The following is an 83487-nucleotide window of genomic DNA, read 5'->3' on the forward strand; positions in this document are numbered from 1 at the left end:
GACCACGGCCCGCTCGGCGCCCGCGATCTGATTGGCCGCCGTCCCGCGCAGCTGGCGCACGGCTTCGGCGATGCCGTTCATCCCGTGGATGTACGCCTCGCCCAGCTGCCCGCCGTGCGGGTTGAGGGGCAGGGCCCCGTCGAGTTCGCAGGTCCCGGCGGCCAGGAACGACGGTGCCTCGCCCCGTCCGCAGAAGCCGAGCTCCTCCAGCTGCATGAGTACGTAGGGGGTGAAGTGGTCGTACAGCACCGCCAGATCCATGTCCGACGGTGCCATCCCCGCCTGCGCCCACAGCTGGCCGCCGACCACGCCCATCTCGGGCAGGCCGGTGAGGCCGTCGCGGTAGTAGCTGGTCATCACGTACTGGTCGGGGCCGCTGCCCTGCGCCGCGGCGGCGATCACCGCGGGCGTCCGCCTGAGGTCGCGGGCACGCTCGGCGCTCGTGATCACCAGCGCCACACCGCCGTCCGACTCCTGGCAGCAGTCCAGCAGGTGCAGCGGCTCGGCGACGAAGCGGGAGTCCTGGTGCTCCTCCAGCGTGATCGGCTTGCCGTAGAACCATGCCTTGGGGTTGGTGGCGGCCCGCGCCCGATCGATCACGGCGACGTGGCCGAAATCCTCGCTGGTGGCGCCGAAGTCGTGCATGTAGCGGCGTGCCGCCATCGCAACGGTGGCCGCGGGGGTGGCGATCCCGGCGGGGTAGTGGAAGGCGTTGTCGATGCCGTTCGTGTTCACCTGCTGCGCAGCGGCGTTCGAGACCTGTCCGAACCGGTGCCCGGACCGCTCGTTGAAGGCGCGGTAGGCCACCACGACGTCGGCGACGCCGGTGGCCACGGCCATCGCCGCCTGCTGCACGGTCGCGGCCGCCGCACCGCCGCCGAAGTTGATGCGGCTGAAGAACTTCAGCTCCGGTACCTGCAGCTCGCGGGCCACCGCGATCTCCGAATTGGTGTCCATCGTGAAGGTCACCAGGCCGTCCACGTCCTGCGGCGTCAGGCCGGCGTCGTCCAGCGCGGCCCGCACGCACTCCACAGCGAGCCGCAGCTCGCTCCGTCCGGAGTCCTTGGAGAACTCGGTCGCGCCGATCCCGGCGATCGCGGCCCTGCCGCTCAGCCCGCTCATGCCGGCAGTACCACGGTCGCCGTGCCCGAAATGTGATCGCCCAGGCTGTCCTTCGCGGTCACGGCGATGGTGACAGCGGCACCGTCGACCTCGGTGACCGTGCCCGAGAAGTGCAGGGTGTCGCCGGCGTAGCAGGGCGCGCCGAGACGGATGGAGATGTTCCGCACGAAGGCCTCCGGGCCCGCCCAGTCGGTCACGTACTTCTGGACCAGGCCGTTGTCGGTGAGGATGTTCACGAAGATGTCCTTGCTGCCGCGGGCGTGCGCCGCGTCGCGGTCGTGGTGCACGTCCTGGAAGTCGCGGGTCGCGATGGCCGTGGTCGCCACGAAGGTCGTGCTCGCGTGGATCGTCATGGGCGGCAACGCGGCACCGACGGCGACCGCCTCGGCGCGCAGGGTGGTGGGGTACGTCATCGGGCCTCCCAGGCGGGCAGGGTCAGATCGTCGTCGACTCTGAGAAACACACTGCGGACGGGCATGCCGATCTCCACCGCGGCGGGGTCCACGTCGATCAGCTCGCCGAGCACGCGCACGCCCTCGTCGAGCTCCACGAGCGCGACCACGAAGGGCAGGCGCTTGCCGGGAACCTTGGGATGGTGATGCACCACGAAGCTGAACACGGTGCCGGTGCCGGGGGAGACCACGTAATCGGGGACGAGCCCCAGGTCGCCGCCCGGGTCCATCGGTCCCGGCGGGTGTCGGAGCGTCTCGCCCCAGCGCTGGATACGCAGCTCACCGGCCTTCGCGCCCTCCCAGTAGAAGGCGGTGTCGCGCGAGACCACCGGCCGCAGGACGCCACCCGCGTAGGCGGAGGCGTCCACGATGCGGCCGCTCGGGCCGGCGTCGGGCACGACGGCTTCGGCGGTATCGGGCCGTTCCGCGGCGGGCGGACGGAACTTGAGGATGCGGAAGACCATCTCGGCCACCACCTCGTCGCCCACGCGCCACAGCGTGCGCGTGGTGAAGAACCAGCCCTCGCCGAGCCCGGTCTTCTTCGGGCCCACCACGTCCTCGAGGCGCGACGAGGCGGTGATCTCCTCGCCGGGCCGCACGTGCCGGTGGTAGGTCTGGTCCGAATTGGTCGCGACGACCGAGGTGAAGCCGAGCTCGTCCAGGGCCTCGGTCATGAGGCCGAGCGGGTCGTCGCCGGCGCGCTCGCCGTGCAGGCCCCGCATGGACCACACCTGCGCCATCGCGGGCGGGGCCACCGGCCCGCCGAACACCGACTGCTCCGCGAACGCGGGGTCCGCGTACAGCGGGTTGGCATCGCCGATCGCCTCGGTCCAGTTGTTGATCATCGGCTGGTTCACGGGATCCCGGCCGGCGCGCGGCGCGGAATCGCCGAGCGCGCGGATCCGCTCCGCCGCGGCGAGCACGGCCGCGGTCGTGTCCGCCGCGGTCATCGCGGCACCCGCGGCAGCTGCAGGCCCATGAGGGCGATCAGCTCGCGCTGGATCTCGTTGACGCCGCCGCCGAAGGTGAGCACCAGGTGCCGTTTGGCCTGCACGTCGAGCCAGTGCAGCAGCTCGGCCGTCGCCGGTTCGGCCGGGTCGCCGTGCGTCCCGACCGTCTCCTCGAGCAGTGCGGTGAGGCCCTGGATCCGGTCGGAGCCGAAGACCTTCGTGGCGGAGGCGTCCGCGACGTCGACGGGGCCGCCGGCCTCCGCGGCCGCGACCTGCCAGTTGAGCAGCTCGTTGATGAGTTCGGCCGCGCGCACCCGGGCGAGCGCCTCGGCCACGTCGGGCTCCCCGAGCAGTTCCTGCTCGTGCGCCCAGGCGTCCACGCGGTCGTACAGGGCGCCGATCCGGCCCGACGGGCCGAGCATGACCCGCTCGTGGTTGAGCTGGGTGGTGATGAGCTTCCAGCCCTCGTTCTCGACTCCGACGAGCATGTCCACCGGGACGCGGACGTCGTTGTAGTAGGTGGCGTTCACGTGGTGCGCGCCGTCGGCCGTGATGATCGGCGTCCAGCTGTAGCCGGGGTCCTTGGTGTCGAGGATGAGGATCGAGATGCCCTTGTGCTTGGGCGCATCGGGATCGGTGCGGACGGCCATCCACACGTAGTCGGCGTCGTGGCCGCCGGTGGTGAAGATCTTCTGCCCGTTCACCACGTAGTGGTCGCCGTCGCGGACCGCGGTGGTGCGCAGCGATGCGAGGTCGGTGCCCGCCTCCGGCTCGGTGTAGCCGATCGCGAAATGCACCTCGCCCGAGAGGATCTTCGGCAGGAACTTCGCCTTCTGCTCCGCCGTGCCGAAGGCCTGGAGCGTCGGCCCGACGGTCTGCAGCGTGACCGACGGCAGCTGCACGTCGGCGCGCGCCGCCTCGTTGACGAACAGGTACTGCTCGATCGGGCCGAAGCCCTTGCCGCCGAACTCGGTGGGCCAGCCCACCCCGAGCCGATCGTCGCGGCCCATTCGCAGCACCACGTCGCGGAAGACGTCGCCGTGCCGCTGCACCAGCATCGCGGTGCGTTCCTCCGGAGTCATCAGGGTCGAGAAGTAGTCGCGCAGCTCGGCCTGCAGGGCGCGCTGCGCGGTGGTCAGCGCGAGGAACCGCCCCGATTCGTCCGCGCTCGTCGCGTCGTCGCGGTGCGCGGTGACCAGCGCCCGCACGGTCTGCGGGACGCCGCCCACGAAGCGGGTGAGGTCCTTGATGGTCGAGTAGAACCGGTGCAGCGGGTACGTCGCGTCCACGCCGATGCCGCCGTTCAGATGGTGGCAGGTCCGCACGGCCGACGGTGCCTCCGCGGCCAGCCAGTGGGCCGCGAGCGCGGTGGCCTCCTCCGCCGGCGAGCCGGTGCCGATCCGCCAGGCGGCCGAGGCCGCGGCCAGATGCAGCGTGCGGGAGGCGATGTAGACGTCGGCGATCTGCTGCGCCACCGCCTGGAAGGCCCCCAGCGGGCGGCCGAACTGCTCGCGCTTGCGCAGGTGGTCGACGGTGAGCGCGAGAGCGCCGGCGAGCGCACCATCGGCGATGGCGGCCGCGCCGGCGAGGCCGCACTCGCGCACGGCCTGCGCGACGGTCCCGTCGGTGGACCCGCCCAGTACGGCCTCGGCCGGTACTTCGACACCGGCGAGGTCGACGGTGCCCTCCGGCGTCCCTGCGGACGTGGGGCTCGGCGAGACGCTCACGCCCGGCGCGGACGCGGGCACCACGAAGACCGCGGCGCCGTCGTCGGTCGCGGCGCTGACCAGGAGATGCGTGGCGTGTTGCGCGTAGCCGACGGCCACCTTCCGCCCGGTCAGCGCCCAGCCGCTCGCGGTGCGCACGGCGCGCGTGGACGGGGCCGCGGGCACGGCCGCCCCGGCCTCGCCCAGCGCACCCACGATCAGTTCGTCGCCGGTCAGGGCCGTGGGGAGGAGCCGCTCACGCTGCTCGGCGGTCCCGTGCGCGGCGACGGGGAGGATTCCCAGCGCGAGCGCCGGCAGCACCGGGGCGGCGATCGCGAGCCGGCCGGCCTCGGCGAGCACCGCGGCCACTTCCTCGGCACCGAGACCGGCGCCGCCGAGGCTCTCGGGGGCGGGGAGGCCGAGGAGGTCGGCCCGGGCGAGGTCCGCCCACGTCGCGCGCCAGGCGTCCCCGGTCTCGGCGCCTCCGCTCTCGCGCGCGGCGGCGTGCCCGAGCACGTCGGCCGCGAGGCCGGCGACGGCCACCTGGTTCTCGTCCGGACGGAAGTCCACGCGCACTCCTGATCTCGATACCGCGTACAAACGGTGAAACGTGTTCTATTTTTAGCAAGTGGAGTGAACGCTCGCAAGCAGTTCGACGAAAGGGTGACCATGCGATTCACGTACGCCGAGGCGATGACGGATCCGTCGTACTACGTCCCGCTCGCGCAGGCGGCGGAGGAGGCCGGCTACCACAGCATGTGCGTCGCCGACAGCATCGCGTATCCCGAGGTCTCGGACTCGACGTACCCGTACACCCCCGACGGCAGCCGGGAGTTCCTCGACGGCAAGGAGTTCGTCGAGACCTTCGTGCTCGCGTCGGCCCTCGCCGCCTCCACCACGACGCTCCGCTTCACGCCCTTCGTCCTGAAGCTGCCGATCCGCCCGCCGGTGCTGGTGGCCAAGCAGGCCGCGTCGCTGGCGTCCCTCAGCGGCAACCGCTTCTCGCTCGGCGTGGGGATCAGCCCGTGGCCCGAGGACTTCGAGATCATGGGCGTGCCCTTCGCGCGCCGCGGCAAGCGGATGGACGAGTGCATCGAGATCATCAAAGGCCTCTCGACGGGCGAGTACTTCGAGTACCACGGCGAGTTCTTCGACATCCCGTCGATCAAGATCGCCCCGGTACCCACCGAGCCGCTGCCGATCCTGGTCGGCGGCCACGCGGACGCGGCGCTGCGCCGTGCGGTGCGCCTGTGCGACGGGTGGATGCACGCCGGTGGCGACGGCGAGGAGCTCGACCGCATGCTGGCGCGGATCGACGAGCTGCGCGCCGAGCACGACAAGAAGGAGTTCGAGATCCATGTGATCTCGCTGGACGCCTACACCGTGGACGGCATCAAACGGCTCGAGGACAAGGGCGTCACCGACGTGATCGTCGGCTTCCGCCTGCCCTACCAGCTGGGACCCGACACCGAGCCGTTGCAGCCGAAGATCGACCACCTGCGCCGCTACGCCGACTCCGTCATCAGCAAGTTCGCCTGAACCGCAAGGAGGTCTCATGAAAGACGATCACCCCGCCGTCCTGGCCGGCCGTGCTTCGCAGTCCGCCGCGAGCGGCCACCGGAAGGAGGAGTGGCTCGACCTGTTCGCGGCCGACGGCGTGGTCGAGGACCCCGTCGGCCCCTCCGGCTTCGACCCGGAGGGCAAGGGGCACCACGGCCGCGAGGAGATCGCGGCCTTCTACGACAAGACGATCGGTGTGGCCGAGTCGCTCGAGTTCCTCTTCGGCGACGGCTTCGCCTGCGGGAGCGAGGTGGCCTTCACCGGCCTCATCCGCACCGTGATCGGCGGGCACGTCATCGACGCCGAGGGCGTGTTCACCTACAAGGTCGACGACGCGGGGAAGATCGTGGCGCTGCGCGCCTTCTGGGAGGTCGACCGCGCCATGGCCACCGCCCGCCCCGCCTGAGTTCCGATCGCCTCCGTGAATCCACGGCTCAGCTCGACAGGAGGCCGGATTCGGCTTCGTGTCGCTCTCAGTCGAGGATTCACAGTCTGCGGCACGGACCGGAGCGGTCAGCTCGATGAGGTCCTCCAATCGGGCCGCAGATGTCGAGGAGCACTCCACGAGACGGGCGCCCGGTCACGGTGGTCGGGGGTATGCAAGTCGTGCATACCCGCTCGCTAAGAAACCGGTGCTGACTTGCAAATACGGAGCCATGCGTCTCGTGCATGGCTTGGAGAAGCGACTTCACGGTCTCGCCCGGAGCCCGGACCGACTGACCGTGGAAGCGCTCAGCGGGCGGTGAACACCGCGTCCGCGAGCACCGGCGCAGCCCGCTCGACGGACTCTGCGGTCACGAGGTGACGGTCGCCGTCGCGCCAGATCCGCACGCGCAGCGTCTCGCCCGGCAGCATGATCCCCGCGAACTTCGCCGACCACGAGCCCACCGCGGAGGCGTCGCCGTCCAGCACGGCATCGGTCACGGCCTTGGCGACGATCCCGTAGGTGCACAGTCCGTGCAGGATCGGCGCGTCGAAGCCGGCGGCGCGCGCGAAGGCCGGGTCGGAGTGCAGCGGGTTGCGGTCGCCGCACAGCCGGTAGAGCAGGGCCTGCTGGGGCAGGGTCGGCACGTCGACGGTCACGTCGGCGTCGCGATCGGGCAGCTCGATCTTCTCCGACGGTCCGCGTTCCCCGCCGAAACCGCCCTCGCCGCGGGCGAAGATGGACGACCGCGCGGTCCAGAGCGGCTCCCCGGCCCCGTCGATCACCTCGGTCTCCTGCCAGATCACCGCAGCCTTGCCCTTGTCGTGCACGTCGCTGATCCGGGTCCGCGCGGTCGCGGTGCCGCTCGACGGCAGCGGGCGATGCGCGGTGACCGACTGGCTGCCGTGCACCACCTTGGCGAGGTCGATCTCGACGCCGGGGAACGAGACCTTCGGCGGCTCGGTGGCGTGGAAGTTCTGCGCCACGGTGGCGAAGGTCGGCAGCACGACGGTGTCCTGCTCGGTGGCGTAGCGCAGTTCGCGGGCCGCGAGCGGGTCGGCGCCCGCGCCGAGCGCCAGTTGGTAGAGCAGCACGTCGGAGGTGCTCCAGGAGAACTCGGCGGTGCCGAGCTCGGCACCGATCGCGACCGACGGGTCGATGGGCATGGGACTCCCTCAGCAGTGGGCCGTCGTGGGACGGAACGGTCGACGGTTTATTCGTAGGTGATGTGCACGGTGGGGGTGCGGCGCATCGACTGGCAGGCCAGGATGAGCCCGTCGTCGAGGTCCTCCTGGTCGAGCACCTCGTTGTGGGCGAGCTCGACCTCCCCGTCCACGATGCGGCAGGCGCAGGCGCTGCACGCGCCCTCGCGGCAGGAGTAGGGCGCGTCGATGCCGGCCTCCAGCATGACGTCCAGCAGCTTCTTCTCGGCGGGCCAGGCGAGCTCGGTCGTCGTCCCGTCCAGCTCGACGGTGACGGTGCCCCCGTCGTCGGCGGGTGCCGGCGCATCGTCGGCCGGCAGGTCCTCCGCCTCGGCGATCGCGGCCTTCTCCTCCGCCTCCTCCTGCGCGGCCTCCACCTCGAAGGGGTTGCGCGGCAGGGAGCGGAACTTCTCGATGTGCACCTCGCGGCGGCCCTTGCCGAGCGAGGTCATGGCCTCGGAGACCGCGTCCATGAACGGGCCGGGGCCGCACACGAAGACCTCGCGGGAGGCGTACGGGGCGGCGAGCGCCGCGAGGTTCGCGGCGCTGGGCAGGCCCTGCACCGATTCCAACCAGTGGATCACGATGAGCCGCTCCGGGTACGTCCGAGTGAGCTCGGCGAGCGCGGAGGCGAAGATGACCGACTGCGCATCGCGGTTGGCGTAGATCAGCGCGACGGACCCGGTGCCGGTCTCCAGCACCGAGCGCAGGATCGACAGGATGGGCGTGACGCCGCTGCCGCCCGCGAAGAGCAGCATGTCCACATCGACGGACTTCGGCGTGAAGATGCCCGCGGGCACCAGCACGTCGACCTCCATGCCGGGGGTGGCGTTGTCGCACAGCCAGTTCGAGGCGTATCCGTCGGCGGTGCGCTTGACGGCGACGCGCAGCGGGCCGCCGTCGTGGGGCGCGCTGCACAGGGAGTAGCAGCGCGCCACGGAGCCGGTCTCGTCGCTCGGCACGCGCAGCGTGAGGAACTGGCCCGGCTTGTAGGTGAACGCGTCCGCCAGCTCGGCGGGCACCTCGAACTCGATGGAGTGCGCGTCGTGCGTCTCCGAGACCACCTTGGCGACGAGTAGTCGGTGGATGCTCACTTCTTCGTCATCTCCTCGTCGGTGTCCGGCGGAACGATCTCCGTCGGCACGGGAACCTCGCCGAGTTTCGCGGCGCGCGTGATCGATTCCATCAGGCGCGGGCAGGTGGCCCGCAGGGCGGAGCCGGCACCGTCGGTGGCGAAGACCGCGCACTCGCGCGCGGAACCGCACCACTGGATCGACGTGTGCTCCCGGCTGTTCTTGCGGACCTGCACCGCGACGCCGCAGGTGCCGCAGTTCAGCGGGGTGTAGCCGTCGGTGAGGAAGCCCTCCCGGTCGGACACCGTGGACGCCAGCGTGACCGGCTCGCCGAACATCGTCACCGTGGGGGACATGGGATCAGGCCCCTGCCCCGGGCGCGTCCGCGGCCGCCTTCTCGGACTCCTGGCGCGCGATGTTCTGCGCGACCTCGGCCTCCCACGCCTCGACGGCGTGGGTGGTGTCGATCTCGAACTCGAAGCGCTGCGTCATGTCCTCGGAGACCTCGGCCGCGTCGACGTAGAACTGCTCGTACCAGCGGCGCAGCTGGTAGACGGGGCCGTCCTCCTCGCACAGGAGCGGGTTGTCGATGCGGGTCTTGTTCTTCCAGATCTCGACGTCCTGCAGGAAGCCCAGGCCCACGTTCTTGGCGAACTTGCCGGCCAGGTAGTCGGACTTCTCGTCGTCGAAGCCGGGCAGCTTCTTGACCTTCACGCCGTACATGAGCTTGAACGAGTGCTGATCGATCGGGTAGTGGCAGTTGATCAGGATGTTCTCGATCTGGAAGCCCTTGTAGTCGTTGTGCAGGTAGTTGATCATGTACGACGGCCCGAAGTAGTGCGCCTCGGACTTGAGCAGCACATCGTCGCCGCCGGAGAGTCCGATGTCGGTGACGTCGTTGCGGCCCTTGGTGTCCAGGTACTGCGAGGCGATGTGTCCGTCGAAGACGTTCTTGAAGTACGTGGGCAGGCCGTAGTGGATGTAGAAGAAGTGCGGCATGTCGACCACGTTGTCGACGATCTCGCGGCAGTTGCTGCCCTCGATGATGATCTCGTTCCACACCCAGTTCGACCACTCGGGCCCGTCGACGTCACCGTCGATCCTGGGGATGGCGAGTTCCGCAGGCGGCTTGGAGTTCTCGACGTCGTGCCAGATGAAGAGCTGATCGTTCTCGATCATGGTGGGCCAGGTGCGGGTGCGGGCCCGCAGCGGCACGCGCTTGGCGTACGGGATGGCCTTGCACTTGCCGTCGCCGCCCCAGCGCCAGTCGTGGAACGGGCAGGCGATCTCGTTGCCCTTGACGGTGCCCTGGGTCAGGTCGCCGCCCATGTGCCGGCAGTAGCCGTCGAGGACGTTGACCTTCCCGTCCTCGCCGGCGAAGACCACGAGCTTGGTGCCGAAGGCCTCGACGGAGTGGGGCTTCCCGTCGGCGAAGTCCTTCAGCAGGCCGATGCAGTGCCAGCCCCGGGCGTACCGGGTGGGCGCGGTGCCGCTGTCGATGAGGCGGGCTGTCGCCTCGGTCTCAGTACTCATGCGATCTCCTCTTCCGCGCGGGCGGGGGCTGCCGCCGCGGGGGTCGATTCCTTGCTCGCCATGTCCTCGACTGCGAGGTAGGCGAAGACCATCGCGGGGCCGATGGTGGCGCCGGGGCCCGCGTAGGTGTGGCCCATGACGGGTGAACTGGTGTTGCCGGAGGCGTACAGGCCGTCGATGACGGTGCCGTCGGCGCGCTGGACCCGGCCCGCGACGTCGGTGCGCAGGCCGCCCTTGGTGCCGAGATCGCCGGGGACCATACGGGCAGCGTAGAACGGTCCGGTGGTCAATTCCGCGAGACTGGCGTTCGGCTTGTTCCGCGGATCGCCGTAGTAGTGGTCGTACGCGCTCTCGCCGCGGTGGAAGTCGTCGTCGCGCCCGGCGCGGGCGAAGCCGTTGAACCGCTCGACGGTGGCGGCCAGCGCCTCCGCCGGGACGTCCATCTTCTCGGCCAGCTCCGCGAGGCTGTTCGCGCGAACCATGCAGCCGGACTCGTACCACCGCTTGGGCAGCGGCTGACGCGGCGGCTGACCGGCGAACATGTACCGGTTGCGGTACCGCTGGTCGAAGACGAGCCAGCACGGCACGTTCTCGCCGGGGCCCTCGCCCTGACCGTGTTCCCCGCCGTACATGGCGTGCACGGCCTCGACGTAGGGCGCGGACTCGTTGACGAAGCGCTCGCCCGCGGTGTTCACCATGACGCTGCCCGGCAGCGATCGCTCGGACAGGGCGAACCAGGCCATCTTCGGCAGCTGGATGGAGGGGCCCCACCAGGCGTCGTCCATGAACTCGAGGGCGCCGCCCACGGCCGCGCCCGCGCGGATCGCGTCGCCGGTGTTCGCCGGCACGCCGTTGGTCCACTCGGTGCCGATGGGCTGGCGCTGGTACTGCGCACGCATCTCCGCGCTGGCCTCGAAGCCGCCGGCCGCCAGGATCACGCCGCGCCGGGCGGTGAGCCGAAGTTCGGCGCCGTCGCGCTCGACGGTGACGCCGGTGATCCGGCCGTCCTCCTCGGTGAGCCCGACGAGGGAGGTGTTCAGCCACAGCGGCACGTTCGCGCGCTGCAGGCCGACGCGCAGCGCGGCGATGAGCGCCTGGCCGCGGCCGAGCAGGTGCTTGCCGCGCGCCCGGGCACCGTAGTAGCGGCCGGCCACCCGCAGCGCGCGCAGGGGCCCCTTGGGGTGGCGCATGATCAGGTTGAGCCACTTGAAGTCGGCCTGCGTGACCACCAGGTTCATGGGGGCCTTGGTGTAGTCGGGCTCGAGGTTCTTCAGCTCCTCGCCCAACTGCTTGCCGTCGAAGGGCTTCGGCTCGCAGGAGCGGCCGTGCGCCCGTCCGCCCGGGGCCTCCGGATAGTAATCGGAATAGCCGGGTACCCACGTGAGCTCCAGCGGGCTCATGCGGTGCACCATCGAGATGACCTCGGGGCCGCGATCGATGTAGGTGTCGATCCGCTCGGCCGGCACCACGTCGCCGATGATGGCGTGCAGGTACTTGCGCGCCTCGTCGGGGGTGTCCTTGATCCCCGCCTTCACCAGCGACTCGTTGCCGGGCACCCAGACGCCGCCGCCGGAACGGGCGGTGGACCCGCCGTAGTGCGCCGCCTTCTCCACGACCAGCACGCTGAGCCCACTGTCCGCCGCCTTGAGCGCCGCGGTCATTCCCGCTGCGCCGCTCCCCACCACGATCACGTCGTATTCGGTGGTCTCCGCCGTCATCGACTCTCCTCGCTGATGAAACAAGTTCTCTGGCCTCACCTGCGCCGATGGGCAGCAGGTACGCGCTACAACTGCAGCATAGACTAGAACAGGTTCCACTTGCCAGGATTCGGCGGTGATCGGGCCGCGGCGCCCCGTGGGCCGAGAAGGTCGATCGTCAGGCGATCAGCAGGGGAGGGTGATCCGCTCGTAGGTCCCGGTACTGGGACGGAAGACCCACTTCGGCTGCGGTGTGCAGCGCGGCGCGGTCGTCGTGACGCGCGGCGCGGTCCGGGCGGGCGCCGCGGCGGTCGTCGTGGGCGCAGTGGGGGCGACCGTGGTCGTCGGTGGGGGAGTGGGACTCGGCGGGGCCGACGGTGCGGAGCTCGAGGCCGACGAACTCGTCGGTGCCGTCGTCGACGGGCCGCTGCTGCTCGGCACGACCTCGGTCGACGGAATCGAGCCCGACGGTGCCACGACGGGGCGCGGGGCGGTCGACGGGCCGCTGCACATGCTCACGGTGACCGCGATCGCCGCGACGCAGAGCGCCGTCGCGGCCGCGATCGCGAGCACCCGGCCGGTGAAGCCGCCCAGGCGCGCGGAGCTCGAGTTGTTCACCCGGTGGGTCATGCTGCGCACCCGCTCGGGTCGTTCGCGGGCGCGGCGGACGCTGTCGCAGTCATGCCCTCATCTTCGCAGTCCACGATCCTCTTCGGGGGAACCGGTATCAGCACCAGTGTGGTTGGCGCACAGCTGATTCGATCCCGTGTCCGTGGTCCGCGAGAGTGGATCAACGGATTCGTTCGCGATCGCGACAACACCCAGTTCGGGGCGTATCGAGGAGGGTGCGTCACCGCAAAGTCAGGGCCTACTCGGTTGTGGCCGATATGCCCGCGCGTCGGCCGAAGAAGCTCCCGTCGCCGAGGCTGGTCCCGCTCGCGTAGCCGCCCGCGCACACCCCGGAGGTGCACCTGCCCGCGGCGAACAGGCCGGGGATCGGCGCACCGTCGACGTGCAGCACCCGGGAGTCGACGTCCGTGCGCAACCCGCCGAGGGTGAAGCCGGCGGTGAAGCCGCGCATGTCCCACGCGGCGACGGGTCCGGAGAGGGGGCGCACCCACTGCGGCTTCTTGTGCACCAGGGGATCGGTCCCGTCCGCGGCGTGCCGGTTGTACGTCTCGACGGTGCTCGTCAGCGCCCCGGCGTGCAGGCCCATGTCGGACTCCAGCTCCCCGACGGTCTCCGCCGCCCACGTCGGCGGCTGCCGGAAGTAGGGCGTGGACGTCTCGGTGGTGAGCGCCTCCTCGTGCGCGTCCATGTCCATGACCAGGTACGCCGCGTTGTCCTGCTGGATGAGGACCGCCTGGCCGATCCGCCCGCCGTAGGTGTCCTCCGCGATGAACCGCTGCCCGCGGCCGTTGACCAGGATCCCGCGGGCCATCATCTGCGGATCACCGAAGAACGCGACCTCGGTCGCATCCATGTGGGCCAGCGCCGCGCCCGCGGCCTGCGCCATGAGGATCCCGGCCCCGTCGTGCTCCTCGATGGCGGCGGCCGGGCGGCCGATCAGGCGCGGCGCGTAGGTCTCGATCATCTCCGTGTTGTAGGCGAAGCTGCCGGTCGCGAGCACCACGCCCCGTCGGGCCCGGACGTGGAGGTCCGCGCCGAACCGTCGGGCGACGATCCCCTCCACCCGGCCGTCGTCACCGATCACCAGGGCCCGCGCGCGGATGTCGTACTCGGCGCGCACTCCGAGCGCCTCCGCGGTCTCGACCAGTGGTTTCATCAGCATGTACCCGGCCCCGCGCACGCCGGTCCGCTTGTCGGCCATCTGCGGCACGTGCCCGCGCGGCGCCGGCGGCGCGACGGTGTTGAAGGGGGCGGCGTTCTCGCCGCCGGAGTAGCCGAGGCCCTCGTCGTGCGGCACCTCCCAGCCCGGCTCGCCCCAGAACTCCTCCTTGAAGACCACGCCGCAGCCGGTCAGCCAGTCGTAGTGCTCCGTGCTGCCGTGGGCGTAGGCGTGGATCTTGGCCGCGTCGACACCCGGCCCGAGAGCGGCGGTCAGGAAGGTCTCCATGTTCTCCGCGGTGTCCTCGAAGCCGAGCGCGCGCTGCAGCGGGGTGCCGCCTCCGAGGTAGATCCATCCGCCGGAGAGTGCGGCGGCGCCGCCCCATCCGCCGGTGCGGTCGAGCACCAGGACGTCGGCGCCCGCGCGGGCGGCCTCGATCGCGGCGCACACTCCCGCGATGCCGTATCCGGCTATCACCACGTCGGCCTCGAGATCCCAGGTGGGGACGGCGGCGGCGGGAACGGGGCGGCGGCTCTCGGGCATGGCTCTCCTCGGGCGTCTCGAAACCGGTTACATCAGCAAGATAGGTGGATCCGAACCTTTGATGTAGCGTTTCCCGTCAGAAAATGAGAACGTGTTCTAGTATCGATTCCGACGGCGGACTTCGGGGTTCGCCAGAGGGTCTTCAGGAGGCGAGGAAAGATGAGCGATCAGAGCGTCGACGCGGTGCTGGCTGAGGTGGCGGAGCTGCTGCCCACCCTCCGGGACCGCGCGCAGGAGACGGAGGACGCCCGCCGGATTCCGGCCGAGTCCATCAAGGCGCTGCAGAAGAGCGGCTTCTTCCGCCTCCTGCAGCCCAAGCGCTACGGCGGTTTCGAGGCCGATCCGGTGGAGTTCTACACCGCCGTCAAGATGCTGGCGAGCGCCTGCGGCTCCACCGGCTGGGTCTCGTCGATCCTCGGTATCCATCCGTGGAACGTCGCGCTGTTCGACGATCGCGCGCAGCAGGAGGTGTGGGGCGAGGACCAGGACACGTTGATCTCCTCGTCGTACGCCCCGATGGGCAAGTCGGAGATCGTCGAGGGCGGCTACCGCCTCTCCGGCAAGTGGAGCTTCTCCTCCGGCTGCGATCACGGCACCTGGGCGCTGCTCGGCGGGCCCGCGTTCAAGGACGGCAAGCCGGTCGACTTCCTGACCTACCTCGTGCCGATCAGCGACTACACCATCAACGACGTGTGGCGCACCGTCGGCCTCCGCGGCACCGGCAGCAACGACATCGTGGTGGACGACGTCTTCGTCCCCGAGCACCGCGCGCTCAGCTTCCAGGTGGTGAGCAAGTGCAAGGGACCGGGCCAGGAGGTCAACACCAGCCCGCTCTACAAGCTGCCCTTCGGCTCGGTGCATCCGTCCACGATCACCGCCCCGATCATCGGCATGGCGCAGGGCGCGTACGACGCCCACGTGGAGCACCAGCGCAAGCGCGTGCGCGCCGCCTACGCGGGCGAGTCCGCGAAGGAGGACCCGTTCGCCATGGTCCGCGTGGCCGAGGCGGGCAGCGAGATCGACGCCGCGTGGCTCCAGCTGATCTCCAACATCAACGAGGAGTACGCGCTGGTCAAGGCCGGCGAGAAGATCCCGTTCAACCTGCGCCTCAAGGTCCGTCGTGACCAGGTGCGCGGCACCGAGCGCGCGATCTTCGCGGTGGACCGGATGTTCGAGAACTCGGGCGGCCGTGCGCTGGCCGAGGGCACGCCGATCCAGCGGTTCTGGCGCGACGCCCACGCGGGTCGCGTGCACGCCGCGAACGATCCCGAGCGCGCCTACAAGATGTTCGGCACCGGCGAGTTCGGTCTGCCCGTCATGGACGGGATGGTCTAGTCATGCCCGACACGGACGTGGACGTCCTCAGGGAGGGGAGGTTCGCCACCACCGCGGCGGGTCTCACGCTGCACTACCACGAGGCGGGCGAGGAGAACCGCGCCAACGGTACCGTCGTGCTGCTGCACGGCAGCGGCCCCGGCGTCTCGTCGTGGAGCAACTTCGGGCGCAACATCCCGGTGCTGGCGCAGCGCTTCCACGTGCTGGCCGTCGACCAGCCGGGCTTCGGCCGGTCCGACAAGCCGACCGAGCACCCGCAGTACTTCGTGCACAGCGCGACGGCGCTCGCCGGACTCCTCGACACGCTCGGCATCACCGAACGCGTGCACCTGGTGGGCAATTCGCTCGGCGGCGGCACCTCGGTGCGGTTCGCCCTCGACTTCCCGGAGCGGGCGGGCCGCCTGGTGCTGATGGGGCCCGGCGGCCTCAGCGTGAACGCCTTCGCGCCCGACCCCACGGAGGGCCTGCGCACCTTGCAGAAGTTCTACGCCGCGCCCAGCAGGGAGCGGCTCGAGGACTTCCTGCGGATCATGGTCTTCGACCAGAAGATGATCACGCCCGAACTCGTCGAGGAGCGGTTCGAGCTCGCACTCGATCCCGAGGCGATCGCCGCGTTCAAGGCGATGGGCAAGTCCTTCGCCTCCGCGGACTACGAGAAGGGCATGCTCTGGCGCGACGCGTACAAGCTGCGTCAGCCCGTGCTCATGATCTGGGGCCGGGAGGACCGGGTGAACCCGCTCGACGGTGCGCTGCTCGCGCTCAAGCAGATCCCGCGCGCCCAGCTGCACGTCTTCGGGCAGTGCGGCCACTGGGCGCAGCTGGAGAAGTTCGACGAGTTCAACCGTCTCACGGCCGATTTCCTCGCCGGTTGACAAGGAGAAGTAGGTACATGGCGATCAAGGCGCTCGGGTACATGCGCATCGAGGCCACCGACATGGCGGCCTGGCGCGAGTACGGGCTGAAGGTGCTCGGGATGATGGAGGGCACGGGCAACGACCCCGATTCCCTCTACCTGCGCATGGACGATTTCGCGGCCCGCCTGGTGATCGTGCCCGGCGAGAAGGACCGGCTCCTGGTCTCCGGCTGGGAGGTCACCGACGCCGTCGGGCTGCAGGAGCTGCGCGACACCCTCACGGCCGCGGGCGTCCCCTTCGAGGAGGGCGCCAAGGACGAGAAGGCCGAGCGCCGCGTCGAAGGACTGATCCGGTTCCAGGACCCGGCCGGCAACACGCTCGAGGCCTTCCACGGCGCGCAGTACCTGGGGCGGCGCTTCGTCAGCCCCTACGGGCACCGCTTCGTGACCGGCGAGCAGGGGCTCGGGCACGTCGTGCTCACCTGCACGGACGACGCTGCGGCACAGGAGTTCTACCAGGGCGTGCTCGGCTTCAGACTCCGCGACTCGATGCGCCTGCCCCCGCAGATGGTGGGCCGCCCCGCGGACGGCGATCCGGCGTGGCTGCGCTTCTACGGCTGCAACCCGCGCCACCACGCGCTCGCCTTCCTGCCCCTGCCCAACCCGACGGGGATCGTCCACCTCATGGTGGAGGTCGAGAACTCCGACGACGTCGGCCTGTGCCTCGACCGCGCCAACCGCAAGAAGGTCAAGATGTCCGCCACCCTGGGCCGGCACATCAACGACAAGATGCTCTCCTTCTACATGAAGACGCCGGGCGGCTTCGACATCGAGTTCGGCTGCGAGGGGCTGGAAGTCGAGAACGACGACTGGATCGCCCGGGAATCCACCGCGGTCAGCCTCTGGGGCCACGACTTCTCCATCGGCTTCAAGGAGCAGTGATGACCGCACCCGTCATCGAACCGCTGGACTACCGCACGGCCATGGGCCACTTCTGCACCGGCGTCACGGTCATCACGGCCGCCGACGAGGAGGGCCCGGTCGGCTTCGCGTGCCAGTCCTTCTCGGCGCTGTCGCTCGATCCGCCGCTGGTCCTGTTCTGCCCCATGAAGACGTCGGGCGCCTGGCGCACCATCGAGCGCACCGGGCGGTTCGCCGTCAACGTGCTCGGCGAGGGGCAGCAGGACGTCAGCTCGGTCTTCGGCTCGCGGCATCCGGACAAGTTCGGGGCGGTCGGGTGGAAGCCCTCCCGCACCGGCTCGCCGCTGCTCGACGGCGCCCTCAGTTGGATCGACTGCGCCGTCGAGACGGTGCACGACGGCGGCGACCACCACATCGTGATCGGGCGGGTGCTCGAGCTCAGCGCGCCGAACGCGGGTCGCCCCCTGCTGTTCTACAAGGGGCGGTACACGCAGACGGTGACCGATCCCGGCGAGGCGATCCCGCGCGCGCTCTCCCTCGACTCGTTCCTCACCTGGCCCGTCGGCGACGACTGGATCTGACCGAACCGCCGTGGTGCAGTGCCCTTCCTGGTAATCAGGGAGGGTACTGGCGTTCGCACGAGGAGATGACATGACCGACCGGATCACCGCGCTGGACCTGCCCGCGGGCGAGCTGAGCGAGGGGACGCGGAAGTACTTCGAGATCTGCCGCGAGAAGCTCGGCATGGTGCCGAACGTGCTGCAGTCGCTGACCTTCGACGAGGTCAAGCTGCGCGCGTTCAGCGATACCTACAACGACCTCATGCTCGGCGACTCGGGCCTGAGCAAGCTCGAGCGCGAGATGATCGCCGTGGTCGTGTCGTCGGTGAACAAGTGCTTCTACTGCCTCACCGCGCACGGCGCGGCCGTGCGGGAACTGTCCGGCGACCCGGTCCTCGGCGAGATGCTGGTGATGAACTTCCGCGCCGCGCAGCTGCCGGCGAAGCAACGGGCCATGCTCGAGTTCGCGGAGAAGCTCACGGAGGCACCGTCGAAGGTCGACGAGCCCGATCGGCAGCGGCTCCGCGACGCCGGGTTCACCGACCGCGACGTCTACGACATCGCCAACACCGCGGCCTTCTTCAACATGACCAACCGGCTCGCCTCGGCGATCGACATGCGGCCCAACCCGGAGTACCATTCCGCCGCACGGTGACTCAGTCGGCGGGCAGCGCGGCGGTGAAGTAGCCGATCGTGTCGGACAGGAGCTCCGCGTCCGCGGGCACGGTGTCCTGCACGCCGTAGCTGCGGCCCAGCTCCACCGGGTTCCCGGCCCGCTCCACGGCCCACCCGTGCGCGCTCAGGTACTCGGCCGGGTCCGCCCGGTCCTCGTCGGCGACGAACAACGACGTCACGTCGAAGTCGCCGAGCGGGTTCCCCTTCTGCGCGTACTTCTCCGTGACGGCGCGGAAGCCCTCGAGGTCGAGCGGGCCGTTCTGGCCCTCCACCGCGACGCGGCTGCCCCGCGCGGAGTGCGCCACGACCCGCTCGAAGAGCAGCGCCTGCGCCGCGGCGGGCAGGTAGGGGAGCAGGCCCTCCACGAGCCATGCCGTGGGCGCGGCATCGTCGAACCCGGACGATCGCAACGCGGCCGGCCAGTCGTCGCGGAGGTCGACCGGAACGTGCCGGAGCCCGGCCACCGGGGCCGTGCCGCGGCTCCTGAGGGCCTCCTCCTTGAACGCCAGGACCTCCGGCTGGTCGAGCTCGTACACGACGGTGCCCGCGGGCAGGTCGAGGCGGTAGGCGCGGGAGTCGAGCCCGGCCGCGAGGATCACGACCTGGCGGACGCCGGCCGCGACGGCGCCCCGGACGAAGTCGTCGAAGAACCTGGTGCGCACGCCGAGGTGGCGCGTGGCGGCCATGGGATTGCCGGCACCGTCACCGGCGTCCGCCAGCGCGATGGCACGATGATCGGCCGCCGCCTCGAGGAAGACCCGCGCGAACGGGTCGTGGGCGAGCGCGTCGGCGCGCTCCGTCTCCACGGCCCGTGCCGCGGCGACCAGCAGGGCGGTGAAGCCCACGCTGGTCGTGATCGTCCAGGTGTCGCCGTCCGTGCGTGTGGTGCCCGCCATCCGCGTGTCCTTTCGCAAGTAGTTCGTCTACGAAAGTACCTGTCGCGCCGACGCTCGGCAAGAACATGTTTCAGGAATGCGAGAGCTCCCGGCGGGCGAGATGGTGGGCCGGATCGCCGAAGAGCTGCGACGAGGAGTGCGCGCGCTTGAAGTACAGGTGCGCGTCGTGCTCCCAGGTGATGCCGATGCCGCCGTGCAGCTGGATCATCTCCGCCGCGACGGCGCTGAACGCCTCCGAGCAGTAGGTCTTCGCCGTCGCGACCGCGAGCGCCGCCCCCGCGTCGCCGCGGTCGAGCGCCTCGCCCGCCGCTATCGCCGCGGAGCGGGCCGACTCCACCAGGGCGAACATGTCGGCCATGCGGTGCTTGAGGGCCTGGAAGGAGCCGATGGGCCGACCGAACTGCACGCGGTTGCCCGCGTATTCGACGGTGGTCGCGAGAGCCTGGGCCGCGGCGCCGGCCTGTTCGGCCGTCAGGGCGGCGCAGGCGACGTCGAGTGCGCGGTCCAACGCGGCGCGCGCGCCGTCCCCGACGCGACGGGCGGGCGCGCCGTCGAGGTCGACCTCGGCGAACCGCCGGGTCGGGTCCATCGACGGGGTGTGACGACGGGGCGCGGCGGCGCCGTCGACGAGGTACAGCTCGTCCCCGGCCACCACGAGCAGGTCGTCCGCGAGGTCGCCGTCGAGCACGAGGCGTGCCGTGCCGGAGAGCCGCCCGTCGACCACGGTGACGGGGCGGTCGGCGAAGTCGTCGCCGGCGAAGGCGACGGCGGCGATCCGCTCGCCGCTCGCGAGGCCGGCCAGCAGCTCCGCCTCGCCGGTCTCCGCGAGCAGGATCGTCGCGAGCACCGCGGAGCCGAGGAAGGGCGACGGGATCAGGTGCCGCCCGAGCTCTTCCGCGACGACCTGCAGCGCGCGCACCCCGGCGCCCACGCCGTCGTGCTCCTCGGGGACGGCGAGCGCCGCCACCCCGACCTGCTCGCACAGCACCGACCACAGGCCCCGGTCGTAGCCCTCGGGCGTGTCGATCGCCGCGCGGAGAGCGGCCGGCGACCAGCGGCGGTCGATGACGCTGCGGACCGCGGCCGCCAGATCGTCCAGCTCCGAGCTCATCGCGCCGCCTTCCGGACCGCGTCGAGCACCGTCGCACGGTGCTCGGCCTGAGTTCCCCACGCCGACTGGAGCGCCCGGACCTTGGTGATCCACAGCCCCAGGTCGTACTCCGCGGTGTAGCCGATCGCCCCGTGCACCTGCAGCGCGGTGCGCGCCGCCAGGTAGGCGGCGTCCGCGGCGGCGACGCGAGCGGCCGCGACGTCGCGGACGGGGTCCAGGTCCACACCGCGGGAGTCGCTGCCCGACACTGCCACCGCGGCCCCGCTCAGCAGCGGCGCGGCGAGCTCCAACCGGGTGGCGACGTCGGCGAGCAGATGCTTGATCGCCTGGTACTCGCCGATCGCCTTCCCGTACTGGGACCGCGCCTTGGCGTACTCGACGGTGTCGTCCAACAGGCGCCGTCCGGCACCGAGCACCTGCGCGGCGACGGCGAAGGCCCCCACCACCTCCGCCGGTTGAACACCGTTTCGGTCGCCGCCACCTGCGGGTTCTCGGACCGGAACGGTGTTCGATTCCGTGGCGAAGAGGCGCCGGGTCCGGTCGACCGAGCCGAGCGGGTCGGTCGACGGGGCCTCCACCTCAGTGACGGTGCCGTCGGGCCCCACGACGAAGCGCAGGTCCGCGACGTCGGCGTCGAGCAGGAAGGGGGTGCGGGGTGCCAGTGCGACGGTGCCGATCGCCCCGCCCGCCAGGGCCTCGAGCTGTGCCGGGTCCGTGAGCAGCGTGGGCAGGACCGCGATCGACTCCACGACCGGCCCGGGCACGCCGTGGTAGCCCAGGGCCTGGAAGGCGACGGCGAGGTCCACGGCGTCGCCGCCGACGCCGCCGTGCTCCTCCGCGATCGCGAGGCCGGTGACGCCGAGATCGGCGAGCGCGGCCCAGACCTTCCGGCCGGGGCCGCTGTCGCCATCGGCCCAGGCCCGGGCCGCGGCCACGACGCCGGCGCCTGAGAGCAGGTCGTCGAGCGACTCCGCGAAGGCCTCGTTCTCCTGCGACGGTGCGAATCTCATCGGGCTCCCCGGGGTAGGCCGAGGAGACGCTCGGCGATGGTGTTGCGCTGGATCTGGTCGGTGCCGCCGTAGATGGGGCCGGCCAGCGAGAACAGGTATCCGGCCGGCCAGCGACCCGCATCGGGCGCGGCGTCGCCCGTGAGCTCGGCCCGCGGGCCGAGCAGATCGAGTGCGGTCTCGTGCAGCTCGACGTCGAGATGGCTCCAGAACAGCTTGTTCACACTGGATTCGGGGCCGAGCTCGCCGCCGTCCTGCAGGCGGGTGACCGTGCCGAAGGTGTACAGCTGGTAGGCGCGGGCGCCGATCCAGGCGTCGGCGACGCGCTGCGCCGCGGCACTGGCGGTGTCACCGTCCGCTCGCTCCCACAGATCGACGAGGGAATCGGCGGCCGAGAGGAATCGTCCGGGGCTGCGCAGCGAGAGCCCGCGCTCGTTGTTCGCCGTCGTCATGGCGACGCGCCAGCCCTGGCCGGGCTCGCCGATCACGTCGGCGTCGGGCACGAAGACCTTGTCGAGGAAGATCTCCGCGAAACCGGGCTCGCCGTCGAGCTGGGGGATCGGGCGCACCGTGACGCCGGGCGCGCGCAGGTCGAACATGAGGTACGTCAGGCCCTTGTGCCGCTCGGAACCGGGCTCGCTGCGGAACAGGCCGAAGGCGCCGTCGGCGAACGCGGCGCGGGAGCTCCAGGTCTTCTGGCCGGAGAGCGTCCAACCGCCGTCGACGCGGGTCGCGGTCGAGCGGAGCGAGGCGATGTCGCTGCCCGCCTCGGGCTCGGACCACGCCTGGGCCCACACCCGCTCCGAGCGGGCCATCGCCGGCAGGATCCGCGCGCGCTGCTCGTCGGTGCCGTGGCTGAACAGCGTGGGCGCCAACATGAACAGGCCGTTCTGGTTCACGCGCAGCGGGGCGCCGGCGGCGTAGTACTCCTCCTCGAAGACCACCCACTGCAGCAGCGTGGCGTCGCGGCCGCCGAACTCGGCCGGCCAGGAGACCGCGGCCAACCCGGCGTCCGCGAGCTTCGCCTCCCATGCGCGGTGCGCGGCGAAGCCCGCGGCGGTGTCGAACGAGGGGAGCGGGTCGGTGGGTGCGTTCGCGGCCAGCCAGGCGCGCACCTCGTCGCGGAACGCGACGGTCGCATCGTCGAACTCGAGATCCACCGGCCTACTCCGCCTTCCGTGCGGCGCCGTCGTCGGTCGCGCTGCGCGCTCCGGACGCCATCGACTTGGCGCTCTGGCCGCCGAGGGAGTCGCCGCCCGAGACCTCGGCGTTGTGGGCGTGCGCGAAGTGGTGCAGGCCGAACACCGAGTCCATGCCCGCGCGCATGCCCATGAGGTCCTCGCACTGGTTGACGGCCTTCTTCGTCAGCGCCAGACCGAAACTCGGCATGTCGGCGATGCGCTCGGCGAGGGCGAGAGTCTCCTCCTCGAGCTCCCCGCGGGGCACGACGCGATTGACCATGCCCCACTCCCTGGCCTGTTGCGCCGAGAAGCGGTCGCCCGTGAACAGGAACTCCTTGGCCGCGCGCGGACCCATGACCCACGGGTGCGCGAAGTACTCGACGCCGGGGATGCCCATGCGCACCACCGGGTCCGAGAAGAACGCGTCGTCGGACGCGACGATGAGATCGCAGCTCCATGCCAGCATCAGTGCACCGGCGATGCAGGCGCCCTGCACCGAGGCGATCACCGGCTTCGGGATCTCCCGCCACCGCCGGCACATGCCGAGGTACACCTCGGACTCACGCGCGAAGCGCTGGTCGCCGCCGTCGCGGCCCACGTGGTCCCACCACAGGACGGCCTTGTTCTCGAAGTGCTGATCCACGTCGCGGCCCGGCGTGCCGATGTCGTGGCCGGCGGAGAAGTGCTTCCCGTTGCCCGCCAGCACGATCACCTTCACCGCCGGATCCTCCACCGCGCGGACGAAGGCTGCGTCGAGCGCGTAGGTCATGGCCGAGTTCTGGGCGTTGCGGTACTCGGGCCGGTTCATGGTGACCACCGCGACGGGGCCGCGCACCTCGTAGGTCACCACCTCCGCGTCGGAGGTCGCATCGGGGGCGGGCGTGCTGTCGGTCATCGCTTCTCTCCTGCTGCAGGGTCGGGCTCGCCGCGCAGGACGCGCTTGAGCACCTTTCCGGTCGCGTTGCGCGGTAGCTCGCTGACGAACTCCACGCTGCGGGGGACTTTGAAGTTGGCCAGGAACTCCCGGCAGTGCTCGATCACGGCGTCCTCGGTCAATTCGCGATCCTCGGCGAGCACGACGAAGGCCTTGCCGACCTCGCCGAGGCGCGGCTCGGGGACGCCGACCACGGCGCTCTCCGCGACGCCCGGGATCCGGGCGATCACCTGCTCGATCTCGGCGGGGTACACGTTGAAGCCGCCGTTGGTGAACATGTCCTTGATGCGGTCGGTGATCCGCAGGTTGCCGGCCTCGTCCATCGATCCGGCGTCGCCGGTGTGGAACCAGCCGTCGGCGTCGAAGGCCTTGGCGGTCGCCTCGGGATCCTCGAAGTACTCGGCGATCACGTTGGGCCCGCGCACCAGGATCTCGCCGTCGTCCGCGATCCGCACCTCCATGTCGCGCACGGCCCGGCCGGAGGTCGTGGCGATCACCTCCGGGTCGTCGTCGGCCCGGCACATCGTGACGACGGGCGCCTCGGAGAGGCCGTAGGCGGTGAGCACGCGCTCGTACAGTTCCGCGCGCATCCGCTCGATCAGGACGACGGGGATCGTGGCGGCGCCGGTGGTCGCGGCGCGCAGGCTCGACAGGTCGTACTTCCCGCGGTCCGGGTGGTCGAGCAGCATCCGGTGCACGGTGGGCACGCCGGGCAGGACCGAAATCCGTTCCCGCTGAATGAGGTCGAAGGCCTGCGCCACGTCGAAAGTCTGCGCCGGGTAGATCGCGGCGCCGCTCTGCAGCGCGGCCAGGATCCCGGCCTTGAAGCCGAAGATGTGGAAGAAGGGGCTCAGGATCAGGTAGCGGTCCGCGTCCGTGACCCCCACCACCTCGGCCCAGTTCGCGGCGTTCGCCAGGGTCTGGGCGTGGGTGCTCATGGCCCCCTTGCTGCGGCCGGACGTGCCCGAGGTGAAGAAGATGTCCGACGGATCGTCGGGCGTCACCGCGGCGGCCGCACCGTCGAGCTCGGCATCGGTGATCCCCGCGCCCCGGGCGGGTACCCCGTCCCACTCGGGGAGCCGCAGGACCGCGACGATGTCGCCCGGCAGCCCGCCGGCCGTCTCGACGACGAGGTCGAGCCGGTCGACGCCGAGGAACGGGCCGGCGACCACGAAGGCCCGGGAGCGGGTGCGCGCGAGCAGGTCGACGATCTCCGGACCGGTGTACCGCGTGTTCACGGGGACCAGGACGGCGCCGATGTAGGCGGCGCCGAGGGCGGCCTCGATCCACTCGTGCCCGTTCGGCGCGCAGACCGCGACCCGGTCGCCTCGTCGAATCCCTTCGGCGAGCAGCGCCCGGGCGACGTCGCGGGCGCGGCTGTGCAGATCGGTGTAGCTGATCCGCAGGTCGCCGTCGACCACGGCGGTGTGCTCACCGAATCGATCCGCGGCGTCGCGCAGAGCCGCTGCGATGGTGCGTGACATGCGCAAACCCTTCTGCCTAGCAAGTGCTTGGTAGAACACGTTACAGTGCGAGTCGAGTCTGTGTAACCTGATTCCACCAAGCACTTGCTTGGTGAGTGGCGAAGGGAGTGCCGTGGCCACGGTGAGCGGCGAGTCGGACGCGGAGTTCCGGGCGCGGATCCGCGACTGGCTCGCGATCAACCTGTCCGGCGAGTTCGCCGGGCTCCGAGGCGCGGGCGGGCCCGGACGGGAGCACGAGTTCTTCGACGAGCGGGTCGCCTGGGAGCGGCACCTCGCCGCCGCGGGGCTCAATTGCATCGGTTGGCCGGCCGAGTACGGCGGCGGCGGAGCGAGCATCGCGCAGCAGGTGATCTATCACGAGGAGTACGCCCGCGCCGGCGCGCCCGCCAAGGTGTCCCACCTCGGCCAGGAACTTCTCGGCCCCACCCTCATCGCGTTCGGCACCGACGAGCAGAAAGCCCGCTTCCTGCCCGCCATCCGTGACGTCCGCGAGCTCTGGTGCCAGGGCTACTCCGAGCCCGGTGCCGGCTCCGACCTGGGAGGAGTCAGCACCACCGCGCGCCTGGAGGGCGACGAGTGGGTGATCTCCGGCCAGAAGGTCTGGACCTCGCTCGCACACGTCGCCGACTGGTGCTTCGTGGTCGCCCGCACCGACCCCGGCTCCGCACGGCACAAGGGGCTCTCGTACCTACTCGTCCCCATGGACCAGCCGGGCGTCGAGGTCCGGCCGATCGTCCAGCTCACCGGCACCTCGGAGTTCAACGAGGTCTTCTTCGACGGTGCCCGCACCGCCGCCGCGAACGTGGTCGGCGCGCCCGGCGAGGGCTGGCGCGTCGCCATGGGGACGCTCGCCTTCGAGCGCGGCGTCGCGACCCTGGGGCAACAGCTCGGGTTCCGCCGCGAACTGCAGGCCCTGACCGACCTCGCCCTCGACAGCGGCGCCGCCGACCGCCCCGAGGTCGCTGACGCCCTGCGCCGCGCGTGGACCGAGCTCGACGTCATGCGCGCGCACGCCCTCCGGACCCTCGGCTCCGCCGAGACGGGCACCGCGGAGGTTGCGAAGCTGCTGTGGGCCAACTGGCACCGCCGGCTCGGCGAGATCGCGATGACGGTGCGCGGCGCCGCCGGGCTGCTCGCGGACCCCGAGCTCGACGACTGGCAGCGCCTGTACCTGTTCACCCGGGCCGACACGATCTACGGCGGCTCCAACGAGATCCAGCGCAACATCCTCGCCGAGCGCGTGCTCGGCCTGCCGAGAGAGGCCCGCCCGTGAGCGCCATCCCCGCACCCCCGTACCCCCAGGGACGCAACCTCGTCGAGGACAAGGTCGTCGTCGTCACCGCGGCCGCCGGCACCGGCATCGGCTCCGCCACCGCGCGGCGCTGCCTCGAGGAGGGCGCCCGCGTCGTCATCTCGGACTGGCACGAGCGCCGCCTGGGGGAGAAGCGCGACGAACTCGCCGAGGAGTTCGGCGACCGCGTGCACGCGATCACCTGCGACGTGACCGTCGAGGAACAGGTGCAGGCGTTGCTCGAGGGTGCCGCCGAGCGGTACGGCCGGATCGATGTGCTGGTCAACAACGCCGGCCTCGGCGGCAGCGTCGCCGTGCAGGACATGACCGACGAGCAGTGGTCCCGCGTGCTGGACGTGACGCTCACGGGCACCTTTCGCGCCACCCGAGCCGCGATCAATCGCTTCATCGCGCAGGGCGGGGGCGGCGTCATCGTCAACAACGCCTCGGTGATCGGCTGGCGCGCCCAGGCCGAGCAGGCGCACTACGCCGCCGCGAAGGCGGGCGTCATGGCGCTCACCCGGTGCTCGGCCGTCGACGCCGCGCCGCACGGCGTACGGATCAACGCCGTCTCGCCGAGCATCGCCATGCACGCCTTCCTCGCGAAGGTCACCTCCGACGAACTGCTCGATGAACTCTCGCGCCGCGAGGTCTTCGGTCGCGCCGCCGAGCCCTGGGAGGTCGCGAACGTGATCGTGTTCCTGGCCTCCGACTACAGTTCCTACATGACCGGCGAGGTGGTTTCGGTGAGCAGTCAGCATGCGTAGTCAGTGCCCTCGCTCCATGCCCCTCGAGGTGGTCTCCATGAGCAGCCGGCATGCCTAAGCCGGACCCCTCCGCGCGGCGCGCGGAGGTCCTCGCCCTGAGCGCGAAGCTGTTCGCGGAGAACGGCTACCGCGCGACGACGGTGCGCGACATCGCCGACGCGGCGGGCATCCTCTCGGGCAGCCTCTACCACCACTTCGACTCCAAGGAGACGATGCTCGACGAGGTCCTGCGGGACTTCCTCGACCGGCTCTTCGGTGAGTACCGCGCCGTCCTCGCCGCCGCCGACGCGCCGCGGGAACAGCTGCGCGGCTGCGTCATCGCCTCCTTCGCCGCGATCGACGCGCGCCCCGACGCCGTCGCGATCTACCAGGCGGAAGCCCGCGGGCTCGCGCAGCAGGAGCGCTTCGCCTACATCGCCGACTTCCTGCAGGAGTTCCGCTCCATGTGGCGCGGCATCATCACCCGCGGCATCGAATCCGGCGACTTCCGAGCGGATCTCGACGTCGACGTCACCTACCGCTTCCTCCGCGACACCGTCTGGGTCGCGGTCCGCTGGTACCGACCGGGCGGGCAGTTGCCCGTCGAGACGGTGGCGGAGCAGTACCTCACGATCCTCGAACACGGGATCGCCCAGCCCGACAAGGAGCAGTCATGACCGATCTCGCCCCCGGCGCCTACATCCTCGACGCGGTGCGCACGCCCACCGGCAAGCGCGGCGGATCCCTCGCGGCGGTGCACTCCGCCGATCTCGGTGCGCACGTCCTGCGGGCCTCGGTGCTGCGCTCCGGCGTCGATCCGGAGCTGGTCGACGACGTGATCATGGGCTGCTGCGACACCATCGGCCCGCAGTCGGGCAACATCGCCCGGACCTCCTGGCTCGCCGCCGGCCTTCCCGAGCAGGTTCCGGGCGTGACCGTCGACCGACAGTGCGGGTCCAGCCAGCAGTCGGTCCACTTCGCCGCGCAAGCCGTGCTCTCCGGCACCGCGGACGCGGTCGTCGCGGCCGGCGTGCAGAACATGAGCGCGATCCCGATCAGTGCCGCGATGCTCGCCGGCCGCGAGTACGGCTTCGACGACCCTTTCTCCGGCTCGGTCGGCTGGCGGGAGCGCTACGGCGACGTCGAGGTCTCGCAGTTCGCCAGCGCCGACATGATCGCCACCAAGTGGGGCGTCTCACGCGCCCGCATGGAGGAGTTCGCGCTGGCCAGCCACGAGCGGGCGATCGCGGCCATCGATGCCGGCCGGTTCGAGGCCGAGATCGCGCCGGTGGAGGGCTTCGCCGTCGACGAGACGCCCCGCCGGGGAACGAGCCTCGAGAAGATGGCCGGTCTCGCCCCGCTCGCCGAGGGCTCCGCGATCACCGCCGCCGTCGCCAGTCAGATCGCCGACGGGGCGGCCGCCGTCATGGTGGGCTCCGCAGACTTCGTCGAGCGCCACGGGCTGCGGCCCCGGGCGCGGATCCACCACATCTCGGTGCGCGCCGCCGACCCGGTGTGGATGCTCACCGGCCCGATCCCCGCCACGCAGTACGCGCTGCAGAAGACGGGGCTCGCCGTGGGCGACATCGACCTCTTCGAGTGCAACGAGGCCTTCGCCTCCGTGCCGCTGGCATGGATGGATGAACTGGGCATCCCGCACGAGAAGGTCAATGTGAACGGCGGCGGGATCGCTCTGGGGCACCCGCTCGGCGCCACCGGGGCCAAGCTCATGACCACCCTGCTGCACGAACTCGAACGCCGCGGGGGCCGGTACGGACTGCAGACGATGTGCGAGGGCGGTGGCACCGCCAACGTCACCATCATCGAGCGGATCTAGCGGAGAACGTAGCCGAACCCGCGCACGCTGTGCACATGCCGCCACGACGGGGTGTCGATCTTCCCCCGTAGCCGCTGGACGGCGTTGTCCACGATCCGCGACTTGCCGTGGAAGCCGTGCCCCCAGGCGGTGCTCAGCAGCGATTCGCGCGATTGCGGCACGCCCCGGCGCTCGGCCAAGGCGATCAGCAGCCGGAACTCGGTGGCGGTGAGGCGGATCGGCTGCCCGTCCCGGGTGACGGTCTGCCGGTGCGGGTCGATCCGCAGCCCACTCGGTTCGACGACGATCTCGGAGGCCTGTGCCTCGTGCGTGCTGCAACTCAGTGAGCAGTTGGTGCCGGAGTTCCGCGACCTGCGCAGGATCGCGCGGAGCCGGGCGTCGATCTCGCGCGCCGAGACGGGTGGTGCGACGACGTCGTCCGCGCCGACGGCGAGGTCGCTGATGGTGTCCACCTCGTCGTGCCGCGAGGCAAGGACCAGCAGGGGCGCCCCCGTCGCGCGGCGGATCTCGCGGCACGCGTCGGTACCCACCGCCCCGTCCGAGGCGACGATGACGGCGTCCGCGGCCGTGAGCTCCGGTGACGGCAGCGGCGAGGTCAGAGTCGATTCGGTGACCTCGTGCCCGAGCATCCGGAGGGCGTCGCCGCTCCGGTGAGCCCGGTCTCCGGGCACCGGTGTGAGCAACATGATCTGCACCGGATACCTCCTCCGATAGTGCGAGATAGCAAAGTAACTATACCCATGTTCTATTGACGGTGTGCGATGCAAGGTCGGCGCAGGCCTATCGATCGCGCCGCCGGCGGGCGGATCTGAAGCAGCACACCTCTGCATCATGTGAGTGGATGTTCTCACATTTGCGGCCTAACAGTGCAGTGCATGACGGTGTGTGTCCACATCGTCGCGACCGTTGCAGGAGCGTGAAGATTGTCGCGGAAAAGCCGCGAGGGGCGGTCTTCTGTCGCAAGCCGCCCGGGAGTGATGATTCGTGTTGGTGAATATCGCGCCGGCGTGCTTCCGTGGTGCAGCTCGATCGAGTTGGAGACGAAGGAGTCGAACAGTGAGACGTATCAGCGTCGTTGCAACGGGCGCGGTCATGGTGACCGCGATGATGTCGGCGGCCGTCGCCGGTCAGGCCTCCGCGCAGATCACCCCGCAGAACCCGTCCGGGCCGGTGAAGGGCGCGACGCAGAATCTGAGCTCGCCGGAGGGGCTCCGGGCGAAGATCGCCCTGAAGGATCTCAAGGCCAAGTTGTTCCCTCCGCTCGCGGGGGACAACAAGTCCCGGCTCGCCTACGTCGACGGTAAGGCGGAGTCGACGATCCTGGCGAGCGGCGGCGGTGCCGACGCGGCCTCGGTCGAGGTCGGCTACGTCGTCGCCTGCGGCGTCAAGGATGGCGGCTTCGAGTCCTGGATCGGGAGCAACCAGACCATCGGCGCCGCCGGTGCGCTCGCGGGCAGCATCCCGGCCGCCGGCGCGGCTCTCGTCGGGGTCGGCGGGTCGCTGGGGCTGACGCAGAACCAGGTCATCAAGACGGCACCGGGCGCCATCGTCTATCTGCCGGTGGGCACCAAGGAGATCGCGAAGCCGAAGGCGGGCGAGACCTTCGGCGTGCGGTTCGGCGAGAAGCGGGTGAGCATCGAGGGCTGCATCGGCAGTGTCGACGCCGTCGCCTACGCGACCCTGACGGTCTCGTCGCGCACCTTCGACGACTCCAAGACCGTCTACAGCGAGGTCATGCGCTTCGCCTGAGGTCGAGACCGGGCCGGCGGCGGGATCCTCCGCAGAATCCGCCGCCGGCCCGCCCGTCCCGGGCCGCGTGCTCCGCGACCGGGCGGATCATGCGCGCAGTCGCGCGAGCTCGTCGAGTCGGGACTCGGCGTCGGTGACGATCCGTTCGATGAGCTCGGCGACCGTCGGAAGATCGTCGATGATGCCGGCCACCTGGCCCGACGCCAGGACGCCCGCCTCGGTGTTGCCCTCGACGAGGCCCGCGCGCAGCAGCATCGGAGTGTTCGCCGACATCATCAGCTGGCTCCACGTGCGATCGCCGCCCTTCTTCATGGCCAGCCCCTCGCCGACGAGGCCCTTCCAGGAGACCCCCGTCAACGCCTGGAAGCGCACGGTGTTCACCGCCGCGTGCACGAGGGTCGCGACGCCGTGCGAGCGCTCGAGCGCGTCCACCAGCGCGGTGCGTAGGACCCGGTGCGGCATGCCGTCGACCTTGGTGGTGACCACCGTGTCGCCGAGGCCGCGCTGCAGGTACTCGGCCTTCACGGACTCGGGGACCCGACTGTCGCGGGTGAGCAGGAAGCGGGTGCCCATGGCGACTCCCGAGGCGCCGTAGGCGAGCGCGGCGGCGAGGCCGCGGCCGTCGAAGAAGCCGCCGGCGGCGACGACCGGGATGTCCACCGCGTCGAGCACCGAGGGCAGCAGCAGCGTGGTGGCGACGCCGCCGGTGTGGCCGCCGCCCTCGCCGCCCTGCACGATCACCGCGTCGGCGCCCCACGAGGCGACCTTCTCCGCGTGCCGTGCCGCGCCGACCGACGGGATCACCACGATCCCGGCGTCCTTGAGCTTCGCGATCATGTCCGGCTTCGGGGCGAGCGCGAACGAGGCCACCTTGACGCCCTCGCGGATCAGGAGGTCCACGCGTTGCGGCGCGTCCTCCGCGTCGGCCCGGAGGTTGACGCCGAAGGGCTTGTCGGTGCGCTCCTTGGTCTTGGTGATCGCCGCCTCGAGCTCGGGGTAGGTCATGGTCGCGGACGCCAGGATCCCCAGCCCGCCCGCGTTCGCAGTGGCCGCGGTCAGGTGCGCGCCGGAGACCCACCCCATGCCGGTCTGCACGACCGGGTGCTCGACGCCGACCAGCTCGGTGAAACGGGTCCGCAGCGTCACGCCGGAACCTCCTTGCTGCGCAGGTTCTTCGGATCCACGACGGTGCGAATCAGGTCGAGCTCCTCGCCGGTGGGCGTGCGGGTCTCCGGTACTCCGGAGCCGGCCAGCGCGAAGCCGGTGGCCTCCCGCACCTGCGCCTCGGTGACACCCGGATGCACCGACAGCAGGGTCATCGCGCCGTCGTCGCCGAAGCCGAGAACGGCGAGATCGGTGACCACGCGGTGGATGTCGTGGAACCGGGAGGCGGACGGCCCCGCGGCACGCGCGCGGTCGTAGCCCACGCCGCTGACGACGTCGACGGACTCCACGAAGACGCGCGTCGAGTGCTTCGGGATCCAGTACGAGGTGCGGTTGTTCACGGTGTTGCCGGGCCCGCCGCGCACGCCCAGCAGCTGGCGCGACGGTGCGCGGTGCTCACCGATGGCGGAGATGTTCTGGTTGCCGTGCCGGTCGATCTGGCTGGCGCCCATGATGACGTGGCGCTTGCCGTGCGGGACCACTACGTCGAGCACCTTCTTGAAGGGCTGCCAGCCCTCGATGCCCGCGGACGGGTTCGCCGCGTCGGCGATGAGGTAGGCCTCGCCGTCCGAGAGCAGCAGGTCGGGGGCGAACGTGAGCCGGGCGAGCCGCCCGCCCAGCGATGGGATCAGGCCCATCGGGCTGGCGGTGATCTCGCCGTCGTCCCGGAACAGGTCGGCGATCGCGGCCACGCAGACTTCGGCGCGGGTGATGTCGGTCATTTCGTCGTCTCCTCCGCCGCCCACGCGGCCACTTCAGCCTGGTAGTGCGCTTCGTCGCCGCTGAGGAAGCGCTGCTCGAACGCGGCCCAGGCGGCGGGATCCTTGGCGCTCGCGGCGTAGTGCCGCTGGAACTTCTCGTCGCGCCCGTAATCGGGCACGGCGGTGGTGAAGTGCGCGCCGTTCGGCGTCTCCACCACGCCGGCGACGGCGCTGCGGTTGATGAGCAGCGACTGGACGGGGCCGCCGGCCACCAGCTCCTCGGTCGGCACGATCCGCTCGCACGAGACGTAGCAGCGGTCGGCGGCGAGGGCGAAGTCGTCGTCGAAGTAGGGGTCGGGCCCGAGGTACTGAGCGTTGCCGCGCGCGTCGGCGCGGTTCATGTGCACCAGCGCGGCGTCGAGCCGCAGGGCCGGCACCGCGACCAACTCCTCGCCGTCGGCGTAGGGCGAGACGATCGTGCGCAGGTCCGGGTTGACGTCCATCACCGACGAGCCGAGGCCCGCGCGGATCGGCAGGAACGGCAGGCGCTGTACCGCGGCCTTGAGGCCCGCGGCGAACATGCCCTCGTCCCACTCGGCGACCTCGATCGCGCCGGACTGGCGGGCGCGCGCGAAGTTCGGGTCGATGGGCACGGTGTCGAGGGTGACGAAGCCGAAGACGAGCTTCCGGATCTTCCCCGCGGCGGCGAGCAGGCCCACGTCGGGACCGCCGTAGGACACCACGGTGAGGTCCGTGAGGTCCGAACGCAGGATCGCCCGCACCAGGGCCATCGGCTTGCGCCGCGAGCCCCACCCTCCGATGCCCAGCGTCATGCCGTCCTCGAGTTGGGCGACCACCTGCTCGGCGGTCATGGTCTTGTCGCTCATGCGTTCTCCTGTGCTGCGTCGTCGGAAACGGGCCGCTCGCTCGCTCCGCTGCCGGCGCTGGACGCCTGGCCGACGGTGCGCCCGCTGGCGACGAACTCCCGCCGGTGCTCGTCCGAGTAGCCGGCGAGGTTGAGTTCGAACGTGAAGCCCTGCTCGAATCGGTAACTGGTGTGGACGTTCACCGGGTCGATCCCGTTGATCGCCTCCTTGGCCTTGCGGATCACGCGGGTGTCCTTCGCCGCGATGGCGTGCGCCACCTCTTGCGCGGCGTCGTCGAGCTCGGCGCGCGGCACGACGCGGTACACCGATCCGAAGTGGTGCAGCTGTTGGGCGGTGACGGTGCCGGCGGTGAAGTACAGCGTCCGCATGAGGTGCTGGGGCACGAGCCGGGCGAGGTGGGTGGCGGCGCCGAGCGCACCGCGGTCCACCTCGGGGAGACCGAAGGTGGCGTCATCGGAGGCGACGACGACGTCCGCGTTGCCGACGAGGCCGATTCCCCCGCCGAGGCAGAAGCCGTTCACGGCGACGATCACGGGCACCGCGCAGTCGTAGACGGCGGAGAAGGCAGCGGCGCAGCCCTGGTTCGCGCCGATGAGGGCGCCGTAGCCGTCGCCGGCCGCCTGCGCCGCGTCGATCTCCTTGATGTCGACGCCGGCGTTGAAGCCGCGTCCCGCTGCGCGCACGACGACGACGTGGCACGACGGGTCGCGTCCCGCCTCGGTGATGGCGTTCGCGAGGTCGAACCAGCCCTGCACGGTGAGGGCGTTGACGGGCGGCGCGTCGACGGTGATCGTGTGGATCCCGGGCTTGTCGACGGTGGTCGTGATCGGTGAAGGCACACCGACTCCTTCGAGGTAGACAGGTAGAACGTGATCTAAACCTAGCAATTGCTTGGTACGCTACCACCGAAGCCCGGTCGGCCGGAATGGGAAGTGGTGAATCTTGTGGCGAACGCACCTGCGAGGAGCGATCTCGGACTCGACGGCGCGGTGGTGCTGGTCACCGGCGGCGTCCGGGGGATCGGCGCGGGGATCGCCCGCGTCTTCCTCCGGCACGGCGCCGTCGTGGTGGTGTGCGCCCGTCGGGAACCCGAGAGCCCGGTGGAGGCCGACGGTGCCGTCGCCGAGTTCGTCGCCGCCGACGTCCGCGAACCGGAGCAGGTCGAGGCGTTGATCGCCGGCGTCGTCGCGCGGCACGGCCGGCTCGACGTGCTGGTGAACAACGCCGGCGGCGCGCCCTTCTCTGATGCGGCCACGGCCTCGCCCCGGTTCCACGAGAAGGTCGTCGGGCTCAATCTGCTGGCGCCGCTCCTGGTCGCGCAGCACGCGAACGCCGTGATGCAGGAGGCGGGGGGCGGGTCGATCGTCAACGTCTCGAGCGTCAGCGCCACGCGTCCGTCGCCGGGCACCGCCGCCTACGGGGCCGCGAAGGCCGGGTTGGACTCCCTCACCGGGAGTCTCGCGGTGGAGTGGGCGCCCGCGGTGCGGGTGAACGCGCTCGACGTGGGCATGGTGCGCACCGAAGCGGCGGAGCAGCACTACGGCGACGACGCCGGGATCGCGGCGATCGGCGCGACCGTGCCCCTCGGCCGCCTGGCCGATCCCGAGGAGGTGGGGGCGTGCGCCGCCTTCCTCGCCTCGCCGCTGTCGTCCTACGTCACGGGCGCGACCCTACTGGTCCACGGCGGCGGCGAGCGCCCCGCCTTCCTGGCCGCGGCGAACGCCGATCGCGACGCCCGGTAGACCCGAACCACCAACGAGGAGAAGAACAATGACAGGAATCGTCGACGGTCGCGTCGTCATCGTCACCGGAGCGGGGCGCGGCATCGGCCGCGCTCACGCGCTCGCGTACGCCGCGGAGGGCGCGGCCGTCGTGGTCAACGACTACGGCGTGGGGCTCGACGGTGCGGACGCCTCGTCGGGCCCGGCGCAGCAGGTCGTGGACGAGATCCGCGCCGCCGGTGGTCGCGCGATCGCGAACGCCTCCGACGTCGCGGACTGGGACGGCGCACAGGCGCTGGTGCGCAGCGCGATCGACGAGTTCGGCCGCCTGGACGTGCTGGTCAACAACGCGGGCTTCCTCCGCGACCGGATGCTGGTGAACATGTCCGAGGCGGAGTGGGACGCGGTCACTCGGGTGCACCTCAAGGGGCACTTCGCGATGCTGCGCCACGCGGCCGCGTACTGGCGCGACGAGTCCAAGGCGGGACGGCGGCCCGATGCCCGGGTGATCAACACCAGTTCCGGTGCAGGACTGCTGGGCAGTGTCGGTCAGGGCAACTACGCCGCCGCGAAGGCGGGCATCGCCGAGATGACGATCCAGGCCGCCGCTGAGATGGGCCGGTACGGGATCACCGTGAACGCGATCGCCCCGGCGGCCCGGACCCGCATGACGGAGGTGACCTTCGCCGACGACATGGCCGCGCCCGAGGGCGGCTTCGATGCGATGGCGCCGGAGAACATCTCGCCGCTCGTGGTGTGGCTGGGCAGCACCGAGTCCGCCGATGTCACCGGCCGCGTCTTCGAGGTCGAGGGCGGCAAGGTCTCGGTGGCGCAGGGCTGGCGCCACGGCCCGCAGCGCGACAAGGGGGCCCGCTGGGCCCCCTCGGAGTTGGGAGAGGTGGTGCGGGGCCTCCTCGGTGAGGCTCGGACGCCGGAGCCCGTGTACGGCGCCTGACCCTCGGGACGACGATGCCGGCCGCGCGGGAGGAGATCTCCGCGCGGCCGGCCGCGTCTCGGCGAGGGGAGGTGCCGAGTCGGTGGGGCCGTCCGGTCTACAGCCGGCCCGAGTCCTGGAAGAACCGCACGAGGTCCTCCGCGGTCGTCGCCATCGGCCGCGGCGAGTAGCCGAGCTCGTTGCGCGCCTTGGAGATGTCCACGAGCGGCGAGGCGAAGAGCGGGCCGAGGGCGGCCTTGGAGAGCACGTCCGAGCCCAGTCGGGCGCCGATGGGTTCGAGCACCGGCATGATCGCGGCGAGTGCGCCGATCGGCACCACCACCCGCGGACCGGATCGGCCGACCGCCTGCGCCGCGAGCCGCATCGCGTCCACGATCGGTGCGAATTCGCCGCCGAGGAGGTAGTTCTCGCCGGTGCGGCCCTTCTCGGCTGCGAGCATCACGCCGGTCGCGACGTCCCGCACGTCCACCAGGTCGAAACCCGCCTTCGAGACGAACGCAGGCATCCGGCCGCGGGCCGCGGTGCACGCCAGCCGGTTCAGCCGCGAGAGAGCCGCACCGTGATCGGCCGGACCCCACACGCCGGTGGGGTTGCAGATGGTGGCGTCCAGGCCGTCGTCGATGACCGTGCGGAGTTCCTGCTCGCCCGCCCACTTGGACCGGTCGTAGACGGGGATCTCGGGCCGCTCGGACCGCGGGGCGCTCTCGTCGATCACGTCGACCAGGTCCTGATCGAAGGCGTGGATCGAGCTGAGGTGCACCATCTTCCGGGCGCCGGCGTCCAGTGCCGCGCGCGCCACCACGCGCACGCCCTCGGTGTTGAGTCGCCACGCGGCCTCGTCCTGCATCCGCAGCGTGATCATCGCGACCAGGTGGTAGACCACTTCCACGCCCTCGAGCGCCGCCCGCATCTCGGTCGGCTCGAGCACGCTGGCCCGAACCCACCGCACCCCCTCGGGGGCGTGCGGGGACGAGGTGCGGTCGATCGCGACCACCTCGTGCCCCTGCTCGACGAGCTGGTGCAGGAGGTTCCCGCCGACGAATCCGGCCGCGCCGGTGACTGCTACGCGCATGGGCTCAGATCCGCTCAATGATGGTGCCGGTCGCCATCGCGCCGCCGCAACACATCGCGATGAGGGCGGTCGACGCATCGCGCCGCTCCAGCTCGTGCAGCGCGGTGGTGATGAGGCGGGCGCCGGTGGAGCCCACCGGATGGCCCAGCGCGATCGCGCCGCCGTTGACGTTGACCTTGTCCGGGTCGGGGCCGATCACCTGCTGCCACGAGAGCACGACCGAGGCGAAGGCCTCGTTGACCTCGAAGAGGTCGATGTCGCTCAACGCGCGGCCCGAGCGCTCGAGGACGCGCTCGGTGGCACGGATCGGGCCGTCCAGGTGGTAGTAGGGCTCGCCGCCGACGAGGGCCTGGGAGACGATGCGCGCTCGCGGGGTCAGGCCGAGCGCGGCCGCGTGATCGGAGTCCATGAGCAGGACGGCGGCGGCACCGTCGGAGACCTGCGAGGAGGTTCCGGCGGTGTGCCGGCCTCCGTCGAGCATGGGCTTGAGCTTGGCGAGACCCTCCGGCGTGCTCTCGCGCGGACCCTGGTCGCGCGAGACCTCGATGGTCTCGCCGGTGGGCGCACCGTCGGCCATGGCGGGCGCCTTGAGCGAGACGACCTCGCGGTCGAACCGGCCCTCCTGCCAGGCCTGCAGGGCCTTGCGCTGCGAGGCGAGGCCGAAGGCGTCGATGTCCTCGCGGCTCAGGCCCCGGCGCTCCGCGATCCGCTCGGCGGCGAGGAACTGGTTCGGCATGTCGATGGTCCACGACGGAGGCCGCGAATTGCCGAGGCCCTCCGGCCGGTTGGCGCCCAGCGGGATGCGGCTCATGGACTCGACGCCGCAGGAGACGCCGGTCGCGATGGCGTCGGTGGCGATGAGGCCCGCGATGAGGCCCGTGGCCTGCTGCGCCGAGCCGCACTGGGCGTCGATGGTGGTGGCGCCGGTGAGCTCGGGCAGGCCGGCGTTGAGCCAGGCCGTGCGCGTGATGTTGCCGGCCTGCTCGCCGGCCTGGGTGACATTGCCGCCGATGATCTGCTCGACCTGGGCGGGATCGACCCCCGCATGCTCGAGCAGCGCGGTCACGGTGCCGCCGAGGAGTTCGGCGGGGTGCAGTCCGCTCAGCCAGCCGCCCCGCTTGCCGATGGGGCTGCGGACGGCGTCGACGATGACGGGGATGCCCATATCGATCGTTCCTCACATTCTCGGCTCGTCCCGATGGGTAGAGCACGTTCTCGATTGTGGCGCCGATCTCCGGCTCTGTCGAGCCTCATGCGGTGGCGCCGCGGCTGGTTCGTCCCTGTGTAACTGCTGTGCTGCCAGCGTCCTTCGCAATCTAGCTCACGAGCGGACGGTCTGTGCTTCAATGAGTAGAACATGTTTCAGATACGCCTGGCCAGAGACCGGGTAGAGACGCTTGAGGAGGCGGCGTGAGCGTGCACTTCCCCGCGGGGTTCGATTTCACCAGCCCCGACCTGTGGTCGGAGCGGCGGCCCGAGGCCGAGTTCGCCGAGCTGCGGCGCTCGGCTCCGGTCTGGTGGCAGGACATCCCGCCCGGCACCACCGGGTTCGACGACGGTGGCTTCTGGGTGGTGTCCAAGCTGGAGGACATCAAGGCGATCTCCCGGAACCCGAAGCAGTACTCGAACTGGGAGAACGGCGCCATCATCCGGTTCGGGCCGGAGATCGAGCGCGAGCAGATCGACATGCAGCGCATGCTGCTGCTGAACATGGACCCGCCGCAGCACACCAAGACGCGGCGCATCATCTCGCGCGGCTTCACGCCGAAGGCGGTGCAGTCGCTGCACGACGCCCTGGCCGAGCGGGCCGAGCAGATCGTGCACGAGGCCCGCAAGGCCGGCGGCGGCGACTTCGTCGAGCAGGTCGCCTCCGAATTGCCGCTGCAGGCGATCGCCGAGTTGCTCGGCGTGCCCCAGGAGGACCGCAAGAAGCTCTTCGACTGGTCGAACTCGATGATGGCCTACGACGATCCCGAGTTCGAGGGCGATTACCTCACCGCGATGACCGAGTTCACGGGCTACTCGTGGAACCTCGCGGAGGAGCGCCGGAAGTGTCCGATGGACGACATCGTGACCACGCTGGTGCAGGCGGACATCGACGGCGACGGGCTCGGCAGTGACGAGTTCGCCTTCTTCGTGCTGCTGCTCGCGGTGGCGGGCAACGAGACCACGCGCAACGCCATCAGTCACGGCATGAAGGCCTTCGTCGACTACCCGGAGCAGTGGGAGATCTACAAGGAGCAGCGGCCGCGCACCGCGCCCGACGAGATCGTGCGCTGGGCGACGCCGGTGTCGGTGTTCCAGCGGACCGCGCTCGAGGACGTCCAGCTCGGCGAGCAGACGATCAAGAAGGGCCAGCGCGTCGCGCTGTTCTACGCCTCGGCCAACTTCGACGAGGACGCCTTCGAGGACCCGTACACCTTCAACATCCTCCGCGACCCGAACCCGCACGTCGGCTTCGGCGGCTCGGGCACCCACCACTGCGTGGGCGCGAACCTCGCCCGGTTGGAGATGGACCTGATGTTCAAGGCGATCGCCGACGTCATGCCGAACCTGCGTGAGCTCGAGCCCCCGCAGCGCCTGCGCTCCGGCTGGCTCAACGGCATCAAGCACTGGAAGGTCGCGTACGAGTAGCCGATCCCCCGAGGACTTCGCATCCTGCTGCCCTCCGAAGCCGAATCAGGCTTCGGAGGGCGTCTCATTGCGGTTCTCCCGAAAACGGATCGCCTCGAGTGTCGCGTGCGGACTACTGTGGCGCCGGTGAGCACACCCGAATCCGATGAGGAAGGGGTCGCCGGTCCCGCCGTCGGCCCCGTGCAGCGCGTCGACGTGCGCTGATCGAGCCGACTGCGGCGACCGGAGACGATGCCCTCGTTTCCCTCGTCCCAGGAGTTCTCCGTGCCTCGGCTCGTCCTGTTCCTCGCCCTCGCCGTCTTCGCGATGGGTACCTCCGAATTCATGCTCTCCGGCGTCCTGCCGGCCCTCGCCGACGACCTCGCGGTCACCACGTCCGCCGCAGGTGGCCTGGTCTCCGCCTATGCGCTGGGCATGGTCGTCGGCGCGCCGGCCACCGCCGCCCTCGCGCGACGGTGGCCTCCGCGCGCGGCCCTGCTCGTGTTCCTCGCGGTGTTCGCGGCGGCCCACGCCGTCGGCGCGCTCACCGCATCCCTGCCGGTGCTGCTCGGTACCCGGGTACTGGCGGCGGCCGCCAACGCCGGATTCCTCGCCGTCGCCTTCACGGTGGCGGCGGCCGCCGTGGGGCCCGAACGGCGTGCGCGGGCGCTGTCGGTCCTGCTGGCCGGCACCACCGTCGCCATGGTCGCGGGCGTCCCCGTCGGCGCGCTCGTCGGCTCCGCCGCGGGGTGGCGCGTCCTGTTCTGGGCGGTCGCGGTGCTCTGTGTGCCGCCGTTCGTCGCGATCCTCGGAGCAGCGCCGGGGAATCGTTCCGACGCCGCCGGCGGGCCGTCGTTGCGCGGGGAGATCCGCGCGCTCCGGCACGCGCGGACGGCGGTGCTGCTTGCTCTGACCGCGCTGGTGAACGCAGGAACCTTCGGGGTGCTGACGTTCCTCGCCGTCCCGGCGCAGGAGACGCTCTCACCCGCGTGGATCCCGTTCGTACTGCTGCTCTTCGGCGCCGGGGCCTGCATCGGAGTAGCCCTCGTCGGACGAATCGGCGACGCACACCCGTGGACGCTTCTCGTCACGGCCGCCCCGACCCTGGTGGGCGTGTGGGCGGTGCTCGCCGTCGGCGCCGGGGAACCTCTCATTCTGCTGACGACCGTCCCGGCGGCCGGCCTGCTCGCGTTCGCCGTCGGCGGGACGCTGATCGCCCTCGTGATCGATTCGGCCGCAGGGCCGGCGCCCAGCATGGCGGGCTCCTACGCCACCGCGGCGCTCAACGTGGGCGCAGTCACCGGCCCGGCGGGCGCCGGTGTCGCTCTCGAACGCGTCAGCGCGAGTGCGGGGCCCGCGTGGTTCGCGGCGGCGGCCGTTGCGGTGGCGGTGGTCGTGGGTGGGCACCTGTGGCGGGCCGACCGCTAGCGTCGCGCGTGTGCCGGGCGGCCGGCTCGGCTCCGCGGCGGGGCTACTGCGGCTTGTCCGCGCCCACCAGCCACATGGAGAAGTACTGCGAGCCACCGCCGTAGGCGTGCCCGAGGGCCTTGCGGGCACCGTCGACCTGGTAGTCCCCGGCCCGCCCCATGACCTGCTTGGCGGCCTCGGCGAACCGGATCATGCCCGACGCGCCGATGGGGTTGGAGGAGAGCACGCCGCCGGACGGATTGACCGGCAGCTCGCCGCCGATCTCGGTGCCGCCGGACTCGGTGAGCTTCCACCCCTGCCCCTCGGGCACGAATCCGAGGTTCTCCAGCCACATCGGCTCGAACCACGAGAAGGGCACGTAGATCTCGGCGGCGTCGACCTCGCGCAGCGGGTCCGTGATGCCGGCGTCTCGCCAGAGCGCGGCCGCGGCGTCCTGGCCCGCGCGGGGGCTGACGTGCTCGCGGCCCGCGTAGGCGAGGGGCTCGGTGCGCATGGCGGTGGCGAGCACCCAGCCGACGCGATTGCCGGTCGCGGCCTCCGACTCGGCCGCGGCCTCCTCGTCGCCGAGGACGATCGCGCAGGCACCGTCGGACGACGGGCAGGTCTCGTCGAAGCGGATGGGGTCCCAGAGCATCTGGGACGCCTGCACGGATTCGAGGGTGATGTCGGGCTGATGCAGGTGCGCGAAGGGGTTCCGGGCGCCGTTGCGCCGGTCCTTCACCGCCACCATCGCGCCCACGTGCGACGGTGCGCCGGAGCGGCGGATGTAGGAACGCACGTGGGGGGCGAAGTAGCCGCCCGCGCCGGCGCCGACGGGCACCGTGAACGGAACCGGGATCGACAGGGCCCACATGGCGTTCGACTCGGACTGCTTCTCCCATGCCACGGTGAGCACCCGCTGGTGCACACCCGACTTGACGAGCGCCGCGGCGACGGCGGCGGTGGATCCACCCACCGAGCCCGCGGTGTGGACGCGCAACAGCGGCTTGCCGACCGCGCCGAGCGCGTCGGCGAGGAAGAGCTCGGGCATCATGACGCCCTCGAACATGTCGGGCGCTTTGCCGATCACGATGGCGTCGATGTCGGCCATCGTGGTGCCGGCATCCACGAGCGCGGCGTCGACGGCCTCGCGGATCATGCCCGCCATGGACACATCGGTGCGCTTGGCGCGGTGGTGGGTCTGGCCCGTACCGAGCACGGCGGTGGACTTACCCATCACTTGGCCTCCATCACGGCGATCAGGTTCTGCTGCAGTGCGTGTCCGCCGGTGGCGTGCGCGAGGACGCGGTCCGCGTCGCCGTTCCACACCGCGCGCGCGGCCTCGCCGATCCGGGCGAGGCCGGCGGAGAACATCGGGTTCCCCACGAGTGCGCCGCCGGACGGGTTGATCCGCACGTCGTCGCCGAGCCCGATCGCCTTGCGCAGGATCAGTTCCTGGTGCGTGAACGGTGCGTGCAGCTCGGCGAGCTGCACGCCGTCGGCCCCGGCGGCGCGGGCCGCGGCAGTGGTCGACGGGGACTGCGTGAGATCGCGCGAGCCCAGCGCGGGCGAATCGATCCGGTGCTCGAGACCGGTGATGAACGCCGGGTTCTCCCGGATCTCGCGGGCGCGCTCGGCCGAGGCCAGGATCGCGACGGCGGCGCCGTCGGTGACGGGCGCGATGTCGTGCCGGCGCAACGGGTCCGCCCACAGGGGCTGGTCGAGGAGTGTCTGCACGTCGACGGTGCGCGAGAGCTGCGCCCCCGGATTGCCGGTCGCGTCGCCGAGGCTCCGCGCGGCGACGGCGGCCATGTCGGCCTCGGTCCACGCGCCGGAGTCGATGCCCGCGCGGGCCTGCAGCGCTGCGACGGACACCGAATCGGGCCACAGCGGCGCGACGGTGTAGGGGTCGAGCTGCATGGTGAGGGTGCGGCGCAGGACGCCCGCCGAGGACTTGCCGAAGCCGTAGACGAGCGCGGTGTCGATCTCGCCGGTGCGGATCTTGACCCACGCCTCGTACAGCGCCCACGCGGCGTCCATCTCCACGTGCGATTCGTTGATCGGCGGTACGGCGCCGATGGAGTCGATCGCGGCGATGAAGGAGAAGGCGCGTCCCGCCAGGTAGTCGGACGAGCCGGAACACCAGAATCCGATGTCGGACTTGGTGAGTCCCGTCTGCTCGAAGACGTCGGCGAAGAGCGGGATCAACATCTCGACGCCGTTGGTGGTGGTCTGGGCGGCGCGCAGCGACGGCGTGGCTGCGTAGCCGACGACGGCGACGGAGCCGTCCGGATCGGTGCTGTTTCGCGACATCACAGGTGCTTCTCGTAACTGGAGTAGGGGGCGTCCGGTTCACCGGTCGGTTCGAAGTGCGAAATGTTGCCGGGGCTCTCCGTCCATTCCTCGCGGGGCTTCCACGAGGCCCGCACACGCATGCCCATGCGGACGTCGGCGGGATCGCAGCCGAGCACGAGATGCAGGAACGGGATGTCGGCACCGTCGATGAGCACGTAGGCGGCGACGTACGGGGGCTTGATCCGCTGCCCCTGGAACGGGACGTTGACCACGCAGAAGGTGGTGACGACGCCGGTGTCCGGGAGGTCCACCTCCTCCGTGGTGGGGATGCCGTCGATGGGGCACGCGTTGCGCGGCGGCACGTAGACGTTGCCGCAGGTGGAACACCGCTGCCCCAGAAGCCGGCCCTCGGCGAGCGCACGCAGGTACCGGGTCTCGGGTACGGACGCCGAGTGCTCGAGCCGCAGTTCGACGGGGGTGGTGAGGATCTCGATCGGCTCGCCGGCCGGCGCGTCGACCTCCGGGACACCGTCGCCCTCGCCGGGGACGAAGCACACGATGTCGCCGATCGCGCCCGTGGTCTCGGAGGCCCAGCGGGCGTGCACGCGCATGCCGGTCGAGATCTCGTCGCTGCTCGCGACGTCGACGGCGTGCAGGAGCGCCGTATCGGCACCGTCGAGCCTGATCAGCGCGTAGGCGAAGGGTCGATCGAAGGGCTGTCCGTCGACGGGGTGCGCGTTCCAGCTCCAGCTGGTCACGGTGCCGGAATCGGAGACCGGAACGATCTCGGTGAGGGCGGCGGTGGTCTCGGGATCGAACTCCAGCGGCGGGACGTGCACCCGCCCGGCGGAGTCCCGGGTGCCGACGATCCGGCGCTCACGGAGGTTCGTCATGAACGCGCCCAGGATCGCACCGAGCGACCGGGTGTAGTCGAACGACATGATCATCGGCGCCGAGAGGGTCTGCGATTCTGCGGTCACCTCACGAGTGAAACATGTTCTAACTTTTTGGCGCAAGGATATCCCGGAAACGGTGGGAAACCCTTACCGTGGGATGCGTTCGTACCGCGTTTCCGCGCCGTATCCCCGCCACGATCCACGAGGTGATTCCATGGACGATCTGCATCGCGAGCCGCTCGCCGGCGACATCCTGCTCGGCTCCCTCGCCTCCTATCCGGACCGCGTCGCCGTCCACGTCACGGGCGCCGAGGGGGACAGCACCCTGACCTACGCGCAGGTGCGCGATGAGGTGAGCCAGTACGCCCAGGCGTACGCGTCGTTCGGGTTGGGCGTCGGCAGCCCCGTCGCGATGCTCTCCGGCAACCGGCACGAGGTGCTGATCGCCCAGTCCACCAACCTGATCACCGGCGTCCGGTTCGCCGCGCTGCACCCGATGGGCTCGCTCGACGACCACGTCTACGTCATGGAGGACGCGGGCATCGAGACGCTCATCTACGACCCGCGGCTCTACGAACAGCGCGCCGCGGACCTGCGGGAACGCGTGCCCGGACTGAAGACGCTGCTGTCGCTGGGCCCCACTGAGCACGGGGTCGACCTCACCGCCGTCGCAGCGGGATTCGAGCCCGGGGCGCTCGCCGCGCACACCGCCGACCCGTCGTCGACCGCGAGCCTCGCGTACACGGGCGGGACCACCGGCAAGAGCAAGGGCGTCATGCTCAGCTACTCCGGTGGCGCGGCGCTGCTACGCATCCAGCGCACGGAATGGGAATGGCCGGAGGAGATCCGGTTCCTGGTGTGTGCGCCGCTCAGCCACGCGGGTGGTGCGTTCTGGAACCCGACCTCCATGTCCGGCGGCTCGATGGTGGTGCTGCCCCGGTTCGAGCCGGAGGCCGTGCTCGCCGCGATCGAGAAGTACCGGATCACCGCGACCATGCTGGTCCCCACCATGATCTACGCGCTGCTCGATCACCCGAGGTTCGACGACTACGACCTCTCCAGCCTGGAGACGGTGTTCTACGGCGCCTCCGCGATCTCGCCGACCCGGCTCACCGAGGCGATCGAGCGGATCGGCCCGAAGTTCTTCCAGTTCTACGGCCAGGCCGAGTGCCCCATGACCATCGCGGTGCTCCGCCGCGAGGACCACGACCCGTCGAAGCCGGAGCGGTTGGCGAGCTGCGGCAAGCCGGTCCCGTGGGTGAACGTCGCGCTGCTCGACGACGCCGGGCGCCCCGTCGAACCCGGTGCGCCGGGGGAGATCTGCGTGCGCGGGCCGCTGGTGATGCAGGGCTACCTGAACAAGCCGGAGCAGACCGCCGAGGCCACCGAGCACGGCTGGCTGCACACCGGCGATGTGGGCCGGTTCGACGACGAGGGCTACCTGTACATCGTCGACAGGAAGAAGGACATGGTGGTGACCGGCGGCTTCAACGTCTTCCCCCGCGAGGTCGAGGACGTGATCTCGACGCACCCGTCCGTCGCCTCGGTCGCGGTGATCGGCGTGCCCGACGAGAAGTGGGGCGAGGCGGTCAAGGCGGTCGTGGTGCCGCGCGCCGGCGCGACCGTCGACGTCGAGGAGCTGCGCGACCTGGTCCGCGACCGCAAGGGCGCCGTCTACACCCCGAAGACCGTCGACCTCGTCGAGTCGATCCCCGTCAGCCCGCTCGGCAAGCCCGACAAGAAGGCGCTCCGCGCCCAGTACGCCTGATTTCTGACTTAACAGCAGTAGAGCCCTGATCTTCGGCCGAAAGATCAGGGCTCTACTGCTGTTAAGTCACGGAGGGAGGTAGCGCGTGGGATTCGGTCAGCGGCCCTCGAAGACCGGGGTGCGCTTCTCGGCGAAGGCGCGCGGGCCCTCCTTCGCGTCGCGGGAGAGGAAGACGGGCAGGCCCTCCTTCGCGTCGATGGCGAAGGCCTCCTCCTCGTGCATGCCCTCGGTCGCGCGCATGGTGCGCAGCATCGCCTGCACGGCCAGGGGGCCGTTGGCGTTGATCAGGTCGGCCAGCTCCAGGGCCTTGTCCAGCGCGCCGCCGTCGGGCACGACGTGGCCGATGAGCCCGTACTCCTTGGCCTCGGCGGCGGTGATGTGCCGGCCGGTGAGCAGCAGATCCGCCGCGACCGTGTAGGGGATCTGCCGAGGCAGCCTGACGGCTGAGCCACCCATCGGGTAGAGGCTCCACTTCGCCTCGGAGACGCCGAACTTCGCGCTCTCACCGGCAACGCGAATGTCGGTGCCCTGCAAGATCTCCGTGCCACCCGCGATGGCGGCGCCCTCGACAGCGGCGATGAGCGGCTTGCCCGGCCGGCGGCCCTTGATCAGCCCGGGGATCCGGGCCGGATCGAAGCCGCCGCCCTCGGACATCGCGTCGCCCGGGTTCGACTTCGCCATGTTCTTCAGGTCCGCCCCGGCGCAGAAGGCGCCGCCCGCGCCGGTGAGCACCGCGCTGCGGATCTCGGGATCGGCGTCGATGCGGTCCCAGGCGTCGCTGAGGATCTGCAACATCTCGCCGGTGAGCGCGTTCTTGCGCTCCGGCCGGTTCATGGTGATGAGCAGCGTGTGGCCGCGCTGCTCGACGAGGGCGTGCGGGGCGTCGGTCATGCGTGAGGCTCCTTGACGTCGAGGACCTCGCCGAAACGAGGATCGGCAATTGCGGGAATCCGCTTCCCCGGACAGTAACAGGTTCTAGTTTGGAGGAAAGAACTCTTCAGGAGGATTCATGCGCACACCCCTGTGCGAGGACCTGGGCATCCAGTACCCGGTCATCGCTTTCACCCCGTCCGAGCACGTGGCCGCAGCGGTCTCCCGGGCCGGCGGCCTGGGCGTCCTCGGCTGCGTCCGGTTCAACGACCCCGAGGAGCTCGACGCCGTCCTCGACTGGATGGACGCCAACACCGACGGCCGGCCCTACGGCGTGGACATCGTCATGCCCAACAAGGTGCCCACCGAGGGCAGCGCGGTCGACCTCACCGAGCTCATCCCCGCCGAGCACCGAGCGTTCGTGGAGCGCACGCTCCGCGAGCTCGGTGTGCCGGAGCTGCCGGACGGTGCCGCCGGGGCGGGCGTGCTCGGCTGGCTGCACTCGGTGGCCCGCTCGCACGTCGATGTATCGCTCAAGCACCGCATCTCGTTGATCGCCAACGCCCTCGGCTCGCCGCCGAAGGACGTCATCGACGCCGCGCACGAGCACGGCGTCAAGGTGGCGGCACTCGCCGGCCGCGCCAAGCACGCCCGCGCGCACGTCGACAACGGCGTCGACATCGTCATCGCGCAGGGCTACGAGGCGGGCGGCCACACCGGGGAGATCGGTTCGATGGTCCTGCTTCCCGAGATCGTCGACGAGGTGGGCGACGACGCCACCGTCGTCGCCGCGGGCGGCATCGGCTCCGGTCGGCAGATCGCCGCGGCCCTGACCCTCGGCGCCGAGGGCGTGTGGATGGGTTCCTACTGGCTCACCACCACCGAGTATCTCGAGACGCACACCGCGTCGCAGACCATGCAGGACGCCCTGGTCGCCGCGACGAGTGCCGACACCGTGCGCACCCGGATCTTCTCGGGCAAGCCCGCGCGCCTGCTCAAGACCCGGTGGACGGACGCCTGGGAGCAGCCCGGCGCACCGTCGGCCCTGCCCATGCCCCTGCAGAACCTGCTGGTGGGAGAGGCGCACAGCCGGATCCACGCCTCGGGCGATCCGTCGGTCGTCGCGATGCCGGTCGGCCAGATCGTGGGCCGGATGAACGCGGTGCGGCCCGTCGCCGAGATCATGGCCGACCTGGTCGGCGAGTTCGAGGATGCCGTCGACCGCCTGAACCTGGCACGCTGACCCCATGGGAACGAATCAGCGCGGCCAGATCCAGATGACCGAGGCGGAGATCGAGGACTTCCTCGACCGCAGCCGCACCGCCACCATCGCCACCCTGGGCGCGAGCGGGGCCCCGCACCTCGTCGCCATGTGGTACGCCGTGATCGACGGCGACCTCTGGATCGAGACGAAGTCCAAGTCGCAGAAGGTCGTGAACCTGCGCCGCAACCCGGTCATGAGCGTCTCGATCGAGGCCGGGCAGTCCTACGACCAGCTCCGCGGTGTCACCATCGAGGGCGCCGCCGAGATCGTCGACGACGAGGCCACGGTGCGTGCCGTCTGCGAGCAGGTCTACGAGCGCTACTTCGGCCCGTACTCCGAGGAGCTCAAGCCCGCCATCGACGAGATGATGAAGAAGCGGGTCGCGGTGCGCCTGCGCGGCGACCGCGTGCGCTCGTGGGACCACCGCAAGCTGGGCATGCCGGCGCTGCCCGTCGCCGGAAGCACCGCGGCGTACCTCTAGGGGGCCGACGATGCCCGGATCGCACGCGCAGCCCGAGGGTTCCGCAGGTCTCGTCGAGATCAGCCCCTGCGTCGGGGGCCTCGTGCGGACCTGGTCGGACGACGGTGTCGCCCGCCTCTGGTCGGTGCCCGACGACGCGTGGCTCCGCCAGGTGCAGGCGACCGGCCGGATCGGCCGCGCTTCGCGGAAGGAGGGCCGGTACCGCGAGGCGGCGCGGCTCTCCGAGGCCGACGGTGCGCTCCTGGTCCGTCCTCGAGCCCCGATGCGCGGCGCTGACGGGAACCTGACCATGGAGGAGCAGGTCGTGGCGCTGGGACCGGAGAAGCGGCCCTCCCGGTCGACCTTCGAGGACTTCCGGGAGGTGCTGACCCGGGCGGTGGAGCACTGTGCGGCCACGGACGAGTACCTCGTCGTGGAGCGGGGCGCTCGGGACGCCGGTCGCGAGCCCTTCTGCCTCTTCGCGGTGCTGCCCGCCGGCGCCGAGCCCGGCGTCTTCGTCACCGTCGTCGAGACCGCGCCGCCGCCGCGGGAATCCGACCTGTGGGCGCCCTACGTCGACGAGTGGGACCGGACGGCGACGATCAGCGCACCGTCGAGCCCGGAGACCGTGGCGACCGCCCCGACCGTGATGATCGAGGCGATCAGCCGGTGGGACGCGGATCCCTGGGACCTCGCCTTCACCTTCGGTCGGCGCTGACGCTCAGCCCCGGGCCGCCTCGGCCAGGGCGCGGAGCGACGGTTCATCGCGAACGCCGCTGAACAGCACCGTCGTGACCGGGGAGTCGCGCCAGAGCTCCAGTCGTTCGGTAATGCGGTCGATCGGCCCGAGCAGGGCGATCGAGTCGGCGAGCGCGTCGGGGACGGCGGCGATGGCGCCCGCGCGGTCGCCCGCGAGGAACTTCTCCTGCACCGCGACCGCGGCGTCGGCGAAGCCGAGCCGGCCGATGAGGTCGAGGTGGAAGTTCGTCGACTTGTGGCCCATGCCGCCGATGTAGAAGGCCAGTGGGATCTTCGCCCGGGTGAGGGCGGCATCGAGATCGTCGGAGACGATCACCGAGACCGTCGCGGCGATCTCGAAGCCCGCGGAACGGCCCGCGAGGGACTCGCCGAAGACGGTTTCCACCTGCTGCGGGTCGACGAAGAGCGGCAGCCAACCGTCGGCGATCTCCGTCGACAGCGCGACGTTCTTCGGCCCCTCCGCGCCGAGGAAGATCGGGATCCGCGGCCGCACCGGCAGCGCGATGGACTTGAGCGGCTTGCCCAGTCCTGTGCCACCGGGGAGGGGAAGCGGGTAGTGCGGGCCGCCGCTGGTGACCGGCTCCTCCCGGGCGATCACCTGTCGCACGATGTCCACGTACTCGCGGGTCCGCGCGAGCGGCTTGGGGAACGGGTTCCCGTACCAGCCCTCGGCGACCTGCGGGCCGGACGCGCCCAGGCCGAGCACCATGCGGCCGCCGGAGAGGCCGTCGATGGTGAGGGCGTGCATCGCGGTCGCGGTGGGCGTGCGCGCGGGGATCTGCGCCACGGCGGTGCCGAGCTTGATCCGCTTCGTGCGGGACCCGTACCAGGCCAGCGTGGAGAAGGCGTCGGAGCCGTAGGCCTCGGCGGTGAAGACGTAGTCGTAGCCGAGCTCGTCGGCGGCGACCACCGCGGCGGTGTGGTCCTCCGGCCCACGAGTCCAGTAGCCGAGGTTGATGCCCAGATTGAGATCGTTGACCATTCCTCGAATCTAGAACAAGTTCTAGGGTTTGGGTTACAGTTCGGTATGGCTTCGCCCACGCAGATCGACAGCACCCTGCCCGCGCGCGTCACCGACGAGCTGATCGAGCGCCTCACCGCGCTGGTGGTGGCCGACGGCAGTCGCGAACCGTTCACCATGAGCGAGGTGTTCACGGGCGCGGCCATCGGCGGGCTCCCGCAGTCCACCCCGAGCGACGTGGTCGCGGCGTTCGCGACCGCGCGGGAGGCGCAGCGGCAGTGGGCCCAACGGCCGCTCGAGGAGCGACTCGCCGTGTTCCGGCGGCTGCACGAGCTGATCCTCGAGAACAACGAGCTGCTGGTCGATCTCATCCAGAGCGGCACGGGCAAGAATCGGCGGATGGCCTTCGAGGAGTCCTGCGACGTCCCGATGGTGATCAGCCACTACCTCAAGTCCGCGCCCAAGCTGCTCCGCTCGCGCCGCCGCGGTGGCCCCGTCCCCGTGGTGAGCAACTCCGTCGAACTGCACCGGCCCAAGGGCGTCATCGGTGTGATCGCGCCGTGGAACTTTCCCTTCGCGATGGCCCTCTCCGACGCGATCCCCGCGCTCATCGCCGGCAACGGCGTCGTCCTCAAGCCTGACAACAAGACCGCGCTCGCCGCCCTCTACGGCGTCGAACTGCTGCGGCGCGCCGGCGCGCCGGAGGGGCTGTTCCAGGTGGTCTGCGGCCAGGGGCCGGACGTCGGTCCCGCCCTCATCGACGAGTCGGACTTCGTCATGTTCACCGGCTCGTCCGCCACGGGCGTCACCGTCGGCGAGCGGGCCGGGCGCAACCTCATCGGATGCAGCCTCGAGCTCGGCGGCAAGAACCCGATGATCGTGCTCGACGACGTCGATCTCGACGAGGCGATTCCGTCGGCGATCTTCGCGGTCTTCGCCAATGCCGGCCAGGCGTGCATGCACATCGAGCGGATGTACGTGCACGAGAGGATCTACGACGAGTTCTCGCGCCGGTTCGTCGCCGCCGCGGGCGCCCTCAAGCTGGGCGCGACCTACGACTTCGAGCCCGACATGGGCTCCCTCGCCTCACCCGATCAGCTGCGCCGCGTCGCCGCGCACGTCGAGGACGCGCGGGCCAAGGGGGCCACCGTGCTGTGCGGCGGGCGGGATCGCACCGACGTCGGTCCCGCGTTCTACGCGCCGACCGTCCTCACCGGCGTCACGCCGGACATGCACCTGGCGACGGCCGAGACCTTCGGCCCCGTCGTCGCCCTGTTCCGGTACTCGGACGACGAGGAGGCGATCCGCCTCGCCAACGACACCCGCTACGGCCTCAACGCGAGCGTGTGGGGCAAGGACCTGCGCCGCGCGGCGCGGATCGGCGCGCAGCTCGAGGCGGGCAACGTCAACATCAACGACGGCTTCGCGGCGTCCTTCGCGAGCAAGGGCACCCCGTCGGGCGGGTGGAAGGCATCGGGGGTCGGTGTGCGGCACGGCGACGCGGGCCTGCTCAAGTACACCGACACGACCAACCTCGCGACCTTGAAGCAGCAGGTGTACAACCCGCGCCCGGGGCAGAGCTACGAGCAGTACGCCCAGCAGACCAAGCAGGTCCTGCGCTGGATGCGCAAGCTCCGCATCCGCTGATCGGGCCACCGCGGCGGCGGACCGACGTGCCGTCCGCGACTACGCTGGCCGGGTGCACGACGGCAGCGCTCGCGACGACGCGGCGATGATCGGCGTCCTCGGACCGGTCGTCGCCGGCGGTCGGCCCGTGCCCGGGGTGCGGGCGCGGCGGCTCGTCGTCGCGCTGGTCCTCGCCGACGGACGGCCCGTGAGCGCCGACCGCCTCGTCGACGAGGTGTGGGGCGATGCGCCGCCGAAGTCGCCGCACGCCGCCCTGCACACCCAGATCTCCCGCGTGCGTGCGCTCATCCGGCCTGCGGGACTCGTCGCCGTCGCCGGCGGCTACCGCCTCGACGCGGAGTCCGACCTGGCCCGCGCCGAGGCCGCGCTGCGCGACTCCGACGGCGAGGCGGACGCACTACGACTGTGGCGCGGCGTTCCCGGCGACGATCTCGACCGGGGCGGGCCGGCGGACGAGCTCGCGCGGCGCGCGGCAGTCGCCTTCGACCGGCTCGAGGCCCGGGTGGCGGCCGCTGCGCTGGCCGCGGGCGACTTCGACGCAGCGCGTGCCGTCGCCGAGCGCCGCATCGCCGCCGACCCGCTCGACGAGCCCGCGCGGATCGTGCTCATGCGGGCGCTCGCCGGCGCGGGCCGCACCGCCGAGGCGCTCGCGGCCTACGCCGACCTGCGGCGCACGTCCATCACGGAGCTGGGCAGCGAACCGGGCGACGAGGCGGCGCGGCTGCACCGCGAGCTGCTGGACGGGACCGCCCCGGCACCGTCGGTCTCGGGACGCGCTGTCGCCGTGGGACTCCCGGCGGAGATCACGCCGCTCGTCGGGCGCGAAGCCGAGGTCGCCGAGCTCGTGCGCCTGGTCGGCGAGGCGCGGGTCGTCACCGTGCTCGGCCCGGGCGGGGTGGGGAAGACCCGCATCGCCGAGGCGGTGGGAGACGCGGTCGCGGCGGCCGGGACCGCGGTCTACTACGTTCCCCTCGCCGCGGTCCGCTCCGCCGAGGGCGTCCTGCCGGCGATCTCCCGCGTCCTCGGCCTCGGCGAATCGGATCTCGGCGCGGACGGCATGCCGCGCAGGGCGATCCGGGACCTGGGCGCCCGCGTGCTGGAGACCCTCGGGCGCCGGCGCTGCCTCGTCGTGGTGGACAACTGCGAGCAGGTGGTCGACGCCTGCGCGGACGTGGTGGCCGATCTCGTCGCCGGCGCACCCGGCGTGAGTGTGCTCGCGACCAGCCGCTCGCCCCTGCAGATCCGGGCCGAGCAGGTGCACCCGCTGCCCGTCCTCGCGACCGCCGGTGCGGGCTCCGCCGCGGTCGAGTTGTTCGCGCAGCGCGCCCGCGCCGTGCGTCCCGGCGTGGCACTGCCCGACGACGCCGTCGCGGAGCTGTGCCGTCGCCTGGACGGCCTGCCGCTGGCGATCGAGCTCGCCGCCGCACGGGCGCGTACCCTGAGCGTGGAGGAGATCACCGATCGGTTGGAGCAGCGATTCGCGCTGCTGCGCTCCACTGATCGGTCGACGCCGGACCGCCACCGCACGCTGCACGCCGTGATCGACTGGAGTTGGGAGCTCCTGGAGCCCGACGCACAGCTCACGCTGCGCCGCCTGTGCCGGTTCCCCGCGGGCGTCGACGCCGCCGCGGCGGCCGCGGTCACCGGACTGGGCCCGATCGCGCTCGACGACGCGCTGGTATCGCTGGCGAACCAGTCCCTGGTGCAGGTCGCCGAGAGCGGTGGACGAACCCGGTACCGGATGCTGGAGACGGTGCGCGAGTTCGGTGAGGAGCGGCTGAGCGAGGCGGCGCCGTCCGTGGACGGGACGGCCGAGGCCGTCGTCGTGGACCGTGCGATGGCGTCGTGGGCGGCGACGGTCGCGGCCGGGATGTGGCGCGAATACCGTTCCATCGGAGGGCATGCGGTGATCGGGCGCCTCGCCGACGACCTGGAGAACCTGGCGTTCGTGCTCCGCGGCGCCGTCGATTCCCTGGCCGCCGGCGACCGCGCCGCGGTGTGGACCGTGATCCGCGTCTTCCCGCTCCTGGCCGGCCTGTGGTCGATGCGCAGCCTGCACGCGCAGGTACAGGAGCTGGGCGTACGGATCGTCGACGCTCTGCCCGACCCACGGGAGGAGCTCGTCCTCGGACTCACCGACGAGGACCGGGAACTGTGGCAGGCGACCGTGCTCGCCGCGTGCGCGGCGCCCGGCACCGATCCGAAGGCGCGACACGTCGTGCGCGGCCGCATCCTGCTCCGCAGGCTGCACCGCCCCGAACGGACGTTGCTCGACGCGGTGGACTACTTCAGTGCGGCGTTCCTGCAACACTCGGTGCGCGGGCTGCTCCGCCTGGTGCTCGCGGGGGTGCACGCGCCCGCGGACGACGTGCGCCTGCACGCGCTCGCGGCGCGGATGAATCTGCGGGAGAACGGCGGCGACCTGGCGGGCGCCCTGGAGGATTCGGCGACGATCGCCGCGATCGGCGGACCGGGTGACGCCTGGACGGAGGCGATGCTCGCGATGAGCACGGCGAGCATCTTCGGCCAGCAGGCACGGTGGGAGGAGGCGGAGCGGCGCTATCGCATCGCCGCCGAGAAGCTGGCCTCGATCGGCGCCGACGAGGACGCGAAGCAGGCGACGGCGTATCTGGTGGCGAGCCTGTGCTCCCTCGGCCGGCTCGACGAGGCGGAGGCGCTGCACCGCACACTGCAAGGTGCGTGGTCGCCGCCGGACCCGGATCCCGACGGCGGCCCGGAGGCCGTGGCCGCCATGATGATCGGTACGGCCGAGCTCGCGCGGTTGCGGGGCGCGCCCGACGCGGACCTCTACCGGCGGGCAGGGGAGTTGCTGGTGCGCCGGATCCCCAACGGCAGTAGGGATCCCGGCGGCGAGATGCTCGTCGCGATCGCGCTGCTCGGCGTCGTCGCGTGCGGCGCACCGGAGATCGGGACCGAGCTCGTGACGGCGCTGATCGCCGGCGACGAGGCGATGTTCGGGATCACGGGCTACTGGGACCTGCCCCAAGCGGCGACGATGGCGCTCGCCGTCGGCGCCCACCTGGTGGCCACGGAGCCGGCCTCCGAGGAGGCCGCGACCATGGTCGGGCTCGCCCGCAGGCTTGGTGCGCGCCAGGACTATCCGGTCATGCACGAGACGATGCGGGCCCTCGCCCTGCCGCCGCAGGGCGCCTCGGCCGCAGTGTGGCGGGCGCGGGTGGACCACATCGACCGGCTGTCCCGCTCGCGGGCGGTCCGACTCCTGCGCGAGACCACCGCCGCGCTGCGCCGGAGGGCGTAGCGCGGCGGTGCCGGGCGACGGTGCTTCGTCGGGAGCGTTGTCAGCGGGCGTTGCGGATGTAGGCCCGCACGGCGAGCGGCGCGAAGATCGCGATGATCACCAGCGCGCCGACCAGGCTCCACACCACGTGCACGCCGGCGTGGCCCGAGTTGCACAGCTCGCGGATCGCGGACACCAGGTGGCTGATCGGGTTCACGTTCACGAAGGCCTGCAGCCAGCCCGGCATGGTCTCGACCGGGACGAAGGCGTTGGACAGGAACGTCAGCGGGAACATGATCATCATGGAGACGCCCTGCACGGAAGTGGCCTTCTGCATGAGGCAACCCATGAGGGCGAAGATCCAGGACACCGCGAAGCTGCAGAACAGGATCAGCGCGGTGGAGGCGAGGACGCCGACCGGATCGGGGCGCCAGCCCATCGCGATGCCCACGACGAACGTGATGACCGTGGCGATGAGGTAGCGCACGACGTCCGCGAGCAGCGCGCCGGCGAGCGGGCTGATGCGGGCGATCGGCAGCGACCGGAACCGGTCGAAGACGCCCTTGTTCATGTCCTCGCGGAGCTGGGTGCCCGTGACGATCGAGGCGACGATCACGGTCTGCACCAGGATGCCGGGGATGATGACCGGCAGGTAGCTGTGCACGTCGCCGCTGATCGCGCCGCCGAAGATGTAGGTGAACATGAGCGTGAAGACGACGGGCTGCAGCACGACGTCGAAGAGCTGCTCCGGGTTGTGCCGGATCTTGAGCACGCCGCGCCAGCCCATGGTGAAGGACTGCCGGACGGTCTCGGTGAGACCGATGCGGTCGGGGGCCGCGCGGTCCGGCACGCGGCCGGGAGCGCGGGTGAGGGTGGTGCTGGTCATGACGCCTCCTGGGCGGAATCGGCGGCGGCCGTGTCGTCGGGGCTGCCGGTGAGGGTGAGGAAGACCTCGTCGAGACTGGGCTTGGAGACCGTGATCTCCTCGATGGCGACCCCCTGCTCGCGTAGCGCGATGAGCAGGTCGGGCACGAGGTCGGGGCGGTGCAGCGGGGCGGTCACGCGCGCCGCCTCGGGGCTGAACGCGGCCGTCTCGTCGAGGATCTTCTCGACGGTGCGCGCCACAACCGGCGCGTCGGCGCGGTCGGCGGGGGTGAGCTGCAGCGTGGAGGAGCCGACCGAGGCCTTGAGCTCGTCGGCGGTGCCGTCCGCGATGACGAGGCCGTGGTCGATCACGGCGATGCGGTCGGCCAGCTGGTCGGCCTCGTCGAGGTACTGCGTGGTGAGCAGCACCGTCGAGCCCTGGGCGACGAGGTCGCGGATGGTGTCCCACATCTGCGAGCGGGTCCGCGGGTCGAGGCCCGTGGTGGGCTCGTCGAGGAACAGCAGCGGCGGGGTGTCGATGAGGCTCGCCGCCAGATCGAGCCGCCGCCGCATGCCGCCCGAGAACTCCTTGAGGGGCCGGTTCGCGGCGTCCTCCAGCCCGAAGGCGCCGAGCAGTTCCTCGGCGCGTGAGCGGGAGGCGGCGCGGCTCCTGCCGAGCAACCGGCCGAAGAGCACGAGGTTCTGCCGGGCCGTGAGGTCCTCATCGACCGAGGCGTACTGCCCCGTCACGCCGATGAGCGAGCGCACGGTCGTGGACTCGGCCACGACGTCGTGGCCGAACACGCGGGCGCTGCCGGCGTCGGGTCGCAGGAGCGTCGCGAGCATGCTGATGGTGGTCGTCTTGCCGGCGCCGTTCGGGCCGAGGACGCCGTAGACGGTGCCGGTCGGCACCTGGAGGTCGACGCCGTTGACCGCGCGGGTCGCACCGAAGTGCTTGACCAGGCCGCGGGCGTCGATCGCGAGGTCGGTGGGGGAGGACGGGCTCTGGCCGGTCCTCATCTGTGTGATCGTCATGGCGATCACGATGCATCGCCCCGCTGTCGTGGGACTGTCGTGCGGCTGACGCGCGCTGTCGTCGTGATCGCGCCGCCTTCTGTCAGGGGTGTGCGCCACAATGACGGGGTGCTGTTCGCCGAGGTCGTCGCCGTCTCCGCCGAGGTCGCGGGCACGCGCTCGCGCACCGCGAAGATCGCCGCGCTGGGCTCCGTCATCCGCGCCGCCGGGCCCGCCGACGTGCGCCCCGTCGTCGCCTGGCTGTCCGGGGAGCTCCTGCAGGGGCGCCTGGGCGCCGGGTGGCGCACCGTCGCGCGGACCGTCGACGCGCTCGCACCGGCGCCGGAGCCGGCCCTGACGGTCGACGAGGTGACCGCCGCGCTCGACGAGCTGGCCGGTACCTCGGGCGCGGGCTCCGTCGCCCGACGGGACGCCGTCCTCACCGGGTTGTTCGGCCGCGCGACGGCGGCGGAGCAGCGGTTCCTCGTCGGGCTCATCACCGGGGAGCTGCGCCAGGGCGCCCTCGCGGGCGTGGTGACCGACGCGGTGGCCCGCGCCGCGGACGTGCCGCTGGAGACGGTGCGCCGCGCCGCGATGCTCTCCGGTTCGCTGCCGGACACCGCCGCCGCGGCCCTGCGCGGCGGCGCCGACGAACTCGCGGGCTTCGGCCTCGAGGTGCTGCGCGGCGTCGCGCCGATGCTCGCCTCGCCGGCGGAGGGCGTCGACGCCGCGCTGGCCGACCTGGGACCGGACGTGAGCGTCGAGTTCAAACTGGACGGCGCCCGCATCCAGGTGCACCGGCTCGGTGACGAGGTGCGGGTGTACACCCGCACCCTCCGCGACATCACCGACGCGGTGCCCGAGATCGTCGCGCTGGCGCGGGAGCTGCCGTGCCGGTCCGTCGTGCTCGACGGGGAGTCGCTCGCCCTCACCGACGCCGGCCGGCCGCGGCCCTTCCAGGAGACGATGAGCCGGTTCGGGTCGTCGGAGACCGGCGAGACGGTGTTGCGCCCGTACTTCTTCGACTGCCTGCACCTCGACGGCCGCGACCTGCTCGATGCGCCGCTGTCGGTCCGGCTCGACGCGCTGCAGGCGGTGGCGGGCGCGCTGCGGATCCCGGCCCTGGCCCGGCCCACGCCGGACGAGGCCGCGGCCCACTACGCGGCCGCCCTCGCCGCGGGACACGAGGGCGTCATGGTGAAGTCGCTCGACGCGCCCTACGCCGCGGGGCGCCGGGGCCGCGCGTGGCAGAAGGTCAAGCAGACCCACACGCTGGACCTGGTGGTGCTCGGGGCCGAGTGGGGCTACGGCCGGCGCACGGGGATGCTCTCGGACCTGCACCTCGGGGCCCGCGACCCGGACGGCGGCGATCCGATCATGGTGGGCAAGACCTTCAAGGGGCTCACGGACGCGCTGCTGCGCTGGCAGACGGAGGAGTTCCCGAAGTACGAGGTGCCCGCGCCCGCATCGATCGGCCCCGCTCCCGGCGGCCAGCACACCGTTTTCCTGAGGCCGGAGATCGTGGTCGAGATCGAACTCGACGGGGTGCAGGTCTCGCGCCGTTATCCCGGCGGCGTCGCGCTGCGGTTCGCGCGCGTGCTGCGCTACCGCCCGGACAAGACCGCCGCCGAGGCGGACACGATCGACGCGGTGCGGTCGCTACTGCCCGGTTAGTGGTGTCGTGGCGGCGATCCCGTCGGCGACGAGGGCGCGCCGGAGCACTTTGAACGACGGGGTCCTCGGCAGTTCGTCCACGATCCGCCAGCGGCGCGGATACTGCCGCGGGCCGAGGTCGGGCTGCGCGCGGAGGAATGCGGCGAGGTGGTCGCGGTCCAGTTCCGCGCCGGGGACGAGCACGAGCGCCGCCGCCACCTGGTCGCCCACCCGGTCCGACAGCCCGTAGACCGCGGCCTCGGCGACGGCCGGGTGCCGTAGCAGCGCGCGCTCTATCGGTGCCACGCCCAGGTTCTCGCCGCCGACGCGCATCCAGTCGCCGGTGCGGCCGGCGAAGTGGACGTAGCCGGCGGCGTCGACGTAGGCGAGATCGCCCGTGCGGTAGACGCCGCCGTTCGAGCGCGCGGCGTCGGCATCGGGATCGTTGTAGTACCCCGAGAACCCGCCCGTACCAGCGGTGTTCACCAGTTCGCCGATCGCCTCGTCTGCGTTGAGCAGCGTCCCGTCCGGAGCGGTCTCGGCCCGCGGGCACTCGATCGAGGTGCCCGGCCTCCACACCGCGACCCCGGCGGGCAGCGGGCCGAGCGCGTCGGGCGGGGTGTCCGGGGTGCGGGCGATGGCGACGCCGTTCTCCGACGAGCCGTAGCCGTCCTGCACGTGGCAGCCGAAGCGCCGGGCGAAGGCGGCGATGTCGTCGGAGCGGCCCTCGTTGCCGTAGAGGACGCGCAGCGGATTGTCGGCGTCGTCGGCGCGCTCCTCGGTGGCGAGGATGTACGACAGGGGCGTACCCACGTAGTTCGCGTAGGTGGCGCCGTACCGCCGCACGTCGGCGAGGAACCGCGACGCCGAGAAGCGCTCGGCGAGAGCGATGGTCGCGCCGCCGGCCAGGGCCACCGCCCAGCCCGCGAGCAGCGCGTTGGAGTGGAACAGGGGCATCGCGACGTACGCGGTGTCGTCGCCGCTCAGCCCGAACCGCCGGGCCAGCATGATTCCAGCGCCCGTGAACTTCCCGTGTGTGGCCCGGACCGCCTTCGGCTCGCCGCTGGTGCCGGAGGTGAAGACGAGCGCGAGCAGGCTGTCGGGGGTGATGTCGGTGGTGTCGTCCGCGTTGCGCAGCGGTGCGCCGGCGTGCGCGTCGAGCAGGGCGGCCCACCGCGGACCGTCGAGGTCGATGACCGGTACGCCGAGATCGATTCCGTCGAGGAGCGCCGCATGGCGGCCCTGCGTGAGGACCACGCCGCAGTCGGCGAGCGCGACGTCCCGCGCGAGCGCTTCGCCGCGCCGGGTGGGGTTGAGCCCCACGACGACGGCGGCCGACAATGCCGCGGCGCCGAGCAGGAACGAGAACTCGGGGACGTTGTCCGCGAGCACCCCGACGTGCCGGGGCGCGGCCGCGTCGCCGGCGGCGTCGGGGAGCAGTTCCCGCAGGACGGACGCCCGGACCGCGGACGCCGCGACGTGCTCCGCCCAGCTCCACGTGCGGTCGCCGGCCCGCAGGCCCGCGCCGGTATCGTCGGCGCGGGCGCGGAGCAGGTCGGCGACCGTCGGAAGCGACTGCGAGCCTGCGCCGCTCATCTCAGGCGCCGAGGAACCGCGCGCACATCTCGCCGATCATGTACGACGGCGCGTTCGTGTTGCCGCCCGTGATCGAGGGCATGATCGAGGCGTCCGCGACACGCAGGCCCTCGACCCCGATGACCTTGAGCTCCGGATCGACGACGGCGCGCTCGTCGACGCCCATCCGGCAGGTGCCCACCGGGTGGTACACCGAATGCACGCGGTTCGGGAGCTCGCGGCGCAGCGCCGCATCGTCCATGAGGGAGGCGCCCGGCGTGAACTCCTCGCTGACCTTGCCCCGCACCGACGGGTGCTGCATGACCTCGCGGATCATGCCGATGCCCTCCATGAGGACCTCGGTGTCCTGCGGGTCGGTGAGGTAACCGGGGTCGATCGACGGCTGCTCCAGCGGGTTCGCCGAGTTCAGGCGCAGCTCGCCGCGGCTCTGCGGGTAGATCAGCGTGGGCAGGATCGTCAGGCCGGGACGGGGATCGACCATGTGCAGCTTGTCGGCGTCCTGATTGGGCACCGGGTAGTTCCACGGCAGACAGTGGATCTGCAGGTCCGGGATGTCCTTGGCGTACGACGTGCGGACGAACGCGGCCGCGTCGAAGACGGTGCGCGCCATCCACGTGGTCCCGGGCTTGCGGACCTCGGCCGCCACGCCCTTCGCGAAGTAGGCGGGGGTGCCCTTGTTCACCGCGTCCTTCATCAGGAAGGTCATCGGGACGAACAGGTGGTCGTGCAGGTTCTGCCCGACGGGCAGGTCGGCGGCGACGTCGATGCCCTTCTCCCGCAGGTGCGCCGCGGGGCCGACGCCCGAGAGCATGAGGATCTGCGGGGTGCCGATGACGCCGGCGGAGACGACGACCTCGCGGTCGGCGCGGATCGTGGTGACCGAGTTCCCGTCGAGCACCTCCACGCCCGTGGCGCGGCCGTTCTCGATGACGACTCGCTTGACGTGGGCGTTCACGTGTACGCGCAGGTTGGGGCGGGCCTCGCGGAGGTAGCCCTGCGCGGAGCTGTAGCGGGTGCCGCCCGCGGCGCTCTGCTGGAAGACGCTGACGCCCTCCTGCGAGGCGCCGTTGTAATCGTCGATGATCGGCGTGTTCAGCGTGCCGGACAGGGCGTCCATGTAGGACTTCGTGGCCTCGGTCAGGTCGCGCTGGCGGGTCACCTCGATGGGGCCGCCGGTACCGCGCAGGTCGCTGCCGCCGCCCTCCCAGTTCTCGAGGCGCTTGAACGCGGGCAGCACACCCTCGTAGTCCCAGCCGGTGGCGCCCTCGGCGGCCCACGAGTCATAGTTGGCGCAGTTGCCGCGGACGAAGAGCATCCCGTTGATGGAGCTGGATCCGCCGAGGATCTTGCCGCGGGTCATGGGGATCCGGCGGTCGTTGGCGAACTTCTGCGGCACCGAGTACTGCTTCCACGCCACCCGCGACTTCATCTGCGGCACCGTGTGCACCATCGTGATCATGCCGGGGACCTGGGTCATGCGGGTGTTGTCGGCCTTGCCCGCCTCGAGCAGCGCGACCGTGGCACCCGTGTCGGCGAGCCGGCCCGCCACCACGGAACCCGCACTGCCCGAGCCGATCACGATGTAGTCGACGGATTCGTTCGGCGATAGCGGGGTGGTCGCGGTCTTGTACAGCTTGCGGATCATGCGGGGTTCCTTCCGGCGAGGGTCGCGCCGAGGGCGCGGAGATGGGCCGTCGCGCCGCCGAGCGCGAACTCCGCGCGCTTGGCCGCCACGAAGTAGCGATGGGTGGGGTGATCGGTGTCGATGCCGACGCCGCCGTGCACGTGGACGGTGGTGTGCGCCACCCGGTGTCCTGCCTCGGCGGCCCAGAACTTGGCGGTGGCGATCTCGGCGGCCGCGTCGAGTCCCTCGGACTCGCGCCAGGCCGCCTCGAGCACGGTGAGGCGCACGGCCTCGACGTCGATGTAGGCGTCGGCCAGCCGTTGCCGCACGGCCTGGAAGCTGCCGATCTGCTTGCCGAACTGTTCGCGGGTGCGCGCGTAGTCCGCGGTCAGCTCCAGGGCGCGCTCGGTGATACCGGCCTGCAGGGCGCACCAGCCGATCGTCGCCAAGCGGCGGGCGCGGGCGGGAGCACCCTCGCCGGCGAGTCGGGACTCGCGCGGGAGCGGCACGGCCGCGGCCTCCACGAGCGCGGCGTCGGAGCCGTTCACCACGTGCTGCCGGGTGATGCTGATGCCCTTGGCGTCCCGGGGAAGGAGGAACAGCGCGGGTCCCTCCGATGTGGTCGCCTCGATGAGCAGGGTGTCCGCGAACGCGGCGGACGAGACCGCGGTCTGGGCGCCGTTGAGCCGCCACCCGTCGGTGGAGTTCGTCGCCGTGAAACCCGTGTGCTCGTCGCCGAAGACGGCCGCGATGGTGTCCTCCCCCCGCAGCACGGGAACGAGCCATCGCTCGATCTGCTCGGGCGCGCCGTACGCGGCGAGGGTCTCGGCGCCGACGAGGACGGTGTCGAGGTACGGCGCGGGGGCGACGGTGCGGCCGAGCTCCGCGAGCACCGCACTGTGCGCGGTGAGACCGAGACCTCCGCCGCCGACCGACGCGGGCAACGCCGCGTCGAGGACGCCGGACCGGGCCAGCGCGGCCCACAACTCGCGGTGGAAGCCCGAGTCGCCGGGCTTGGGGTTCTTGGCCGACCAGTCCTCGGCGATGCGCCGCGTGAGGGCGGCGAGGTCGGTCTGCGCCTCCGGAACGGTGAAGTCCATGGTTCCTCCTTCGCTCAGCGGCTCACGGGCAGGTGCAGTCCGGCCCCCGCGATCAGGTCGCGCTGGATCTCGTTGGTGCCGCCGCCGAAGGTGAGGATCAGCGAGCTGCGGTGCAGCCGCTCGATCCGCCCCCGCAGCACCGTGCCCGGTGACTTCGCGCGGACGATGCCCGCGCTGCCCAGCACTTCCATCAGCAGGCGGTAGCCCTCGGTGGCGTACTCGGTGCCGAAGACCTTGGTGGCGGAGGCGTCGGCGGGTCCGAGCTCGCTGTGATCGGCGGCCCACGCGATCTTCCAGTTCCGCAGCTTGAGGTACTGGGCGTGCGCGTAGACGCGGGCGAGGTGGGTCCGCACCCACTCGGCGTCGATCACGCGCGTGCCGTCGGCCAGTTTCGTGTTCTGCGCCCAGTGCCGCACCTGCCGCTCCGAATCGAGCAGGGGCGCGGCGGAGGTGAGGGCGACGCGCTCGTGGTTGAGCTGATTGGTGATGAGCTTCCAGCCGCCGTGCAGGTCGCCGACGACCGACGTGACGGGTACGCGGACGTCCTGGTAGTAGGTGGCGGACGTGCCGGGCCCGGCGACCGTGTGCACCTTGGTCCAGGAGAAGCCCTCGGCGTCCGTGGGCACCACGAGGATCGAGACGCCGCGGTGGCGCTGCGCCTCGGGGTCGGTCCGCGCGGCGAGCCAGATGTAGTCCGCGTACTCGATGAGCGAGGTCCACATCTTCTGGCCGTTGATGACGAAGTCGTCGCCGTCGCGGACGGCGCGGGTGCGCAGCGCGGCGAGGTCGGTGCCGGCCTCCGGCTCGGAGTAGCCGATGGAGAAATGGGTCTCACCGGCGGCGATGCCGGGCAGGAGCTCGGCCTTCTGCTCCGCGGTGCCGCCGGCCATGATGGCGGGGCCCACGGTGTTCACAGTGAGGAAGGGGACCGGCACGCCCGCGACGGCGGCCTCGTCGGTGAAGATCAACTGGTCGAGCATGGGCCGGGCCTGGCCGCCGAACTCCTCGGGCCAGCCGATCGCGAGCCAGCCGTCCTTGCCGAGCGTGCGGGTGATCTCCTTGTACACCTCGCCGTCGCCGTACTCGCCGCCCGGCCCGAGCAGGGCCTCGCGGCGCTCGGGCGTCATCAGCTGGGCGAAGTACGCGCGCAGCTCGGCGCGCAGCTCCTGCTGTTCCGGCGCATAGTCGATCCGCATGGCGTCACTGTAGAACAAGTTCTAGAAAAGTGGAACGAAACCGCGGTCTCGGCAGTATTTTCCTTCGGTGAGGGGCGCACGCTCCGCGGTGAACAGGTTCTCGAATCGAAGGGTGGCACATGACGCAGGCAGAGGTGGCGGACCTGGACGGCAAGGTGGCGATCGTGACCGGTGCGGGGGCCGGCCTGGGCCGTGCTGAGGCGCTGGCGCTCGCCCGTGGCGGCGCCGCGGTCGTCGTGGGCGACGTCTCGCCCGCGGCCGAGGAGGTCGTCGCGCAGATCCGGTCCGACGGGGGCCGCGCCGAGCTTGTGCTCGGCGACTCGGGCGAGCGGGAGACGGCCGACGCGTTGATGGCCGCGGCCGAGGGCCTGGGCGGCGTGCACATCGTGGTCAACAACGCCGGCTTCTGCCGCGACAAGATGATCTTCTCCATGACCGACGAGGAGTTCGATTCGGTGGTCCGCGTGCACCTGCGCGGGCACTTCCTGCTGTCCCGCAACGCGTCCGCCTACTGGCGCGATGCGGCGAAGGCATCGGGCGGCGACGTGTACGGGCGCGTGATCAACACGTCCTCGGAGGCCTTCCTGTTCGGCTCCGTCGGGCAGCCCAACTACGCCGCCGCGAAGGCCGGCATCGCCGCGCTGACGATCGCCACCGCGCGCGGCCTCGGCCGTTACGGCGTCCGCGCCAACGCGATCTGTCCCCGCGCGCGGACCGCCATGACGGAGGGCGTCTTCGGCGATGCTCCCGACGGTGCCGTCGACCCGCTGTCCGTCGATCACGTGGCGCGGTTCGTTCGGTTCCTCGCAGGGCCGGAGGCCGACCGGGTCAACGGGCAGGTCTTCGTGGTGCACGGCGGCATGGTCGCGCTGATGGCCCCGCCGAGCCTGGAGGCCCGCTTCGACGCCGACGGCGGTCAGTGGGACGAGGCCGGCCTCGCCGCCGCGGTGGGCGGCTACTTCGCGGACCGCGACGACCGCATGTTCGTCGCTGCACAGTTGGAAGGGTGATCATGGCGAACACGACCGGAAGGCTCTCCGGCAAGAGGGCACTCGTCACGGGTGCAGCACGCGGGCAGGGCGCCGCGGTCGCGCGGCGGTTCGTCGCGGAGGGCGCGCAGGTGCTGCTCGGCGACGTGCTGGACGAGCAGGGCGAGGCGCTGGCCGCCGAGCTCGGCGACGCGGCCGTCTACCGCCACCTCGACGTGACGAGCGAGGACGACTGGGCGGCCGCCGTGGCGCAGGTGCAGGCCCGCTTCGGTGGCCTCGATGTGCTGGTCAACAACGCGGGCGTGCTGTTCTTCTCGGCGCTCGAGCAGACCTCCCTCGCCGATTACGAACGGGTGATCCGCATCAACCAGTTCGGCTGTTTCCTCGGGATGCGCGCGGCCGTGGAACCGATGAAGGCGGCCGGCGGCGGCTCGATCGTCAACACCTCCTCGGTCGAGGGACTGGGCGGCATGCCGTACCTGACCGCCTACACCGCCAGCAAGTTCGCCATTCGCGGTATGACCAAGTCGGCGGCGATGGAGCTGGGGCAGTACGGGATCCGGGTGAATTCGGTGCACCCGGGGATGATCGACACCGCGATGGTGGCGGACGCTCTGGGCGGCAACGAGCCGCCCACGGACTGGCTCAAGCAGCGGCTGCCGATCGGGCGGCAGGGGAGCGCCGACGAGATCGCGGCGTTGGTGCTCTTCGTGGCGTCCGACGAAGCGAGCTACAGCACGGGCGCCGAGTTCGTCGCCGATGGCGGCGCGACCGCGACCCACGCGCTGAAGCTGTAAATGCCGGGCTCGGAAGCGATCCGGCGGGTGGTGGAGGCGTCGCCCGCCGCGGTCGCCGCACACGACAAGGACGCCTGGACCGCGCTCTTCGCGCCCGGAGGGGCCGTCCACGACCCGGTGGGGCCGCCACCGCAGACGAACCCGGCCGCGATCGCGCGGTTCTACGACATGTTCATCGCGCCCAACCGGATCGTCTTCGAGGTGGAGCACGATCTGATCGTCCCGGGCGAGGACACCGGCCTCATGATCCGCGATCTGACGGTGCACACCACCATGAGTACCGGCGTCACACTGCACATTCCGATGCACCTGCGCTACACCGTGACCGACGGGCCGGACGGCGCGGCCATCACCGGGCTCTACGCGCACTGGGAGCTGCGCGGGATGATCGCGGCGCTCCTGCTCTCCGGCCCCCGAGGCCTCGCGGCGGGCGCACTCCTCGGCCCGCGGTTGTTCCGCACCCTGGGCGCCCGCGCCGCGCTGGGCTTCCTCGGNGGAGNCCGCGGCGTCGGCGNCGCGGGCCGCCGCCGAGCCGCCGACCTGGTGCACCTGCGCGGCTTACAGGTGGGGAAGGTCCTCGCCTCGGGCCGGACGGTGACCGCCACCGTGTACGACGGTGACCGCCGCGGCCTCGCCGTCGTCGATTTCACCGACACAGAGCCGGTGCTCACCCTCCACCTCCCCGATTGAACACCGTTCCTGTTCAGCGCGACCTGCGAAAACGGTGCCCGAAGCAGTGTTCAGTTGGGGGCGGTGACGCGGGAGAGGGTGAGGGCGGCGGCGCGGACCGCGGGGGCCACCCGCTCGGGACGCATCCGATTGCTCCAGCCCGCGACGGAGATCGCCGCGACGGGGGCACCGTCGGCGTCGAGGATCGGGCAGGCCACGCAGACGGTCCCGGTGCCGGACTCCTCGCGTTCGTGGGCGACGCCCTCGTCGCGGACCCGCTGCAGCTGTCGGCGCAGGATCGCGGGTGAGGTGATGGTGCGGGTGCTCACGCGGGGGAGGCCCGCCGCGATCACGGCGTCCACCGCGGCCTCGTCGGCGAACGCGAGGATCGCCTTGCCCACCCCCGTGGCATGCGCCGGCATGCGGCCGCCGACACGGGACGGCAGGTTCGGGGCGTCCGGGCCCGGTAGCACCTCGAAGTAGACCACCTCCGTGCCCTCGAGGCGGGCGAGGTGGACGGTGTTGCGGGTGGCGGAACGGAGGTCGGCGAGCACCGGTCGCGCCGCGTCCACGAGATCGCGATGACCCGTCGCGAGCTGGCCGATCTCGAAGAGGCGCAACCCCAGTCGGAGATCGGTACCGGATCTCTCGAGGAGCCCCGCGGAGACGAGATGCCCCGTGAGGCGGTGCACCGTCGACTTGGGCAGGCCGGTGCGCCGCGCCAGCTCGGACACGCCGAGCCCGCCGTCGCCGGGTCGGTACGCCGACAGCAGGGCGGAGATCCGGTCGACGGTCGCACCGTCGTTCCGCTCAGCGGGACACATGCGTCCAGTGTGTCAGGCCCGGGCCCCGTCGGGCGGCTATCCGCGGACGATCGGCCCGACGAACCGGACGAGGAGTTCGTGCTCGTACTCGGCGCTCGCGCCCGGGTGCGCGAGAAGCCCGACGATGACCCGCACGACCCAGTCGAAGACCTGCGGATCGGCGAGCTCGGGGAGGTCGTCCCCGACGCGGGAGCGCGCCGCCGCCGCGGCGAGCGCGCCGGTGTTCTCGGCGAGGACCGGCCCCACCGCAAAATCCTCCGAGGCGAACCACGCGAGGAGCTCCGGCCGGTCCCGCACGTAGGCCACCGCCGCCTCGATCACGGCCACGAGCCGTTTCGGGGCGTTCCCCGACGGTGCCGTGGTCGACGCGAGATGGTCGAGCGCTCGGGACATTTCACGGAGCACGTAGGCGGAGCGCAGGAGATCGCGGTTCGCGAAGTACCGGTAGAGCGTGGCGCGCGAGCAGCCCGCGGCCCGGGCGATGTCGTCCATCCCCACCGCGGCGACGCCGTGCTCGGCGAACAGGCCCGCCGCGGCGTCGAGGATGCGCTCCGCCGCGCCGGACCGAGCGGCCTCGGCCCAGCTGCTCTGCGCGGCGGACGTCATGGCCGTCATCCTACGGAGATCGGCACCGCCGTCGGGCGGCGCACGTACGCGCCCGGCGCCCAGCGCACGCCGTCGAGGTCGACCGCGAACCCGGGGATGCGGGCCAGCACCTCCTCGAGCGCGACCCGGGACTGCATCCGTGCGGCGGCGGCGCCCAGGCAGTGGTGCGGCCCCTGCGCGAACGTGAGGATGTTGCGCGGGTTCCGCGTGACGTCGAGCTCGTCGGCATCGTCGCCGAACACCCGCTCGTCCCGGTTGGCCGAGCCGTACAGGAGCAACACGCGACGATCGGCGGGGATCGTGGTGCCGGCGACGTCCACCGGGCGGGTGGTGGTGCGCCCGAGCCCCTGTACCGGCGAGGTGAGGCGGAGGAACTCCTCGACGGCGCCGGGGATCAGCGCCGGGTCCGCGGCCAGGATCCGCCGCTGCTGCGGGTGTCGCTCCAGGAGTTGGACGGCGCCGCCCAGCAGGCCCGTGGTGGTGTCGTTGCCGCCCGCCACCATCGTGAACGTGAAGCCGAGGATGGCGACGACGCCCGCGACGTCGCCGTCCGCGCCGACGCCGGCAGCGACGAGGTGCGAGACCACGTCGTCCTCCGGCTCGGTACGCCGCCGCTCGATGAGTGCGGCGAAGTAGGCCATCAGCTCGCCGACAGCGTCGGCCGCGGAAGCCACCACCGAGGCGAGGTCACCGCCGCCGGAGTTCGCGGCGACGATGCTCTCCGTCCAACCGTCGAACCGCCCGCGATCGGCGGCGGGGACCCCGAGATAGTGCGCGACCACCATGGACGGCAGTGGCTTGAACAGCTCCTGCACGACGTCGCCGCCGCCCTGGGCGCGCAGGTGCTCGATCCGCTCCACCACGAAGGCGCGGACTTCGGGCTCGATCGCGGCGACCTGGCGCGGGGTGAAGCCGCGCGCGACGAGGCGGCGGAACGCCGTGTGCACCGGCGGATCCTGCATCACCATCGGCGGATCGTTCTGCAGCCCGATCTTCTCGAGCTCGCCGTAGTGCAGTGTGAGGCCCTGCGCGGAGGAGTAGACGCCGGGCTCCCGCAGTGCGCGCCAGACGTCCGCGTGCCGGGGGAGGACGTAGTACTCGAGCTCCGCTCCGTCGAGCGGGTCGGACCGGTGCACCGCGCCCGCGGCCCGGAGGTCTCGGTAGAGCGGGAACGGGTCCGCCCAGGTGTCGGCGGAACGTGGGGCGAAGACTGGTGCGGGCATGACGTGCTCCGATGTGAGACAAAAACACAATGATGTCTTGAATATAAGACGACCAATGCATTGCGTCAATGGACAAGGTTCCATGAATGGTGTCCCGCTGAGCGGAACGCGGGCGTGGACCCGTCGGCCCGCCGGGACCGACGATGGCGGTATGACGGAGAAAGTGACCGCGGCCATCGTCGGCCCGGGCAACATCGGTGCGGATCTGCTGGCCAAACTGCGGCGGAGCGAGCACGTGGACGTGCGCTACATGGTGGGCGTCGATCCCGAATCGGACGGTCTCAAGCGCGCCGCCGAACTCGGGCTCGAGACCTCGGCGGAGGGCGTCGACTGGCTGCTCGCCCGGCCGGAGCCGCCGCAGCTGGTCTTCGAGGCGACATCGGCGAAGGCGCACCGCGCCAACGCTCCCCGGTACGCGGAGGCGGGGATCGTCGCCGTCGACCTCACGCCTGCGGCCGTCGGCCCGCTGGCCTGCCCGGTGGTGAACCTGGAGGCCCAGCTGGACGCCCCCAACGTCAACATGATCACCTGCGGCGGGCAGGCGACGATCCCGATCGTGCACGCCGTCAGCCGTGTCACGCCGGTGAGCTACGCGGAGATCGTCGCGTCGGTGTCCTCGCGCTCCGCCGGCCCCGGCACCCGCGCCAACATCGACGAGTTCACGGAGACCACGGCCCGCGCGATCGAGGAGGTCGGCGGCGCGGCCAAGGGCAAGGCGATCATCATCATCAACCCGGTCGAGCCGCCGATGATCATGCGCGACACCGTGTTCTGCGCCATCGACCCCGACGCCGACCGTGCGGCGATCACCGCCTCGATCGAGAAGATGGTGGAGGACGTTCAGGTCTACGTTCCGGGCTACACGCTCAAGGCTCCGCCGCAGTACGACGAGCCCCGGCCCGGCTGGGAGGGCAAGGCCCGCGTCGCGGTCTTCCTCGAGGTCGCGGGCAACGGCGACTACCTGCCCACCTACGCGGGCAACCTCGACATCATGACCGCCGCGGCCGCGCGCGCGGGCGAGCTGCTGGCGCAGCGCATTCTGGCAGGAGTGAAGGCATGACCGGCATCAACGGCGAGCTCTGGAACGATCCGAACCGCGACGTGCGCATCGTCGACACGTCGCTGCGCGACGGCAGCCACGCGATGGCGCATCAGTTCACCGAGCAGAACGTGCGGGACACCGTGCGCGCCCTCGACGACGCGGGCATCTCGCTCATCGAGGTGACCCACGGCGACGGCCTCGGCGGCAGCACGTTCAACTACGGCTTCTCGCTGGTCGACGAGCGCAAGCTCATCGCCGCCGCCGTCGACGAGGCGCAGCAGGCGAAGATCGCCGTGCTCATGCTCCCCGGCCTCGGCACCGTCGAGGACATCCGCGTGGCCGCCGACCTCGGCGCCGGCGCCCTGCGGATCGCGACGCACTGCACCGAGGCGGACGTCTCCATCCAGCACTTCGGCGCCGCACGGGAACTGGGCCTGGAGACGGTCGGCTTCCTCATGCTCTCGCACATGTCGACGCCCGAGGCGCTGGCGAAGCAGGCGCGGATCATGGCCGACGCCGGCTGCCAGTGCGTGTACGTCGTCGACTCCGCCGGCGCGCTGATCCTCGAGGACGCCGGCGACCGCGTCGCCGCGCTCGTGGCGGAGCTCGGCGAGGATGCGCAGGTCGGCTATCACGGGCACCAGAACCTCAGCTTCGGCGTCGCCAACTCGGTGCTCGCGTACCGCGCGGGCGCGAAGCAGATCGACGGCTCGCTGCTCGCCCTCGGCGCCGGTGCGGGCAACTCGCCCACCGAGATCCTCTCCGCCACCTTCGAGCGCCTCGGCATCCGCACGGGCACCGACAAGGACGCGCTGATGGCCGGCGCCGAGGACGTGGTCAAGCCCTACATCACCCGCCTGCCCGTGATGGACCGCAGCTCGATCGTGCAGGGCTACGCGGGCGTGTACTCCAGCTTCCTGCTGCACGCCGAGCGCGCGGCCGAGCGCTACGGCGTGCCGGCGCACGAGATCCTCTACGAGTGCGGCCGGCGCGGCTACGTGGGCGGTCAGGAGGACATGATCATCGCCATCGCGGTGGAGATGTCCGCGGCACAGAAGGTCTGACGGCGGTTCCGACGGTGCCCGCCCGGCACCGTCGGGCCACCCGTTCCGACTGAACAGCGTTAGCCCATACCGTCACCTGCGGGTTCGGTATGAGCTAACGCTGTTAAGTCGGAAAGGGGATCAGTATTCGATGCGGATGGCCTGGGTGGGGCACTGGCCGGCCGCGTACTCGATGTCCTCGCGGTCGGCGTCGGTGAGACCCTCGTCGGTGGCCTCGGCGAAGCCCTCGTCGTTGACCTCGAAGACGTCGGGCCGGATGCCCTCGCAGACGCCGAAGCCGGTGCACGCGTCGCCGATGATGATCTTCATGTTGATTCTCCGTTCGGTCGGTCAGGGGGCGAGGACGGCCGTCACGGAACCCAGCGGGCCCATGTCGGCGACGATGATGTCTCCAGCGCGCACCGGTTCGGCGCGGGTCATCGAGCCGGGCAGCACCACGTGGCCGGGCTCGAGCGCGGTGCCGAGCGGGCCGACGGTGTTCGCGAGCCACACGAGCGCGTTGATCGGTGAGCCGAGGACGGCGCCGCCCGCTCCCGTGCCCACCTGCTCGCCGCTGATCCGGAAGGTGCACCCGACGGTGCGCAGGTCGACGTCGGTCAGGCGGGTCGGCCGGCTGCCCAGGATCACGCCGCCGGAGGAGGCGTTGTCGGCCACGGTGTCGACGATCGAGATGTTCCAGTCCTTGATCCGCGAGTCGACCACCTCGAGCGCGGGGACCACGAAGTCGACGGCGCGGATGGCATCCGCCACGGTCACGCCGGGGCCGCGCAGTTCGCGGCCGAGGACGAACGCGATCTCCGGCTCGATGCGCGGCTGCATCCACGACGAGGTGTCGATCGGCATCTGTTCCAGGTGGAACATCGACGCAGTGAGGTGCCCGAAATCGGGCTCGTAGACGTTCATCTGCCGCTGCATCGCGAGCGAGGCGAGCCCCACCTTGTGGCCCTTCACCGCATCGCCCGAGGCCTCCCAGCGGCGCACCTGCTCCTGCTGGATCCGATACGCATCGGTGATCGTGGCTTCGGGGAACATGCCGATGAGCGGGTCGATCGGCGCGCGCGCGGCGTACGCGCCGAGCAGCGCGTCGGCGGCGGCGGAGACAGCGGAATCGTCCATGCTCGAATACTAGAACAGGTTTCATTCCTGCGGTGCGGAACGCGTCAGGAGCGGGGGAGCCCGAGGAGCTGCTCCGCGGCGACGTTCCGGAGGATCTGCGAGGTGCCGCCCGCGATCGACAGGCACCGGGTGAGCAGGAACTCGTACCGCGCGTCGGCCGGGTCCTCGGGGCCGGCGACGGCACCGTCGGGACCGAGGCGCCGCAGGCAGGCCTCCGCGACGGCCTGGCGGTGCTGCACCCCGACGAGCTTGCGCACGCTGGACGCCGCGCCCGGATCCTGACCGCCGACGCTCGCGATGACGGCGCGCAGGTCGAGCAGGGTGCAGGACGCCGCTTCGGCGACGAGGCCGCCGAGCGCCGCCAGGTCGGGATCCGGTCCGGGATCGGCGAGCAGCGATTCGAGACGCGCGCCCAGGCCGGAGCCGCTCATCGCCACTCGCTCGTTGGCGAGCGTGGTGCGGGCCAGCCGCCAGCCGCCGTTCACCGCGCCCACGACGCAGTCGTCGGGCACGAAGACGTCCTCGAGGAAGACCTCGTTGAACCGCACGTCGCCGGTGATCTCGCGGAGCGGCCGCACGTCGATGCCATCGGAGAGCATGTCGACGAGGAAGTAGGTGATGCCCTTGTGCTTGGGCGCATCCGGGTCGGTGCGGGCCAGACAGATCCCCCAATCGGCCTCGTGGGCCAGCGACGTCCAGACCTTCTGCCCGGAGAGCGACCAGCCGCCGTCGACGCGCGTGGCCCTCGTCCGCAGGGAGGCCAGGTCGGAGCCGGCCTCGGGCTCGCTGAACAGCTGGCACCAGCTGATCTCGCCGAGCAGGGTGGGCCACACGAAGCGTTCCGCCTGCTCCGGCGTCCCGTGTTCCAGGATCGTGGGCGCGGCCCAGGCGCCGATCACCAGTGGCGGGCGCTCGACGCCCGCCGCCTCCAGCGCACCGTCGAGCACCAGTTGCTCCGCGGGACCCGCGCCCCGGCCGTACGGCGGATCCCAGTGCGGCACCAGGAGGCCCGATTCCGCGAGGGTGCGCCGCCGCTCATCCGCCGACATCGCGGCGATCCGCCCCGCCTCCGCGGCGGCTGCGCCGTGATCGCCGTCCACCTCGTAATGGAGTCCGCGGCGCACGCCGGCCAGGGCGAGTTCCGCGGCGCGCGTGCGCCATCCGGGGGAGTCGCCGAGCAGCATCCGCAGCGCGGTGGCGCGTCGCAGGTACAGGTGCGCGTCGTGTTCGAAGGTGAAGCCGATGCCGCCCAGTACCTGGATCGCGTCCTTCGCGTTCTCCACGGCGGCGTCGAGCGCGCCCGCCGCGGCGACCGCGGCGGCCAGGTGGTGCTCCGCGCCGGCCCCGACGGACCGGGCCGCGTCCCAGGCCAGTGCCGCCGATTGTTCGGCGCGGCACAGCATGTCGGCGACGATCTGCTTGATCGCCTGGAACGAGCCGATCGGCCTGCCGAACTGCACCCGGACCTTGGAGTACTCGGCGGCGGTGCGCAGCGTCCACGCGGCGACACCGGCCGCCTCCGCTGTCGCGTAGGTCGCGAGCGCCGCGCGGGCGTCCTCGGCGGTCAGCCCGGGGATCTCGGTGGCGTCATCGAACTCGGGGGCGGACAGGTGGATCCGGGCGAGCGGGCGCGAACCGTCCAGCCCGGGGAGCGGCTCGACGGTGACGCCGGGGTGCCCGGGCGGGAGCAGGTGCCAGGCCCCCGAGGGGGCCTCGACGAGCAGGTGCGACTGCGGGGTGGCGTCCGGCGCGAGGGCGCCGTCACCGTCGACCGCGAGCGCGGCCCGCGCCTCCCCCGCCGCCAGCTCCGCCCGGACCGTGCCGAGCCGGTCCGTGCCCCGGAGGTGATGCTCGAGCAGGACCCCCACCGCGACCGTGCCCGCGACGGGGCCCGGCGCCAGCACGGACGCCGCGGCCTCGACGGCGACCGCGGCGTCCTCGGCGGTGCCGCCGAATCCGCCGAGGTCCTCGCTCAGGGTGATGCCGAAGACGCCGATGTCCGCCAGTCCGCGCCAGGCCTTCTCGACGGCGCCGGCGTCGCCGGAGCGGACCGCGTCGATCGGGTGGGCGCGCTCCGCCCAGTCGCGGATCGACTCGGCGAGTGCGGTCTGGACGTCGGTGATCGCGAGGGCCACGGTTCTCCTTCGACCCGCGTCAGCGGGGCTGCGCGGGGGTACTGGACGGTGCGGTGCGGCCGGAGGGGGCCGCGGGCTTCGGGCTCGACGACGGCGCGCCCGAGGGCTTCGCGGACGTGGGCTTCGCCGATGCCGGACTCGTGGGGCCGGAACCGGACGGCGCCATCCGCAGGGTGACGGCGCCCGAGCGGCCGCGGACCGAGGCCAGCGCCGTGTCGAGCAGCTGGCCGCCGTTGATGGTGGAGAGCGGCTCGGCGATCGCGCGGACCGACGGGAGCATCAGTTCGGAGAGGTACTGCACGCTCGGCGCGGCACCGTCCTCGAAGCCCTGGATCACCTTGAACAGCTCCAGCATGCCGTCCCGGATCACGTTCGGGTAGTCGCCCTCGCTGATGTACGAGACGGAGTACGGCGCCATCTCGCCGTAGCCCTTGCCGAAGGTGCGCAGCGGCTGATCGAGGCTGAGCAGCAGCGCGCCGACGTCGCCCGCCCGCGGCGTGATCGAGTTGAAGGACTGCAGGAGGTCCCGGATGTCGGGCAGCTGGCGCAGGATCGAGGTGGCCGTGAGGACCGCACCGGCGTCGATGGTCGGCACGGTCCGCTCGCCGCCGGGCAGCGCGTCGTCGGCGCGGGCCAGCAGTCGCTGCACCGTCGCGGGATCGAGCTGTTTCATCAGCCGTGACAAGGAACTCGACAGTGCGCCGACGGTGGAGTCCGCGGTGTCCACGACGCCCTCGAGGCGCGCCCCGTCGGGGACGGCGGCACCGTCGCCCTGGGCGATGGTCAGGTAGGTCTCGCCGAGGCCCGAGAGGTTCTGCACGCGGACCTTGGCGCCCTGGGTGATCCGGGTGTCCTTGGCGTAGCCGACCTCGACCTCGACCCGGTCCGCGTCGACGGTGAGGCCGCGCACCTTGCCGACCTCGACGCCGCGGTCGAGGATCCGCGAACCCTCCTGCAGGCCATTGGCGTCGGTGAGGCGGATGTACGCGACGCGCTCGCCCGACGGCGAGAACCACTGCACCCCCTGGTTTCCCAGGAGCAGCACGGAGACCACGACCAGCGCGACGAGGCCGAGGGTGGAGGCGATTCCGGAGCGGGTCATCGGGCCTGTCCGATCAGTCGCAGCACCTTGAGGGCGCCGGGGGAGACGTCCTGCCCGGCGGTGTTGGTCACCGAGTCGATCTTCACCACCGGCTTCTTGACGAACGGGGCGAGGTTCTTGTTCACCAGGATCGATCCGCCGTGGATCGCCGAACCCAGCGAGACCATGTCGGCGGTGAGCAGCTCGAAAAGGTCGGACGACGAGTTCATCAGGGGGATCAGCCAGGACCCCTGCTGCAGCATGCCGCCGACGGCGGGGAGCAGCACGCCGATGTTCGACATGAGTTTGCCCTGGTTCGACCAGTACTTCAGGTGGTACGGCGACAGGGTGTCCTTGAAGTTCTTCTCCTGCTTGGCGATCCGGTCGGCCATCTCGGTCGCGGAGTCGAGCAGGCGATTCACCTCGGTGGTGTTGGCGCCGATGCCCGTGACATCGCGGTTCAGCTGCGCGGAGAGCAGGTCGAACTGCGGTCGGTCCTTGGGCAGCGCGGTGTTCAGGCGCGTGATCGTCTTGCTGACGTCCTGCACCGAGCCGCTGCCGAAGTAGTCGGCGAGGATGGTGAGCGTGCTCTCCACGGACCGGGGCGGGCTGGTCTGGCTCAGCGGGAGCACCGCTCCGGCGCGGAGCGGCGCCGCCGCGCCGGTGGACTTCTCCGGCGCTTCCAGCCGGACGTACGCCTCACCGAGAAGGGTGTCCTGCAGGACGGCGGCGTGAATGTCCGAGGGGAGCGTGACGGTCTTGTCGACGCGGACGGTGACGGTCGCGGCGTCCTCGCCGAGATCGACGGCCTTCACCCTTCCGACGGTCAGGCCACCGAGCGAGATCCGTGCGCCGATCGGCAGGTTCAGCACATCGGCGAACTGGAGCTTCACCTCGTACTGATCGCCGTCGCCGAGGGGGTTGCGCATGTCCATGTTGGCGGGGCTCACGCCGCAACCGGCGAGGACGACGGCCGCGCCGATCACGATCGCCGCGGACACGCGCCGCGGGAGCCACCGCACGGCGCTGCGGGTGCGGGTCATCATCGGCCTCCCTGGAACGGCAGTTGCATGAGATCGACGGTGGCGGTCTGGGCCTTGCCCGCGACCACGGAGCAGGCGCCCGGTGCCTGCGCATTGATCTGTGCGCACAGGCCGTTCGGGTCGCGGGTGGCGACGGTCGTGACGGGCACGCCCGCGATGGAGGCGGGCGCCTCCTCGCCGCCGCGGGGCAGGTAGGGCGCGATCTGCGAGCCGAAGACCGGCAGCATCCGGGCGAGCGCCTCGTTGGACTTGACGCCGGTCGCCGCGAGCTTGACCGCATCCGCCGCCATCGTGCCGCCGGGCTTGAGGATGTGGCCGTAGCGGCGCATCATGTCGTCGCCGACGAGGAAGAAGACGGGCAGGGTCTGGAAGATCTCGGAGACCGCCGGGAAGGTCACCTTGCCGTACTGGTCCAGGACGTTCCCCACGTGCTGCAGCGTCAGGAGCAGCTCGCCCCACTGCTGATCCATGCTCTGCATCAGCGGCCGGACGTTGCTCACCACGGTGGTGACGTCGCCGAGGAAGCCGGCCGGATCGCTCAGCAGCGTGGACAGATTCGTCAGCGAGCGAGCGGCCTGCGGCGGCACCGACGGGCCGACCTCGGTGTCGAGCCGGGTCAGCAGCCTGCCGAGGTCGGCGGACGCACCGCCCTCGGTGACGGAGTCGACCAGGCGGGTCGCCGCGGACGTCGTCTCGGAGATCGACTTCGGCGTCGCCGAGTTCTCGCGGGCGATGCAGGTGCCCGGGTTGAGCGTGGCCCCCGAGGAGTAGTTGCCGACCAGCTCGAGCGAACGGTCCGCGAGGATCGAGGTCGAGCGGGTCACGGCCTTCACCGTGGCGGGCAGCGTGCGACCGGAGACGTCGAAGGTGACCTTCACGCCGTCGCCCGAAGGCTCCACCTTCCGGACGGAGCCGATCTTCACGCCCATCTGGGTCACGTCGTTGTCGGGGTACAGGCCGATGCCGTCCGCGAGGTAGGCGCACTGCGTGCTCGATGCGGCTGAGGCCGCGCCGACCGCGGTGGGCACGAGGGGCGCCAGCAGCGCGACGGCCGCGGCGAGCAGGGAGATCCGGGCCGGGCGCATCAGCAGCTCACCGTCGCCGTCGGGAAGCAGAGGCGGCTGGCGAGCACCGTGTCGGGCGACATCGGCTTGCCCTGCTTCTCCAGGTTCTTCTGCATCGTGTCGATCCCCTTCTGCAGCTCACCGATCATCGCGGGGATCGTCACGTTGGTCGTCTTCAGCGCGGTCTCCATCTTCGCGAAGGCGTCGCCGAGGGTGTCGCGGTACTTCCAGTACAGGTCGAGGAAGGGCTTGATCTTGCCGAACATCCCGGCGAGGCCCTGGTAGGCGATGCCGAAGTTGGTGGCGGTCTGGTCGAGCGTGACGATCGCCAGCGACGCCTTGTGGATCATGTTCATGATCGTCTCGCGCTGCTCGGCGAAGCCGGTCGCGTACTGCGTGCTGATGTTGATGATGCGGCCGACCTGGTCGCGCTGGTCCGTGAGCTGACCGAGCAGCGAGTTCACCCCCTCGACGATGTTGTCGACCGAGCCCGGGTTGGAATCCAGGCCGGTGCTCAGCGCCTTGATCGACGTGGCGAGCTGGGTGCGATCGACCGGCTCGAGCTTCTCCGGGGTGTCCTGCAACAGGTCGCCGATGCTGTACGGCAGGCTCACCCGGTTCCGCGGGATCGGCTTGTCGCCCAGGGCGGCCCGTCCGGCGGAGGACACCGCCACGTAGAAGCCGCCCGCCACCGTGAGCATGCGGACCGCGACGGAGGTCTGGTCGCCGACGAAGACCGAGTCGTCGATGCGGGTGGTGACCTCCACGTCGTCCTTGCGGAGCTGGACCGAGGAGACCGAGCCGATGCGCACGCCCGAGGCGCGCACCTCGACGCCGGGCTTGATGAGAGCGGCGTCCTGGGTGACGAAGGTCAGTTCCTTCTGGCCCGGCGGGCGCAGGTAGACGAAGGCCAGTACGGCGGTGATGAGCAGCGCCACGGCGACGGCGATCGCGCCGAGCTTCGTGCTGCGATTGACGAGGCCGCGCCAGGGCGGGCGTCCGGTGAAGATCATTTCAGGCACACCGTCACATTCGTTCCGCCGGTCAGTACGGTCACCTTGTTCGGCAGCGGGGCCGCGCCCTTCGAGCAGGGGGTGGGCGGCGCGCCGAGCAGCGCTGCGACGCCGGTGAACAGCCCGGGCAGCTTGCCCATCGCCTCCACCGCGGCACCCGGGTCCTGGAAGGCGGTGCGCATCAGCTTCTCCACGTCGAGATCCTTGGACAGGCCGAGCGCGGTGAGCACCCGGTTGGTCGCGGCACCGAAACCGGGGCCGTAGGTGGCGGTTCGGCGGAACTCGTCGAGGTTCTCGAGCACCTTCGTCAGCAGCAGGTCGAAGTTGAGGATGAACTCCACGACCTGCGGCGAGTAGTCGTTGATCATGTTGGCCACGCGGGTGACGTTGTCGATGAGCGTCTTGATGACGGTCTGCCGGTCCGCGAGGTTCGCCGTGATCTTGTCGATGGCGCCGAAGGTCTGCGCGGCGGTGGTGTCGTCGCCCTGCAACAGTCCCAGCAGGTTCCGGGTCAGCTCGTTGACGTCCTCGGGGCTCAGCGTGCGGAGCACGGGGGCGAGGCCGTTGAACAGGGTCGTGATGTCGAACGACGGGGTGGTGCGCGACATCGGGATCGAGGTGGCGGGCGTGCCGCCGGCAGAGCTCCCGGGCTGGATCTCGATGAACCGCTCGCCGGTGAGGTTGCGGTACTTCACCGCGAGCCGGGTGGTCGACGTGACGGGGTGGTTCTCCTGCGCGGAGAAGCCGATGACGGCCTCGTTGCCGTTCCCGTCGGCGGTGCCGCGGACGTCGACGGCCGTCACCTTCCCGATGAGCACGCCGCGCAACCGCACGTCGCTGCCGACCCGCAGGCCGGAGGCGTCCGAGAGGTGCGCCTCGTAATCGCGGGTCTCGCCGCCTGCCGGGTTGCGGAGCGCGGCGAAGATGCCCAGCGCGATGACGAGCGTGATGACCAGTGCGATCGCGAGGGTGATGGTGGCGCGGGTGTTCTTGGCGCGCATGTCATCGGCCCCCTTCCAGGACCGAGGCGGCGCCCGGGAGTCGATCGGCGACGACGTTCATGCGTAGTGCGGTGCCCTCCGGGACGGTGATGAAGGCGCTGTTGACGCCCGTGATCAGGGGGACGATCTGGCGGGGGACGCTCACGGTGCGCATCACCTTGGTGGTGCTGTCCATGATGACCCGCAACATGACGGTGCCCGGCGTGAACTCGGCCTCGTGGGAGCCGAACATGTCGGCCAGCGGCGTGAAGAAGCCGGTGCCCAGCAGGGTGGTCGTCTTGTCGATCTTGTCGTAGTTGTTGACGGTGTAGTCGAGCGTGCCGGCGGCCTCGCCGCCCCGCATCTGCGGGACGAACCAGCCCTCGAAGGCTGCTTCGACCAGGCCCGGCGCACCGTCGAGCGTGGTGCGGACGGTGCGCATCGTGGTCCCGATCGGCACCTTCGCCGACCGCGCGTTCTGCTGTTCGACGGAGAACGCGACCTGCAGCAGCGGCGTGATGGCCTGCGTGTACTGCGTGGCCTTCCTGGTCACCTCGATCAGCTTCGGCGTCATGACGCCCGAGACCGACACGGCGCTGCGGGTGAGCAGGTCGGAGATCGTGTCGTTGCTGGACCGCGGGCGCAGCGTGCTGCCCGAGCGGAGGTCGGCGCCGCCCTGTCCGGGGACGAGAGCCATCTCGGTGACGCCGAAGTAGTTGCCGGGCTGGTACCGCACCGACAGGGCGTCCGTGAGGCCGCGGAGGCTCGCGCGGTCCAGGCGGACGGCGACGCGGGCCTCGCCGGCGCGCGGGATCACGACGGACTGGACCTCGCCGACGGGGACGCCGCGCAGGGTGACCCGGGTGCCGGTCTTGACGCCCGGCCCCACGTCGGCGGATTCGACGGTGAGCGCGAGCCGCGGATCCGATGCGGGCATGCGGGAGGCGACGATGCCGGCGACGGCGGCGACGAGGATCACGGCGATCGCCGCGACACCGACCGTGAAGAAGACGCGTTGTTGGCGACCGGGCGTGCCACCGAGCAGTTCGTACATCGGTTCCCCCTAACCCTTGAAGATGATCGTGGGGGTGATGCCCCAGAACATGATGGTCAGGATGAAGTCGAGCGTGAGCACCGTGACCAGGCTGGCGCGCACGGCCCGGCCGCTGGCCAGGCCCACGCCCTCCGGGCCGCCCTTGGCGAAGAACCCGTAGTAGCAGTGGATGATCGTGACGGCGGCGCAGAAGACCACGGCCTTGAGCGTCGACAGCGCGATGTCGCCCGGGCTGAGGAACTGCTCGAAGTAGTGGTTGTAGGTACCCAGCGCCTGGCCGTGGAAGACGACCACGATCAGCTTGCAGGTGAGGAACGCGAGCAGCAGCGTGAGCATGTACGCCGGGATCACCACCACGATGCCGGCGATGAGGCGGGTGCTGACGACGTAGGGGATCGAGCGGATGCCGAGGGCCTCGACCGCGTCGATCTCCTCCGCGATCCGCATCGAACCGATCTGCGCCGTCATGCGGCAGCCTGCCTGCGCGGCGAAGCCGATGCCGGCGGAGATGGGGATCATCTCGCGGATGTTCGCGAGCCCGCCGATGACGCCGGTGAGCGGGCCGAAGCCGATGAGGTTGAGGCCCGCGTAGGCCTCGATGGCCACGGCCGCGCCGCTCGCCGCGCCCAGGATGACCATCATGACGACCACGCCACCGTCGACCACGACGGACCCGCGGCCCCAGGCGAGTTGCTTGAGCACCCGGGAGGTCTCGCCGCGGTACTTCATCAGCGCGACGGGCACGAGGTAGATGGACTGGGCAACGAAGACGACGGCTTCGCCGATCCGCGCGATCAGGCTCGCGGGCTTCGAATCCAGGGTGGAGCGCTTCTTCGGCGTCGCCGGCGCGGGCGGGGTCGTGGTGGTCATCACGCCACCTGACTCGGGAAGAACATCGTCTGCAGCTGCGTGAGGCCGAGGAAGGACAGGAAGATCAGGGTGATCGACAGCACCACCGAGGAGTTCACGCCGTCGGCGACGCCGCGCGGGCCGCCCGACGCCTCGAGGCCGCGCAGGCCGGCGACGAGGCCGACGATCATCGCGCCGGTCTCGGCCTTGAGCACCGCGAAGGCCAGGTCGGACGGTGCCGAGAAGGCGCCGAAGGAGGACCAGAAGCCGCCGGAGCTGAGCCCGAACTGCCACACGGAGACGGTGAGGGCCACGACCATCGCCACGGCGACGATCGCGACGAGCAGCATCGGCGCGATGATCATCAGCGCGAGCATGCGGGGCGCGATGAGACGGGCGATCGGATCGACGCCCATCACCTGCATGGCCTGCAACTCCTCGCGGACCGTGCGCGAGCCGAGATCGGCGGCGATGGCCGAGGCGCAGACGCCGCCGAGCAGCACGCCCGTCGCGAGGGGGGCGCCCTGCCGGATGATGCCGATGCCGGACGCGGCGCCGACGAGCGAGTTCGCGCCGACCGTGTCGACGAGGGCGCCGACCTGGACCGAGACGACCGCGCCGAACGGGATGGCCACGAGGATGGCCGGCAGTGTGGTGACCCGCAGCAGCGTCACCGACTGGGTGATCATCTCGCCGATCGCGAAGTTCCGCTTCAGGACACCGCGGACCGTCCACGAGATGATCTCGCCGGCGAGCACCACCGAGCGTCCGATCGTGGACAGGCTCTTGGTGACGATCGCGGCCAACCGGTACAACCGGTACAGCGCCGCGGCCCTCACGCCGGGCCTCCGAATACCACCATCGGGTGTCCTCTCCTCATTTTCGAGAGGAGCGTATCAACTGCCGGGGCAAAACTAGTACGTGTTTCAGTTTTTGCTCGGCTTACCCGATGTGACCTGCGCTGTTGTCAGTCCTTGATGAGGAGATCGACGGCCACGGAGAGCCGCTTCTGCACCTCGGTGGCGGATGCACGGTGGGTGACCCACGCGACCAGGTTCGCCATCCACACATCGGCGATCAGGTGGAACGTATCCCGCTGGCGCTCGTCGGGATCCTCCACGCCGAGGGCGTACGCGAACATGTCCTCGAGGAGGCGGCCCACCCGCTCGACCTCCGCGGCGGCCGTGGCGTCGGCGAACATGAAGGCGCGCACCATCGCCTCGGTGAGCAGGGGAGCCCGCTGCAGCGCCTCGGTGTTGCGGTCCAGCACGAACATCAGGCGTTCCGCCGCGGTGTCGCCCGGGATCTGCACCTTCCCGATCCGCTCGCCCGCACGCTCGAACTGGCTGACGAGCCCCGCGACGAGGAGGTGCACCTTCGACGGGAAGTACCGGTACAGGGTGCCCAGCGCCACGTCGGCCTTCTTCGCGACCGCGCGCATCTGCACCGCGTCGTAGCCGCCCTTGCGGGCCAGGGCCAACGTGGCGTCGATGATGCGCTTGCGCCGCTCGCGCTGCCCCGCGGTATCGAGGTCCTCCCGCGAGGGTGCGGGGGCGGGGGC

78 protein-coding genes (1 of these 78 cut by a window edge) are annotated in these 83487 nt (G+C 71.2%); 28 read left to right on the forward strand and 50 right to left on the reverse strand.

Annotated elements, in window-relative coordinates:
- The 4 genes in view from ACNAYW_RS02300 to ACNAYW_RS02315 are tightly spaced (each overlapping or abutting the next) and all read right to left on the reverse strand, a layout consistent with a single transcriptional unit that may run on beyond the window.
- On the reverse strand, positions 1 to 1122 hold the 5' portion of the coding sequence (locus ACNAYW_RS02300; protein ID WP_415848126.1) for a lipid-transfer protein. The gene continues 51 nt to the left of window position 1, outside the view; only the first 1122 of its 1173 coding nucleotides appear in the window; the start codon lies at positions 1120 to 1122; its stop codon lies beyond the left edge, outside the window.
- Positions 1119 to 1535 carry a MaoC family dehydratase gene (locus ACNAYW_RS02305; protein WP_415848127.1) on the reverse strand — a complete coding sequence of 139 codons (417 nt, stop codon included), beginning with the start codon at positions 1533 to 1535 and terminating at the stop codon, positions 1119 to 1121. Before ACNAYW_RS02305 ends, ACNAYW_RS02300 begins: the two co-directional genes overlap by 4 nt.
- Positions 1532 to 2524 carry a bifunctional MaoC family dehydratase N-terminal/OB-fold nucleic acid binding domain-containing protein gene (locus tag ACNAYW_RS02310; RefSeq protein ID WP_415848128.1) on the reverse strand — a complete coding sequence of 331 codons (993 nt, stop codon included), beginning with the start codon at positions 2522 to 2524 and terminating at the stop codon, positions 1532 to 1534. Before ACNAYW_RS02310 ends, ACNAYW_RS02305 begins: the two co-directional genes overlap by 4 nt.
- Entirely contained in the window at positions 2521 to 4800 is a 2280-nt protein-coding gene (locus ACNAYW_RS02315) for an acyl-CoA dehydrogenase (RefSeq protein ID WP_415848129.1), read from the reverse strand. The genes ACNAYW_RS02310 and ACNAYW_RS02315 overlap by 4 nt, the downstream gene beginning before the upstream one ends.
- A gap of 99 nt (positions 4801 to 4899) precedes the next feature.
- Between ACNAYW_RS02315 and ACNAYW_RS02320 the strand changes: the two genes are divergently transcribed.
- Together ACNAYW_RS02320 and ACNAYW_RS02325 are read left to right on the forward strand one after the other, a co-directional pair.
- Entirely contained in the window at positions 4900 to 5769 is an 870-nt protein-coding gene (locus tag ACNAYW_RS02320; protein WP_415848130.1) for a TIGR03619 family F420-dependent LLM class oxidoreductase, read from the forward strand.
- Positions 5770 to 5785: 16 nt separating this feature from the next.
- Complete coding sequence (locus ACNAYW_RS02325) at positions 5786 to 6196, forward strand: nuclear transport factor 2 family protein (RefSeq protein WP_415848131.1); 411 nt, start codon at positions 5786 to 5788, stop codon at positions 6194 to 6196.
- Between the two features lie 326 nt (positions 6197 to 6522).
- Here the strand turns inward: ACNAYW_RS02325 and ACNAYW_RS02330 are convergent, their stop codons facing one another.
- From ACNAYW_RS02330 to ACNAYW_RS02360, 7 genes are all read right to left on the reverse strand, one after another.
- Positions 6523 to 7380 (reverse strand): MaoC/PaaZ C-terminal domain-containing protein, encoded by an 858-nt coding sequence (locus ACNAYW_RS02330; RefSeq protein WP_415848132.1) that lies wholly within the window; start codon positions 7378 to 7380, stop codon positions 6523 to 6525.
- Positions 7381 to 7427: 47 nt separating this feature from the next.
- Positions 7428 to 8510, reverse strand: a complete 1083-nt coding sequence (locus ACNAYW_RS02335) for a 2Fe-2S iron-sulfur cluster-binding protein (RefSeq protein WP_415848133.1) — start codon at positions 8508 to 8510, stop codon at positions 7428 to 7430.
- A complete protein-coding gene (locus tag ACNAYW_RS02340) occupies positions 8507 to 8845 on the reverse strand; it encodes a hypothetical protein (RefSeq protein ID WP_415848134.1) in 339 nt (112 codons plus the stop codon). Before ACNAYW_RS02340 ends, ACNAYW_RS02335 begins: the two co-directional genes overlap by 4 nt.
- A 4-nt stretch (positions 8846 to 8849) precedes the next feature.
- The gene (locus ACNAYW_RS02345) at positions 8850 to 10022 is read right to left on the reverse strand and encodes a Rieske 2Fe-2S domain-containing protein (protein WP_415848135.1); all 1173 of its coding nucleotides are present in this window, start codon (positions 10020 to 10022) and stop codon (positions 8850 to 8852) included.
- Entirely contained in the window at positions 10019 to 11740 is a 1722-nt protein-coding gene (gene kstD, locus ACNAYW_RS02350; RefSeq protein WP_415848136.1) for a 3-oxosteroid 1-dehydrogenase, read from the reverse strand. The genes ACNAYW_RS02345 and kstD overlap by 4 nt, the downstream gene beginning before the upstream one ends.
- A gap of 165 nt (positions 11741 to 11905) precedes the next feature.
- The gene (locus ACNAYW_RS02355; RefSeq protein WP_415848137.1) at positions 11906 to 12349 is read right to left on the reverse strand and encodes a hypothetical protein; all 444 of its coding nucleotides are present in this window, start codon (positions 12347 to 12349) and stop codon (positions 11906 to 11908) included.
- Positions 12350 to 12587: 238 nt separating this feature from the next.
- Complete coding sequence (locus ACNAYW_RS02360; protein ID WP_415848138.1) at positions 12588 to 14051, reverse strand: FAD-dependent oxidoreductase; 1464 nt, start codon at positions 14049 to 14051, stop codon at positions 12588 to 12590.
- A 159-nt stretch (positions 14052 to 14210) separates the two neighbouring features.
- Here ACNAYW_RS02360 and hsaA point away from each other — a divergent pair, with 159 nt between their 5' ends.
- The 5 genes from hsaA to ACNAYW_RS02385 all read left to right on the forward strand — a co-directional run bounded on the left by hsaA (position 14211) and on the right by ACNAYW_RS02385 (position 18375).
- On the forward strand, positions 14211 to 15386 hold the full coding sequence (gene hsaA / locus ACNAYW_RS02365) for a 3-hydroxy-9,10-secoandrosta-1,3,5(10)-triene-9,17-dione monooxygenase oxygenase subunit (protein WP_415848139.1): 1176 nt from the start codon (positions 14211 to 14213) through the stop codon (positions 15384 to 15386).
- A gap of 2 nt (positions 15387 to 15388) precedes the next feature.
- Entirely contained in the window at positions 15389 to 16258 is an 870-nt protein-coding gene (gene hsaD, locus ACNAYW_RS02370) for a 4,5:9,10-diseco-3-hydroxy-5,9,17-trioxoandrosta-1(10),2-diene-4-oate hydrolase (RefSeq protein WP_415848140.1), read from the forward strand.
- Between the two features lie 17 nt (positions 16259 to 16275).
- Complete coding sequence (gene hsaC, locus ACNAYW_RS02375) at positions 16276 to 17181, forward strand: iron-dependent extradiol dioxygenase HsaC (protein ID WP_415848141.1); 906 nt, start codon at positions 16276 to 16278, stop codon at positions 17179 to 17181.
- Positions 17181 to 17741 carry a 3-hydroxy-9,10-secoandrosta-1,3,5(10)-triene-9,17-dione monooxygenase reductase subunit gene (hsaB, locus tag ACNAYW_RS02380; protein ID WP_415848142.1) on the forward strand — a complete coding sequence of 187 codons (561 nt, stop codon included), beginning with the start codon at positions 17181 to 17183 and terminating at the stop codon, positions 17739 to 17741. Before hsaC ends, hsaB begins: the two co-directional genes overlap by 1 nt.
- A gap of 70 nt (positions 17742 to 17811) precedes the next feature.
- Positions 17812 to 18375 (forward strand): peroxidase-related enzyme, encoded by a 564-nt coding sequence (locus ACNAYW_RS02385; RefSeq protein ID WP_415848143.1) that lies wholly within the window; start codon positions 17812 to 17814, stop codon positions 18373 to 18375.
- Position 18376: 1 nt separating this feature from the next.
- Here the strand turns inward: ACNAYW_RS02385 and ACNAYW_RS02390 are convergent, their stop codons facing one another.
- The 6 genes from ACNAYW_RS02390 to ACNAYW_RS02415 all read right to left on the reverse strand — a co-directional run bounded on the left by ACNAYW_RS02390 (position 18377) and on the right by ACNAYW_RS02415 (position 25008).
- Positions 18377 to 19291 (reverse strand): SAM-dependent methyltransferase, encoded by a 915-nt coding sequence (locus ACNAYW_RS02390; protein ID WP_415848144.1) that lies wholly within the window; start codon positions 19289 to 19291, stop codon positions 18377 to 18379.
- A gap of 70 nt (positions 19292 to 19361) precedes the next feature.
- Positions 19362 to 20402: an acyl-CoA dehydrogenase family protein gene (locus ACNAYW_RS02395; protein WP_415848145.1), complete on the reverse strand. Its 1041-nt coding sequence runs from the start codon at positions 20400 to 20402 to the stop codon at positions 19362 to 19364.
- Positions 20399 to 21412, reverse strand: coding sequence for an acyl-CoA dehydrogenase family protein (locus ACNAYW_RS02400; protein ID WP_415848146.1), 1014 nt, complete (start codon positions 21410 to 21412; stop codon positions 20399 to 20401). The genes ACNAYW_RS02395 and ACNAYW_RS02400 overlap by 4 nt, the downstream gene beginning before the upstream one ends.
- Positions 21409 to 22569 (reverse strand): acyl-CoA dehydrogenase family protein, encoded by a 1161-nt coding sequence (locus ACNAYW_RS02405; RefSeq protein ID WP_415848147.1) that lies wholly within the window; start codon positions 22567 to 22569, stop codon positions 21409 to 21411. The genes ACNAYW_RS02400 and ACNAYW_RS02405 overlap by 4 nt, the downstream gene beginning before the upstream one ends.
- A gap of 4 nt (positions 22570 to 22573) precedes the next feature.
- Complete coding sequence (locus ACNAYW_RS02410) at positions 22574 to 23485, reverse strand: enoyl-CoA hydratase (RefSeq protein ID WP_415848148.1); 912 nt, start codon at positions 23483 to 23485, stop codon at positions 22574 to 22576.
- Positions 23482 to 25008 carry a FadD3 family acyl-CoA ligase gene (locus ACNAYW_RS02415; protein WP_415848149.1) on the reverse strand — a complete coding sequence of 509 codons (1527 nt, stop codon included), beginning with the start codon at positions 25006 to 25008 and terminating at the stop codon, positions 23482 to 23484. The genes ACNAYW_RS02410 and ACNAYW_RS02415 overlap by 4 nt, the downstream gene beginning before the upstream one ends.
- Before the next feature lie 112 nt (positions 25009 to 25120).
- On the opposite strand from ACNAYW_RS02415, the gene ACNAYW_RS02420 reads away from it, so the two are divergent.
- Genes ACNAYW_RS02420 through ACNAYW_RS02435 form a run of 4 tightly spaced genes read left to right on the forward strand, consistent with a single transcriptional unit; the run spans position 25121 to position 28882 of the window.
- On the forward strand, positions 25121 to 26281 hold the full coding sequence (locus ACNAYW_RS02420; RefSeq protein ID WP_415848150.1) for an acyl-CoA dehydrogenase family protein: 1161 nt from the start codon (positions 25121 to 25123) through the stop codon (positions 26279 to 26281).
- Positions 26278 to 27066 carry an SDR family oxidoreductase gene (locus ACNAYW_RS02425; protein WP_197467072.1) on the forward strand — a complete coding sequence of 263 codons (789 nt, stop codon included), beginning with the start codon at positions 26278 to 26280 and terminating at the stop codon, positions 27064 to 27066. The genes ACNAYW_RS02420 and ACNAYW_RS02425 overlap by 4 nt, the downstream gene beginning before the upstream one ends.
- A 50-nt stretch (positions 27067 to 27116) precedes the next feature.
- Positions 27117 to 27722 carry a TetR/AcrR family transcriptional regulator gene (locus tag ACNAYW_RS02430; RefSeq protein WP_415848151.1) on the forward strand — a complete coding sequence of 202 codons (606 nt, stop codon included), beginning with the start codon at positions 27117 to 27119 and terminating at the stop codon, positions 27720 to 27722.
- A complete protein-coding gene (locus ACNAYW_RS02435; protein ID WP_415848152.1) occupies positions 27719 to 28882 on the forward strand; it encodes an acetyl-CoA C-acetyltransferase in 1164 nt (387 codons plus the stop codon). Before ACNAYW_RS02430 ends, ACNAYW_RS02435 begins: the two co-directional genes overlap by 4 nt.
- On the opposite strand, the gene ACNAYW_RS02440 is transcribed toward ACNAYW_RS02435, so the two are convergent.
- Entirely contained in the window at positions 28879 to 29568 is a 690-nt protein-coding gene (locus tag ACNAYW_RS02440) for a winged helix-turn-helix domain-containing protein (protein WP_415848217.1), read from the reverse strand. The genes ACNAYW_RS02435 and ACNAYW_RS02440 overlap by 4 nt on opposite strands.
- Before the next feature lie 370 nt (positions 29569 to 29938).
- Here ACNAYW_RS02440 and ACNAYW_RS02445 point away from each other — a divergent pair, with 370 nt between their 5' ends.
- On the forward strand, positions 29939 to 30631 hold the full coding sequence (locus ACNAYW_RS02445; RefSeq protein WP_415848153.1) for an MspA family porin: 693 nt from the start codon (positions 29939 to 29941) through the stop codon (positions 30629 to 30631).
- A gap of 87 nt (positions 30632 to 30718) precedes the next feature.
- On the opposite strand, the gene ACNAYW_RS02450 is transcribed toward ACNAYW_RS02445, so the two are convergent.
- Genes ACNAYW_RS02450 through ACNAYW_RS02465 form a run of 4 tightly spaced genes read right to left on the reverse strand, consistent with a single transcriptional unit; the run spans position 30719 to position 34222 of the window.
- Positions 30719 to 31777, reverse strand: coding sequence for an NAD(P)H-dependent flavin oxidoreductase (locus ACNAYW_RS02450; RefSeq protein ID WP_415848154.1), 1059 nt, complete (start codon positions 31775 to 31777; stop codon positions 30719 to 30721).
- Positions 31774 to 32517: a CoA-transferase subunit beta gene (locus ACNAYW_RS02455; protein WP_415848155.1), complete on the reverse strand. Its 744-nt coding sequence runs from the start codon at positions 32515 to 32517 to the stop codon at positions 31774 to 31776. Before ACNAYW_RS02455 ends, ACNAYW_RS02450 begins: the two co-directional genes overlap by 4 nt.
- The gene (locus ACNAYW_RS02460; protein WP_415848156.1) at positions 32514 to 33383 is read right to left on the reverse strand and encodes a CoA transferase subunit A; all 870 of its coding nucleotides are present in this window, start codon (positions 33381 to 33383) and stop codon (positions 32514 to 32516) included. Before ACNAYW_RS02460 ends, ACNAYW_RS02455 begins: the two co-directional genes overlap by 4 nt.
- Entirely contained in the window at positions 33380 to 34222 is an 843-nt protein-coding gene (locus ACNAYW_RS02465; RefSeq protein ID WP_415848157.1) for an enoyl-CoA hydratase family protein, read from the reverse strand. Before ACNAYW_RS02465 ends, ACNAYW_RS02460 begins: the two co-directional genes overlap by 4 nt.
- Positions 34223 to 34327: 105 nt before the next feature.
- Between ACNAYW_RS02465 and ACNAYW_RS02470 the strand changes: the two genes are divergently transcribed.
- Both ACNAYW_RS02470 and ACNAYW_RS02475 read left to right on the forward strand, forming a co-directional pair.
- Positions 34328 to 35125: an SDR family oxidoreductase gene (locus ACNAYW_RS02470; RefSeq protein ID WP_415848158.1), complete on the forward strand. Its 798-nt coding sequence runs from the start codon at positions 34328 to 34330 to the stop codon at positions 35123 to 35125.
- Between the two features lie 28 nt (positions 35126 to 35153).
- Positions 35154 to 36059: an SDR family oxidoreductase gene (locus ACNAYW_RS02475; RefSeq protein ID WP_415848159.1), complete on the forward strand. Its 906-nt coding sequence runs from the start codon at positions 35154 to 35156 to the stop codon at positions 36057 to 36059.
- Positions 36060 to 36156: 97 nt separating this feature from the next.
- Here ACNAYW_RS02475 and ACNAYW_RS02480 read toward each other — a convergent pair whose 3' ends face one another.
- Entirely contained in the window at positions 36157 to 37131 is a 975-nt protein-coding gene (locus ACNAYW_RS02480) for an NAD-dependent epimerase/dehydratase family protein (protein WP_415848160.1), read from the reverse strand.
- 4 nt (positions 37132 to 37135) lie between these two features.
- Positions 37136 to 38296: a steroid 3-ketoacyl-CoA thiolase gene (locus tag ACNAYW_RS02485; protein WP_415848161.1), complete on the reverse strand. Its 1161-nt coding sequence runs from the start codon at positions 38294 to 38296 to the stop codon at positions 37136 to 37138.
- 245 nt (positions 38297 to 38541) lie between these two features.
- Between ACNAYW_RS02485 and ACNAYW_RS02490 the strand changes: the two genes are divergently transcribed.
- On the forward strand, positions 38542 to 39765 hold the full coding sequence (locus ACNAYW_RS02490) for a cytochrome P450 (protein WP_146485110.1): 1224 nt from the start codon (positions 38542 to 38544) through the stop codon (positions 39763 to 39765).
- Between the two features lie 264 nt (positions 39766 to 40029).
- On the forward strand, positions 40030 to 41172 hold the full coding sequence (locus tag ACNAYW_RS02495) for an MFS transporter (protein ID WP_415848162.1): 1143 nt from the start codon (positions 40030 to 40032) through the stop codon (positions 41170 to 41172).
- Between the two features lie 43 nt (positions 41173 to 41215).
- Here the strand turns inward: ACNAYW_RS02495 and ACNAYW_RS02500 are convergent, their stop codons facing one another.
- From ACNAYW_RS02500 to ACNAYW_RS02510, 3 genes are read right to left on the reverse strand one after another with little or no spacing between them, the layout of a single operon-like run.
- Positions 41216 to 42388, reverse strand: coding sequence for a thiolase domain-containing protein (locus ACNAYW_RS02500; RefSeq protein WP_415848163.1), 1173 nt, complete (start codon positions 42386 to 42388; stop codon positions 41216 to 41218).
- Complete coding sequence (locus ACNAYW_RS02505) at positions 42388 to 43464, reverse strand: thiolase domain-containing protein (RefSeq protein WP_415848164.1); 1077 nt, start codon at positions 43462 to 43464, stop codon at positions 42388 to 42390. Before ACNAYW_RS02505 ends, ACNAYW_RS02500 begins: the two co-directional genes overlap by 1 nt.
- The gene (locus ACNAYW_RS02510) at positions 43464 to 44393 is read right to left on the reverse strand and encodes a Zn-ribbon domain-containing OB-fold protein (protein WP_415848218.1); all 930 of its coding nucleotides are present in this window, start codon (positions 44391 to 44393) and stop codon (positions 43464 to 43466) included. Before ACNAYW_RS02510 ends, ACNAYW_RS02505 begins: the two co-directional genes overlap by 1 nt.
- Before the next feature lie 163 nt (positions 44394 to 44556).
- Here ACNAYW_RS02510 and ACNAYW_RS02515 point away from each other — a divergent pair, with 163 nt between their 5' ends.
- Entirely contained in the window at positions 44557 to 46110 is a 1554-nt protein-coding gene (locus tag ACNAYW_RS02515; protein ID WP_415848165.1) for an AMP-binding protein, read from the forward strand.
- Positions 46111 to 46206: 96 nt separating this feature from the next.
- On the opposite strand, the gene ACNAYW_RS02520 is transcribed toward ACNAYW_RS02515, so the two are convergent.
- Positions 46207 to 47001, reverse strand: a complete 795-nt coding sequence (locus ACNAYW_RS02520; RefSeq protein ID WP_415848166.1) for a crotonase/enoyl-CoA hydratase family protein — start codon at positions 46999 to 47001, stop codon at positions 46207 to 46209.
- Between the two features lie 118 nt (positions 47002 to 47119).
- Between ACNAYW_RS02520 and ACNAYW_RS02525 the strand changes: the two genes are divergently transcribed.
- Genes ACNAYW_RS02525 through ACNAYW_RS02535 form a run of 3 tightly spaced genes read left to right on the forward strand, consistent with a single transcriptional unit; the run spans position 47120 to position 49422 of the window.
- Complete coding sequence (locus ACNAYW_RS02525) at positions 47120 to 48223, forward strand: NAD(P)H-dependent flavin oxidoreductase (RefSeq protein WP_415848167.1); 1104 nt, start codon at positions 47120 to 47122, stop codon at positions 48221 to 48223.
- A gap of 4 nt (positions 48224 to 48227) precedes the next feature.
- Entirely contained in the window at positions 48228 to 48725 is a 498-nt protein-coding gene (locus tag ACNAYW_RS02530; RefSeq protein ID WP_415848168.1) for a pyridoxamine 5'-phosphate oxidase family protein, read from the forward strand.
- A 10-nt stretch (positions 48726 to 48735) separates the two neighbouring features.
- Entirely contained in the window at positions 48736 to 49422 is a 687-nt protein-coding gene (locus tag ACNAYW_RS02535; RefSeq protein WP_415848169.1) for a hypothetical protein, read from the forward strand.
- A gap of 3 nt (positions 49423 to 49425) precedes the next feature.
- On the opposite strand, the gene ACNAYW_RS02540 is transcribed toward ACNAYW_RS02535, so the two are convergent.
- Positions 49426 to 50445 carry an LLM class F420-dependent oxidoreductase gene (locus tag ACNAYW_RS02540; protein ID WP_415848170.1) on the reverse strand — a complete coding sequence of 340 codons (1020 nt, stop codon included), beginning with the start codon at positions 50443 to 50445 and terminating at the stop codon, positions 49426 to 49428.
- 45 nt (positions 50446 to 50490) lie between these two features.
- Between ACNAYW_RS02540 and ACNAYW_RS02545 the strand changes: the two genes are divergently transcribed.
- Entirely contained in the window at positions 50491 to 52071 is a 1581-nt protein-coding gene (locus ACNAYW_RS02545) for a succinic semialdehyde dehydrogenase (RefSeq protein ID WP_415848171.1), read from the forward strand.
- Between the two features lie 52 nt (positions 52072 to 52123).
- A complete protein-coding gene (locus ACNAYW_RS02550) occupies positions 52124 to 55351 on the forward strand; it encodes a BTAD domain-containing putative transcriptional regulator (protein ID WP_415848172.1) in 3228 nt (1075 codons plus the stop codon).
- Between the two features lie 40 nt (positions 55352 to 55391).
- On the opposite strand, the gene ACNAYW_RS02555 is transcribed toward ACNAYW_RS02550, so the two are convergent.
- Positions 55392 to 56216 carry an ABC transporter permease gene (locus tag ACNAYW_RS02555; protein ID WP_415848173.1) on the reverse strand — a complete coding sequence of 275 codons (825 nt, stop codon included), beginning with the start codon at positions 56214 to 56216 and terminating at the stop codon, positions 55392 to 55394.
- The gene (locus ACNAYW_RS02560) at positions 56213 to 57229 is read right to left on the reverse strand and encodes an ATP-binding cassette domain-containing protein (RefSeq protein WP_415848174.1); all 1017 of its coding nucleotides are present in this window, start codon (positions 57227 to 57229) and stop codon (positions 56213 to 56215) included. Before ACNAYW_RS02560 ends, ACNAYW_RS02555 begins: the two co-directional genes overlap by 4 nt.
- 108 nt (positions 57230 to 57337) lie before the next feature.
- Here ACNAYW_RS02560 and ACNAYW_RS02565 point away from each other — a divergent pair, with 108 nt between their 5' ends.
- A complete protein-coding gene (locus ACNAYW_RS02565) occupies positions 57338 to 58882 on the forward strand; it encodes an ATP-dependent DNA ligase (protein ID WP_415848219.1) in 1545 nt (514 codons plus the stop codon).
- On the opposite strand, the gene ACNAYW_RS02570 is transcribed toward ACNAYW_RS02565, so the two are convergent.
- Genes ACNAYW_RS02570 through ACNAYW_RS02585 form a run of 4 tightly spaced genes read right to left on the reverse strand, consistent with a single transcriptional unit; the run spans position 58868 to position 64377 of the window.
- A complete protein-coding gene (locus tag ACNAYW_RS02570) occupies positions 58868 to 60457 on the reverse strand; it encodes an AMP-binding protein (RefSeq protein ID WP_415848175.1) in 1590 nt (529 codons plus the stop codon). The two genes, ACNAYW_RS02565 and ACNAYW_RS02570, sit on opposite strands and share 15 nt — an antisense overlap.
- Position 60458: 1 nt before the next feature.
- The gene (locus ACNAYW_RS02575; protein WP_415848176.1) at positions 60459 to 62102 is read right to left on the reverse strand and encodes a GMC family oxidoreductase; all 1644 of its coding nucleotides are present in this window, start codon (positions 62100 to 62102) and stop codon (positions 60459 to 60461) included.
- Positions 62099 to 63181 (reverse strand): acyl-CoA dehydrogenase family protein, encoded by a 1083-nt coding sequence (locus ACNAYW_RS02580; protein WP_415848177.1) that lies wholly within the window; start codon positions 63179 to 63181, stop codon positions 62099 to 62101. The genes ACNAYW_RS02575 and ACNAYW_RS02580 overlap by 4 nt, the downstream gene beginning before the upstream one ends.
- 14 nt (positions 63182 to 63195) lie before the next feature.
- Entirely contained in the window at positions 63196 to 64377 is a 1182-nt protein-coding gene (locus tag ACNAYW_RS02585) for an acyl-CoA dehydrogenase family protein (protein WP_415848178.1), read from the reverse strand.
- A gap of 119 nt (positions 64378 to 64496) precedes the next feature.
- Between ACNAYW_RS02585 and ACNAYW_RS02590 the strand changes: the two genes are divergently transcribed.
- The 3 genes from ACNAYW_RS02590 to ACNAYW_RS02600 all read left to right on the forward strand — a co-directional run.
- The gene (locus ACNAYW_RS02590; protein WP_415848179.1) at positions 64497 to 65387 is read left to right on the forward strand and encodes a 3-oxoacyl-ACP reductase; all 891 of its coding nucleotides are present in this window, start codon (positions 64497 to 64499) and stop codon (positions 65385 to 65387) included.
- A 2-nt stretch (positions 65388 to 65389) separates the two neighbouring features.
- The gene (locus tag ACNAYW_RS02595) at positions 65390 to 66163 is read left to right on the forward strand and encodes a glucose 1-dehydrogenase (RefSeq protein ID WP_415848180.1); all 774 of its coding nucleotides are present in this window, start codon (positions 65390 to 65392) and stop codon (positions 66161 to 66163) included.
- Positions 66164 to 66657, forward strand: a 494-nt coding sequence (locus tag ACNAYW_RS02600; protein ID WP_415848181.1) for a nuclear transport factor 2 family protein, incomplete at its 3' end; no start/stop codon positions are given.
- 246 nt (positions 66658 to 66903) lie between these two features.
- On the opposite strand, the gene ACNAYW_RS02605 is transcribed toward ACNAYW_RS02600, so the two are convergent.
- Genes ACNAYW_RS02605 through ACNAYW_RS02615 form a run of 3 tightly spaced genes read right to left on the reverse strand, consistent with a single transcriptional unit; the run spans position 66904 to position 69485 of the window.
- Complete coding sequence (locus ACNAYW_RS02605; RefSeq protein ID WP_415848182.1) at positions 66904 to 67656, reverse strand: IclR family transcriptional regulator; 753 nt, start codon at positions 67654 to 67656, stop codon at positions 66904 to 66906.
- Between the two features lie 36 nt (positions 67657 to 67692).
- Positions 67693 to 68262, reverse strand: coding sequence for a TetR/AcrR family transcriptional regulator (locus ACNAYW_RS02610; RefSeq protein ID WP_415848183.1), 570 nt, complete (start codon positions 68260 to 68262; stop codon positions 67693 to 67695).
- Positions 68263 to 68267: 5 nt separating this feature from the next.
- Positions 68268 to 69485 carry a cytochrome P450 gene (locus ACNAYW_RS02615; protein WP_415848184.1) on the reverse strand — a complete coding sequence of 406 codons (1218 nt, stop codon included), beginning with the start codon at positions 69483 to 69485 and terminating at the stop codon, positions 68268 to 68270.
- Between the two features lie 151 nt (positions 69486 to 69636).
- Here ACNAYW_RS02615 and ACNAYW_RS02620 point away from each other — a divergent pair, with 151 nt between their 5' ends.
- Positions 69637 to 70545 carry an acetaldehyde dehydrogenase (acetylating) gene (locus ACNAYW_RS02620; RefSeq protein WP_415848185.1) on the forward strand — a complete coding sequence of 303 codons (909 nt, stop codon included), beginning with the start codon at positions 69637 to 69639 and terminating at the stop codon, positions 70543 to 70545.
- Positions 70542 to 71591: a 4-hydroxy-2-oxovalerate aldolase gene (dmpG, locus tag ACNAYW_RS02625; RefSeq protein ID WP_415848186.1), complete on the forward strand. Its 1050-nt coding sequence runs from the start codon at positions 70542 to 70544 to the stop codon at positions 71589 to 71591. The genes ACNAYW_RS02620 and dmpG overlap by 4 nt, the downstream gene beginning before the upstream one ends.
- 120 nt (positions 71592 to 71711) lie before the next feature.
- Here the strand turns inward: dmpG and ACNAYW_RS02630 are convergent, their stop codons facing one another.
- From ACNAYW_RS02630 to kstR, 12 genes are all read right to left on the reverse strand, one after another.
- Entirely contained in the window at positions 71712 to 71900 is a 189-nt protein-coding gene (locus ACNAYW_RS02630) for a ferredoxin (RefSeq protein ID WP_415848187.1), read from the reverse strand.
- Positions 71901 to 71921: 21 nt separating this feature from the next.
- Positions 71922 to 72707 carry a 2-keto-4-pentenoate hydratase gene (locus tag ACNAYW_RS02635; RefSeq protein WP_415848188.1) on the reverse strand — a complete coding sequence of 262 codons (786 nt, stop codon included), beginning with the start codon at positions 72705 to 72707 and terminating at the stop codon, positions 71922 to 71924.
- A gap of 44 nt (positions 72708 to 72751) precedes the next feature.
- Positions 72752 to 74842, reverse strand: a complete 2091-nt coding sequence (locus tag ACNAYW_RS02640; RefSeq protein ID WP_415848189.1) for an acyl-CoA dehydrogenase family protein — start codon at positions 74840 to 74842, stop codon at positions 72752 to 72754.
- A 19-nt stretch (positions 74843 to 74861) separates the two neighbouring features.
- On the reverse strand, positions 74862 to 75944 hold the full coding sequence (locus tag ACNAYW_RS02645) for an MlaD family protein (RefSeq protein WP_415848190.1): 1083 nt from the start codon (positions 75942 to 75944) through the stop codon (positions 74862 to 74864).
- Positions 75941 to 76969, reverse strand: a complete 1029-nt coding sequence (locus ACNAYW_RS02650) for an MlaD family protein (protein WP_415848191.1) — start codon at positions 76967 to 76969, stop codon at positions 75941 to 75943. Before ACNAYW_RS02650 ends, ACNAYW_RS02645 begins: the two co-directional genes overlap by 4 nt.
- Positions 76966 to 78051: an MlaD family protein gene (locus ACNAYW_RS02655; protein WP_415848192.1), complete on the reverse strand. Its 1086-nt coding sequence runs from the start codon at positions 78049 to 78051 to the stop codon at positions 76966 to 76968. The genes ACNAYW_RS02650 and ACNAYW_RS02655 overlap by 4 nt, the downstream gene beginning before the upstream one ends.
- Positions 78051 to 79043 (reverse strand): MlaD family protein, encoded by a 993-nt coding sequence (locus ACNAYW_RS02660; protein WP_415848220.1) that lies wholly within the window; start codon positions 79041 to 79043, stop codon positions 78051 to 78053. Before ACNAYW_RS02660 ends, ACNAYW_RS02655 begins: the two co-directional genes overlap by 1 nt.
- Positions 79040 to 80044 (reverse strand): MlaD family protein, encoded by a 1005-nt coding sequence (locus ACNAYW_RS02665; RefSeq protein WP_415848193.1) that lies wholly within the window; start codon positions 80042 to 80044, stop codon positions 79040 to 79042. Before ACNAYW_RS02665 ends, ACNAYW_RS02660 begins: the two co-directional genes overlap by 4 nt.
- Position 80045: 1 nt before the next feature.
- Entirely contained in the window at positions 80046 to 81077 is a 1032-nt protein-coding gene (locus tag ACNAYW_RS02670) for an MlaD family protein (RefSeq protein ID WP_415848194.1), read from the reverse strand.
- A gap of 9 nt (positions 81078 to 81086) precedes the next feature.
- Positions 81087 to 81947, reverse strand: coding sequence for an MlaE family ABC transporter permease (locus ACNAYW_RS02675; protein WP_415848195.1), 861 nt, complete (start codon positions 81945 to 81947; stop codon positions 81087 to 81089).
- On the reverse strand, positions 81947 to 82765 hold the full coding sequence (locus tag ACNAYW_RS02680) for an MlaE family ABC transporter permease (protein WP_415848196.1): 819 nt from the start codon (positions 82763 to 82765) through the stop codon (positions 81947 to 81949). The genes ACNAYW_RS02675 and ACNAYW_RS02680 overlap by 1 nt, the downstream gene beginning before the upstream one ends.
- A 128-nt stretch (positions 82766 to 82893) precedes the next feature.
- Positions 82894 to 83487, reverse strand: a 594-nt coding sequence (gene kstR / locus ACNAYW_RS02685; protein WP_415848197.1) for a cholesterol catabolism transcriptional regulator KstR, incomplete at its 5' end; no start/stop codon positions are given.

It is taken from the genome of Tsukamurella ocularis (assembly GCF_965138335.1).
In the GTDB taxonomy this organism is placed as follows: domain Bacteria; phylum Actinomycetota; class Actinomycetes; order Mycobacteriales; family Mycobacteriaceae; genus Tsukamurella; species Tsukamurella ocularis_A.

Excerpts from the sequence above, each read along its gene's own strand:
- kstD (WP_415848136.1), bottom strand. The coding sequence starts at position 11,740 with ATGACGGCGGAGACCACCGAATACGACGTGATCGTGGTGGGGAGCGGC.
- ACNAYW_RS02435 (WP_415848152.1), top strand. The coding sequence starts at position 27,719 with ATGACCGATCTCGCCCCCGGCGCCTACATCCTCGACGCGGTGCGCACG.
- ACNAYW_RS02455 (WP_415848155.1), bottom strand. The coding sequence starts at position 32,517 with ATGACCGACATCACCCGCGCCGAAGTCTGCGTGGCCGCGATCGCCGAC.
- ACNAYW_RS02630 (WP_415848187.1), bottom strand. The coding sequence starts at position 71,900 with ATGAAGATCATCATCGGCGACGCGTGCACCGGCTTCGGCGTCTGCGAG.
- ACNAYW_RS02390 (WP_415848144.1), bottom strand. The coding sequence starts at position 19,291 with ATGGCGGGCACCACACGCACGGACGGCGACACCTGGACGATCACGACC.
- ACNAYW_RS02570 (WP_415848175.1), bottom strand. The coding sequence starts at position 60,457 with ATGAGCGGCGCAGGCTCGCAGTCGCTTCCGACGGTCGCCGACCTGCTC.
- dmpG (WP_415848186.1), top strand. The coding sequence starts at position 70,542 with ATGACCGGCATCAACGGCGAGCTCTGGAACGATCCGAACCGCGACGTG.
- ACNAYW_RS02505 (WP_415848164.1), bottom strand. The coding sequence starts at position 43,464 with ATGTCGCGAAACAGCACCGATCCGGACGGCTCCGTCGCCGTCGTCGGC.
- hsaB (WP_415848142.1), top strand. The coding sequence starts at position 17,181 with ATGACCGCACCCGTCATCGAACCGCTGGACTACCGCACGGCCATGGGC.
- ACNAYW_RS02605 (WP_415848182.1), bottom strand. The coding sequence starts at position 67,656 with ATGTGTCCCGCTGAGCGGAACGACGGTGCGACCGTCGACCGGATCTCC.
- ACNAYW_RS02385 (WP_415848143.1), top strand. The coding sequence starts at position 17,812 with ATGACCGACCGGATCACCGCGCTGGACCTGCCCGCGGGCGAGCTGAGC.
- ACNAYW_RS02590 (WP_415848179.1), top strand. The coding sequence starts at position 64,497 with ATGACGCAGGCAGAGGTGGCGGACCTGGACGGCAAGGTGGCGATCGTG.
- ACNAYW_RS02655 (WP_415848192.1), bottom strand. The coding sequence starts at position 78,051 with ATGCGCCCGGCCCGGATCTCCCTGCTCGCCGCGGCCGTCGCGCTGCTG.
- ACNAYW_RS02325 (WP_415848131.1), top strand. The coding sequence starts at position 5,786 with ATGAAAGACGATCACCCCGCCGTCCTGGCCGGCCGTGCTTCGCAGTCC.
- ACNAYW_RS02410 (WP_415848148.1), bottom strand. The coding sequence starts at position 23,485 with ATGACCGACAGCACGCCCGCCCCCGATGCGACCTCCGACGCGGAGGTG.
- ACNAYW_RS02555 (WP_415848173.1), bottom strand. The coding sequence starts at position 56,216 with ATGACCAGCACCACCCTCACCCGCGCTCCCGGCCGCGTGCCGGACCGC.
- ACNAYW_RS02320 (WP_415848130.1), top strand. The coding sequence starts at position 4,900 with ATGCGATTCACGTACGCCGAGGCGATGACGGATCCGTCGTACTACGTC.
- hsaD (WP_415848140.1), top strand. The coding sequence starts at position 15,389 with ATGCCCGACACGGACGTGGACGTCCTCAGGGAGGGGAGGTTCGCCACC.
- ACNAYW_RS02660 (WP_415848220.1), bottom strand. The coding sequence starts at position 79,043 with ATGATCTTCACCGGACGCCCGCCCTGGCGCGGCCTCGTCAATCGCAGC.
- ACNAYW_RS02310 (WP_415848128.1), bottom strand. The coding sequence starts at position 2,524 with ATGACCGCGGCGGACACGACCGCGGCCGTGCTCGCCGCGGCGGAGCGG.
- ACNAYW_RS02520 (WP_415848166.1), bottom strand. The coding sequence starts at position 47,001 with ATGACCGACGCCCCGCACGCCCTCGTCGAGCAGCGCGGCCACACGCTG.
- ACNAYW_RS02355 (WP_415848137.1), bottom strand. The coding sequence starts at position 12,349 with ATGACCCACCGGGTGAACAACTCGAGCTCCGCGCGCCTGGGCGGCTTC.
- ACNAYW_RS02475 (WP_415848159.1), top strand. The coding sequence starts at position 35,154 with ATGACAGGAATCGTCGACGGTCGCGTCGTCATCGTCACCGGAGCGGGG.
- ACNAYW_RS02645 (WP_415848190.1), bottom strand. The coding sequence starts at position 75,944 with ATGACCCGCTCCGGAATCGCCTCCACCCTCGGCCTCGTCGCGCTGGTC.
- ACNAYW_RS02330 (WP_415848132.1), bottom strand. The coding sequence starts at position 7,380 with ATGCCCATCGACCCGTCGGTCGCGATCGGTGCCGAGCTCGGCACCGCC.
- ACNAYW_RS02635 (WP_415848188.1), bottom strand. The coding sequence starts at position 72,707 with ATGGACGATTCCGCTGTCTCCGCCGCCGCCGACGCGCTGCTCGGCGCG.
- ACNAYW_RS02415 (WP_415848149.1), bottom strand. The coding sequence starts at position 25,008 with ATGTCACGCACCATCGCAGCGGCTCTGCGCGACGCCGCGGATCGATTC.
- ACNAYW_RS02545 (WP_415848171.1), top strand. The coding sequence starts at position 50,491 with ATGGCTTCGCCCACGCAGATCGACAGCACCCTGCCCGCGCGCGTCACC.
- ACNAYW_RS02540 (WP_415848170.1), bottom strand. The coding sequence starts at position 50,445 with ATGGTCAACGATCTCAATCTGGGCATCAACCTCGGCTACTGGACTCGT.
- ACNAYW_RS02345 (WP_415848135.1), bottom strand. The coding sequence starts at position 10,022 with ATGAGTACTGAGACCGAGGCGACAGCCCGCCTCATCGACAGCGGCACC.
- ACNAYW_RS02595 (WP_415848180.1), top strand. The coding sequence starts at position 65,390 with ATGGCGAACACGACCGGAAGGCTCTCCGGCAAGAGGGCACTCGTCACG.
- ACNAYW_RS02515 (WP_415848165.1), top strand. The coding sequence starts at position 44,557 with ATGGACGATCTGCATCGCGAGCCGCTCGCCGGCGACATCCTGCTCGGC.
- ACNAYW_RS02615 (WP_415848184.1), bottom strand. The coding sequence starts at position 69,485 with ATGCCCGCACCAGTCTTCGCCCCACGTTCCGCCGACACCTGGGCGGAC.
- hsaC (WP_415848141.1), top strand. The coding sequence starts at position 16,276 with ATGGCGATCAAGGCGCTCGGGTACATGCGCATCGAGGCCACCGACATG.
- ACNAYW_RS02560 (WP_415848174.1), bottom strand. The coding sequence starts at position 57,229 with ATGACGATCACACAGATGAGGACCGGCCAGAGCCCGTCCTCCCCCACC.
- ACNAYW_RS02670 (WP_415848194.1), bottom strand. The coding sequence starts at position 81,077 with ATGTACGAACTGCTCGGTGGCACGCCCGGTCGCCAACAACGCGTCTTC.
- ACNAYW_RS02620 (WP_415848185.1), top strand. The coding sequence starts at position 69,637 with ATGACGGAGAAAGTGACCGCGGCCATCGTCGGCCCGGGCAACATCGGT.
- ACNAYW_RS02580 (WP_415848177.1), bottom strand. The coding sequence starts at position 63,181 with ATGGACTTCACCGTTCCGGAGGCGCAGACCGACCTCGCCGCCCTCACG.
- ACNAYW_RS02480 (WP_415848160.1), bottom strand. The coding sequence starts at position 37,131 with ATGCGCGTAGCAGTCACCGGCGCGGCCGGATTCGTCGGCGGGAACCTC.
- ACNAYW_RS02530 (WP_415848168.1), top strand. The coding sequence starts at position 48,228 with ATGGGAACGAATCAGCGCGGCCAGATCCAGATGACCGAGGCGGAGATC.
- ACNAYW_RS02360 (WP_415848138.1), bottom strand. The coding sequence starts at position 14,051 with ATGCCCGAGAGCCGCCGCCCCGTTCCCGCCGCCGCCGTCCCCACCTGG.
- ACNAYW_RS02430 (WP_415848151.1), top strand. The coding sequence starts at position 27,117 with ATGCCTAAGCCGGACCCCTCCGCGCGGCGCGCGGAGGTCCTCGCCCTG.
- ACNAYW_RS02585 (WP_415848178.1), bottom strand. The coding sequence starts at position 64,377 with ATGCGGATCGACTATGCGCCGGAACAGCAGGAGCTGCGCGCCGAGCTG.
- ACNAYW_RS02575 (WP_415848176.1), bottom strand. The coding sequence starts at position 62,102 with ATGATCCGCAAGCTGTACAAGACCGCGACCACCCCGCTATCGCCGAAC.
- ACNAYW_RS02525 (WP_415848167.1), top strand. The coding sequence starts at position 47,120 with ATGCGCACACCCCTGTGCGAGGACCTGGGCATCCAGTACCCGGTCATC.
- ACNAYW_RS02535 (WP_415848169.1), top strand. The coding sequence starts at position 48,736 with ATGCCCGGATCGCACGCGCAGCCCGAGGGTTCCGCAGGTCTCGTCGAG.
- ACNAYW_RS02675 (WP_415848195.1), bottom strand. The coding sequence starts at position 81,947 with ATGACCACCACGACCCCGCCCGCGCCGGCGACGCCGAAGAAGCGCTCC.
- ACNAYW_RS02650 (WP_415848191.1), bottom strand. The coding sequence starts at position 76,969 with ATGATGACCCGCACCCGCAGCGCCGTGCGGTGGCTCCCGCGGCGCGTG.
- ACNAYW_RS02460 (WP_415848156.1), bottom strand. The coding sequence starts at position 33,383 with ATGAGCGACAAGACCATGACCGCCGAGCAGGTGGTCGCCCAACTCGAG.
- ACNAYW_RS02665 (WP_415848193.1), bottom strand. The coding sequence starts at position 80,044 with ATGCGCGCCAAGAACACCCGCGCCACCATCACCCTCGCGATCGCACTG.
- ACNAYW_RS02440 (WP_415848217.1), bottom strand. The coding sequence starts at position 29,568 with ATGTTGCTCACACCGGTGCCCGGAGACCGGGCTCACCGGAGCGGCGAC.
- ACNAYW_RS02395 (WP_415848145.1), bottom strand. The coding sequence starts at position 20,402 with ATGAGCTCGGAGCTGGACGATCTGGCGGCCGCGGTCCGCAGCGTCATC.
- ACNAYW_RS02610 (WP_415848183.1), bottom strand. The coding sequence starts at position 68,262 with ATGACGTCCGCCGCGCAGAGCAGCTGGGCCGAGGCCGCTCGGTCCGGC.
- ACNAYW_RS02305 (WP_415848127.1), bottom strand. The coding sequence starts at position 1,535 with ATGACGTACCCCACCACCCTGCGCGCCGAGGCGGTCGCCGTCGGTGCC.
- ACNAYW_RS02340 (WP_415848134.1), bottom strand. The coding sequence starts at position 8,845 with ATGTCCCCCACGGTGACGATGTTCGGCGAGCCGGTCACGCTGGCGTCC.
- ACNAYW_RS02510 (WP_415848218.1), bottom strand. The coding sequence starts at position 44,393 with ATGATCATGTCGTTCGACTACACCCGGTCGCTCGGTGCGATCCTGGGC.
- ACNAYW_RS02485 (WP_415848161.1), bottom strand. The coding sequence starts at position 38,296 with ATGGGCATCCCCGTCATCGTCGACGCCGTCCGCAGCCCCATCGGCAAG.
- ACNAYW_RS02400 (WP_415848146.1), bottom strand. The coding sequence starts at position 21,412 with ATGAGATTCGCACCGTCGCAGGAGAACGAGGCCTTCGCGGAGTCGCTC.
- hsaA (WP_415848139.1), top strand. The coding sequence starts at position 14,211 with ATGAGCGATCAGAGCGTCGACGCGGTGCTGGCTGAGGTGGCGGAGCTG.
- ACNAYW_RS02500 (WP_415848163.1), bottom strand. The coding sequence starts at position 42,388 with ATGGGTAAGTCCACCGCCGTGCTCGGTACGGGCCAGACCCACCACCGC.